Annotated in this window: 98 protein-coding genes, 2 tRNA genes and 2 pseudogenes; 67 read left to right on the forward strand and 35 right to left on the reverse strand. The window is 58.7% G+C overall.

Annotation, left to right across the window (positions count from 1 at the left end; genetic code table 11):
• Positions 1-732: 732 nt before the first annotated feature.
• Positions 733-1,308 carry a recombinase family protein gene (locus tag FN828_RS10630; protein ID WP_142493389.1) on the forward strand — a complete coding sequence of 192 codons (576 nt, stop codon included), beginning with the start codon at positions 733-735 and terminating at the stop codon, positions 1,306-1,308.
• Between the two features lie 230 nt (positions 1,309-1,538).
• On the opposite strand, the gene FN828_RS10635 is transcribed toward FN828_RS10630, so the two are convergent.
• From FN828_RS10635 to FN828_RS10650, 3 genes are all read right to left on the reverse strand, one after another.
• Positions 1,539-1,628, reverse strand: a tRNA-Ser gene (locus tag FN828_RS10635).
• Positions 1,629-1,934: 306 nt separating this feature from the next.
• On the reverse strand, positions 1,935-2,450 hold the full coding sequence (locus FN828_RS10640; protein ID WP_142493390.1) for an acyloxyacyl hydrolase: 516 nt from the start codon (positions 2,448-2,450) through the stop codon (positions 1,935-1,937).
• 786 nt (positions 2,451-3,236) lie between these two features.
• Positions 3,237-3,311 (reverse strand) — tRNA-Glu (locus tag FN828_RS10650).
• A gap of 198 nt (positions 3,312-3,509) precedes the next feature.
• Here FN828_RS10650 and FN828_RS10655 point away from each other — a divergent pair.
• The gene (locus tag FN828_RS10655; protein WP_142493391.1) at positions 3,510-4,184 is read left to right on the forward strand and encodes a nitroreductase; all 675 of its coding nucleotides are present in this window, start codon (positions 3,510-3,512) and stop codon (positions 4,182-4,184) included.
• 55 nt (positions 4,185-4,239) lie between these two features.
• On the opposite strand, the gene lpdA is transcribed toward FN828_RS10655, so the two are convergent.
• The 7 genes from lpdA to mdh all read right to left on the reverse strand — a co-directional run bounded on the left by lpdA (position 4,240) and on the right by mdh (position 14,848).
• Positions 4,240-5,628, reverse strand: coding sequence for a dihydrolipoyl dehydrogenase (lpdA, locus tag FN828_RS10660; RefSeq protein ID WP_142493392.1), 1,389 nt, complete (start codon positions 5,626-5,628; stop codon positions 4,240-4,242).
• 111 nt (positions 5,629-5,739) lie between these two features.
• A complete protein-coding gene (locus FN828_RS10665) occupies positions 5,740-6,672 on the reverse strand; it encodes a glycosyltransferase family 2 protein (RefSeq protein ID WP_185958989.1) in 933 nt (310 codons plus the stop codon).
• 117 nt (positions 6,673-6,789) lie between these two features.
• Positions 6,790-8,283 carry a 2-oxoglutarate dehydrogenase complex dihydrolipoyllysine-residue succinyltransferase gene (gene odhB, locus FN828_RS10670; protein WP_142493394.1) on the reverse strand — a complete coding sequence of 498 codons (1,494 nt, stop codon included), beginning with the start codon at positions 8,281-8,283 and terminating at the stop codon, positions 6,790-6,792.
• A gap of 3 nt (positions 8,284-8,286) precedes the next feature.
• Positions 8,287-11,253, reverse strand: a complete 2,967-nt coding sequence (locus FN828_RS10675; protein ID WP_142493395.1) for a 2-oxoglutarate dehydrogenase E1 component — start codon at positions 11,251-11,253, stop codon at positions 8,287-8,289.
• 320 nt (positions 11,254-11,573) lie between these two features.
• Entirely contained in the window at positions 11,574-12,461 is an 888-nt protein-coding gene (gene sucD / locus FN828_RS10680; RefSeq protein ID WP_142493396.1) for a succinate--CoA ligase subunit alpha, read from the reverse strand.
• Between the two features lie 4 nt (positions 12,462-12,465).
• Positions 12,466-13,659 carry an ADP-forming succinate--CoA ligase subunit beta gene (sucC, locus tag FN828_RS10685; RefSeq protein WP_142493397.1) on the reverse strand — a complete coding sequence of 398 codons (1,194 nt, stop codon included), beginning with the start codon at positions 13,657-13,659 and terminating at the stop codon, positions 12,466-12,468.
• Between the two features lie 226 nt (positions 13,660-13,885).
• Positions 13,886-14,848 carry a malate dehydrogenase gene (gene mdh, locus FN828_RS10690; RefSeq protein ID WP_142493398.1) on the reverse strand — a complete coding sequence of 321 codons (963 nt, stop codon included), beginning with the start codon at positions 14,846-14,848 and terminating at the stop codon, positions 13,886-13,888.
• Positions 14,849-15,009: 161 nt separating this feature from the next.
• Between mdh and FN828_RS10695 the strand changes: the two genes are divergently transcribed.
• The 13 genes from FN828_RS10695 to FN828_RS10755 all read left to right on the forward strand — a co-directional run bounded on the left by FN828_RS10695 (position 15,010) and on the right by FN828_RS10755 (position 25,341).
• A complete protein-coding gene (locus FN828_RS10695; RefSeq protein WP_142493399.1) occupies positions 15,010-15,762 on the forward strand; it encodes a sulfite exporter TauE/SafE family protein in 753 nt (250 codons plus the stop codon).
• Positions 15,763-15,857: 95 nt separating this feature from the next.
• Positions 15,858-16,715, forward strand: coding sequence for an HpcH/HpaI aldolase/citrate lyase family protein (locus FN828_RS10700; protein ID WP_142493400.1), 858 nt, complete (start codon positions 15,858-15,860; stop codon positions 16,713-16,715).
• A 45-nt stretch (positions 16,716-16,760) separates the two neighbouring features.
• Positions 16,761-17,306: an NnrU family protein gene (locus tag FN828_RS10705; protein WP_142493401.1), complete on the forward strand. Its 546-nt coding sequence runs from the start codon at positions 16,761-16,763 to the stop codon at positions 17,304-17,306.
• A 5-nt stretch (positions 17,307-17,311) separates the two neighbouring features.
• A complete protein-coding gene (locus FN828_RS10710; RefSeq protein WP_142493402.1) occupies positions 17,312-17,515 on the forward strand; it encodes a DUF1737 domain-containing protein in 204 nt (67 codons plus the stop codon).
• Positions 17,515-18,546, forward strand: a complete 1,032-nt coding sequence (locus FN828_RS10715; RefSeq protein ID WP_142493403.1) for a MaoC family dehydratase — start codon at positions 17,515-17,517, stop codon at positions 18,544-18,546. The genes FN828_RS10710 and FN828_RS10715 overlap by 1 nt, the downstream gene beginning before the upstream one ends.
• A gap of 301 nt (positions 18,547-18,847) precedes the next feature.
• Positions 18,848-19,231, forward strand: a complete 384-nt coding sequence (sdhC, locus tag FN828_RS10720; protein ID WP_142493404.1) for a succinate dehydrogenase, cytochrome b556 subunit — start codon at positions 18,848-18,850, stop codon at positions 19,229-19,231.
• Between the two features lie 11 nt (positions 19,232-19,242).
• The gene (gene sdhD, locus FN828_RS10725) at positions 19,243-19,614 is read left to right on the forward strand and encodes a succinate dehydrogenase, hydrophobic membrane anchor protein (RefSeq protein WP_142493405.1); all 372 of its coding nucleotides are present in this window, start codon (positions 19,243-19,245) and stop codon (positions 19,612-19,614) included.
• Positions 19,615-19,627: 13 nt separating this feature from the next.
• Positions 19,628-21,433 (forward strand): succinate dehydrogenase flavoprotein subunit, encoded by a 1,806-nt coding sequence (gene sdhA / locus FN828_RS10730; RefSeq protein WP_142493406.1) that lies wholly within the window; start codon positions 19,628-19,630, stop codon positions 21,431-21,433.
• A gap of 12 nt (positions 21,434-21,445) precedes the next feature.
• Entirely contained in the window at positions 21,446-22,264 is an 819-nt protein-coding gene (locus FN828_RS10735; protein WP_185958990.1) for a hypothetical protein, read from the forward strand.
• Positions 22,261-23,064 carry a hypothetical protein gene (locus FN828_RS10740; protein WP_142493408.1) on the forward strand — a complete coding sequence of 268 codons (804 nt, stop codon included), beginning with the start codon at positions 22,261-22,263 and terminating at the stop codon, positions 23,062-23,064. Before FN828_RS10735 ends, FN828_RS10740 begins: the two co-directional genes overlap by 4 nt.
• 33 nt (positions 23,065-23,097) lie before the next feature.
• The gene (locus FN828_RS10745) at positions 23,098-23,877 is read left to right on the forward strand and encodes a succinate dehydrogenase iron-sulfur subunit (RefSeq protein ID WP_142493409.1); all 780 of its coding nucleotides are present in this window, start codon (positions 23,098-23,100) and stop codon (positions 23,875-23,877) included.
• Between the two features lie 175 nt (positions 23,878-24,052).
• Positions 24,053-24,199, forward strand: coding sequence for a hypothetical protein (locus tag FN828_RS20500; protein ID WP_185958991.1), 147 nt, complete (start codon positions 24,053-24,055; stop codon positions 24,197-24,199).
• A 299-nt stretch (positions 24,200-24,498) separates the two neighbouring features.
• Positions 24,499-25,341, forward strand: a complete 843-nt coding sequence (locus FN828_RS10755) for an urea carboxylase-associated family protein (protein ID WP_142493411.1) — start codon at positions 24,499-24,501, stop codon at positions 25,339-25,341.
• A 30-nt stretch (positions 25,342-25,371) separates the two neighbouring features.
• On the opposite strand, the gene deoD is transcribed toward FN828_RS10755, so the two are convergent.
• From deoD to FN828_RS10770, 3 genes are all read right to left on the reverse strand, one after another.
• Complete coding sequence (deoD, locus tag FN828_RS10760; protein ID WP_142493412.1) at positions 25,372-26,079, reverse strand: purine-nucleoside phosphorylase; 708 nt, start codon at positions 26,077-26,079, stop codon at positions 25,372-25,374.
• An 82-nt stretch (positions 26,080-26,161) separates the two neighbouring features.
• On the reverse strand, positions 26,162-26,602 hold the full coding sequence (locus tag FN828_RS10765) for a GNAT family N-acetyltransferase (RefSeq protein ID WP_142493413.1): 441 nt from the start codon (positions 26,600-26,602) through the stop codon (positions 26,162-26,164).
• Between the two features lie 110 nt (positions 26,603-26,712).
• Positions 26,713-28,680: a protein meaA gene (locus FN828_RS10770; RefSeq protein ID WP_142493414.1), complete on the reverse strand. Its 1,968-nt coding sequence runs from the start codon at positions 28,678-28,680 to the stop codon at positions 26,713-26,715.
• 152 nt (positions 28,681-28,832) lie between these two features.
• Here FN828_RS10770 and FN828_RS10775 point away from each other — a divergent pair, with 152 nt between their 5' ends.
• From FN828_RS10775 to FN828_RS10890, 24 genes and pseudogenes are all read left to right on the forward strand, one after another.
• Positions 28,833-30,182, forward strand: coding sequence for a 1-acyl-sn-glycerol-3-phosphate acyltransferase (locus tag FN828_RS10775; RefSeq protein ID WP_142493415.1), 1,350 nt, complete (start codon positions 28,833-28,835; stop codon positions 30,180-30,182).
• Between the two features lie 141 nt (positions 30,183-30,323).
• A complete protein-coding gene (ccrA, locus tag FN828_RS10780) occupies positions 30,324-31,613 on the forward strand; it encodes a crotonyl-CoA carboxylase/reductase (RefSeq protein WP_142493416.1) in 1,290 nt (429 codons plus the stop codon).
• Positions 31,614-31,945: 332 nt separating this feature from the next.
• Positions 31,946-32,659, forward strand: coding sequence for a helix-turn-helix transcriptional regulator (locus tag FN828_RS10785; RefSeq protein ID WP_142493417.1), 714 nt, complete (start codon positions 31,946-31,948; stop codon positions 32,657-32,659).
• 100 nt (positions 32,660-32,759) lie between these two features.
• Complete coding sequence (locus tag FN828_RS10790) at positions 32,760-33,398, forward strand: acyl-homoserine-lactone synthase (protein WP_142493418.1); 639 nt, start codon at positions 32,760-32,762, stop codon at positions 33,396-33,398.
• A 64-nt stretch (positions 33,399-33,462) separates the two neighbouring features.
• Complete coding sequence (locus tag FN828_RS10795) at positions 33,463-34,995, forward strand: ATP-dependent DNA helicase (protein WP_142493419.1); 1,533 nt, start codon at positions 33,463-33,465, stop codon at positions 34,993-34,995.
• Positions 34,992-35,711: pseudogene (locus FN828_RS10800) on the forward strand (SDR family oxidoreductase). Before FN828_RS10795 ends, FN828_RS10800 begins: the two are co-directional and overlap by 4 nt.
• 606 nt (positions 35,712-36,317) lie before the next feature.
• Complete coding sequence (locus tag FN828_RS10805) at positions 36,318-37,217, forward strand: hypothetical protein (RefSeq protein WP_142493420.1); 900 nt, start codon at positions 36,318-36,320, stop codon at positions 37,215-37,217.
• Between the two features lie 2 nt (positions 37,218-37,219).
• Positions 37,220-37,630, forward strand: a complete 411-nt coding sequence (locus tag FN828_RS10810; RefSeq protein WP_221930548.1) for a phage tail assembly chaperone — start codon at positions 37,220-37,222, stop codon at positions 37,628-37,630.
• Entirely contained in the window at positions 37,627-38,049 is a 423-nt protein-coding gene (locus FN828_RS10815) for a carboxypeptidase regulatory-like domain-containing protein (protein ID WP_142493421.1), read from the forward strand. Before FN828_RS10810 ends, FN828_RS10815 begins: the two co-directional genes overlap by 4 nt.
• A 15-nt stretch (positions 38,050-38,064) precedes the next feature.
• Positions 38,065-38,625 (forward strand): hypothetical protein, encoded by a 561-nt coding sequence (locus tag FN828_RS10820; protein WP_142493422.1) that lies wholly within the window; start codon positions 38,065-38,067, stop codon positions 38,623-38,625.
• Between the two features lie 4 nt (positions 38,626-38,629).
• Positions 38,630-39,106, forward strand: a complete 477-nt coding sequence (locus tag FN828_RS10825) for a hypothetical protein (protein ID WP_142493423.1) — start codon at positions 38,630-38,632, stop codon at positions 39,104-39,106.
• Entirely contained in the window at positions 39,103-39,495 is a 393-nt protein-coding gene (locus FN828_RS10830; protein ID WP_142493424.1) for a hypothetical protein, read from the forward strand. The genes FN828_RS10825 and FN828_RS10830 overlap by 4 nt, the downstream gene beginning before the upstream one ends.
• Positions 39,495-40,058 (forward strand): hypothetical protein, encoded by a 564-nt coding sequence (locus FN828_RS10835; RefSeq protein WP_142493425.1) that lies wholly within the window; start codon positions 39,495-39,497, stop codon positions 40,056-40,058. The genes FN828_RS10830 and FN828_RS10835 overlap by 1 nt, the downstream gene beginning before the upstream one ends.
• A gap of 219 nt (positions 40,059-40,277) precedes the next feature.
• Positions 40,278-40,421: a Com family DNA-binding transcriptional regulator gene (locus FN828_RS21100; protein WP_408033802.1), complete on the forward strand. Its 144-nt coding sequence runs from the start codon at positions 40,278-40,280 to the stop codon at positions 40,419-40,421.
• Positions 40,402-41,217 carry a DNA adenine methylase gene (locus FN828_RS10845; RefSeq protein WP_235891459.1) on the forward strand — a complete coding sequence of 272 codons (816 nt, stop codon included), beginning with the start codon at positions 40,402-40,404 and terminating at the stop codon, positions 41,215-41,217. Before FN828_RS21100 ends, FN828_RS10845 begins: the two co-directional genes overlap by 20 nt.
• A 76-nt stretch (positions 41,218-41,293) precedes the next feature.
• Complete coding sequence (locus tag FN828_RS10850) at positions 41,294-41,650, forward strand: DUF6900 domain-containing protein (RefSeq protein WP_185958996.1); 357 nt, start codon at positions 41,294-41,296, stop codon at positions 41,648-41,650.
• 374 nt (positions 41,651-42,024) lie between these two features.
• On the forward strand, positions 42,025-42,525 hold the full coding sequence (locus FN828_RS10855; RefSeq protein ID WP_142493429.1) for a type III secretion system chaperone family protein: 501 nt from the start codon (positions 42,025-42,027) through the stop codon (positions 42,523-42,525).
• A gap of 42 nt (positions 42,526-42,567) precedes the next feature.
• Positions 42,568-43,383, forward strand: coding sequence for a pyrroline-5-carboxylate reductase (proC, locus tag FN828_RS10860; RefSeq protein WP_142493430.1), 816 nt, complete (start codon positions 42,568-42,570; stop codon positions 43,381-43,383).
• Positions 43,376-43,714: a tRNA-binding protein gene (locus FN828_RS10865; RefSeq protein ID WP_142493431.1), complete on the forward strand. Its 339-nt coding sequence runs from the start codon at positions 43,376-43,378 to the stop codon at positions 43,712-43,714. The genes proC and FN828_RS10865 overlap by 8 nt, the downstream gene beginning before the upstream one ends.
• A complete protein-coding gene (locus FN828_RS10870) occupies positions 43,714-44,682 on the forward strand; it encodes a 2-hydroxyacid dehydrogenase (protein WP_142493432.1) in 969 nt (322 codons plus the stop codon). Before FN828_RS10865 ends, FN828_RS10870 begins: the two co-directional genes overlap by 1 nt.
• 81 nt (positions 44,683-44,763) lie before the next feature.
• Entirely contained in the window at positions 44,764-45,885 is a 1,122-nt protein-coding gene (locus FN828_RS10875; RefSeq protein WP_142493433.1) for a beta-ketoacyl-ACP synthase III, read from the forward strand.
• A gap of 158 nt (positions 45,886-46,043) precedes the next feature.
• Positions 46,044-46,472 carry a YqaA family protein gene (locus tag FN828_RS10880; RefSeq protein WP_221930549.1) on the forward strand — a complete coding sequence of 143 codons (429 nt, stop codon included), beginning with the start codon at positions 46,044-46,046 and terminating at the stop codon, positions 46,470-46,472.
• 338 nt (positions 46,473-46,810) lie between these two features.
• Complete coding sequence (locus FN828_RS10885) at positions 46,811-48,145, forward strand: PAS domain-containing sensor histidine kinase (protein WP_142493435.1); 1,335 nt, start codon at positions 46,811-46,813, stop codon at positions 48,143-48,145.
• Between the two features lie 104 nt (positions 48,146-48,249).
• A complete protein-coding gene (locus tag FN828_RS10890; protein ID WP_142493436.1) occupies positions 48,250-48,633 on the forward strand; it encodes a response regulator in 384 nt (127 codons plus the stop codon).
• Between the two features lie 93 nt (positions 48,634-48,726).
• Here FN828_RS10890 and FN828_RS10895 read toward each other — a convergent pair whose 3' ends face one another.
• Positions 48,727-49,092, reverse strand: a complete 366-nt coding sequence (locus FN828_RS10895; RefSeq protein WP_185958992.1) for an Hpt domain-containing protein — start codon at positions 49,090-49,092, stop codon at positions 48,727-48,729.
• Positions 49,093-49,101: 9 nt separating this feature from the next.
• A complete protein-coding gene (locus FN828_RS10900) occupies positions 49,102-50,100 on the reverse strand; it encodes a response regulator (RefSeq protein ID WP_142493438.1) in 999 nt (332 codons plus the stop codon).
• 358 nt (positions 50,101-50,458) lie between these two features.
• On the opposite strand from FN828_RS10900, the gene FN828_RS10905 reads away from it, so the two are divergent.
• The 10 genes from FN828_RS10905 (at position 50,459) to FN828_RS10945 (ending at position 61,738) form a co-directional block, all read left to right on the forward strand.
• Complete coding sequence (locus FN828_RS10905) at positions 50,459-51,505, forward strand: TRAP transporter substrate-binding protein (RefSeq protein ID WP_142493439.1); 1,047 nt, start codon at positions 50,459-50,461, stop codon at positions 51,503-51,505.
• A gap of 258 nt (positions 51,506-51,763) precedes the next feature.
• On the forward strand, positions 51,764-53,305 hold the full coding sequence (locus tag FN828_RS10910) for a benzoate-CoA ligase family protein (RefSeq protein ID WP_142493440.1): 1,542 nt from the start codon (positions 51,764-51,766) through the stop codon (positions 53,303-53,305).
• Positions 53,305-54,120: an alpha/beta fold hydrolase gene (locus FN828_RS10915; protein WP_142493441.1), complete on the forward strand. Its 816-nt coding sequence runs from the start codon at positions 53,305-53,307 to the stop codon at positions 54,118-54,120. The genes FN828_RS10910 and FN828_RS10915 overlap by 1 nt, the downstream gene beginning before the upstream one ends.
• Positions 54,121-54,576: a DUF309 domain-containing protein gene (locus FN828_RS10920; RefSeq protein WP_142493442.1), complete on the forward strand. Its 456-nt coding sequence runs from the start codon at positions 54,121-54,123 to the stop codon at positions 54,574-54,576.
• 150 nt (positions 54,577-54,726) lie between these two features.
• Positions 54,727-56,382 (forward strand): 2,3-epoxybenzoyl-CoA dihydrolase, encoded by a 1,656-nt coding sequence (gene boxC, locus FN828_RS10925; RefSeq protein ID WP_142493443.1) that lies wholly within the window; start codon positions 54,727-54,729, stop codon positions 56,380-56,382.
• A gap of 52 nt (positions 56,383-56,434) precedes the next feature.
• Positions 56,435-57,886 carry a benzoyl-CoA 2,3-epoxidase subunit BoxB gene (gene boxB, locus FN828_RS10930; protein WP_142493444.1) on the forward strand — a complete coding sequence of 484 codons (1,452 nt, stop codon included), beginning with the start codon at positions 56,435-56,437 and terminating at the stop codon, positions 57,884-57,886.
• A 62-nt stretch (positions 57,887-57,948) separates the two neighbouring features.
• Positions 57,949-58,113, forward strand: a complete 165-nt coding sequence (locus FN828_RS20505) for a hypothetical protein (protein WP_185958993.1) — start codon at positions 57,949-57,951, stop codon at positions 58,111-58,113.
• 64 nt (positions 58,114-58,177) lie between these two features.
• Entirely contained in the window at positions 58,178-59,365 is a 1,188-nt protein-coding gene (gene boxA / locus FN828_RS10935) for a benzoyl-CoA 2,3-epoxidase subunit BoxA (protein ID WP_142493445.1), read from the forward strand.
• Between the two features lie 190 nt (positions 59,366-59,555).
• Positions 59,556-60,473: a helix-turn-helix transcriptional regulator gene (locus FN828_RS10940; RefSeq protein WP_142493446.1), complete on the forward strand. Its 918-nt coding sequence runs from the start codon at positions 59,556-59,558 to the stop codon at positions 60,471-60,473.
• 5 nt (positions 60,474-60,478) lie between these two features.
• A complete protein-coding gene (locus FN828_RS10945; RefSeq protein ID WP_142493448.1) occupies positions 60,479-61,738 on the forward strand; it encodes a 3-hydroxyacyl-CoA dehydrogenase family protein in 1,260 nt (419 codons plus the stop codon).
• 20 nt (positions 61,739-61,758) lie between these two features.
• Here FN828_RS10945 and FN828_RS10950 read toward each other — a convergent pair whose 3' ends face one another.
• Entirely contained in the window at positions 61,759-62,322 is a 564-nt protein-coding gene (locus FN828_RS10950; RefSeq protein ID WP_142493450.1) for a hypothetical protein, read from the reverse strand.
• Between the two features lie 203 nt (positions 62,323-62,525).
• Here FN828_RS10950 and FN828_RS10955 point away from each other — a divergent pair, with 203 nt between their 5' ends.
• The 8 genes from FN828_RS10955 (at position 62,526) to FN828_RS10990 (ending at position 70,252) form a co-directional block, all read left to right on the forward strand.
• Positions 62,526-63,602, forward strand: a complete 1,077-nt coding sequence (locus tag FN828_RS10955; RefSeq protein ID WP_142493452.1) for a coiled-coil domain-containing protein — start codon at positions 62,526-62,528, stop codon at positions 63,600-63,602.
• Entirely contained in the window at positions 63,603-64,730 is a 1,128-nt protein-coding gene (locus FN828_RS10960) for a hypothetical protein (RefSeq protein WP_142493454.1), read from the forward strand.
• Between the two features lie 108 nt (positions 64,731-64,838).
• Positions 64,839-66,773: an AAA family ATPase gene (locus FN828_RS10965; RefSeq protein WP_142493456.1), complete on the forward strand. Its 1,935-nt coding sequence runs from the start codon at positions 64,839-64,841 to the stop codon at positions 66,771-66,773.
• Between the two features lies 1 nt (position 66,774).
• A complete protein-coding gene (locus FN828_RS10970) occupies positions 66,775-67,365 on the forward strand; it encodes a hypothetical protein (protein ID WP_142493458.1) in 591 nt (196 codons plus the stop codon).
• Positions 67,362-68,771 carry a DUF6638 family protein gene (locus FN828_RS10975; RefSeq protein ID WP_142493460.1) on the forward strand — a complete coding sequence of 470 codons (1,410 nt, stop codon included), beginning with the start codon at positions 67,362-67,364 and terminating at the stop codon, positions 68,769-68,771. Before FN828_RS10970 ends, FN828_RS10975 begins: the two co-directional genes overlap by 4 nt.
• Positions 68,772-68,783: 12 nt before the next feature.
• Positions 68,784-69,050, forward strand: a complete 267-nt coding sequence (locus FN828_RS10980; RefSeq protein ID WP_142493462.1) for a hypothetical protein — start codon at positions 68,784-68,786, stop codon at positions 69,048-69,050.
• Between the two features lie 122 nt (positions 69,051-69,172).
• On the forward strand, positions 69,173-69,820 hold the full coding sequence (locus tag FN828_RS10985; protein ID WP_142493464.1) for a DUF1523 family protein: 648 nt from the start codon (positions 69,173-69,175) through the stop codon (positions 69,818-69,820).
• 15 nt (positions 69,821-69,835) lie between these two features.
• Positions 69,836-70,252 carry a YbhB/YbcL family Raf kinase inhibitor-like protein gene (locus tag FN828_RS10990; protein WP_142493466.1) on the forward strand — a complete coding sequence of 139 codons (417 nt, stop codon included), beginning with the start codon at positions 69,836-69,838 and terminating at the stop codon, positions 70,250-70,252.
• A 40-nt stretch (positions 70,253-70,292) separates the two neighbouring features.
• Here FN828_RS10990 and FN828_RS10995 read toward each other — a convergent pair whose 3' ends face one another.
• The 3 genes from FN828_RS10995 to pdxR form a co-directional block, all read right to left on the reverse strand.
• Positions 70,293-71,357 carry an acetate/propionate family kinase gene (locus FN828_RS10995; RefSeq protein ID WP_142493468.1) on the reverse strand — a complete coding sequence of 355 codons (1,065 nt, stop codon included), beginning with the start codon at positions 71,355-71,357 and terminating at the stop codon, positions 70,293-70,295.
• The gene (locus FN828_RS11000; protein WP_142493470.1) at positions 71,354-72,304 is read right to left on the reverse strand and encodes a phosphate acyltransferase; all 951 of its coding nucleotides are present in this window, start codon (positions 72,302-72,304) and stop codon (positions 71,354-71,356) included. The genes FN828_RS10995 and FN828_RS11000 overlap by 4 nt, the downstream gene beginning before the upstream one ends.
• A 102-nt stretch (positions 72,305-72,406) precedes the next feature.
• Positions 72,407-73,888 carry a MocR-like pyridoxine biosynthesis transcription factor PdxR gene (gene pdxR / locus FN828_RS11005; RefSeq protein WP_142493472.1) on the reverse strand — a complete coding sequence of 494 codons (1,482 nt, stop codon included), beginning with the start codon at positions 73,886-73,888 and terminating at the stop codon, positions 72,407-72,409.
• 99 nt (positions 73,889-73,987) lie between these two features.
• Here pdxR and FN828_RS11010 point away from each other — a divergent pair, with 99 nt between their 5' ends.
• From FN828_RS11010 to FN828_RS11020, 3 genes are all read left to right on the forward strand, one after another.
• Entirely contained in the window at positions 73,988-74,881 is an 894-nt protein-coding gene (locus tag FN828_RS11010) for a ketopantoate reductase family protein (protein WP_142493474.1), read from the forward strand.
• A gap of 82 nt (positions 74,882-74,963) precedes the next feature.
• Entirely contained in the window at positions 74,964-75,275 is a 312-nt protein-coding gene (locus FN828_RS11015; RefSeq protein WP_142493476.1) for an ArsR/SmtB family transcription factor, read from the forward strand.
• Positions 75,268-76,302, forward strand: a complete 1,035-nt coding sequence (locus tag FN828_RS11020) for a permease (protein ID WP_142493518.1) — start codon at positions 75,268-75,270, stop codon at positions 76,300-76,302. The genes FN828_RS11015 and FN828_RS11020 overlap by 8 nt, the downstream gene beginning before the upstream one ends.
• Before the next feature lie 56 nt (positions 76,303-76,358).
• On the opposite strand, the gene FN828_RS11025 is transcribed toward FN828_RS11020, so the two are convergent.
• Positions 76,359-77,756, reverse strand: a complete 1,398-nt coding sequence (locus FN828_RS11025; protein WP_142493478.1) for an aminotransferase family protein — start codon at positions 77,754-77,756, stop codon at positions 76,359-76,361.
• 334 nt (positions 77,757-78,090) lie between these two features.
• Between FN828_RS11025 and FN828_RS11030 the strand changes: the two genes are divergently transcribed.
• A complete protein-coding gene (locus tag FN828_RS11030; RefSeq protein ID WP_142493480.1) occupies positions 78,091-79,347 on the forward strand; it encodes a glycerate kinase type-2 family protein in 1,257 nt (418 codons plus the stop codon).
• Here FN828_RS11030 and FN828_RS11035 read toward each other — a convergent pair.
• The 5 genes from FN828_RS11035 to FN828_RS11055 all read right to left on the reverse strand — a co-directional run bounded on the left by FN828_RS11035 (position 79,344) and on the right by FN828_RS11055 (position 83,281).
• Complete coding sequence (locus FN828_RS11035) at positions 79,344-80,219, reverse strand: DMT family transporter (RefSeq protein WP_142493482.1); 876 nt, start codon at positions 80,217-80,219, stop codon at positions 79,344-79,346. The genes FN828_RS11030 and FN828_RS11035 overlap by 4 nt on opposite strands.
• A gap of 84 nt (positions 80,220-80,303) precedes the next feature.
• Complete coding sequence (locus FN828_RS11040) at positions 80,304-81,245, reverse strand: OmpA family protein (RefSeq protein ID WP_142493483.1); 942 nt, start codon at positions 81,243-81,245, stop codon at positions 80,304-80,306.
• 14 nt (positions 81,246-81,259) lie between these two features.
• Entirely contained in the window at positions 81,260-81,832 is a 573-nt protein-coding gene (locus FN828_RS11045; RefSeq protein WP_142493485.1) for a peroxidase-related enzyme, read from the reverse strand.
• Position 81,833: 1 nt separating this feature from the next.
• The gene (locus FN828_RS11050) at positions 81,834-82,565 is read right to left on the reverse strand and encodes a GNAT family N-acetyltransferase (RefSeq protein ID WP_142493487.1); all 732 of its coding nucleotides are present in this window, start codon (positions 82,563-82,565) and stop codon (positions 81,834-81,836) included.
• Positions 82,562-83,281, reverse strand: coding sequence for a competence/damage-inducible protein A (locus FN828_RS11055; protein WP_142493489.1), 720 nt, complete (start codon positions 83,279-83,281; stop codon positions 82,562-82,564). The genes FN828_RS11050 and FN828_RS11055 overlap by 4 nt, the downstream gene beginning before the upstream one ends.
• A 51-nt stretch (positions 83,282-83,332) precedes the next feature.
• On the opposite strand from FN828_RS11055, the gene sfsA reads away from it, so the two are divergent.
• The 5 genes from sfsA (at position 83,333) to FN828_RS11075 (ending at position 87,636) form a co-directional block, all read left to right on the forward strand.
• The gene (gene sfsA / locus FN828_RS11060; protein ID WP_142493491.1) at positions 83,333-84,070 is read left to right on the forward strand and encodes a DNA/RNA nuclease SfsA; all 738 of its coding nucleotides are present in this window, start codon (positions 83,333-83,335) and stop codon (positions 84,068-84,070) included.
• A 21-nt stretch (positions 84,071-84,091) separates the two neighbouring features.
• On the forward strand, positions 84,092-84,931 hold the full coding sequence (map, locus tag FN828_RS11065; RefSeq protein WP_408033803.1) for a type I methionyl aminopeptidase: 840 nt from the start codon (positions 84,092-84,094) through the stop codon (positions 84,929-84,931).
• 101 nt (positions 84,932-85,032) lie between these two features.
• A complete protein-coding gene (locus FN828_RS20510; protein ID WP_185958994.1) occupies positions 85,033-85,176 on the forward strand; it encodes a hypothetical protein in 144 nt (47 codons plus the stop codon).
• Between the two features lie 111 nt (positions 85,177-85,287).
• On the forward strand, positions 85,288-86,772 hold the full coding sequence (locus FN828_RS11070) for a SulP family inorganic anion transporter (RefSeq protein ID WP_142493494.1): 1,485 nt from the start codon (positions 85,288-85,290) through the stop codon (positions 86,770-86,772).
• A gap of 12 nt (positions 86,773-86,784) precedes the next feature.
• A complete protein-coding gene (locus FN828_RS11075) occupies positions 86,785-87,636 on the forward strand; it encodes a universal stress protein (protein ID WP_142493495.1) in 852 nt (283 codons plus the stop codon).
• A 68-nt stretch (positions 87,637-87,704) separates the two neighbouring features.
• Here FN828_RS11075 and rsmD read toward each other — a convergent pair whose 3' ends face one another.
• A complete protein-coding gene (gene rsmD, locus FN828_RS11080) occupies positions 87,705-88,262 on the reverse strand; it encodes a 16S rRNA (guanine(966)-N(2))-methyltransferase RsmD (protein ID WP_142493497.1) in 558 nt (185 codons plus the stop codon).
• Positions 88,259-89,467, reverse strand: coding sequence for an NAD(P)/FAD-dependent oxidoreductase (locus tag FN828_RS11085; RefSeq protein WP_142493499.1), 1,209 nt, complete (start codon positions 89,465-89,467; stop codon positions 88,259-88,261). The genes rsmD and FN828_RS11085 overlap by 4 nt, the downstream gene beginning before the upstream one ends.
• Before the next feature lie 94 nt (positions 89,468-89,561).
• Here FN828_RS11085 and FN828_RS11090 point away from each other — a divergent pair, with 94 nt between their 5' ends.
• On the forward strand, positions 89,562-90,047 hold the full coding sequence (locus FN828_RS11090) for a peroxiredoxin (RefSeq protein ID WP_142493500.1): 486 nt from the start codon (positions 89,562-89,564) through the stop codon (positions 90,045-90,047).
• 68 nt (positions 90,048-90,115) lie between these two features.
• On the opposite strand, the gene FN828_RS11095 is transcribed toward FN828_RS11090, so the two are convergent.
• The 8 genes and pseudogenes from FN828_RS11095 to FN828_RS11130 all read right to left on the reverse strand — a co-directional run.
• Positions 90,116-90,967, reverse strand: coding sequence for a mechanosensitive ion channel family protein (locus tag FN828_RS11095; protein ID WP_142493501.1), 852 nt, complete (start codon positions 90,965-90,967; stop codon positions 90,116-90,118).
• Positions 90,964-91,260 (reverse strand): 4a-hydroxytetrahydrobiopterin dehydratase, encoded by a 297-nt coding sequence (locus FN828_RS11100; RefSeq protein ID WP_142493503.1) that lies wholly within the window; start codon positions 91,258-91,260, stop codon positions 90,964-90,966. Before FN828_RS11100 ends, FN828_RS11095 begins: the two co-directional genes overlap by 4 nt.
• On the reverse strand, positions 91,257-92,435 hold the full coding sequence (locus tag FN828_RS11105) for a GNAT family N-acetyltransferase (RefSeq protein WP_142493506.1): 1,179 nt from the start codon (positions 92,433-92,435) through the stop codon (positions 91,257-91,259). The genes FN828_RS11100 and FN828_RS11105 overlap by 4 nt, the downstream gene beginning before the upstream one ends.
• A 51-nt stretch (positions 92,436-92,486) precedes the next feature.
• Complete coding sequence (locus FN828_RS11110; RefSeq protein WP_142493508.1) at positions 92,487-93,254, reverse strand: glycerophosphodiester phosphodiesterase family protein; 768 nt, start codon at positions 93,252-93,254, stop codon at positions 92,487-92,489.
• Positions 93,251-93,715 (reverse strand): RidA family protein, encoded by a 465-nt coding sequence (locus FN828_RS11115; protein WP_142493510.1) that lies wholly within the window; start codon positions 93,713-93,715, stop codon positions 93,251-93,253. Before FN828_RS11115 ends, FN828_RS11110 begins: the two co-directional genes overlap by 4 nt.
• A gap of 120 nt (positions 93,716-93,835) precedes the next feature.
• On the reverse strand, positions 93,836-95,143 hold the full coding sequence (locus FN828_RS11120) for an HlyD family type I secretion periplasmic adaptor subunit (protein WP_142493512.1): 1,308 nt from the start codon (positions 95,141-95,143) through the stop codon (positions 93,836-93,838).
• The gene (locus FN828_RS11125; RefSeq protein ID WP_142493514.1) at positions 95,140-96,873 is read right to left on the reverse strand and encodes a type I secretion system permease/ATPase; all 1,734 of its coding nucleotides are present in this window, start codon (positions 96,871-96,873) and stop codon (positions 95,140-95,142) included. Before FN828_RS11125 ends, FN828_RS11120 begins: the two co-directional genes overlap by 4 nt.
• Before the next feature lie 57 nt (positions 96,874-96,930).
• Positions 96,931-97,019, reverse strand: a pseudogene (locus FN828_RS11130) (IS5/IS1182 family transposase); the annotation flags it as partial.

Genomic DNA, 97,019 nt, shown 5'->3' on the forward strand with positions numbered 1-97,019 from the left:
CTTCAATGCGGGGGGTGTCTTCGTGTGCGTCCATAAGGACACTCGTTAAACCCTCGCGAAATCAGCCCGCCAGACGGCCCTCGGCGTAAGCTTACTAAGATTCTATCTTTAGTCTTAGAGAATATATATTAATATACTAATATATTCTCTCTTCTTAAGATTCATCTTAGGATTCTATCTTAAGATTCTATCTTGTTTTTAATATAATCTACTTATGATATAGAACTTAGATTTGGGCGAAGTAAAGCTGATCTGAGTAAGTTTTTTTCACCAAAATCACTAAACTATTGAAATACAACAAAACAATTATTTTTCGTAAATCTTGACTTTCCGCTAAAAATCTGAGTTTGGTTTTTTGGTCGTACCCTTGCCGCTAGGCTCAATTTCCTACGCTGGTGATCCGTATTCCGCTGCACCTGTCTTTGGTGTGAGGACGTTTTGGTGTCGTCTGGTAGGGTGGGTGCTGGAAGGCCCTAGATCAGCGCCACACCAGCCTTATATCAAGTGTACTACGATCCTATTGGGCTGTTGTCGGTCCCTATGCTGGTTGTCCTTACTGATCTGGAAGCTTGATCAGATTTCCTACTCTATACCCTACTCCTCTTCCTCTCATTCCTTCTCAATAGACCCTGCCTTAATGAGATACATCAAAACCTTCTCAAAACTCTTGATATAAGACCCTATTGGTTATATTCTCATAATACACTAAGAATCATATGAGAAAGATGCGTTATGCTGGTTGGAATGGCTCGTACTTCAACACTGGAACAGAAAGCTGGGCTTGAGGCCCAGATCAGGGATTTACAGGTTTATGGCTGTGAAGAAGTGTTCTCTGAACAGGTGTCTTCTGTAGGTGAACGCCCCCAACTTGATGCTGCGATTAAATCGCTAAGGAAGGGCGATAAGCTTGTTGTCACAAAGCTTGATCGTCTCGCCCGATCTGTAAGGCACCTAGGGGAACTACTAGAAACTCTTGAAGCCAAAGGTGCTGGACTTGTCATCCTGTCTATGGGCGGGCAACAGATTGATACCACGACCGCTACAGGCAAGCTGATGCTAAATGTTATGTCGTCTGTCGCTCAGTTTGAGCGGGAAATGATGTTAGAAAGACAGAAGGAAGGCATTGCCAAGGCCAAAGCAGAAGGTAAGTACACAGGACGTAAGCCTACCGCTATGGCCAAATCTGATGCTGTCTTGTCATTGCTTCAATCTGGGATGACCAAGAAGAAGGTATGCGACCAAGTGGGTATCAGTATGGCGAGCCTGTACCGGATCATTGAGAAGCATAACACGACACAAGTAGGTTAACCTGTCGTCAGCCCCTTCTGGCTCCGTCTGTCGTAGATGGGACCTTGGGACCCTCCCGATTATAGGGGCTGAATCCAGATTCCGAGTGCAACCACTCATATTTCCGGGAACAAAAAAAAGATTTTGGATTGGCCCAGCGCCTAGCGTCTTCGGGTGGGTGGTAAAGGTAGGTGGTTTAGGTAGGTGGTAGGTCTACCCTAAGTGATTGATTTTATTCAAAATGCCAGTAATGGCGGAGACGAAGGGATTCGAACCCTCGATACCGTTCCCGGTATACTCCCTTAGCAGGGGAGCGCCTTCGACCACTCGGCCACGTCTCCGCTGACCCGTATATGCAAGCAAATCCGAAGAAACAAGGCGGTTTTTGAACTTTTGTCTGATCTTATGCGACTAAAGCTACTTCATTGATTTTGGGGGAATATCCGCAGGGGTGCTGGGGCCAAATGCGACCCTCAGGCTGCGCCTATGCCTGTTTATTTTTTCTGGGCGGCAGGGATCGGGGGTGGGCCATTGATTCCCGCAAAGGGGAAACAAAAGGCGGGTGGGGGCATTCAGAACAGGAAAAGCGTGACCCGGTGGGAGGATCGCCCATCGGGTCATTCAATCAAGGAGCCGAGGCCCGAGGCTTATTTCTTCAACGGGATGCTGACGCGCAGTTGCACGGTTTCCAGACCGGGGTTCAGGCTGGCGGTATCGGCATTTGATCGGTGGTCATAGGACAGCCCGACACGAATGCCATTTTTCGCCTGATACCCGATTTCAGCACCAGAGCGGAATTCCAGCACAGACCCCAGATCAGGGCCATCGCCCTGCGCGTAAAGGCCGGGCATCAGGTGCAGTTGGACATAGCCACGGTTCTGCGCGAAATAGCCTGTCCAGCTTGCGCCGAAGCCGACCCAGGCATCGCCCTCATCGGTCAGGGAGACGCCCATTGCGGGTTGGAAGGGGCCGTAGGCTTTGCCGAAATCGTAGCGAACATAGGCTTCGCTACCGATCGAGGATTTCTGAAACTGAACGTCGCCAGCAGAAAGAGCAACGCGGGCAGGCATTTGTGTTTCTGCCAGACATCCTGTCTCGCAATGGTTCATTTTCATGTCGGCCAGACCTGCCAACAGGAACAATACAGCGAAAGTGCCGTCCATGAAATCCTCCGATATTGTTCGTGATGGCTACACCACTAATAGGGGTGTGTCACCTCTATCGAAAGAAGGGGCGCGAATTCCTGTGATGCAGACGCAGCAGCGCAACACGCGGGGAAACTTGGGGTCGCTTTGGGGGCGGGTCTGCCCAAGGCGGGAATGCGGCAGCCCCGTGAATTCAGTCTGCCAGCAAGGGCATGACCAAGGAAAACAGTTCGGCCTGCGATGAAATCCGGCATTTGAGGTAAAGCTGTTTGCGGTTCACTCAACTGACTTCCAAAAGACCTGACATGTCCCTTGATCTTGACGCCGCTACAGATGGCGCTCGGACGTCGGATGTTCATCTGGTGCAGTCTTCGCGGATTTGAATGCACTGAAACAGGATGGTGCGCGTACCACGATCTTTGAACCCAAAAGCGTCTGTGTCACCGATAGCGAGGGCAACCGGACGATTGGCGGGACTGGAGAGCTGTGGTGCGTCAACGCCGGACCGTAATCATTGGCGCGATCAAGGAACAGTTGGAACCGATGGATTTTTATTCCACCTTCTACAGCTTTTCCGCCCAGCGGTGGTAGCGTCGAGGTTGGCGAATATCGCGCTGTGATGCCGCCTATGGCCCCGCCACATTCAAGGCGGGAATAACACAGGCCAACAAAGGGCGTTTCGAGACGATATGATCCCGAAGCGCTTTTGCATTGGGCATGACGCAAGGTCTGATGGGGCATTGGTGCGACATGCTGAGCAAAACGCCAAGCAGACAACACTTTAGGGCAGAATTTGGGGAAAAGTGGCAGCCCGTAGGGGAATCGAACCCCTCTTTCCAGGTTGAAAACCTGGCGTCCTAACCGATAGACGAACGGGCCACAGCGTAACGTGAGGCGGTGTTTAGAAAAACCTTTGATCCGTTGCAAGCGACAAAATGCAGGTCGTGGCGTTTTTCTTTGATCCTGCGCCGTAAAACCGAATGATTGCGGTCTTGGGGCTGTGACGTGGCGTCTGACGTTGACCGAAAGGCGGGAATCCCCAACCCTGTCCGCCGGGAGACAAGAGGGAGACCCATCATGGAATTGGAACAGGCCATGCAGGGGCGGCGTAGCATTCGGGGCTATAAGGCCGATCCGGTGCCACAGGCGCTGCTGGAAGAAATCATTACCTTGGCATCGCGTGCGCCGTCGTCGATGAACACGCAGCCGTGGCATTTCCATGTGCTGACCGGCGAACCGCTGGAACAGGTCCGTAGGGGGAATTCCGAACGGATGCTGGCAGGTGTGCCGCCGCAGCGGGAAATCCCGGATCATGGTCAGTACGAGGGCGTGCATCGGGATCGTCAGGTGGAAATCGCCAAGCAGCTTTTCGCGGCGATGGGCATTGAACGGCACGACGCTGACGCGCGTCAGGATTGGGTGATGCGCGGGTTCCGTCAGTTCGATGCGCCGGTGTCTGTGGTCGTGACCTTTGACAAATCCGCCGGAATGCACGGCACGATCGCGCATTTCGATCTGGGGGCAGTGACCTATGGGTTGGTGCTGGCAGCTTGGGACCGGGGATTGGGCGCGGTGATCAACGGGCAGGGGATCATGCAATCCCCCGTGGTGCGCGAAGTGGCACAGATACCGGAAGATCAAACCATTATGACCTGCGTGGCATTGGGGTGGCCGGATGATGGCTTTGCGGCCAACGATGTGCGATCCACCCGCCGGACGGTCGGGGAAACCGCACGCTTCATCGGGTTTTGAACATGGAAAAGGCCACCCGCTGGGGTGGCCTTTGTCTCTTGGGGTCCATGTCGGATCAGGCGTGGATTGCGCCGTCACCACAGGCAAGTGCGGCTTCGCGCACGGCTTCGCTGAACGTGGGGTGGGCGTGGCAGGTCAGGGCCACATCCTGCGCCGAGGCACCGAATTCCATCGCCACACAGATTTCGTGGATCAGATCCCCGGCACCCGGCCCGATGATGTGGCAGCCCAGAACGCGGTCGGTTTCCTTGTCCGCCAGCAGTTTCACGAAACCTTCACCTTGGAACACGGCCTTGGCGCGGGCGTTGCCCATGAAGGGGAATTTCCCAACCTTGTAGGCGCGGCCTTCTTCTTTCAGTTGCTCTTCGGTTTTACCAACCGATGCGACCTCGGGGGCGGTGTAGATCACGCCGGGGATCACATCGTAATTGACGTGACCGTGTTTGCCCGCGATGACTTCGGCGGCGGCCATGCCTTCGTCTTCGGCCTTGTGGGCCAGCATCGGGCCGTCGATGGCGTCACCGATGGCGTAGATGCCCGGCACGTTGGTTTGCCAATGTGCGTTGGTTTTGATCTGACCGCGCGGCGACAGTTCCACACCCAAGGCCTCCAGCCCCAGACCGGCGGTATAGGGGCGGCGGCCCGTGGCGACCAGAACGGTATCGGCGTCCAGCGTGTGTTCGCTGTCATCCTTGCGCAGCTTATAGGTGACGGTGGCCTTGGTTTTGGTGGCGTCAACCTTTTGCACGGCGGCCCCCATCACAAAATCCAGCCCTTGTTTTTTCAGCATCCGCTGGAAATTCTTCTGGATTTCGCCATCCATGCCGGGGGTGATTTTATCAAGGAATTCGACAACGGTCACGTCCGCGCCAAGCCGTTTGTAGACCGATCCCAATTCCAGACCGATCACACCAGCGCCGATCACGACCAGCTTTTTCGGGATCTTCGGCAGTTCCAACGCGCCGGTCGAGCTGACCACGACTTTATCGTCGATCTCCACGCCCGGCAGGGTCGAGGGTTCCGAGCCGGTTGCGATGATGATGTTCTTGGCGTCATAGGTGGTGTCGCCCACTTGCACCTTACCTGCCGCCGGGATCGAACCGTAGCCTTTGATCCAGTCGACCTTGTTCTTTTTGAACAGGAATTCGATGCCGGTGGTGTTGCCTTTGATCACGTCGTCCTTGTAGGCCAGCATCTGTTTCCAGTCGACCTTGGGCGCGGCGCCCTTCAGGCCCATCGTGGCAAAGTTATGCTCGGCTTCGTGCAATTGATGGCTGGCATGTAGCAGCGCCTTCGAGGGGATGCAGCCCACGTTCAGGCAGGTGCCGCCCAGCGTTTCACGGCCTTCGACGCAGGCCGTTTTCAGGCCAAGCTGGGCGCAGCGGATGGCTGCGACATAGCCGCCGGGGCCTGCGCCGATTACGATCACGTCATATTGTGCCATTGGGTGTCTCCGTCAGGTCTTGGGGTTGTAGGGGCGGGGGCAGGGGGCTGTTTGCCCCCTCTTGGCCTGCGGCCAATTCACCCCCAAGGATATTTGCGCCAAGAAAGAGCCTCATGAGTGGGTCTTTCCATAGGTTAGTGCGGCGCGGTGGTCTGGTGTCAGCAGGGTGGCGCGGGTGGTCGTCAGCCAGTCCTGACAGGCGCGTTCTGCGGCGGTGATGGCGGGGGCGCTGCGCAGGGCGGTCAGGCGGGATTGGGTGGCGGGCCAATGGCGTAGGATGGCGGTGTCTTCGACATCGTTGCGATTGGCCATTCGGTGCCATTTCGATCCAAGATGGTATTTGCTATCCCCGGTCTTACCCTGCCCGTCGCCGCGATCGTTTTTCATCAGGAACAAATCCTGCGATTTGACGGCATAGTGGTTCAACCGGGCGCGTTTGGCGCGACAGGCCACGTCATGCGGGCGGAAGCGCGAGGATTTGCGTTGGTAAAGGCTGCTGTTGGAGAGCGCTTCGCCATCGGGGGACAGCACGCGCGGATCATCCACCAGCGGGTCCAGTGGGTTATGATCGGTGGCGCGGCCAAAGCTGGCGATCTGAAACAGGCATTTGAATTTGGTCACGCCTTCGGTGGGGGCGGACTCGGCGTGGGTGAAGTGGGGCAGGATACTGTCGCCCGGCGTCCAGTCCGTCAGGCCGCTGTCGCCGAACAGCCGCCACGGGATCGGGATAACATCTGCGGGGGGCAAATCTGCCAGAAGGTCCGTGATCTGGCCATTGCCATGATCGACCAGCAGGAATTCATCGCTGTCGATATGCAGCGCCCATGTGATCTGGTTTGCGCGCATCCATGTCAGTGCCAAATCCATGCCCGCATCCTGCGGCGCGGTGCCGGGTGGGACAGAGTGGCGGATATGGGTGATGTGACCGTCGGCCTCTAACGCATCCAGCAGGGTATCGGACCCGTCGGTGCAATCATTGGATACGATTATGATGGCATCGAAGCCAAGGCCCTGATGATAAGCCACCCATTCCAGCAGAAACACACCTTCGTTCCTCATGCAGGAGACGAGGGCGGTTTTGGTGAAGGGGGCGGGTTCAGTCATCGTGGGGCGGGGTGTTGGCACGCACCCCACGCGGGGCAAGGTGCGTGCCGGTTTTCATTACAGGTCCATCAGCAGGCGGCGGGGATCTTCCAGTGCTTCTTTGACGCGCACAAGGAAGGTCACGGCACCTTTGCCGTCGACGATGCGGTGATCGTAGGATAGGGCCAGATACATCATCGGGCGGATTTTGATCTCGCCGTTGATGACCATCGGACGGTCCTGAATCTTGTGCATACCCAGAATACCGGATTGCGGGGGGTTCAGGATCGGCGAGGACATCAGCGAGCCATAGACACCACCGTTGGAGATGGTGAAGGAACCGCCCTGCATTTCGGCCATCGACAGTTTGCCATCACGGGCGCGGCGACCTTTTTCGGCGATTTCCTTTTCGATCTCGGCAAAGGATTTCTGATCGGCGTCACGGATGACCGGCACAACCAGACCCTGCGGGGTGCCAGCCGCGATGCCCATGTGGACATAGTTTTTGTACACGACATCGGTGCCGTCGATTTCGGCGTTCACCTCGGGGACTTCTTTCAGGGCGTGGCAGCACGCCTTGGTGAAGAAGGACATGAAGCCCAGACGCGCGCCATGTTTCTTTTCAAACAGGTCTTTGTATTCCTTGCGCAGGTCCATACAGGCCGTCATGTCCACCTCGTTATAGGTGGTCAGCATGGCGGCTGTGTTCTGGGCCTCTTTCAGGCGGCGGGCGATGGTCTGACGCAGGCGGGTCATTTTCACGCGCTCTTCGCGGGCGGCATCATCTGCGGCAACCGGCGCGCGCGGGGCGGCGGCGGGGGCGGCAGGGGCCGATGCGGCTGCGGCGACAGCGCGGGCGACGTCGTCTTTCATAACACGGCCATCGCGGCCAGTGCCGGTGACGGCATCGCGGCTGATCCCGGCTTCGGCCATTGCTTTTTTGGCCGACGGGGCGTCCTCGACATCCTTGCCACCTGCGGCGGCTGCCGGGGCAGGGGCCGCAGCAGTCGGGGCGGCGGCCACAACGGCACCAGAGGCTGCGATTACGGCCAGTTTGGCCGAAGCGTCGACGGTGGTGCCTTCGGGGGCGGTGATTTCAGCCAGAACGCCAGCGGCGGGGGCCGGAACCTCGACCGATACTTTGTCGGTTTCCAGTTCGCACAGCATTTCGTCCTGCGCGACGGCATCGCCAACCTTTTTGAACCATGTCGAAACGGTGGCTTCGGTCACGGATTCACCAAGGGCGGGAACCATCACATCGACGCTGTCATTGCCCGAGGCCGCCGGGGCGGCGGCTTCGGTTTTGGCGGCGGGAGCCGCAGCCACGGCTGCGCCGCTTTCAGCGATCATCGCCAGCAGGGCATCGACGCCCACGGTTTCACCTTCGGCGGCGACGATTTCGGCCAGAACGCCAGCCGCAGGGGCGGGAACTTCGACGGTGACCTTATCGGTTTCCAGTTCGCACAGCATTTCATCGGCTGCGACGGCATCACCGGGTTTTTTGAACCAGGTGGCGACGGTGGCTTCGGTCACGGATTCGCCAAGGGTGGGGACGCGTACTTCGGTCGTCATGGGTTATTTCCCTTCGATGGTCAGCGCTTCGTCCACGAGCGCCTGTTGTTGTGCTTTGTGCTGGCTGGCCAGACCCGTCGCGGGCGAGGCCGATGCGGCGCGACCGGCATAGACCGGGCGCGTGTGTTTGGCTTCGATACGGGTCAGAACCCATTCGATATTCGGTTCGATAAAGGACCACGCGCCCTGATTTTTCGGCTCTTCCTGACACCAGTACATTTCAGCGTTTTTGAAACGCTCCAGTTCCTTGGTCAGCGTCATGGCTGGGAACGGGTAGAACTGTTCGATCCGCATCAGGTAAATGTCGTCGATCCCGCGGGCATCGCGTTCTTCCAGCAGGTCATAATAGACCTTGCCGGAACACATGACGACGCGCTTGATCTTGTCATCGGCCACCAGTTTCGTATCCGAATGGCCCTTTTCGGCATCATCCCACAGCACGCGGTGGAACGACGAACCGGGCAGGAAATCCTCGGCGTCGGAAATGGCCATCTTGTGACGCAGCAACGATTTCGGCGTCATCAGGATCAGCGGCTTGCGGTAGGTGCGGTGCAACTGACGGCGCAGGATGTGGAAATAGTTGGCGGGCGTAGTGCAGTTCGCCACGATCCAGTTATCCCCACCGCACATCGTCAGGAAACGTTCCAGACGCGCGGACGAGTGTTCCGGCCCCTGACCTTCGTAGCCATGCGGCAGCAGGACCGTCAGGCCCGACATCCGCAACCATTTGGATTCACCCGACGAAATGAACTGATCGAACATGATCTGGGCGCCGTTGGCGAAATCGCCAAACTGGGCTTCCCACAGGACCAGCGCGTTCGGTTCGGCCAGCGAATAGCCGTATTCAAAGCCCAGAACCGCATATTCGGACAGCATCGAGTCGATGACCTCGTAGCGGGCCTGACCTTCGCGGATGTTGTTCAGCGGGTAATAGCGTTCTTCGGTGTTCTGGTTGACCAGCCCCGAATGCCGCTGAGAGAAGGTGCCGCGTGTCGAGTCCTGACCGGCCAGACGGACCGGGTATCCTTCGCTCAGAAGCGAGCCGAACGCCAGCGCTTCGCCGGTGGCCCAGTCAAAGCCGGTGCCAGTTTCAAACATTTGCTGTTTGGATTCCAGCAGACGCGAAACGGTTTTATGCAGCGGGAACCCTTCGGGAACGCGGGTCAGCGCCGTGCCGACCTGCTGCATAGTTTCTTCGGAAATGGCGGTTTGGCCGCGCTGGTAATTCCCGTCTTTCTGTTTATCCAGATGCGACCAGCGCCCATCCAGCCAGTCGGCCTTGTTGGGTTTATAGTCTTTCCCGGCCTCGAACTCTTCGTTCAGGTGGGCCTGGAAGGCGGCTTTCATGTCTTCGATTTCGCCTTCGGGGATCAGGCCGTCCTGAACCAGACGATCCGTGTACAGCGACAGGGTGGTTTTGTGACCCTTGATATTTTTGTACATGATCGGGTTGGTGAACATCGGCTCATCGCCTTCGTTGTGACCGAAGCGGCGATAGCAGAAGATGTCGATAACCACGTCCTTGTGGAACTTCATGCGGAATTCGGTGGCAACCTTGGCGGCGTGAACCACGGCTTCGGGATCGTCGCCGTTGACGTGGAAAATCGGGGCTTCCACCATCAGCGCGATATCCGTCGGATAGGGCGAGCTGCGCGAGAAATGCGGCGCAGTGGTAAAGCCGATCTGGTTGTTCACAACGATATGGATGGTGCCGCCGGTGCGGTGGCCGCGAATGCCCGAAAGCTGGAAACATTCAGCCACAACGCCCTGACCGGCAAAAGCCGCATCGCCGTGCAACAGAACCGGGATCACGGTATGGCGATCCGGATCGTGCATCTGATCGGTTTTGGCGCGGCATTTACCCAGAACAACAGGGTTCACCGCTTCAAGGTGCGAGGGGTTGGCGGTCAGCGACAGGTGAACCTTGTTGCCGTCAAATTCGCGGTCTGACGACGCGCCAAGGTGGTATTTCACGTCACCCGAGCCATCCACGTCTTCGGGTTTGAAGCTGCCGCCCTGAAATTCGTTGAAAATCGCGCGATAGGGTTTGGACAGCACATTGGCCAGCACGCTGAGGCGGCCCCGGTGCGGCATCCCGATCACGACTTCTTTGGCGCCCAGATTGCCGCCGCGTTTGATGATCTGTTCCATTGCGGGGATCAGTGCTTCGCCACCGTCCAGACCAAAGCGTTTGGTTCCCATGTATTTCACATGCAGGAACTTCTCAAAACCTTCGGCTTCGACCAGCTTGTTCAGGATGGCCTTGCGGCCTTCGCGGGTAAAGGCGATTTCTTTGCCGAAGCCTTCGATCCGCTCTTTCAGCCAGCCTGCTTCTTCGGGGTCGGAAATGTGCATGTATTGCAGCGCGAACGTGCCGCAATAGGTGCGTTTCACGATGTCCATGATCTGACGCATCGAGGCAACCTGAAGCCCCAGCACGTTGTCGATGAAGATCGGGCGATCCATGTCGGAATCCGCGAACCCATAGGATTTCGGATCCAGTTCGGGGTGCGGGGTGTGGTCCCGCATGTTCAGCGGGTCGATGTCCGCGATCAGGTGGCCCCGGATACGGTAGGCGCGGATGATCATCAGGGCGCGGACGGAATCCAGAACGGCGCGTTTCACCTGTTCGTCGCTGATAGATACACCTTTTTCGGCGGCTTTTTCCTTGATCTTCTGACCGGCGCTTTTGGCTTCGGCAGGGGCGGCGGGCCATTGCCCGTCCAGCGCGGCAGTCAGGTCATCGGATGGCACGGGCGGCCAGTCGGTCCGCGCCCAAGAGGGGCCTTCGGCCTCTTTTTTCACGTCCAGTTCTGCATCGCCAAGCTGGCTGAAGAATTCGGCCCATGCGGCATCTACCGCGTTGGGGTCGTTGGCCCAGCGGGCGTAAAGCTGTTCCAGATATTCGGCGTTATGCCCCTGCATGAAGCTGGAGGCATGGAACATGTCGTTTGGGCTCTGGTCGTTCATGACGAGACCTCGTTAAAGTTGGGGCGAGGGGTAGTGAAAGCCGCAGCGGCAGGCATCGTGCCGATGCCTTTGGTCACGGTCGGGGCTTCCCGGCGGGAAGCGGCAATTTCACAGGGGATACGCGGCAGGCCGATTCGTGCCGTTACGTCATTTTGGGAATGACGGGACTGGTGGCCTGTAGGATGTGCAGGTGTACAGAGCATTTTTTCAACGCTCCGTACTGTGTTTTCGGGCGCAGAATACGGCACGACCACACCCCGGAAGGGTGTGGTGCAGGGCGTTCAGCCCGGCATATGTACCGAAAACGCGCATTTGGAACCTTAGCCTTTGGCGATGGCGGCCTGAACGGCCTCGCCCAGAGTTGCGGGGCTGTCGGCAACCACGATACCAGCCGATTTCATGGCTTCGATTTTGGATTCCGCGTCACCCTTACCACCGGCGACGATGGCGCCAGCGTGACCCATGCGGCGGCCCGGAGGGGCGGTGCGGCCTGCGATGAAACCGGCAACCGGCTTCCAACGGCCTTTTTTCTTCTGTTCGGCCAGGAATTCAGCGGCTTCTTCTTCTGCGGAGCCACCGATTTCACCGATCATGATGATCGACTGAGTTTCCGGGTCATTCAGGAACATGTCCAGCACGTCGATATGTTCGGTGCCTTTGATCGGGTCGCCGCCGATGCCAACAGCCGAGGACTGGCCCAGACCGATGTCCGAGGTTTGTTTCACAGCTTCGTAGGTCAGCGTACCGGAACGCGACACAACACCGACCGAGCCACGCTTGTGGATGTGGCCGGGCATGATGCCGATTTTGCAGGCGTCCGGGGTGATCACGCCGGGGCAGTTCGGGCCGATCAGGCGCGATTTGCTGTCGATCAGCGCGCGCTTGACCTTCATCATGTCCAGAACCGGGATGCCTTCGGTGATGCAGACAATCAGTTCCATTTCCGCGTCGATCGCTTCAAGGATCGAGTCAGCCGCGAAGGGCGGGGGAACGTAGATCACGGTGGCGTTGGCTTCGGTCACGTGTTTTGCTTCGTGGACCGAGTTGAACACTGGCAGATTCAGGTGGCTGGTGCCGCCTTTGCCGGGGGTCACGCCGCCAACCATTTTGGTGCCGTAGGCAATCGCCTGTTCCGAGTGGAAAGTACCCTGAGAGCCGGTGAAGCCCTGACAGATGACTTTGGTGTTTTCGTCGATGAGGACTGCCATTTTCTTATCCTTTCACCGCTTTCACGATCTTTTCAGCGCCATCCGACAGGTTGTCAGCAGCGATGACGTTCAGGCCCGAGGTGTTGATGATCTCTTTGCCTGCGTCGACATTGGTGCCTTCAAGGCGAACAACCAGCGGAACTTGCAGGCCGACCTCTTTCACGGCGGCGACAACGCCTTCAGCGATGACGTCACAGCGCATGATGCCGCCAAAGATGTTCACCAGAATGCCTTTGACGTTCGGGTCCGAGGTGATGATCTTGAACGCTTCGGTCACTTTTTCCTTGGTGGCGCCACCGCCAACGTCCAGGAAGTTGGCCGGTTCCGCGCCGTACAGTTTGATGATGTCCATGGTGGCCATCGCCAGACCTGCACCGTTCACCATGCAGCCGATTTCACCGTCCAGAGCGATGTAGTTCAGGTCGTATTTCGACGCTGCCAGCTCTTTGGGGTCTTCTTCGGTTTCGTCGCGCAGGTTTGCAACATCGGGGTGGCGATAGATGGCGTTGCCGTCAAAACCCAGCTTGGCGTCCAGCAGTTTCAGGTTGCCATCGGGCATGACGATCAGCGGGTTGATTTCCAGCATTTCCATGTCCTTCTCGACGAAGGCACGGTACAGGTTGGCCAGCAGGGCAACGCACTGTTTTACCTGACCGCCGGTCAGACCCAGCGCGAATGCAACACGACGGCCGTGATAGGGCATGTAGCCCGTGGCCGGATCAATGGTAAAGGACAGGATTTTTTCCGGGGTCGACGCTGCGACTTCTTCGATGTCCATGCCGCCTTCGGTCGAGGCCACGATGGAAATGCGCGAGGTCTGACGATCCACCAGGAAGGCCAGATACAGTTCGCGTTCAATGTCCGAACCGGCTTCGATGTAGATGCGGTTCACCTGTTTGCCAGCCGGGCCGGTCTGGTGGGTGACAAGGGTCTTGCCCAGCATCTTTTTGGCTTCTTCGGCAGCTTCTTCGACCGATTTGGCCAGACGCACGCCGCCTTTTTCACCGGCTTCGGCTTCTTTGAATTTGCCTTTGCCGCGACCGCCTGCGTGAATTTGGGCTTTTACGACCCACAGCGGGCCGTCCAGCTCGCCTGCGGCGGTTTTGGCGTCTTCGGCCTTCAGGACGGCGCGTCCTTCAGAAACCGGGGCGCCGTATTCGCGAAGGAGTGCTTTCGCCTGATACTCATGAATGTTCATGAAAACTGTCCCGTCTTGCTACGATTGTTGGACGGAATGCCACAGGCGCGGCAATTGTTTAAACGTTTTTTTGTTGGCAGGCGGGTTTTTGCGAATATTTCTGCGATTTGTGATCACACGTCGAAAAGCTGTGATCACAAATGATATTTTCATAAAATTGAATGCGTTGAAAAAGAATCAGGGCCGGAAAAACCGGCCCTGAGAACTGTTAGCATGTTAGTAATCTTTAGGCCAGCGAGGGGTCGATTTCTTTACAGGCCGAAACCAGCCCTTTGACCGCATCAACCGACTTGTCGAACATGACTTGTTCTTCTTTGTTCAGTTTGATGTCGACGATCTTTTCGATCCCGCCCGCACCGATCACGGTGGGAACGCCAACATACATGTCCTTCACGCCGATTTCGCCGTCGCAGTAGGCGGCGCAGGGCAGAACGCGTTTCTGATCTTTCAGATAGGCTTCGGCCATTTCGATGGCCGAGGTGGCGGGCGCATAGAAGGCCGAGCCGGTTTTCAGCAGGCCAACGATTTCGGCACCGCCGTCACGGGTGCGCTGAACGATGGCGTCCAGTTTTTCCTGCGTAGTCCAGCCCATTTCGATCAGGTCCGGCAGCGGGATACCTGCAACGGTGGAATAACGCACCGACGGAACCATGGTGTCGCCGTGGCCGCCCAGAACGAAAGCGGTGACGTCTTTCATCGACACGTTGAATTCGGTCGCCAGGAAGTGACGGAAACGGGCCGAATCCAGCACACCAGCCATGCCGCACACTTTGTTCGCGGGCAGGCCCGAGAATTTTTGCAGCGCCCAAACCATCGCGTCCAGCGGGTTGGTGATGCAGATCACGAACGCATCAGGGGCGTGTTTGCCAATGCCTTCGCCGACCGATTTCATGACTTTCAGGTTGATGCCCAGCAGGTCATCGCGCGACATGCCCGGCTTGCGCGGTACACCGGCGGTCACGATGCAAACGTCTGCGCCTGCGATGTCCTCATACGACTGGGTGCCTTTCAGCGTCGCATCAAACCCTTCCGACGGACCTGATTCCGCGATGTCGAGGGCTTTGCCCTCGGGGGTGCCTTCTGCGATGTCGAACAGCACGACGTCGCCGAGTTCTTTCAGGGCTACAAGGTGAGCAAGCGTGCCACCGATCTGTCCTGCGCCGATGAGGGCAATCTTGGGTCTGGCCATGGAATTATCTCCGGTCCGGTTGAATTTCGCGCATGGCGTAGTCTTTTCGGGGAAACGATTCAAGTCTGCTGCGCTGCGGCGCCTGACGATTTGTGACTGTGATATGACGCCACGACAAGCTAAAGCTGTGATAGAGCGCAGGTTTTTCGGAGTGCGACGGTATGCAACTGGATTGGGCATTTTTTGCGATTGCGGCCCCGGCTGTCACTTTTGCGGGTCTGTCAAAGGGGGGCTTCGGGTCCGGCGCGGCGTTTGCGTCAGCTTCGATTCTAGCGGTGGTTCTTGAACCGGGGCAGGCACTTGGCATCATGTTGCCGCTTTTGATGCTGATGGATGTGTCCGCGCTGAAACCCTATTGGAAGGGATGGAGCTGGCCCGAAGCGCGTACCCTGATCTTGGGCGCGTTGCCGGGCGTGGCGGTTGGGGCGTGGCTGTACCAAATCGCGGACGCGGATTTCTTTCGCCTGCTGATCGGGGGAATTTCCGTGGCGTTCGTGCTATGGCAGGTGGCCTTGAAAACGCGTTTCATTCGTCCACCGGCGCAGGAAATGCCAATGTGGGGCGGACTGCTGGCGGGGGCGATGGCAGGGTTTACCAGTTTCGTCAGCCATGCGGGTGGCCCGCCCGCTGCGGTTTATTTATTGTCGCGTGGGTTGGGAAAAACGCCCTATCAGGCGACGACAGTTCTTATTTTCTGGGCGATTAATATTGCGAAGTTCGTTCCCTACGCCTTTCTGGGGATTTTCACGATGCAAACCCTGCTGGCCGATCTTTTTCTGGCCCCATTTGCGATATTGGGAACATGGCTGGGGGTCAAAGCGCATCATTGGGTGCCAGAACGGCTGTTTTTCTCTTTGACTTATGTGTTGTTGATGCTGACAGGGATGAAGCTGATCTGGGACGCGTTGACCTGATTTATGGCGGATTCTGCATCGCGGCGACATTCCTCTTGAAATTTTAGCGGGAATTGGGGCATGTCTCGCGCAAGATTATTACGAGGAAAAGACAGATGGACATGACTGCACGCCCCTATCGTTCGGTACTTTACATTCCCGGATCAAAGGATCGGGCGCTGGACAAGGCGCGCGGCCTGCCGGTGGATGCGATCATTTTTGATCTGGAAGACGCCGTAACCCCCGATGCCAAGGTCGAAGCCCGCGCAACGCTGAAAGCGGCGCTGGAGCAAGGCGGCTATGGCAATAAGGCAAAGATCATCCGCATTAACGGGTTAGATACCGAATGGGGCGCGGGCGATGTCGCGGCGTTGAAAGATGCCGATTGCGATGCGTTCCTGTTGCCCAAGGTGAATTCGGCGGCGGATGTGCAGGCGTTGGCCGATTTGTTGGGCAATGGCAAACCGATTTGGGCCATGATGGAAACGCCGCTGGGGATTCTGAACGCGCTGGACATCGCGGCGCACCCGCAATTGACCGGCTTTGTCGCGGGAACCAATGATCTGGCGAAGGAGCTGAACTGCCGCTTCCGGGCCGATCGTCTGCCGATGCAGGCGGCGCTGCAAACGATCCTGCTGGCGGCCCGCGCGTATGGTGTGATTGCGATTGACGGTGTTTACAACCAGTTCAAGGATGACGAAGGCCTGAAATTCGAATGCGAACAGGGCCGTGATCTGGGTTATGATGGCAAAACCCTGATCCACCCGGCGCAGGTGGATGTGACCAATGCGGCCTTTGCCCCGTCCGAGGCGGAAATTGATTTGGCGAAACGCCAGATCGCCGCGCTGGAAGAAGTCGAGGCATCAGGGCAGGGCGTGGCCGTGGTGGATGGCAAGATCGTGGAAAACCTGCATGTGGAAACCGCGAAAAAGATGCTGGCGAAAGCCGCAGCCATTGCCGAATTGTCGAAATAACCCATCATTGACGCCCGGACATCAAATCAAAGTAAGAGGTATTCAATGATCTGGCTGGTTCTGGGCGTCTTGTTGTGGTCGGGCGCACATCTGTTCAAACGGGTTGCGCCTGATGCGCGGGCCAAACTGGGTGACAAAGGAAAAGGGCCAGTTGCATTGCTGTTACTGGTCAGCGTCGTTTTGATGGTGATCGGGTATCGGTCCGCCGACGGCGCGTTTTTCTGGGGCCGCAATCCTGCGCTGACCGGGATCAACAACCTGCTGATGTTGTTCTCGATCTACCTGTTTGCGGCTGACGGCATGAAAACCCGGATCACCCGCGTGATCCGCAACCCGCAATTGACCGCGTTCAAGGTGTGGGCGGTGGCGCATCTGTTGGTGAATGGCGATGTGCCGTCTTTCGTGTTGTTTGGCGGGCTGTTGATCTGGGCCGTGGCCGAGGTCATCGTGTTGAAACGTGTCGGCCCGGCTTGGGTAAAACCCGAAGTTGCTCCCGCTAAAAAAGAAATCATGGCCGTTGTCGGGGCGCTGGTGGTGTTTGGATTGATTGCCGGGATTCACATCTGGCTTGGCTATAACCCGTTCGGATAAGAGCAATGAAACTATACAGATTCCTGACCGAGGACGATACATCGGCCTTTTGCCACAAAGTCACCGCTGCCCTGAATAAGGGCTGGGAATTGCACGGCGACCCGACCTATGCCTTCGACGCGGCCAATGGCGTCATGCGTTGCGGGCAGGCCGTGGTGAAAGAGGTGGATGGCACCTACACACCCGATACGAAGCTGGGAGAACACTGATGGCGAAGACCAATTCGGGCCGCTTTTTTGAAGATTATAAAATCGGCGACGTGATCAGCCACGCCGTTCCCCGCACCGTGGGAGAGGGCGAGCGCGCGCTGTATCATGCGCTGTATCCGGCGCGTCATGCGCTGTATTCGTCGGATGAATTTGCCCGCGATTGCGGCCTGCCCGAAAGCCCGCTGGACGATCTGGCCGCGTTCCATGTGGTGTTCGGCAAGACCGTGCCGGATGTATCGCTGAACGCGGTGGCCAATCTGGGCTATGCCGAGGGTAAATGGCTGAAGCCGGTTTTCGCGGGCGATACGCTGCGGTCCGTGTCCGAGGTGATCGGACTGAAGCAGAATTCGAACGGAAAATCCGGTGTGGTCTATGTCCGTACCCGTGGGCTGAACCAGTTGGACGAGGTGGTGCTGGATTATGTGCGCTGGGTCATGGTGCGCAAAAACAATCTGGACGCCCCGGCCCCGGAAACCGTAATCCCCGATCTGAACACCGTGATCCCGGTGGAGGAACTGGTGATCCCCGAAGGGCTGGATTTCAGAAATTACGATTTCGTACAGGCGGGCGAACCGCATCGCTGGGGTGATTATGAAATCGGCGAGGTGATCGACCATGTGGATGGTGTGACCATCGAAGAGGCCGAGCATATGATCGCCACGCGGCTGTGGCAGAACACCGCGAAGGTGCATTTCGACGCCACGTTCCGCCCCGATGGGCAGCGGCTGATCTATGGCGGGCATATCATTTCGATGGCGCGGGCGCTGTCGTTTAATGGTCTGGCGAATGCGCAGATGATCGTGGGTCTGAACGGTGGGGCCCATGCGAACCCGTGTTTCAGCGGCCTGACGGTCAAGGCATGGTCCGAAGTGCTGGACAAGGCCGAAACCAGTGCGCCGGGTGTTGGAGCAATCCGGTTGCGGCTGGTGGCGACCTCGGGCGGGGAACCGTTTGCGCTGAAGGGCGAGGATGGCAAATACAAGCCCGAAGTCCTGTTGGATCTGGATTACTGGGCGCTGATGCCGATGTAAATTCATGCCTTGCCCCGTTTTGTTCGGGGCAAGGCATACTGTAAACGCCTGCGATTTCGTCATATTCGTCCGGCATAATGTTAGCGGATCACATGGTTCGCACGCGAAGGAATCGGGGATAATTCCGACAAAATCGCTTATGTTATTTTTGTGATCACGCTGGTAAATTGTGTGATCACAACATTGCGGTTTCCTGACGTTTCCGTGAAAATTGATGCTGCAACAGCATCCGTTCCGCGTGACAAAAGCGAAAAAAAGTTTCATAACGCGGGCAAGCAAGGGAACCTTGAAAGGATCAGATATGGCCGATGTGAAACGGGTCGAGCGCCCTCTTTCGCCGCATCTTCAAATCTACCGCCCCCAGCTCACCTCGTTCACTTCCATTATGACGCGGATCACCGGGAACGCCCTGATCGTTTCCGCGTTGCTGGTGGTGTGGTGGCTTCTGGCGGCTGCAACCAGCGCGGAATATTACGCCATTGCAAACGGGGTTCTGACCTCGTGGTTTGGTGACATCGTGTTCACCCTGTCGGCGTTGGGCGTGTGGTATCACTATCTGGCTGGTCTGCGTCACCTGTATTTTGATGCGGGCAAAGGTCTGGATGTTCCCACCGCTGAGAAACTGGGCTGGGCCTGTGTTATCGGTTCGGTCGTGCTGACCGTTCTGACCATCGTGATCGTGTAAGGAGGCCGACAATGCGTTACCTGACCGCACGCAAACGCGCCGAAGGCAAAGGTGCAGCCCATACCGGGACTGAACACCACTGGTACATGACCGTCAGCGCTGTTGGGCTGGCGTTCCTGATCCCGGCGTTCGTTTATATTTTCGGTTCTGCCCTTGGCGGCAGCTATGAGGAAGTGATCGCCACCTTCTCGCGCCCGGTGCCTGCCATCCTGACCGCGATGACGCTGGTTCTGGGGATGCGCCATTTCGCCAAAGGCGCGCAAATGATGATCGAAGACTACGCGCAGGGAACGGCCCGCAAGCTGGCCATTATGGTCGTGATCGGCCTGTCCTATGTTTTGATTGCCGTGGGCCTGTTCGCCCTGGCCAAGATCGCGCTGTAAGGAAGTAAGAAAAATGGCAGCTTACGAATACGAAGTTCACGAATACGACGTGGTCGTGGTGGGGGCTGGCGGCGCTGGTCTGCGGGCAACGCTGGGCATGGCCGAGCAAGGTTTGCGTACCGCGTGCGTGACCAAGGTTTTCCCGACCCGTTCCCACACCGTTGCAGCGCAGGGCGGTATCGCCGCGTCGCTGTCCAACATGGGGCCGGACAACTGGCAATGGCACATGTTCGACACCGTAAAAGGGTCGGACTGGCTGGGCGACACTGACGCGATGGAATATCTGGCGCGTGAAGCCCCCAAGGCCGTGTACGAGCTGGAACACTACGGTGTGCCGTTCAGCCGTACCGAAGAAGGCAAGATTTACCAGCGTCCGTTCGGGGGCCACACCACCGAATTCGGTGACGGCCCGCCCGTGCAGCGCACCTGCGCCGCGGCTGACCGGACCGGCCACGCCATCCTGCACACGCTGTATGGTCAATCGCTGAAAAACAACGCCGAATTCTATATCGAATATTTCGCCATTGATCTGGTCATGTCGGATGATGGTCAGTGTCAGGGCGTTGTTTGCTGGAAGTTGGACGACGGTACGTTCCATGTCTTCAATGCAAAAATGGTTGTGCTGGCGACCGGCGGGTATGGCCGCGCCTATTTCAGCGCAACGTCGGCACACACCTGCACCGGCGACGGTGGCGGCATGGTTGCCCGCGCTGGTCTGGCGTTGCAGGACATGGAATTCGTGCAGTTCCACCCGACCGGGATTTACGGTTCGGGCTGTCTGATCACCGAAGGCGCGCGCGGCGAAGGTGGCTACCTGACCAACAGCGAAGGCGAGCGTTTCATGGAGCGCTATGCGCCCCAGTACAAAGACCTTGCCCCGCGTGACTATGTGTCCCGTTCGATGACCATGGAAATCCGCGAGGGTCGTGGCGTTGGCGAACATGGCGATCACATTCACCTGAACCTGTCGCACCTGCCGCCCGAAGCACTGGCCGAACGCCTGCCCGGTATTTCGGAAAGCGCGAAGATTTTTGCCGGTGTCGACGTGACCAAGGAACCGATCCCGGTTCTGCCGACCGTTCACTATAACATGGGCGGTATCCCGACAAACTATTGGGGCGAGGTGCTGAACCCGACCGCCGAGAACCCGACCGGCGTCGTTCCGGGCCTGATGGCCGTGGGCGAAGCTGGCTGTGCCTCGGTTCATGGGGCGAACCGCTTGGGGTCGAACTCTTTGATCGACCTTGTGGTGTTCGGCCGTGCCGCTGCCATTCGCGCCGGTAAGGTTGTAAACCCCGATGCGCCGAACCCGGTTCTGAACCAGGCGTCGGTGGACAAGGCATTCGATCGTTTCGACAGCCTGCGCAATGCCAAGGGCGGTATCGCCACCGCAGACCTGCGGCTGGAAATGCAGCGCACGATGCAGGCCGATGCGGCGGTGTTCCGTACCGACAAATCGCTGGCCGAAGGCGTTGAAAAGATGACCGCCATTGCTGCGAAGCTGGGTGATCTGCATGTGACAGACCGTTCGCTGGTCTGGAACAGCGATCTGATGGAAACGTTGGAACTGACCAACCTGATGCCGAACGCGCTGGCCACCATCGTTGGGGCCGAAGCACGCAAGGAAAGCCGTGGCGCACACGCGATGGAGGATCACACCTCGCGCGATGACGAAAACTGGCGGGTGCATACCGTCAGCCGCGTCGAAGGCAACAAGGTGGACCTGTCCTATCGTCCGGTCATCGTTGACCCGCTGACCACAGAAGCCGAAGGCGGCATCAGCCTGAAGAAGATCGCGCCGAAAGCGCGGACGTTCTAAGGCATCATGGCGATGGCGTCGGCCATAAGCCCGGCATCTGGCGCAGCTTTTGCGCCGCGGATCATCTGGCATTTCGGTTTTCAGAAAACCGGAACCACCGCGGTGCAATGGTTGTTGCGCAAGAACCGGGTGCTGCTGGGCGAAAAAATCGCCCTGTTTCCGCGTGGCCGCTGGACGGCGGCCCTGCGGGAGGCCGCCGCCGTTTTCCTGCGCACCCGGTCCGAGGCGGATAAAACCGCCTTTCAGGACGAGGTGCGCAAGATTGTAAATACAGTGCGGGACAGTGGCCATAGCTGCGCCATTGTCTCGGACGAAAATGTGCTGGGGTTGAAGCTGCGGGATGAGACGGGGGATATTTTCACCCATGCCCGCACCATGCTGCCCGTGGTCGAAGACGCCGCTGCCCCGGCCATTTGCGAATTCCATTTTAACACCCGCGATCCCGAAGCGTGGCTGAAAAGCGCCCATAACCAAGAGGTCAAGCAGTTGCGCTGCCGTCAGGACTTTGACGAATGGTGCAATGGTGTTGCTTTGCCCGTGGACTGGTCTGCGCTGCACGATACGCTGTCTGGCCTGACCCAAGGGGCGGTGGTGTTCCGCGACATGAATGCTGACCGCGCGGCGGGGCGGCCCAGTGGGGCTGCACTGCTGGAAACGGCAGGGGTGGGGCCGGAACTGCTGGCGCAGTTGAAAACGCCGGGTGCGCAGAACGAAAGCCTGTCTGACGCGGCTTTGGCCTTTATGTTGGACATCAACCGCAGCCCGCTGAAACGCCGCCAGATCGGGGCCGTGCGGGATGTGGTGGTAAAGAATATGGGGCTGTTCAAATGACCGCCCTTGCCCAGAATATCACCCCCGTGGCACCGCGTATCCTGTGCGTGGGAACGCATCACAAAACCGGCACGATCTGGATGCAGCAGGTGTTCAAGGCGCTGTCAGCCGCGTTGGACGTGCCGAAGCTGTCGATGTGGAAACGCGCAGTCAAACGCCTGCCTGCCGAAGGGCGCGTGCTGGGGACGAACTGGGATTCAGCCTTCCCCACGGAATTGATGGCGCGTGAGGACGTGCTGTTCCTGCATATCATCCGCGATCCGCGGGATGTGTTACTGTCCGGTGCGCGGTATCACGAAACGGCCCCCGCCTCGAAAGAGGATTGGCTGCACGAAGCGCGGGATGATTTCGGCGGGCTGACGTATCAGCAAAAACTGCTGTCCATTTCCGACCCGCAGGACCGCCTGCTGTTCGAGATGGACCATAAACACGCCGATACCCTGCGCCAGATGCTAAGCTGGAATTACACCCGCCCGGACTGCATCGAATGGCGTTACGAGGATTTGATTGCCGATACGGAATGTCAGATGTTCCGGGCCGCACTGGTCCGGTTCGGTCTGACCCCGGATCAGGTGGACAAAGGCGTTCGCGCCTTTTGGGACAATTCGCTGTTCGGTGGCATGGCCGATCCGAACAGCCGAAAAACCGTGGTGGCGGGGCATGTCGCCTCGGGCGCGGCGCGGCAGTGGCCGGGTAAGTTGCCAGTGGCTGTGGCGCGCGCCTATCTGGATCGCTTCGGCGATGACCTTATCACCCTTGGATACGAAAAAGACAGGAACTGGCTGGACAGGCTGCACTAAGCTCCGGCACCATACCGATCGAAAGGTAAGACAATGGTACAATTCACCCTACCGAAAAATTCCAAGATCAAGACCGGCAAGACGTGGCCCAAGCCGGAAGGCGCGACCAACGTGCGCAAATTCCAGATCTATCGCTGGAGCCCGGACGAAAACGAAAACCCGCGTGTCGATACCTATTTCGTGGATATGGACAAATGCGGGCCGATGGTTCTGGACGCGCTGATCAAGATCAAGAACGAGATCGACCCCACCCTGACCTTCCGCCGGTCCTGCCGCGAAGGGATTTGTGGGTCTTGCGCGATGAACATCGACGGGATCAACACGCTGGCCTGTATCTATGGCATGGATGAAATCAAGGGCGATGTGAAAATCTATCCGCTGCCCCACATGCCGGTGGTCAAAGACCTGATCCCCGACCTGACCCATTTCTATGCGCAGCACGCCAGCATCATGCCGTGGCTGGAAACCAAAACCAACCGCCCCGCGAAAGAGTGGAAGCAGTCGATCGAGGATCGTAAGAAACTGGACGGTCTGTATGAATGCGTGATGTGCGCGTCTTGCTCGACCTCGTGCCCCAGCTATTGGTGGAACGGTGATCGGTATCTTGGCCCGGCCGCGCTGCTGCATGCCTATCGCTGGATCATCGACAGCCGTGATGAAGCCACGGGCGAACGTTTGGACAATCTGGAAGACCCGTTCAAACTGTATCGTTGCCACACAATCATGAACTGCGCCAAAACCTGCCCCAAAGGGTTGAACCCGGCCAAGGCGATTGCAGAAATCAAGCGGATGATGATCAACCGCGCGGTTTGATCTGCCGATACAGATGGTTCAAAGGCCCGCCTGATTGGCGGGCCTTTTCCATGTTGACCTTGGGAAAATCTGCATATGCTGCATGGCAGCATTTCCGGTTTAGCAGATGTTATTCCAGTGAAATCGCCTATGTTGGCGTCACGGGAGGACGATCAGATAACCGCAAAGGCGCATCATGTCCCAACCGCATAAAACCCCCGTTCAGACCGCTGCTTTGGCCGCTTTGGAACAGGCATATGCCTATTACACACCCGCGCCGTATGTTGCCGCTGTCACAGAAGATGTAGCACCGGACTATTACGAATACGCCAAAGCCGCCTGATTGGGCGCACGAAGGATATTGGTTGCTGGCATCTGGCGCAGGGGTTTGACAATGGTGTTCCCTGCGCCCAGAAAAGGGAATGTTGTTCCCCGTAGGTCTGCTTATCGCTTTTATCTTGGTGATGTTGCTTAGCAACCGGAAGACGCGGCATTGTCGCTGGCGGGCCAATCGTCGTGCTGATTTGGATGGGCGTGCGGCTTTTTATTGTGTGACCTGTGGGGTTGAAGCTTTTACCACGGATGGCAAGCCCCCGCGGCAATGCCATGTTGAAACGCCACCGCCAACGCTTTGAGGTCACCATGACACAACCCGCCGATGCCGATGCCCGCCGCGCTGTTCCGCCGGTGATCTGCTATCCCAATGAAACGCTGCCAGTGCCACCGCTGGACCTGTATCGCGCCGCCCGTGAAACGGCTGTGAAGGTGGACGAGGTTTTCGCCGCCCCGCGCGAAGCGGCGACGTTCCGGGTGCCTGCCGGGCATTTTTTCCGCATTTCGTCGATCGAGGGGCCACAGGTGGGGGATCTGAACCTGTGGAATGCCGATGATCTGTCCGAACGGTTTTATTCCGGGAAATCGCGGGCGCTGCATGGAACGCATCTGACAACAGGGCAAAGGATGTGGTCCAGTTTCCCCTATTTGCGCCCGATGGCAACGATTGTTGACGATACACTGGGCTGGTACGGGATCGACGCGTTTGGTGGATCAGTGCATGACGTGATCGGAACGCGCTGCGATCCCTATACCCATAATCTGTTGGCGGGCGGGCAATATCACCATTGCTGTCATTCAAACCTGACGCGGGCGCTGGCAGATGCAACGGGCATGACATTGGCCGAGGCAGAACCCCATGTGCATGACGTGCTGAACGTGTTCATGTGTACCGGCTTTACCCGTGACACCGGGCAGTATTTCATGAAGGCCAGCCCGGTACGCCCCGGCGACTATCTGGAGTTTTTTGCGGAAATCAACCTGCTGGGGGCGTTGTCGGCCTGTCCGGGTGGGGATTGCTCGTCCGAGCATTCATCGGACACCGCAGCATGTTATCCGCTGCTGATCGAAGTGTTCGCGCCCGGCCAAGATGTCCTGAACGGGTGGAGCAGCCCGCCAATCAACGGCTATGACCGCAGCCACGGACGGTAAAGGCAGGAGCGCCCGATTGGGCGCTCTTTTTTATTCGGCAAAGGCGGCTTCCAGCGCGATTTCCACCATATCGCCAAAGGATCGTTCGCGGTCCGCGCTGGGTAGGGCCGCGCCAGTCAGAAGATGGTCGGACACCGTCAGAACCGCCAAGGCCCGGACACCATAACGCGCGGCCAGATTGTACAGTTCGGCGGCCTCCATCTCGACCCCCAGAATGCCGTGGCGCGTCATTTGTTCGTTCAGATCGGGGCGTTCGTCATAGAACACATCGGCGGAATAAATGCCGCCGACATGGGTTGGAACGCCTTTGGCCTCTGCCGCGTTCACGGCGGCCCGCAGCAGGGACCAGTCTGCACAAGGGGCAAAGTTCAGTTCCTTGAAAATCCCGCTGGACGGTGTCGACAGGGCCGAGGCGGTCATTGCGATAATGACATCGCGGACCTGAACCTTTTCCTGCATTCCGCCACAGGAACCGATACGGATCAGCGTTTTGGCCCCATAATCACGGATCAGTTCATTCGCATAGATAGACAGCGATGGCATCCCCATGCCTGATCCGTGAATGGTAACTGGGTGGCCGTTCCATATGCCAGTATATCCCAGCATCCCCCTGACGTCGTTGACCAATTTGGCGTTTTCCAGAAAGGTTTCAGCCGCCCATCTGGCGCGATAGGGATCACCGGGCATCAGGACGGTTTCGGCAATTTCACCGGGCTTTGCACCGATATGGATGGTCATTTCTGAAACTCCTGCGGAAAAACAAAACGCGAACGATTTGTTAAGGGGGGGGGGCCTATGGTCAGGGACGAAGCAGCGGCGCTTAGCGTTGATATTTGATGAAAGGGGTCACATGGGCAATCCGGTCATACAACTGGCGCGCTGTGGTGTTGAAATCCTGCGTCAGCCAATACACGGTTGGCGTGCCATTGGCATCTGCTGTTTCATATACTTTTTCAATCAGGGCACGGCCAATGCCCTGCCCGCGCACAGTGGGGTCCGCGAACAGATCTTGCAGGTACACTACGTCTTCGACCCGCCAGTTATGCGGATGGATGATGTAATGCACCAAGCCCACGGCCCGCCCGTCCAGTACGGCCAGAAACGCATTCTGGTTCGGGTGATCGGCAGAAAGCAGGCGGGCGAAGGTGGTTTGATACACGTCTTCGGGGACTGTGGTTTCGTAAAATTCCAGATAACCCGTCCAAAGGCGGCGCCATTCGGCTTCGTCGGCTTGGGTCAGGGGGCGGATGTCCAATGTCATGGCGGCGTCCTTTGGTGTGACAATGGCACCAGAATGTAGAACCGCCCGCAGTTTCGCAACCACGGGCGGCCTGTTTGGATCGGGAAATTTGCGACGATGCGCAGGCTGGATTATTCTGCCGCCACCTGTTGCGGATCGACCAGGGTCACGATGTCCATCATGATCGTGTTCAGTTCAAAGTCCTTGGGCGTGTAGACCTTGGCCACCCCCATCGCCAACAGGCGCTTGGCATCCTCATCAGGGATAATGCCGCCGACGATCACCGGGATATGCCCCAGATCGGCAGCCCGCATCCGGTTCATCATGTCTTCGACCAGCGGAATATGGGAACCGGACAGGATCGACAGACCGACGACATGCGCATCATCCGCTTGCGCTGCTTTCACCAATTCCTCGGGGGTCAGGCGGATACCTTCATAGGAAATGTCCATGCCGCAATCGCGGGCGCGGAAGGCAATTTGTTCGGCCCCGTTGGAGTGCCCGTCCAGACCGGGTTTCCCAACCAGAAACTTCATGCGGCGGCCCAGACGGTCGCTGACGGCATCCACGGCGGTGCGGATGTCTTCCAGACCTTCGGTTTTGTTGGAAACGGATTTGGATACGCCGGTGGGGCCACGGTATTCGCCGTGAACGGTGCGCATCTGCGCGGCCCATTCGCCGGTGGTCACGCCAGCCTTGGCGCATTGGATGGACGCGGGCATGACGTTTTCACCCTTTTGAGAGGCGTCGCGCAGCGCCGCCAGCGCCGCATCCACGGCAGCCTGATCCCGTTCGGCCCGCCATGCGGACAGGCGGGCGATCTGATCCGCCTCGACCGCCGGATCGACCACCATGATGCCACCATCGCCCGCTGTCAGCGGCGAGGCCTCGCCTTCGACCCATTTGTTCACGCCAACCACGATGGTTTCGTTCTTTTCGATCTTGTTCAGGCGTTCGGCGTTGGAATCCACCAGCCGCGATTTCATATATTCGATGGACGCCACAGCGCCCCCCATCGAATCCAGATTGGCCAATTCGTGCCGCGCCCCGTCTTTCAGGGCTTCGACCTTGCGATCCACGGCGGGGTTGCCATCGAACAGGTCTTCGTATTCCAGAAGATCGGTTTCATAGGCCATGATTTGCTGCATCCGCAAAGACCACTGTTGGTCCCACGGGCGGGGTAGGCCCAGGGCTTCGTTCCATGCGGGCAACTGCACGGCACGGGCGCGCGCCTTTTTGGACAGGGTAACCGCCAGCATTTCAATCAGGATACGGTAAACGTTGTTTTCCGGCTGTTGTTCGGTCAGCCCCAACGAATTCACCTGCACCCCATACCGGAAACGGCGGAATTTGGCGTCTTCGATCCCGTACCGATCCCGCAGGATTTCATCCCACAGGTCCACAAATGCACGCATTTTGCACATTTCGGTGACGAAACGGATACCCGCATTCACAAAGAACGAAATGCGGCCACATAGGGCGGGGAAATCTTCGGCGGGGACGCGGGGTTTCAGTTCGTCCAGAACGGCGATGCCGGTGGCCAATGCAAAGGCAAGTTCCTGTTCCGGTGTCGCGCCTGCCTCTTGCAGGTGATAGGAACACACGTTCATCGGGTTCCATTTCGGGACGTTGGTATAGCAATATTCAGCCACGTCCGCGATCATCTTCAGCGATGGTTTCGGCGGGCAGATATAGGTGCCGCGCGACAGGTATTCCTTGATCAGGTCATTTTGCACCGTGCCTTGCAGTTTGGACACGTCGGCGCCCTGTTCTTCGGCCACGGCGATATATAGCGACAGCAACCAAGGTGCGGTCGCGTTGATCGTCATCGAGGTGTTCATCTGTTCCAGCGGAATCTGATCAAACAGGGCGCGCATGTCGCCCAGATGGCTGACCGGCACGCCGACCTTGCCCACCTCGCCCCGCGCCAGAACGTGATCCGAGTCATAGCCGGTCTGGGTGGGTAGATCGAAGGCCACGGACAGGCCGGTTTGGCCTTTGGACAGGTTGCTTCGGTACAGCGCGTTCGAGGCTTGGGCGGTCGAATGGCCCGCATAGGTGCGGAACAGCCAGGGGCGATCTTTTTGCATTTCGGTCATGGCGGCCTCGTGAATCATGGTGGGGCAATAATATTGCGTTCGGGGTTTGATACTTGGAATTTTATGCCTCTGTCAATTCGCCGCGTTGCGGCATTGTAGAAACGCTGCGGCGCAGATTTACAGAAGTGGCGAAACCGGGGCAGGATGCCCGAATGAGAACCACAGTTGAAATGCCGCTCTGGGCGCTGTTGCTGTTGATCGCCTTCGCGGCGGTCACGTTCGCGTCGCATTTCCTGTTCCCGTCTGTACGCTGGTTTTTCCGCAAGCGGATGGAACGTCTGGTGGCGCGGCTGAATACCCGGTTGGCCCGTCCGATCGAGCCGTTCAAGCTGGCGCGGCGCTATGACATGATTCAAAGGCTGATTTACGATCCTGACGTTGGTCGTGCCATCGCGATACATGCACAGGCGATGGGGATTCCCGAAAACGTGGCGTTTGAAACTGCGCGGCGCTATGCGCGTGAAATTGTGCCGTCCTTTAGCGCGTGGACATATTTTCGCTTTGGGTCGCGGATTGCCCGGTGGCTCAGCCAAACCCTGTATGATGTGCGTGTGATGGGCGAAGACAGCCTTCGTGGGCTGGATCGCAACGCAACGGTGGTTTTCGTCATCAATCACCGCAGCAATATGGATTATGTGCTGGTCACTTATTTGGCCGCGCGACAAGGGGCAATCAGCTATGCCGTGGGGGAATGGGCGCATGTTTGGCCGCTTAGCCGACTGGTGCGGGCGATGGGGGCTTATTTTATTCGGCGCAAATCGGCGGATGATTTGTACCGTATGATTTTGGCGCGATATATCCGGATGGCGACCGATGCAGGGGTGACGCAGGCGGTTTTCCCCGAAGGCGGGCTAAGCCTGACCGGGCAACTAGGCGCGCCTAAGCTGGGGATACTCAAGTACATCCTGGATCGCGGCCCTGTGCCGAAGCGGGACGTGATATTTGTGCCGGTCGCGTTGAATTATGACCGTGTGCTGGAAGATCGGGTGTTAATTCGTGCCACCCAAAATGGCACACGGCGGTTTCCGGCCCGGATCAGTGTGATCCTGCGATTTGTTTTGCGGAAGCTTTGGCTGTGGATGTCAGGGCGGCATAAGCGGTTTGGATATGCCGGAGTTAGTTTTGGGAAACCCTTGGTGCTGTCCGATTTCCACGGTGAGCTGGCACAACTGGCCGCAGAAGTGATGGAACGTATCGCCCACGAGGTTCCGGTGTTGCCGGTGCCATTGGTTGCGACTGTATTGTTGACTGCGGACGGGCCTGTTCCGCGTGACACGCTGAAGGCACGGGCGAAGGCCTTGATCGCCGGGCTGGGCGATTTGCGCACAGAGTTCCCGGATGACACATATGATGCCGCGCTAGAGGACGGTTTGCAGGTGTTGACGTTGCGCGGGCTTGTGCAGGACGGGAGTGATGGCATTCAGGTGACGAAGGGGCAAGAAAGCGTGCTGAGCTTTTATGCTGCTTCTATAAAACACCTTTTTCGCGATTGCAGCAAATAGGCTCGGATTTTTCTGCATCCGCTCGGTTATAAAATTTCAAAAATCTGCGAATTGAGATTGCATTGTTGCGTGGCCGTCTTTATCTCAAACGCATGACACCGCGATTCTGCGTTGCGGCATTACAGACAGATGGAGGCTCTGATGGCTTTGGACACGAACACCGGCATCGCCCCCTACGAGGCGCCCGAAAAAGACCTTTATGAAATCGGCGAAATGCCCCCGCTGGGTTATGTGCCGAAGAAAATGTACGCATGGGCGATCCGCCGCGAACGTCATGGCGAACCGGACAAGTCATTCCAGGTTGAAGTCGTGGATACCTGGCAGATCGACAGCCACGAAGTGCTGGTTTTGGTCATGGCTGCGGGCGTGAACTATAACGGTGTCTGGGCTGGTCTGGGCGTTCCGATTTCGCCGTTCGATGGCCACAAGCAGCCTTATCACATCGCGGGTTCGGATGCGGCGGGCATCGTGTGGCAAGTTGGCGATAAGGTGAAAAACTGGAAAGTCGGCGACGAGGTTGTGATCCACTGCAATCAGGATGACGGCGACGACGAGGAATGTAACGGCGGCGATCCGATGTTCTCGCCCTCGCAGCGGATTTGGGGCTATGAAACGAATGACGGTTCGTTTTCTCAGTTCACCCGCGTGCAGGCGCAACAGTTGATGCCGCGCCCCAAGCACCTGACTTGGGAAGAATCGGCCTGCTATACGCTGACGCTGGCCACCGCCTACCGGATGCTGTTCGGCCATCACCCGCACGAGCTGAAGCCCGGCCAGAACGTTCTGGTGTGGGGCGCGTCGGGCGGTCTGGGGTCCTATGCGATTCAGTTGGCAAATACCGCAGGGGCCAACGCGATTGGCGTGATTTCCGACGAAAGCAAACGTCAGTTCGTGATGGATCAGGGCGCCAAGGGCGTGATCAACCGCAAGGACTTCAACTGCTGGGGCCAACTGCCCACGGTCAACACGCCCGAGTATAACGAATGGGCCAAAGAGGCCCGCAAATTCGGCAAGGCGATCTGGGACATCACCGGCAAAGGCGTCAGCGTTGATATGGTGTTCGAACATCCCGGCGAAGCCACTTTCCCGGTGTCGACGCTGGTGGTGAAAAAAGGCGGGATCGTGGTGATCTGCGCCGGAACCAGCGGGTTCAACTGTACCTTTGACGTGCGCTACATGTGGATGCACCAGAAGCGTCTGCAAGGCTCGCACTTTGCCAACCTGAAACAGGCTGCTTCGGCCAACCGTCTGATGTGCGAACGCCGTCTGGACCCCTGCATGTCCGAAGTGTTCACTTGGGATGAAATCCCCGCCGCACACCTGAAGATGCTGCGGAACGAACATAAGCCGGGCAACATGGCCGTGCTGGTTCAGGCCCCGAAAACCGGCCTGCGCACTGTCGAGGACGTGCTGGAAGCGGGCAAAAAGTAAGCCGCGCGACAAATTGAAAATTTTGAACCGCCGGGGGGAAACCACCGGCGGTTTCGCGTTTTTCCGCTTCTCGCTATTTATGGGGAGTTGAAATACGTGAATTTTTTCGCGGAAGGCGCTCGTGCTATGATTGTGTTAACCAATCGTTAACCTAACCCCATGAGTGTGAAACATGAAGAACGACTGGATTTTGGACGTACTCTCGGACCTGAAATGTTTTGCGCAGCGAAACGGGCATGATCTGTTAGCCCAACAACTGTCGCAGGCAAGGCAGATTGCCGTGGTCGAGATTGCATCCGCTGAAATAGGGGGTTCCCCTGCGTCACACGGCGATGAAGCCACGGTTGGAGCAAATCCTGGAGGATTTGGAGCAAGCTACCAGTCTTGATCACCTGCAATCTGCGCTGGAGGCGATACGGGATCATTTCCGCGTTGATCATACAGTCTACCATTGGGTGAACTCGGCAGGCGAACAATATGGCTGCGGAACTTATGCCCCGGAATGGGCCGCGCACTATCAGGAAAAGGATTATCTGCGTATTGATCCGGTCGTTCAGGGCTGCTTTCAGCGGTTCCATCCGGTAGATTGGAAGGATCTGGACTGGACCAGCCGCGCGGCGCGCGCCTTCCAAGAGGAGGCGCGGGCGTTTGGGGTAGGGAAGCAGGGGTTTTCCGTGCCTTTGCGTGGTCCGAATGGGCAGTTTGCCCTGTTTACGGTAAATCACAACTGCGACGATGATACGTGGGAACGCTTTACCGAAGTCCATCGCCGGGGGATGATTCTGGTGGCATATTATTGCAACCAAAAGGCGCTGGAGTTTGAACCCGGTCGTAGCCCGGAGCCATCACAAGGCCTGTCCCCGCGTGAAGTCGATGCCCTGACGTTGTTGGCGTTGGGACAAAGCCGGGCACAAGTGGCTGATGCGTTGTCGATTTCAGAACATACATTGCGGGTTTATATAGAAAGCGCCCGGTTCAAGCTGGGGGCGCTGAACACCACCCATGCGGTTGCCCGTGCAATCAGCCGGGGATTGATTGTCGTCTGACTTGGTAAGGATTCGTTAACCCCTATGTGCGCCGCGTTGGGGAATTCTTAAACTTTGTTCGCGTAACGTTCTCATCGTTAACAAGCTCGGAGGGCTGACGATGCTGCGTTATATTTATGCAGAGGATTTGAAGAACGAACCGTTACTACGTGATACGATGTTCCGTGACCGTGCGGACCAGTTCAAGACGCGTCTTGGCTGGGAAGTGGCGGTGAACGACGCGGGCGAAGAACGCGATGAATACGACGATTTGAACCCGCTTTACGTGATCTGGCAGCGGGCGGACGGAACACATGGCGGGTCTATGCGGTTTTTGCCGACGGTCGGGCGGTGCATGGTGAACGAACATTTCCTGAATCTGACGGATGGTGTCAGGATCGAAAGCCCCCTGATTTGGGAATGCACCCGGTTTTGTCTGACGCGTGGGGCGGAACCCACTGTAGCAGCGGCGCTGATGTTGGCAGGGGGCGAAATTCTGGATCGGTTCGCGTTGCGCCATTTCGTTGGGGTGTTCGATGCGCGGATGGTGCGAATTTACCGGCGGATCGGGTCTTCTCCGACTGTTTTGGGGGCATCTGGAACCGGACGGGACGCGATTAGCGTGGGCCTGTGGGAATTTTCGCAGGATGCGAAGGAACGGGTGGCGCGACAGGCGGGGCTATCGCCTGCTTTGTCTGAAATGTGGTTCAAACAGGCGTTTGGCCGCGGTCAGCCGCAGCGGTTCGCGATGACCGGGTAAGGGTATCGTCCTCGGGTGCGTTTGGGCGCTGGCGCAGGGCGCGGCTTGGTTGTAGGGTCGCGCCATGACCCTGCCCGCAGTGACGTTTTCCCATGATCAGGCCGAAGCCTTTGACCGTATCGCCGAAGCGCTGCGCGGCTTTGGTGTGGATATAGAAGAGGGTATCCTGACCCCGCCGACAGAGGGTAAAACCCGTGTTATGGCAGTGCTTGGAAAGGCTGGGTCGGGGAAAACGCTGCTATTGTCGGAACTGACCAAGGCGCTGGAAAGTGCCGGTGTTGATATCGTGTCCGGCGATTACGAGGGTAAAAGCAAAAAAGACCGGCGCACACTGGCCATTTTGGCACCAACGAACAAGGCCGCCAGCGTTTTGCGCAACCGGGGTGTTCCGGCGACGACGATCCACCGCATCCTATATACGCCCGTCTATGACCCGGAATATGAACGCATTGCAGAATGGTTGGCCGGGGATGACACGCGCCCGGAAATCGAAGGTCTGACCGACGAAGCCCTGGACCGTGCCTTTGCGTTTTATCAGATACATAAATCCATTCCCGGCGCTTTGGCGGCAGCCGGATTGCGGGGCAGTGATTTTATCACGGGCTGGAAACGGCGGGACGATCCGCTGGATATTGGTTTTATCGACGAAGCGTCGATGCTGGACGATAAGCAATTCACTGACCTGAAAGAGATTTTTCCCACGCTGGTTCTGTTTGGCGATCCGGCACAGTTGGCCCCGGTGGGACAGTCGGGCCAGATGGTATTTGATACGCTGGCCAAGGAAACCAAGCTGGAATTGCACCGGGTTCACCGACAGGATCAGGATAACCCAATTTTGGATTTGGCACATGCGTTGGCGGACCCTGCATTGGCGTTCGAGGATTTCGAGCGCATGATCGAAGAGGCCGCCCGCCGCGATGATCGTGTGGTTTGGGCGCAGCGGGTCGAGGTGGACCTGATGGCGCGTTCACCCGTGCTGGTTTGGCGCAATGCAACCCGTATTCGCCTGATAAACGCGTTCCGTTCGGTTTACGGCGCCCCCGAAGATGCGCTTCTGGAAGGGGAGCCGCTGATTTGTGACGGCATAGAACTGCCGTTAAAACACCGCAAAAAACGCGTCGATCTGGAAGCGCGGGGGCTGATCAAAGGCGCGCAGGTTGTGTTTTTGGGGCAGGGGCGCAAGCCCGGATTTTCGCGGATGCATGTGATCGGGGCCGAAGACCCACAGGTGAATGTGGCCTCGATTATCAAAATTGAAAAACCGGACGAAGAAGAACCGTTTATCCCATCGGCGGCGCGGATGGGGGCGGCGTTTTTGCATGGGGCGGCTGTGACGATTCACAAGGCGCAGGGCAGCCAATGGGAAAATGTGCAGGTTTTCGCGCCCGATCTCTATGCCGCAGCCCGCATGGGCCGGGTCGAGGCGGGGCAGCCGTTATGGAAACGGCTGGCCTATGTTGCAATCACGCGGGCGGAACAGCGGTTATTCTGGGTGGTGCGGAACCGGCTGTCAAAACCTTCGGGGCCGCTGCGGGTGGATGATCTGCGGGCGGTGCCCGCTGCCGCGCTTGTTCTGGAAACGCAGGAGGAACTATGAAAACGATCATTGTGACCGGGGCCAGCGCAGGTATTGGCGCGGCTTGTGCGCAGCGGTTTCTGGCGGCGGGATGATGCGTGGGTTTGCTGGCGCGGCGTCCCGAAACATTGGCAAAGGTCGCGGCAGGGCACGAAAACGCATTGGTGCTGCCCTGCGATGTCACCGATCCGGCGCAGGTGGAAACCGCGTTTGGCGCATTCGTGGCGCAGGCCGGGCGGTTGGACGTATTGTTCAACAACGCGGGCATGTTTGGCCGGGCCGTTCCGATCGACGAGCTGAGCATCGAAGAATGGCGTCAGGTTCGTGATGTGAATCTTGACGGTATGTTTTATTGCGCCCGTGCGGCGTTCGGGCAGATGCGGCGTCAGGCTCCGATGGGGGGGCGGATCATCAATAACGGGTCAATCAGTGCCCATGTTCCGCGCGAAGGGTCCGTGACCTATACGACCACCAAACACGCGATTACCGGATTAACGCGCAGTTTGTCGCTGGACGGGCGGGCCTTTGATATTGCCTGCGGGCAGATTGACATTGGCAATGCCAGAACCGAGCTTCTGGAGGGGTTGATTGCCCAGAACCCCGAAGCGGCCCCGCCCACGATGAAGGTTGATGACGTAGCCAAGGCCGTGCTGCAAATGGCCGAGCTGGGACCGGAAGCCAATGTTCAGTTCATGACGATTATGGCAACGAAAATGCCGTATATCGGGCGGGGCTAGGCTGCGCGGCGATCTGTCCGCAAACCAGTGGACGCGCGAGGAGGGGGGCTGCTCCTCTTTAACAGGCGTTCAAAGGCGCTTCAAAAGCGCCGAACGTTATGGCTTTTCAGCGTGACAGATTGTGAGGGGACGGAGACGGGCGACGACACAGTCTGCCCGCCTGTCCCTAATGATAGTTGACACTTATTCTTACAGTGAAGGCGGAAGAGGGTAGAAGACGGCGGAAGATGGCGGATGGCTTTGAAAACAAAGGCGTTTGTGGCTCTGTCAGAGGTTTTGACACCGCCTGAGAGTTGACAGAAAAAAATGGCCGTTAATTGCCATTCAACGGCCATTTAACGCCTGACCCGCTGAGGACGGTGCGTTCGCGCTGTGCGGCGTCTAAGTCCCATTCAATAAACGATATTTTGCGTTGAATGGCGCTGTTTGCGGGCCGTTTTGGGGCTGACAGACCGGCGCGGAACTGGGAACTGGAGTTCCCAGTTTGGATTTCAGTTCCCAGAAAGGGATTAGTTATTGAAAAACAATATCTTGCGTCTGGTCGTGGGTGATAGATGCCAGTCGCGAACTGGGAACTGATTTCGCCTTATTAGGCTCTGGGTGCAGATGGCGCGTTTCATCGACGGCAGTCTGGTGGTGTCCGGGACGATCTATGCGGATAGCCTGGTTCTGGATGGTCAGACAGTGGGGGAGGATGGCGAAGGCAGGCTGATCCTGCTGGATGGCGGGGTAAGCTCGGACAAGATCGCGCTGAAAGCGCATGGCGATGTGCTGTCCGTCCATGGGGCAACGGCCCTGAGCAGCGGGCGGTTTGCGCTGGATGACATTGTGCAAGGTCAAAAATACATCATCGACGGTGTTGGCGGCTTTGATTTTGTCACGCAGATGAATGCCGCCGCCAACACGGTGGGCACCGAGTTTTATGCGTCACGAGACGGCACGGCCGCAGATGAGGCGGCATTTCCGGGGGCCTATGTCAAACCGGGATGGGCGGCGGCCTGCGTGCTCAATGTCGGCACGCCCATTGATGCCTCCGCGATCCTCGTTTGGTCCTTTGCGCAGGGCTATACCGCCGCGACGGCCCGTTGGTCTGTCAGGGTGCGTCGGATCAATGGCACATTGTGGGAGGGCGGCGTTGCCGATCCAGAAACCACCGGGCGGGCGCAGGAGGTCTATGACGCGTATCTCGAGGTGGTTTACCGCCCACCTGATGCGGCAGGCTATGATTTTTATGTCAGCGGCGGTGGCGCAGGCGTTCCGCTTCATACGCTGAAACAGGCGCTTCTCACCTCAGCCGAATACAGCGCCTCGGTGCAATATATGCGCGATGAGATGGGGGCGCAGGCGGACTTTCCGACGGCGCAGCTGGAAATCGGCATCGTCGGGGATGCCGATCATGACAGCCAGATCGTGCTGGAATGGTACGGCAATGAGGACAACAACACCGGGTCTGGCGATATCAGTGCCCTCGGTTCGATGTCGCTGATCATGCTCAAGAGGGTGTAGCCATGTTTTATGTTCTGGTCAGCAAGGATGCGATGACCGATCGAACGCGCCAGTTTGAGATATTGGAGGCGGGCAGTTGCGCGGGTGTTGATCGTATCCGGCGGCGGGGCGTGATTGCCATTGCGACCGATCACATGGTCGATCCTGCGAACTTTGTGGTGCGGGATCTGGCTGTGGTGCCGCGTGATGCAGAATCACTCAACGCCAGACGACTGGCGGCGGCGCAGCTGCATCTGCGCCAGAAGCGCGACCGGTTGCTGGCGCAGAGTGACTGGACGCAGGTTCCCGATGCGCCGGTCGATCGGGCCGCCTGGGCCCGCTACCGTCAGGCTCTGCGGGAACTGCCGCAGTCTGCTGATCCGTTCGATCCTGTGTTTCCGCGCCGCCCAGATCTGAAAGGGGGATCGACATGACTTGTACTGTTACCGGCAACGTTTCTGACATTCAGCTTCAGCCGATGGCCGGGGTCACGGTGACATTCACGCCGACGGCCCCTCACGTTCTGGCGAATGAGACGGGCGTGTCTTTGCCGGAGCCTGTCCGCGTCACCACCGATGCCGGTGGCGCATTCACCGTGGGACTTTTTGCCGGATCATACGCGGTGGCCTTCAGAACGGCGTCTCATCGCCACGACGCTACAATTGTTGTGCCCGCTGCCGCCACGGCCGGTTTCCGCGATACGCTCACAGATCCTTTGCCGCCGACACCAGATGCCGCACAGCAAGCCGTTCTGGACGCCCGCGCTGCACGTGATGCTGCAGAGCAATATGCACAAGACGCTCTCGAAAACGCAGAAAATGCCACCGTCAACTGGACTTCAACCAACTGGTAAGAAAGGAATTCACCAATGGCCATCATGAAGGCATTCAGAGAAACCGCATTGCCGGGCACTCTGCAACCATACTCGATCTACTACATCGCCAATCCGGCGACCCCAAACTATGTCGAAATCTACGTCACGAATGCTGCCGGAGACGCCACGCGCCGCATTCATACCGATTCTGATCTCGACACTAAGATCGCTGCCGCACTGGCCGGTGTCGGTCAGGGAACAGCGGTGGTCGCAGATATTACGGCGCGTGATGCCCTTACGGCGGAAACCGGGGTCACCGTGCTGGTGCTGGATGCATCGTCGGATGCGACCGTTGCAGCAGGCGCGGCCACTTACGTTTATGACGGCTCCGCCTGGGTGAAAATCACCGAACATGAAAGCATGGATGTGACGATTTCATGGACGGATATCGCCAGTCGCCCGTCCAGCACCCCGGCGCAGATTGATGCGGCCGTCACCGCCAGCCACAGCCACGCCAACAAAACCCAACTCGACAAAGTGGGGGAAGACGGCAATGGCGACATGACCTATGATGGCGCTCTGCCGAAGACGGCCTGGGGCTCAACCGGGTGGTGATCTGATGGCGACATTATTGGCGCATAAAGTGGTGTCTTCGCTGCCAGGCACACTGGTGGCGAACACCATCTATTTGGTCCGCACTGGGGCTGGTTTTGACCTCTATGTGAGCGACAGTACTGGCTCTGTCGCCCATCGGGTAAACGGCCTGTCAGTAGAAGGCGCCGCGACACTGACCGGCGGATTCAACGTCACGCCCTTCGCCAACGGAACCCGATCAAGCGGGACGCTCACGCCCGATCCCCTGAATGGGAATATCCAGACAGCGGTTAATGGTGGCGCACATACACTGGCACCCCCTGCTACCTCCTGCACAATGGTGATCCAATACACCAACAACGCCAGCGCCGGGACGATCACGGTCAGCGGGTTTACCCAAGTGACGGGTGATGATCTGACCACGACGAACGGGCATGACTTTCTGTTCTTCATCACAAAAATCGGCAGCTTCAGCCTCCTCGATGTGAGGGCGCTGCAATGAGCTTGATGCCCATAACCCCTCCAAGTCTGGCAGCAGGACTCCTGACCATGACTGCGGGATATTACGACTATGGTGGTGGCAATTATTCCGAAGGCTGGTGGTCTGCGCTGCTTGAATCCGAACTGGGTGCACCCACGGCACTTGGGAGTGTAACAGGGCCGCAGGCTGCGAATGGTGGAACGATCGAGGGTGCCTATTGGGATAGTGGTCTTGGATACAACAGCTTTACCGTAAGAGGTGGTAGCGCCGGGTTATCGATCATCTCGGTTTCCGGGACGCCTTATGCCCTAACATTTGGGGGGACATATGAAGGCTATGATCTCTACAGCTTCTCCTCTGGCGTCAACATTTTCACCGATGGCGTCGATTACACAATTGAGGTGTCCTGATGTTCTATGATCCCCTGACAGTCACGCTCTATCGCACAGGCCGGGACGCCATGATCCTCGGGCTGACGGAACAGACCTGCCGTGATCACGGTTTGGAGCCGGTGACGCTTCTACCGCGCCCACAAACATCGGGGGCGCAGATCGCCACTCGCAACCTGACCCCCCATGATGAGGACGGGCAGTGGGTTCTGGGCTGGACCATCGACACGATCCCGGCCACAGCCGAGATGGTCGAACAAGAGCGGGATCGCCGTCTGGCACTTGGCTTTGATTTCGATTTTCAAGACACCCGTGGGGTTCATCACATCGGAACCAGCAAGGAAGATATGCTTGGCTGGGATGAGGTGACGACCTGGTCGAACGCCATGATCAATCTGGGCAACGCCACCTCAACCACAGTAGTGAAAACCGACACTGGGGTGGCTCAGATCACAGCAAGCGAATGGCAACAGGTTCTGGCCGCTGCTGCTGCGTTCCGCCAGCCGATCTGGGGGGCCAGTTTCGCGATCAAAGCTATGGCCACCATACCCACTGATTTCACTGACGATCAGTACTGGCCGTAAGCGCCCATGATCTTGGCGCGGATTCGCGCCGGAAGAGGAGGCGGTGGAGTGTTGGAGCACTCCCCCGCACGGGGGTACAGATCAGCAAAATCACCCCCCGCCGACCAGCACAAGCTTATGGCCGCTCCATGCTCGTCGACGAGCGGCCCCAAGCTACGGTGATTCCATCTTATGGAGAAAGAGCTACGTTGCGGGAACTGCGCCCGCCTGCTATTCAAAATGGACGACGACGCGCTCAGAGGTACCCTTTCGATCAAGTGCCCGCGTTGCAAAACCATCAACACATTGAGGCCCGCGAGCCCCCAAGCCGAGCGCCCGGAGCGTGATGGAAAGGGCCTTAAATATGGCTTTAACCCCCGTTGAACCAACAAACCCTGTCGCGCCGTGGATTGGCGGCAAACGGAACCTCGCAAAGCGGATCACTGCGATCTTGGACGCGACACCGCATAACACCTATGCCGAGCCCTTCGTCGGCATGGGTGGCATCTTCCTGCGCCGCTCGATGCGGCCGCGCGCCGAGGTCATCAACGATCTGGGCCGGGATATCGCAAACCTGTTCCGCATCCTGCAGCGGCATTACCCGCAGTTCATCGACACGTTGCGGTTCCAGCTGACGACGAGGTCTGAATTCGAGAGGCTGGTCGCGACCCGCCCCGAAACCCTGACCGATCTGGAACGCGCAGCGCGGTTCTTGTATCTCCAGCGCACGGCCTTTGGAGGTAAGGTGTCAGGGCGTAATTTTGGGGTGTCAGCGGATCGGCCGGCGCGGTTCAACCTGTCCACCCTGGAGCCGATGCTGGAAGACGCGCATTCGCGCCTATCCGGCGTGGTGATCGAGTGTCTGGGGTATTCTGAGTTCATCCGCCGCTATGACACGCTAGGCACCCTGTTCTATCTGGACCCGCCCTACTGGGGCAGCGAGGATGACTATGGCAAGGCGATGTTCGCGCCGGATGATTTCGACCGGCTGGCCGAGCAACTGGCGGAGATCAAGGGGCGGTTCCTGATGTCAATTAATGATGTGGAGCCGATCCGGGAACGGTTTGCTGGATTTCACCTGACCGAAGTCGACACGACCTACACAGTTGGTAAACAGGCCAAGAGCCGGGGGGAGCGGAGGGAACTGTTCGTGAGCAACTTTGTGATCGAAACAGCCTGAAAAGAGCAGTCTTCGAGGTGCTCCAATCCACCCGAAAATACCTATGTCGATGTCATCGATCAGAGGAACAATGACGATGACCCAACAACAACTTACCACTATTGCCCAGCGACACACCGGTTTTGACACTCTGGAGACCCAGAATTCAGACCATCTGGACTTCGGCGACATCGCAGTGTGGCAACTCGAAGCGGCATTAAAAGATGCCTACGATCTGGGTCGCCAAAAGGCCGAGACCAATTCAATGGCCGGCCTATACGAACAGGCTGCTGATCTGATGGCCGCGATGGCCGGTGAAATTGAAGCCGCCGCCGACGCCGCTCGCAACGGTGAGGCGAACCTTGCGATCGGCACCGCAGTACCTTGTGAAGAGGGTATTCAACGGGTGTTGAAACTCATCCAAGCGGCGGCTCTATTGAGGCCAAAGGTGTGATTGATCAACCGGGTCCTGCGAACGACCTCAATTCGTCCGCAGGACCAAAACTCGTCTGCTGCAAACATGTCTGTCAATCACTGCAAACTTTGCCGCCCGCTATCACCGCCCGCTATCAGCAAATCTCCCCTCCCGTTCTGGGCTGATTTAGCGGTGTTTTTGCGATTGCGCGGTTTTCCACAGCATTCTGCGCCAAATTGGCTTTCTTCCACAACTTATTGCGGTTATCCCCAAAATTTAGCTTTACATATCTGGCACGAGGCATGCACCATATCTGGTAAGGAGCGGGTAAATATCCCCTTCCTCTAGAGCAGGCACCTAGCAATTGGGGCGGTTTTCGGACCCGAACGCTACGTAGTAAAAAGAGGTGACGCATGGCCTTGTCCGAGCAGTTCTTGCAAGAAGACCTTCACCCGATTGATCTGGTGGAGCATATCGCCGAACACCACGACTGGGAATTTGACCGCATCGCTGACGATCAGATCGCGATGGCCGTCGAAGGACAGTGGCGCACCTATTCCATCACGCTGGCGTGGTCGGATTATGATGAAACCCTACGCCTGATTTGCAGCTTTGAAATGGAACCGCCAAAGGACCGGCTGCCCGCGCTATATCACACGCTGAACGTTGTAAACGATCAGTGCTGGGCCGGGTCTTTTACCTTCTGGGAAGAACCGCAACTGATGGTGTTCCGCTATGGCTTGATCCTGGCGGGTGGGCAGGTTGCCAGCCCCGATCAGGTGGATACCATGATCAATGCCGCAGTTCTAAGCTGTGAACGCTATTATCCGGCGCTGCAACTGGTGGTCTGGGGTAACCGGACACCCGAAGATGCGCTTCAGGTCGCCATTGCAGAGGCTTACGGGCGCGCGTAACACTTCCCCCCGAACCGAAATGAACAGGTAAGGGGGAAATTCATGGATATGGATCATGTGGCCCGCGCCGGGCTGGTGCTGCTGGGGTGCGGCAAGATGGGCTCGGCCATGCTGGAGGGCTGGCTGAAACAAGGGCTGCCAGCGGCATCGGTTTATGTGATTGACCCGCACCCGTCCGATTGGGTGAAATCGACGGGTGTACATGTCAACGCGGACCTGCCTGACGCCCCTGCAATCGTTTTGGTGGCGGTCAAGCCGCAGATGATGGGCGCGGCGCTGCCCACGCTGGCGGCGATGGGGAACGGTGAAACGTTGTTCGTTTCCGTGGCGGCTGGCACACCGATTTCTCAGTTTGAACAGGTGCTTGGTGCACGCACCCCGATCATCCGGGCGATGCCTAATACCCCCGCCGCCGTGGGGCGTGGCATTACCGCGATCATCGGCAACGATCACGCCAGCGCCGGGCAAATGGATCTGGCGCAGCTTTTGCTGTCTGCCGTTGGGCAGGTGGTGCGGCTGGACGATGAAAGCCAGATGGATGCTGTAACAGGCGTGTCCGGGTCCGGTCCGGCCTATGTGTTCCACTTGATCGAAACCTTGGCTGCCGCCGGGCAGGCGCAGGGGCTTTCGCCGGAACTGGCGATGCAATTGGCCAAGGCCACGGTGGCGGGCGCGGGTGCCTTGGCGGAACAGGCGGATGATAGCCCCAGCCAGTTGCGCGTGAATGTGACCTCTCCCAATGGGACCACGCAGGCCGCGCTAGAGGTCTTGATGGATGAAACCAACGGGTTTCCGGCCTTGCTGACCCGTGCAGTTGCCGCCGCAACCAACCGATCCAAGGAGTTGGCCAATGGCTGAGATCAGTTTCGATGATTTCCTGAAAGTGGATATTCGCGTGGGCAAGGTTGTGCGGGCAGAACCCTATCCCGAAGCACGCAAGCCCGCGATCAAGATGTGGGTTGATTTCGGCCCCGAGATTGGCGAGCGTAAAACCAGCGCACAGGTGACAAAACACTATACGCCCGAGTCGTTGATTGGAAAAACTGTGATCGGCGTGGTGAATTTCCCGCCCCGACAGATCGGCAAGTTCATGTCCGAAGTGTTGGTTTTGGGTGTCCCCGATGCCGAAAACGAGGTGGTCCTGCTGTCCCCCGGTCAGGATGTTCCCTTGGGCGGGAGGATGTTCTGATGGCGCGATCCGGTCCCCCTCGGGTATTGCTCAGCCGCCCGTTGCCGGATGCGGTGGTCGCGCGGGCGCACAGCCTGTTTGATATAGAGCTGCGCAAAAGCACCCTGCCGATGAGCGAAGCCGAGATGCGTTCGGCCCTTGCCCTGTATGATGGCGTGATGCCGACATTGGGCGATCAGTTCGGTGCAAAGATATTCGCTGAATTTGGCCGCCCGCGTTGCCGGATACTGGCGAATTTTGGCGTGGGGTATAACCATATCGACGTGCAGGCCGCCACGGATCATGGGGTGAAGGTCACAAATACCCCCGGCGCGGTCACGGATGCCACGGCAGATATTGCCCTGACCCTGATCCTGATGAGCGCCCGCCGCGCCGCCGAAGGCGAACGGCTGGTTCGGTCCGGTCAATGGGCTGGCTGGCACCCGACGCAGATGTTGGGCCTGCATGTGACGGGCCGCAAGCTGGGCATCGTTGGGATGGGCCGGATCGGGCAGGCGATTGCCCGGCGCTGTCATTTCGGATTCGGGATGGAGGTGTTTTTTCACAACCGTTCCCCCAAGGCCGTGGATTTTCCGGCAACGCAGGTCAGCAGCCTGACGGAACTGGCGGCCCAGGTGGATATTTTGGTGGTTGCCGTTCCGGGGGGCGCGGAAACCCATCATCTGATCGGGGCGGATGTGTTTGCGGCGATGCAACCCCACGCGCATTTCATCAATATCGCGCGCGGTGATATCGTCGAGGAGATGGCCTTGGTCACAGCACTACAGACCGGGCAGATTGGCGGGGCGGGGTTGGATGTTTACGAACATGAACCGCATGTGCCGCAGGCGCTGCGGGATATGGACAACGTGACCCTACTGCCGCATCTGGGAACGGCTGCGCTGAACGTGCGCACGGATATGGGAATGCTGGTGCTGGACAATCTGGCCGCATTTTTTGACGGAAAACCCCTGCCAAACCCGGTATAAGTCAGGTTGACCATACGGCAACGGGGCTTGACCTGCCCCCTTGCCTTGGTTGATCTGGGGAACAAATTTCTTGGGGGTCCGATGTACAAAGTCGCCATTACCGGGACCGGGGTTTTCACCCCTGCCGAAGTCATCACCAATGACGAATTGGTGGAATCCTTCAACGCCTATGCGGATAAGTTCAACGCTGAACACGCGGATGCCATCGCGGCGGGCGATGTGACGGCGATGGAACATTCCTCGTCCGAGTTCATCTTCAAGGCTTCGGGGATCGAACAGCGTTATGTGTTGGACAAAACGGGCGTGCTGGACCCAAACCGGATGTATCCGCATTTCCGCCAGCGCAGCGATGATGAAAACGGCATCATGACCGAAATCGCACTGGATGCCTGTCAAACAGCGCTGGCGCAGGCCGGGCGCACGGGCGCAGACGTGGATTTGGTGATCTGTGCCGCGTCCAATATGGAACGCGCCTATCCCGCCGTGGCGATTGAAATCCAGAATGGCTTGGGTGCCGGTGGCTTTGCCTTTGATATGAATGTGGCCTGTTCGTCTGCCACGTTCGGGATTCAGGCGGCGGCGGATATGATCCGCTCGGGGTCTGTGCGCTGTGCCATCGTGGTAAACCCGGAAATCACCAGCGGCCATTTGGAATGGCGGGATCGCGATTGCCATTTTATCTTTGGCGATGTGGCCACTGCCACCGTTCTGGAACGGGCCGAGGACGCCAATGGCGCGCATTTCATCGTGCATTCCACCCGCTGCGCGACCCAGTTTTCAAACAACATCCGCAATAACAACGGGTTCCTGCGCCGCAATCGTCCCGACGGGATGATTGATCGCCGGGACATGCAGTTCATGCAAAACGGGCGCAAGGTGTTCAAAGAGGTGGTGCCGATGGTTTCGGCTCATATTCTGGCGCATCTTGGGGATGCTGGGGTACAGCCGGAACAGTTGCGCCGCATGTGGCTGCATCAGGCGAATAAGGCCATGAATGATTTCGTGGGGCGCAAGGTGCTGGGGCGCGAACCTGCACCGGGCGAACAGCCGAATATCCTTCAGGATTATGCCAACACTTCCTCGGCGGGGTCGATCATCGCGTTTTCGAAATATTCCGACGACATGCAGCCGGGGGATTGGGGGGTTATCTGCTCCTTTGGCGCGGGCTATTCGGTTGGTTCGGTGTTGGTGGAACGCGCCTGACGTGCCGGGCATTGGGCAGGGTGGATTTCATCTTGCCCAAAATACTCGGGGTTGAATTGGCCGCAGGCCAAGAAGGGGCAAAGCCCCTTTGCCCTTTCCAAAGATACGGAATGATGCCGCCGCTTGGTGGGTTATGAAAGGCTGATATGCTTATGGGCATGTTTGCTTATATCAGCCTTTTCGCGGCGGCCTTTGCTGCTGCAACCTTGCTGCCCATGCAGTCCGAGGCGTTGCTGGCGTATCGTCTGACTGACCCGGCCCTGTCAGCCTGGGCGCTGATTGGCATGGCAACCTTGGGCAACGTACTGGGGTCCGTTGTAAGCTGGGTATGCGGGCGTTTCTTGCGGCGGTATCAGGATCGCCGGTGGTTTCCGGTTTCTGCTGCACAGTTGCAACGGGCCGAGCAACGCTATCATCGCTATGGGCGCTGGAGCTTATTGGCAAGTTGGGTGCCGATTATCGGTGATCCTCTGACCGTGGTGGCCGGATTGATGAGGGAACCAATCTGGAGCTTCATGATGATCGTCACTTGTGCGAAATTTCTGCGCTATTTGGCAATTGCCGCTGTGACGCTGGCTTGGCTTTGACGCCGATCTTTGTCGGTTTTTTGACCGGGCGTCGCATATCGGTCAGAAAACTGCCTTGTTTCAGCTTGGGTATTTTTACTGTGCTGATGTCGGTTTTTCTGCGGGGGGTAGCACGGTTTGGGTGGTGTTAACCATTTGTTAACTGAGGACTTGTCGCGGTGGTTAACCTTTGTGTTCCTTAAAAGGTGTGTCGTTCTAATTTGCTTCGCCTTTGCCTCAAAATGGTCGAAGTCGAACCTGAAAAACGACACTCTCGGCGGGCAGTCTGCATGGTGTTGAGAAAGAGTATATGAATCAGGTTCCGGTGGGGCGCGGGTCTGACCGGGAAAGGGTATAAGATGTCAGGTGTGACGGGTGTCAGTGTGGATGTGGCAGATGGAGCAGTGCAAGCGGCTTCGGTCCTGCCAGTCGGGCTGACGCCGTTTCACGGGGTACTGTTGCTGTTTGTCGCGGTTCTGTCGGTTCGCGCCTTTGTTCAGCCGCGCCCCTTTGTTGCCGCCAGCCAACAACAGCCCGCTAAGCGAAAGCGCAAGGTCCGCGGCGGATTGCGTGGGGCTGTGCAAATGCTGACAGGTCACAGCCAACCGCAATTGCCTGCACCCAAAGCTGAACCGCAATCCCATAAGTTGCTGGAGGTGGCTTTTACGGCGCTGCTGGACGAGGTCTTTGTGTTCGATCCTGAAACCAGCCGTGTGTCCTTTCTGAACGCGCGGGCCGAGGCGCGGGTTGCTGGCTTGGGATTGAAAAAAAACCGTGTGCGGTTTCCAGATTTGTTGCCTGCGGCAAACCGGGCGGCGGTGACTGGCGCCATTCGCAACCTGCGCCACAGTGCGTTGGATTCGGTTGTGTTCGAGTTGACCAGCGCCGGGGCGCCGCTGGAGTTGACGTTGAAGCTAATCCGCGAGGATGGTGCGGATGATTGTTTCATGGCGGTGCTGCGTGACATTTCCGGTCGTGTCAGCGAAGCAAGGGCACAATCAGATTATGTTGCAACGCTAAGCCATGAAATGCGGACCCCGCTGACCTCGATCAAGGGGGCGATGGATTTGATCGCGTCAGGACAGATGGGGGTATTAAGCGGGAATGCCGCCGCGACGCTGGGTGTGGCACAACGAAATGTGGACCGGCTATTGCGGTTGACTAACGACATTCTGGATCTGGAAAAGCTGGATGCCGGTAAGATGCGATGCGACTTTGAAGAAGTGCGCATGGGTCTGTTGGTCAAGGGCGCAATCGAAGAAATTCAGGACTATGCCCGCAAATTTGACGTGTCGATCCGCGCGGAAATGCGGTGTCAGGATTGCCGGACCTATGCCGATCCCATGCGTTTGTCGCAGGTCATGGCGAATTTGCTGTCCAATGCGATCAAGTTTTCCCAACCTCAGACCGAGGTTTGTGCATCGGTTTGTGAAATGGATGGAAATATTCGCGTTTCGGTGGTTGACCACGGTCCGGGTATCCCAGAAAACATACAAGCGGATTTGTTTATGCCCTATTCTCAGGGGCCGCAGGTGCAACGCAAGGTTGCCAGTACTGGGTTGGGGTTAAGCATTGCCAAAAAGATTGTCGAAGCGCATGGCGGTTCGATCGGATTTGAATCCGAGCCAGGGCAGGGGGCGACGTTTTATTTTGAGCTGCCCAAAGCTGGCTTTACGGGTGATGTTGCTGCCTGATCCTTCACAAGGGACGGGCTGCGAAAAATAATTCAGGGCTGCGATTGTGCGGCAGGTCGGTCCGGTGTCGGGCGGGTTATTGGAGTTTTAGCATGGAGAGGGCGATGACGGTCTTTCCCAAAGTGTTACATGTCGAAGACGACGCAGACATACGCGAGATCGCACGGCTGGCATTGGAGGTGATCGGTGGGCTGACGGTGAAACAATGCGCAACCGGGGCCGAAGCCGTGCAGCAGGCACCCGAGGTAAAGCCGGATTTGTTGCTGCTGGATATGTCCATGCCGGACATGAACGGGGTCGAAACGTTAAACGCCGTGCGGGCCTTGCCGGGCATGAGCGGCGTTCCAGCGATTTTCATGACGGCGCGCGCCCAGCTTCAGGAACAGACTGACCTGCTGCAAGAGGGGGCTGTGGCTGTCATATCCAAGCCATTTGACGCGATGACGCTGGCGCAAGAGATACTGGACATTTGGCAGGGGTTGGGCTGACAGGCCACCCCGACGCCCCGACCAGCCATAAAATTAAGCCCCGAAATGTCGGGGCTTTTTGCGTCGATCAGGCGAGAGGCAGACGGGAAACGGTCAGGCCGGGTAGTCGTGAACGATCAGGGCCATTTCCCCCAGCATGTCGTCCACCGCGTCCAGCGCGGCTGCCAGATGGGCTGGATTTTCCATGTAGCGGGTCACGGCGGCTTCGGCGGCAAAGCTGAGTTCGCCCAGTTCGGGGAAGCCCATAGTGGCGGCCATGCCTGCGGTTTTGTGGGCGTAATGGCGAAACAGGTCCATCGCTTGTGCCGGGCTGGACAACAAGACGTCGGAATCCCTGACTTGTTCCATCCGTGTCAGGCGGCGTGCCAGCGTTGCAGCAAAACCGGGACGCATTTCCGCAAGTTTCGCGGCGAAGAGTTCGGCATAGGCGGCATTCCGTGCGGCCTGCATCGCAGTCATTCCCATCTGTTAACCCGCCCAAGCAAAGGCTTTGATCAGATCACGCTTCCAGCCAGAAAATTCGCTGGCGTGAACCGCGTCCGAGGCCGCCTTACGGGCCTTGTCCAGCGCGGTGTCCATTGCCTCTACCGCGACACGCCCGGACCGCAGGCCCATCCGCTGACAGGGGCTGACGGCAACCTGTACATCCATTTCGCGCCAGTCGTCATAGGCCAGTTCCAGCTTGTCGATGGCTTGCTGTACCGTCATTTGCAGCTCTTCCGGGTCAATCTGATCGCGTCCGTGGCTGACGCAAACGAACGCACCATGTCCGGCATGGGCAACAAAGCTTTCCCCATATGTCAGGCTTTCTGAAATCGCCTCGGACACGTCGGTGATTGCATAGAAATATTCCTCGGGGGTGCAGCTTTCATACAGATCACGGGCGTTCACGATCTGAAAGGCAAAGACATTGGTGGCAAACATGCCACCCCGGCCCAGTTGCAGCAGAAAGTTTTCCAATGCGATGCGATCAATCACCCCGGCCACGTCGCGCACGGCAAAGGCTGTGTCGAAGTTGAATTTCGGACCACGAAAACTGTCATTCAGCAGGGCTTGGACCATTTCGCCCTTGTTGCGGGCATCACGGTTTTTTTCGTTCAGGCGTTCCGCGACACGCATCCGGGTGGTTAATTCCAGCGGATCAAAGGGCTTGGTGACATAGTCGGAGGCCCCTGCGGCAAAAGCCTGATTGATGAAAATCTTATCCGACATCGCCGTAACCATCAGGATCGGAGATTCCGAATAGTCAGGAATATGACGAATCCAGTCGCAAAGTTCGATCCCAGAGATTTGGGGCATCTGGATGTCCAACAGGAAGCAATCGAATGGAGTGGTGGCGTGCTGGATGATTTCCATTGCTTCGACTGCGGAGTGCGACGTGGTGATGTCCGGGTAGCCCGCTTTCGGCAAAGAGCCTTTCAGCAGGTCCAGAACCATCGGATCGTCATCGACTGCGAGTACTTTCATCTGTTCGTTTCCAGCGTTTGGCCCGCCGGTTCCGAATGTCCGGGCGGTCGGGTGTATTCCTGTCTGGATCAGGTTTGATTCAAAATGTGGCGAATTTGGGCTGGGTAAGCGGCAATACAGTGATGGGTTGTACTTACTGCGGTCGATCTGGAAACGGTTGTCTGGTGTCGGGGTTTTTGTTTCGCTTGATGCGGATAACTGTGTGCTTGGGTGACATCTGCGGCAGGGGCGCGTTCTGCGTTTGGTTGATCCGGTCGGCGAAAAAATGGGCGGGGTGATAAATTGTTCTAGCAATATGGTGCATGGCGTGCATAGTGATTGGCATTATAATGCCAAAATGGCAAACGGGAGGAACTCCATGACTAAACGCAGAACCATTCTGGGTGTGTTGGGCGGCGCCGCAATTGCGGCCTTGTCCACCGCCTTCACCGTAACCCCCGCATTGGCGCAAGAGGTGACGCTGAAACTGCATCAATTCCTGCCCGCGCAGGCGAACGTGCCGCGTCTGGTGCTGGATGTTTGGGCCGACAAGGTCGAGGCGGATTCCAAGGGGCGCATCAAGGTTGAACGTTATCCGTCGATGCAATTGGGCGGAAAGCCCCCGGAATTGATGGATCAGGCGATTGATGGCGTGGCCGATGTGGTTTGGACCGTGGTGGGCTATACGCCGGGCCGCTTCCCTTCGACCGAGGTGTTTGAACTGCCCTTCATGATGACAGATGCCCGCGCGACCAGCCGCGCCTATTGGCAGATGTTTGAAAAACACATGAAAGATACCGAGTTCAAGGATGTGCATATCCTTGGCGCATGGGTGCATGGGCCGGGTGTGTTTCACACCAAGAACCCGGTGCATGTGCCGGGGGATCTGGAGGGTATGAAAATCCGGGGCGGGTCGCGCCCTGTGAATTCGCTGCTGACGCATCTGGGGGCGACCCCGGTCGGGATGCCGGTGCCTGCGGTGTCCGAAGGTCTGTCCAAGGGCGTGATCGACGGCACCACTATTCCGTGGGAAGTGACCGCCGCGCTGAAAGTGCCGGAACTGGTGGGAAATCACACCGAATTTTCCGGGGCGGCGCTGTATACGATCACCTTTGTGTTGGCGATGAACAAGGACAAGTATGAAAGCCTGCCGGACGATCTGAAGGCCGTGATTGATGCCAATTCGGGCGAGGAGTTTTCTGTCTTTGCAGGTGGCACGCAGGCAGATGCGGATATTCCCGCCCGTCAGAAAGCGGTGGATCGCGGCAACAATATCATCACGCTGGACGCCGCCCAGACCGAAGAATGGCGCAAAATGGCGCAACCCGTTTATGATGAATGGATTGCGGACGTGAAGACCACGGGCATCGACGGTCAGGCATTGATCGACGAAGCCAAAGGGCTGATTGCGAAATACACCAAGTAAGCCAAAGGCTTTGCTGGATGATTGGGCCGTGGCGGTTTGCGCTGCGGCCCTTTTTGTGCGAAAAAATGCACTATTGTGGCAGGATTTTCTTGCGAACTGCGGGATTTATTGCATTATAAAGCACATTATTGCGCGGTTGGGCTGGGTTAGATTCCTGATGCGCGGCAGGAAGAGGAGCCTGCCGCTGGTTCATCCCCACCGCTGACAGGAGGATGCCTGCGGATGTCTTGCATTGCGGCGGGCTAAGGGAGGAACTGAATGTCGGAGTGTAGGAATGCCGCGAATTATTTCGTGGATCGCCATGTCGAGGAAGGGCGTGGTGCAAAGGTCGCGTTCCGCGAGGCGGATGGCAAGCAGCGGGAACTGACCTATGGTCAACTGGCCGCCGAAACGGCGTGCGCTGCGGCAGCTTTTGGGCGTGCTGGAATCCGGCGCGAAGAACGCGTGGCGCTGCTGGTGTTGGATCAGGCCGAAATGCCGGTGCTGTTTTGGGGTGCGCTAAAGGCCGGTGTGGTGCCGATCCCGTTGAACACGCTGCTGGCGGCCTCGGTCTACGATGTGATCTTGCGGGACAGCCGCGCTGCGGCCTTGTTTGTGTCCGAAGCGCTGTATCCCGTGGTCGCCCCCGCGTTAGAAGGCAACCCGTTCCTGCGCGAGGTTGTGATCTTATCTGACGCGGCCCCACAGGGGGCAATTACCTATGATGCCTTTATGGACGGCGCGGACCCCATTTCCACGGTCGAAACATCCGAGGATGAAATTGCGTTTTGGCTGTATTCCTCCGGGTCCACCGGGCAACCCAAGGGGGTGAAGCACGTTCACGGCAGTTTATGCGCGACAGCAGATACCTATGGGGCGCAGGTTTTGCAGACCAGCGAAGATGACGTTGTGTATTCCGTGGCAAAGCTGTTCTTTGCCTATGGTTTGGGGAATGCGATGACATTCCCGATGGCCGTGGGGGCAACGACGATCCTGTTTTCCGGGCGTCCCACGCCAGAAGCGGCGGCGCAGATCATGGACGCGCATAAACCCAGCGTGTTCTGCGGGGTTCCCACGCTCTATGCCGCGATGGTGCATTACTGGGAGGACGGCAAGCCGTTGCCGGACACGACGCTGCGGGCCTGCATTTCGGCGGGCGAGGCATTGCCCGAAGAGGTTGGCAAGAAATGGCAGCAGCGGTGGGGTGTCGACATCATGGATGGTGTCGGATCAACCGAAATGCTGCATATCTTTCTGTCGAATAAGCCGGGGGATGTGGTGTATGGCACCTCGGGGACGGCGGTGCCGGGGTACGAGGTGCGGCTGGTTGATGAAAACGATGCCGAAGTCGCCGATGGCGATGTTGGTGAATTGCTGGTGCGCGGCCCGTCTGCCGCCGAAGGCTATTGGAACCAGCGCGGTAAATCCCGTTCCACCTTCGAGGGGCACTGGACGCGCACCGGGGATAAATATGAACGGACTGCGAACGGGCGCTACATCTACTGTGGGCGCACGGACGATATGTTCAAAGTGTCCGGCATCTGGGTATCCCCGTTCGAGATCGAGCAGGCGCTGGTCTCCTACCCTGCTGTGTTGGAAGCGGCCGTGGTGGCATGGCATGACGAGGAAGGGCTGGAAAAGCCCAAGGCCTATGTCGTGCTAAAGGATGGGCATGGTGCGGCCGAACTGGACGATCTGAAGAATTACGTGAAGCAAAAGATCGGCAAGTGGAAATATCCCCGCTGGGTCGAGGTGGTCGAGGATTTGCCAAAGACCGCGACCGGAAAAATTCAACGGTTTAAGCTACGAGAGGGCGTGTGATGGATTGGGGTGCAGGGCAGGGGTTTCTGACGGTTAGCGGTATCCGGTTGGAATATCGCTGCACTGGCCCTGCGCCGGGGCAGGCCCCAATCATCGTGTTGTTGCACGAAGGGTTGGGGTGCGCGGCGCTGTGGCGGGATTTTCCCGAAAAGCTGGCGCAGGCGACCGGCCTGGGGGTGTTTGCCTATTCCCGCGCGGGGTATGGGCAGTCTGATGGCAAGCCCCTGCCGTGGCCTGTGCATTATATGACCGACGAAGCCGTAGATGTGCTGCCGCATGTGCTGGATGGTATCGGATTTCAGTCCGGTATCCTGATGGGGCATTCGGACGGGGCGACCATTGCCGCGATTTATGCGGGCAGCGTTGCGGATTTCCGGGTGCGGGGGCTGGTGCTGATGGCGCCGCATTTCTTTACCGAATCTGTGGGGTTGGCGGCGATCCAGCAGGCCAAGCTGGCATATGATACGGGCGATTTGCGGGCGAAGATGGCGAAGTATCATCGCGACCCGGATAATGCGTTCCGTGGCTGGAACGATAGCTGGCTGAACCCGGAGTTTTATCATTGGAACGTGGCGGATGTGATTGATTATCTGCGCATCCCGACCTTGGCCATTCAGGGCGAAGGTGACGAATACGGAACGCTGGCGCAAATCACCGAGGTGGAAACGCGGTCTTACGCGCCGGTAGATGTGGAAATTCTGCCGGATTGCGGCCATGCGCCCCAGTTCGATCAGCCGGAAAAGGTGCTGACTGCTGTGGCCGATTTTGCAGCCCGATTGCAGCGGATCGAGGCGGCGCAGCCCGAAACGGCATAGATGGTGGCCCTGCCATCATATGCCTATGTGCCGGGGCAAATGCCCCGCCATCCAGAGGGGCGGTTTGACGATCTGCGCATGACTGTGCGCCCCGATATGACCGCTGAGCAGTTATGTGCCACGCCCGCCTTTCAGGCGGGTCTTGTGTTTCTGGATCACGGTTTTTTCTGGGAGGCGCATGAGGTGCTGGAGCCTGTTTGGCTGGCTTTGCCCGATGGGCCGGATCGGATCATGGTGCAGGCGTTAATCCAACTGGCGAATGCCCGATTGAAGCAGCGTATGGCCCGCCCGCGTGCGGTGCTGCGCCTGTGTCGGATCGTCGAGGCACATTTGCAGGCGTGTGAGGGGCGGGGAATGGTCATGGGGCAAAGCCCCGCAGCAGTGCGGGCGGCGGTCGATGCTTTGCAGGCAGAGATTCGCGGTGATGCGGGGGATGTGTCAAATTGTGCGATATAATGCCTAAATTTATGATGAGGGGTAAAGTTTGGGGGTAAATCTTGCCCTGGCATCAAATAAAAGTGTCACTATAGCGCATAAATACCTTTTCGGACGGGGTAATGGGAACTATAGTGCAGAAAAGCGACATGGACTTGAGGAGATGCCGACGTGGCCAAGATCATCGACTTTCAGACGGACCCCTCTGAATACCGCCACTGGCGGGTGGACTATAATGGCGATGTCGCCAATCTGATCATGGATGTGGATGAAAATGGCGGCCTGTTTGATGGCTACCAGTTGAAGCTGAATTCCTATGATCTGGGTGTCGATATCGAGCTGGCCGACATTGTGCAGCGGATGCGGTTTGAACACCCCGAGGTGAAAGTCGTGGTCATGCAATCCGGCAAGGACAAGGTGTTCTGTGCCGGGGCGAATATCCGTATGCTGGGTGGGGCCGAACATGCGCATAAGGTGAATTTTTGTAAATTCACCAATGAAACCCGCAATACGTTCGAGGCAGCGGAAAAGGATTCAGGCCAGAAATATGTGGCTGCGGTCAAAGGGGCCTGCGCCGGGGGCGGATACGAGCTGGCGCTGGCGTGTAATCACATCATCCTGACCGACGACAGCAACAGTGCCGTGGCCCTGCCCGAGGTGCCGCTGCTGGCCGTTCTGCCCGGTACTGGCGGTCTGACCCGCGTCACGGACAAGCGGAAAGTGCGCCGCGATCTAGCTGATGTGTTCTGCGCGATGGAAGAAGGCGTGCGCGGTAAGCGGGCGCAGGACTGGAATTTGGTGGACGAAGTCGTGCCGAATTCAAAGTTTGACGCCACGGTGGCCGAACGGGCCAAGGAATTCGCTGCCGCCACCCCATCGAAAGCCGCAAAGGGGATCACGCTGAACGCATTGAAGCGCGATATTGCGGAAGACGCCGTTCACTATTCGCTGGTCGAGGTCGCGCTGGACCGCGCGGGGCGCAAGGTGACGATTACGCTGAATGGCCCGGATGGGGATGTTCCGGCGTCGGTTGATGATCTGGTGGCGCAAGGCGATCAATCCTATCTGCTGCGTCTGGCGCGGGAACTGGATGATGCGATCCTGCACCTGCGCAACAATGAAAAGGATCTGGGCCTGTGGGTCATTCGCACGCAGGGCGATGCCGAAGCTGTGCTGGCGCACGAGGCGCTGCTGTTGGCGAACAAGGATCACTGGCTGGCCAATGAAATCCTGCAATATTGGAAGCGGGTGCTGAAGCGGGTGGATGTGACCTCGCGGTCCTTGGTGGCGCTGGTCGAACATGGGTCGTGTTTCGCGGGCGTTCTGGCCGAACTGCTGTGGGCCGTGGACCGCACCTATATGATGGAAGACGAATTCGAGGGTGATAACCGCCCGATGGCGCAGATCACCCTGTCCGAGGCGAATTTCGGCACCTACCCGATGGGCAATGATTTGACCCGTCTGGAAACCCGGTTTCTGGGTGCGCCCGAACAGGTGACGGATCTGAAATCCCATATCGGTGAGCAGATCGAGGCCGAGCGGGCTGAGGACCTGGGGCTTGTGACCTATATTCTGGATGACATCGACTGGGACGATGAAATCCGCATCTTCATGGAAGAACGCGCCAGCTTTAGCCCTGATGCAATGACCGGGATGGAGGCAAACCTGCGCTTTGCCGGGCCGGAAACGATGGAAACCCGCATCTTTGGCCGCCTGACGGCATGGCAGAACTGGATTTTCCAGCGCCCGAATGCGGTGGGGCCGGATGGGGCCTTGCAGCGCTACGGCACCGGGGTGCGCGGCGATTACAACATGCAGCGCGTTTAAGATTGAAAATCATCGGGTGCGCAATCTTACGCACCACCCAAGGGAGAGAGAAATGCTTGATCTGATTAATGTCAGCTATGACACCCAAATCCCCAATAATGTGGGCCTGTCGTCGGATAAACGCGTGTTGAAGGCGCTGGAAAAATGGCACCCCGGCTATATCAACTGGTGGTCTGACCTGATCCCCGATAATTTCCAGCAATCGTTGGTTTACCTGCGCACTGCCGTTTCGGTGGACCCAAAGGGCTGGGCGAAATTCGACTATGTGAAAATGCCGGAATACCGCTGGGGCATCCTGTTGGCCCCGCAGGTCGAAGACCGTCGTATTCCCTGCGGTGAACATGCCGGTCAACCCGCCTGGCAGGAAGTCCCCGGTGAATACCGCAACCTGCTGAAGCGCCTGATCGTTATTCAGGGCGATACCGAGCCTGCCTCGGTCGAGCAGCAGCGTTTTCTGGGGCTGACCGCCCCATCGCTGTATGACATGCGCAACCTGTTTCAGGTGAATGTCGAAGAAGGCCGCCACCTGTGGGCGATGGTCTATCTGCTGCAAAAATATTTCGGCAAGGATGGCCGCGAAGAAGCGGATGATCTGCTGCGCCGGTCCTCGGGGTCCGAAGAAGCGCCGCGGATGCTGGGTGCCTTTAACGAAGAAACGCCGGATTGGCTGTCCTTCTTCATGTTCACCTATTTCACCGACCGCGATGGCAAGATGCAGTTGGAATCGCTGGCGCAATCGGGTTTCGATCCGCTGTCGCGCACCTGCCGCTTTATGCTGACCGAAGAAGCGCACCATATGTTCGTTGGGGAAACCGGGGTGGGCCGTACCATCCAGCGCACCTGCGAAGTGATGAATGCGCATGGGATCACCGACCCTTATGACATCAACAAAATCCGCGATTTGGGTGTCATCGACCTGCCGACGATTCAGAAAAAGCTGAACCTGCACTATACCCTGTCGCTGGACTTGTTCGGGCAGGAGGTGTCGACCAACGCCGCCAACGCGTTCAACGCAGGGATCAAGGGCCGTTACATGGAAAGCCGGATCGACGACGATCACAAGCTGACCAACGACACCTATACGGTTTGGGATTTGGAAGACGGCAAAGTGGTGCAAAAACAGGTTCCCGCCCTGACCGCCATCAACATGCGCCTGCGTGATGACTATACCCGTGACGCCGCTGGCGGGGTGGGGCGCTGGAACAAGATCATCGAAAAAGCCGGGATCGAGTTTGAAATGAAGCTGCCGCATGAATCCTTCCACCGTCAGATTGGTGTGTTTGCGGGGCATAATTTCGATCCCGACGGCAACCCGCTGTCCGGGGCAGACTATGACGCCAAGGTGAATGATTGGCTGCCCACCCATGCCGATGGTGATTTCATCCAATCGCTGATGAAGCCGGTTTACGAACCCGGCCAATACGCAAGCTGGATCAGCCCGCCCAAGGTTGGCATCGACAATAAGCCGGGCGATTTTGAATACGTCAAACTGCACATGGCGTAATTGCGATGTGGCCGGGGCGTGTCCCCGGCCCGTCCCACCCCGATCCGAATACGGAGGATAAGATGGATATCGAACGTCAGATCGCCAATGCCCCGCGTACCGCCGCTGTGGGGGTCGCTGTGACCGAACTGGGCGGAACTTGTGTGGGGTGCAACAATTGCCGGGGCCTGTGTCAGGCACTGATCGAGGTCATGACCTTTCCCGATGCAATCCTGAACCGCTCGTAATTTTATCATCCGGGCTACGCAGCCGCGCCACCGGCCAGCCACGCAATTCCGAAGGTAAACCACTATGAATAAGCCGATCAAACAACATCTGATCGACCCGGAAATCTGCATCCGGTGCTATACCTGCGAAATGACCTGCCCGATCGAGGCCATCGTGCATGACGATAACAACGTCGTGGTGGATGCCGATAAGTGCGATTACTGCATGGCCTGCATCCCGGTTTGCCCGACCGGGTCCATTGATGAATGGCGCGTGGTGGCTGACCCCTATTCTGTTGAGGAACAGTTCGGCTGGGAAGAATTGCCCGAACAGCAGGACATCACCCAAAGCGAAGCCGCAGGCGGGATGGAAGCGCTGGATGATGCAATGGCTGCGCTGCTGGCCGAGGCCCACGCCGGGGCAGGGGGCAAGGCGGTTGCGCCTGCGTCTGCGTCAAAGCCGACGGTGAATATGTACAACCTGTCCCACCCGGTCGAGGCGACAGTGCAGGGGAATTATCGTCTGACGGGCGACGGGGCGGATACCGATGTGCGCCATGTCATCCTAAGCTTTCAGGATAAATTCCCGGTACTGGAGGGGCAAAGCATCGGTATTTTGCCGCCGGGGCAGGATGACAAAGGCAATCCGTATTTGCCACGCCTGTATTCGGTGTCCAGCCCACGCGATGGGGAACGCCCGAATTTTGGCAACGTGTCCCTGACTGTGAAGCGTGAACAGCACGGGATTTGCTCCAATTACGTTTGCGATCTGAAGCCGGGGGATAAGGTGCGCGTGACCGGCCCGTTTGGGGCGACTTTCCTGATGCCCGACGATCCGCAGGCGCGGCTGCTGATGGTGTGTACGGGCACCGGATCGGCGCCGATGCGGGCGTTTACCATGCGCCGCCAGCGCAGCGTGGGGAATAAATCCGGCGGGATGACCATGTTTTTCGGGGCGCGGTCGCCTGATACGTTGCCGTATTTCGGACCGCTGAAAAAAGTGCCCGAGGCATTGCTGAAAACGCATATGGTATTCAGCCGCCTGCCGGATCAGCCAAAGGAATATGTGCAGGATCGTATTCTGGCAGAAGAGGACGCCGTGGCCGAAATGTTGGGCGATCCCAATACCTATATCTATATCTGTGGCCTTCGCGGGATGGAGGAAGGCGTGGAAAAAGCCTTTACTAATATTGCGGAAAGCATCGGGGTTCAGTGGGTTGCCCTTCGGGATGCGATGCGCGAAGAAGGGCGATACCACGTCGAAACCTATTGAGATGACGAACCGATGTCTCGCTGCCCATACCGATAGGGCTTTGACGGCGGAATGACGAAGCGTCCGAGGGTTTGAAGCGTTGCGTATTTCGTTGTACAGCGCCAGAAAATCACGCTAACATGTGAAATATAATGCACATGTAAAGGGATTTGTGCGCTATTCCGCACAGAAAAGGGCGCAGAGAAGGGTAATGGGTGAAATCACGAACTTTCGGGGTGAAACGACACCCAGCGGCTCTCGCTCTATGGGAGAAGATGAGGTTCGTGCGCTGATTACCCGTGTCGGGGAGCGGGTCCGCAAAGCCAGAGAACGCAAAGGAATTCCGCGCCGGGTGTTGTCGGAAATTTCGGGTGTGTCGCCGCGCTATCTGGCGCAGCTAGAGGCAGGCGAGGGGAACATTTCCATCGGATTGTTGCAGCGGGTGGCGATTGCGCTGGATCATCGGATCGAATGGCTGATGACCGAAGAAGACCCGTGGTCGTCCGAGGCGCTGCATGTTGCGGAACTGTACCGTTCGGCCAATACAGCGACGCGCCAGCAGGTTATGAACCTGCTGCGTCCCGAAAGCAGTCAAGAAATGCGCGCGCAGCGGATTTGTTTGATCGGGCTGCGTGGGGCGGGAAAATCCACCTTGGGGCAGCGCGCGGGGGATGTGTTGAATATTCCCTTTGTTGAACTGAACCGCGAAATCGAAGAACAGTCCGGTATGCCCGTGAACGAGGTCATGGCGCTATATGGGCAAGAAGGGTATCGCAAGCTGGAGGCGCAGGCCGTCAGCCGGGTGATTCAGACCCATGACACGATGATCCTCGCGGTTGCCGGGGGCATCGTCGCCGCACCGGATACCTATACGACGCTGTTGAACCGCTTTCATACGATCTGGGTAAAGGCGGCCCCGACCGAGCATATGGAACGTGTCCGGGCGCAAGGCGATACCCGCCCGATGGCGGGGAACCCCGAGGCGATGCAGGAATTGAAATCCATCCTGACCAGCCGCGAAGCGCTGTATGAAAAGGCTTTGGCCCGTCTGGATACCACCGGCAAAACCTTGGATGTGTCGCTTAGGGAATTGCTGGCGCTGATCGCGGACCACAAGTTTCTGGGGTAGGTGGAATGCGGATTCCGCTGCTGTCTGAATTGACCCCATCGGCGCGGGCGGCGGGATTGGCGCATCAGGAGCACGTACTGACCCCTGAAAATCTGCCCTGTGATGTGGCGCGGGCCACAGTGATCGGGGGCGCGGCAACGGGGTTGGGTCTGGCCCTGTCGCTTGTTTCCAAGGGGATTTCCGTTCTTTTCCTAGAGGACGATGCCAGCAGTCTGGAACGTGCGCAGGACTATTTGCGGCGGGGATTGGGGGGCGACCCTACGGGGTTGTTGCGATTTTCCATTGACCCGGCAGAGGCGTCCGAAAGCGATCTGATATTGGACCGGAGTTCGGAGCCGATCCCTCGTAAGCTGGCCCTGTTGCAACAACTGACACATTATGTTGCGTCGGATACCCCGATTTTGCCCAATCTGGCCGGGGCGGATTTGTCGGCGGTGGCCTGTGCCTTGCCTGCCCCGGAAAGAGTGCTGGGCGTCCAGATATTTACGCCCGCGCAGCAGACGCGGATTGTTGAACTGGCCCCGCATTCCGGGACGGCGCCGGGGATCACGAAGCAGGTGTTCGGGCTGGTTTCGCGGCTGGGGAAAGTGCCTGTCATGGCCCCCGCATCGGGCTTTGTCAGCGAGCGGCTGAACCTGCGCCTGCTAGAGGCAGCGGATACCCTGCTGATGGATGGCACAACACCGTGGGAGATCGACGAGGCGTTGGAGGATTTCGGCTATGCTATGGGGATTTACGAGGCGCAGGATTTGATCGGCACGGACGTGGCCTATGGGGTGCGGCAACGTCGTCCGCGCGATCCGGCGCGGCGCTATATTCCCATCGCGGACCGCGCGGTCGAGGAAGGGCGGCTGGGCAAGAAAGCCAGTGTCGGGTGGTATCGCTATCCCGGTGGCGGCGGCAAAGTGATTGATCCGCTGGTCGAAGATCTGTGCCGCGAAGAAGCATGGTTTGCCGGAATATCGCGGCGGGAATTCCCACCCGAGGAGATCCGCAAAAGGCTGTTGCTTTCCCAGATCAACGAGGCGGCGTGGGCCTTGTCCCGCGGGGTTTCCGCGGATGATCTGGATCGGATCAGCACACAAGCACTGGGTTTGCCGCCGCAGACGGGGGGGATTGTATTTTGGGCGGATCAGATGAATGCGCGTGAAATCGCTGCGGCATTGACGGCGCTACAGACCGAAGACCCGCTGGTTTGGGGCGTGGCCCCGCCATTGGTGCAGGCGGCGCAAACCGGGGAACGGCTGCGCGATCTGGCCGGATGACGGGGGGGCGTGATCTGGGATCAGTTCCCGAAATTGCCCATCGCGGCAAAATCCATTTGTTCCAGCGCGGCCATCATCGTGTCCTGAGACGATCCGGTGATTTTCACCAGCACCCGGTTGGCGACAAGGCCGGTGATTTCGCTGTCTTGTACCATGAATTTCTGGCGGCCGATCCGTTCGACCTTGACCCCCATCATGGCGGCGTTGTTGATCATCCCCGCGATAGAGGCGATCATCGGGTTATCGGCCATCAGCGTGATGGTATAGCTGTCCGATCCATCCTGTTTGTCATAATTGGCTTCCGCGCCGACGCCGCCACCCATCATGGCCAGCCCGGCCCCCATATCCGAATTGATGGTGCGGGCCCAGCCATCGGGGGCATCGGGCAGATAAGCCCCCAGCGCATCGGTTTTCAGGGCCAGCAGTTTGTTGCGGGCAAATTCCAGTTCTTCGATCGCATATTGAATGTCACCTTCGGCATAGGCGGCCTTGGCCGAATCCAGCGCGTCCGTAATTTCATCTGCCAGTGCGGGCAGGGGCAACAGCAGGGACAAGGCGGTTAGGGCAGAAAGCAGACGGGGCATTGGAAAATCCTGTTGGGTATAAATCTGACCAGAGGGTGCCAGCGATGACCAGGCCGGGCAAGTCAGGGTTTCATGACCTGTGTTCGCTCTTTCTTTTGTGGCTGGCATTTGCGAAAGTTTGGGCAATTGCATGAGTTGGGGGGATGTAAACATGTTTTACATTTCCCATATGGATACTATGAGTTTCATTCAGGGAGAGTGTGATGGCCAATTTCGAAGCGCAGGTGTTGGAGTCGCAAAAGCAGGTGGCCGAAGCGCAGGCCAAGATCGCGGAATTGACCGGGCGGATCGAAACAGCGCGCAGCAAGATGAAAACCGGCGATGACGTGTCCATCGACATTGAAAATGCCACGCTGGACGATGTTCACGCCCATACCGAGGTGATGAACGCCAATATCGCCGAACTGATCATGGGGCTGGACGATGTGACCGCTGCGTTTTCCAAGGATTTCGACCAGATGCGGACGAAAACCGGCTGGGAATCCTTTGTCGGGATTTTCAGCAAGGGCAAATCGGATTCGCTGCGGCAGGAACGGATGCGCACGGCGAATATTGACGATAAGTTGCAGGATCTGATTTCCAAATCCGACGTGATTACCAAGCTGCTGGAAAGCCAGCTTGCCACGCTGAACGATCAAAAGGCCAAGGTGGAAACCAACCTGACCGAAACGCTGGATGACCGCGAATTTACGGTGCAGGAATTGGAAGGCGTGCGGGCCGAAATTCTGGCGATGGACCCGAAGATCATTGCGCTGGAAAACAAGATTTCCGTCACGCAGGACGCGGCAGAGCGTACCAAGCTGGAAACCGAACTGGCCGATCTGAACAAGGCGTATAACGCGCTGGTGCAGGACGAGCAGGTGAAGCTGGCCAAGTCGCAGACGCTGGAACGCTATATCGAGAAGGGCAAAACCTGGGTCGACAGTTTGCAAAATCAGGCGGCAACGCAAATGGTGCTGATCAACAAATTGCAGACAGACACCAAGCAACGGGTGGTCTTGTATGACGCGCTGACCAAATCGCTGAAGACGGCACAGCAGCAGGACATCGCCCACCGGATCAACGAAATCGGGGTGCAGACCGACAAGGAAGCGCAGGCTGCAATGGCCGCAATCGGAACGGCCACCAATCAGCGCATGGCCGATATGATGGAAAAACACGAGGAACATATGGTGTTCGCCCGCGAGGTGCTGGAAGCCAAAGCCAAGGCCGACGAACGCTTTGCCCGCCGGTTCCAGGCGATTGTCGAAAAGCACGACAAGAACCTGTATGGTCAGTAAATGACGGGGAAGGTCCAGATCGAGGCCGATCATGCCGCGCTTAGCGATACATTCGCCAGCCGTCGGTATTTCCGCAAGTTTGACGTGATCACCGGCCATCTGGGCCGGGTGGCCGGGATGATGCGCGCCAAGGGTGAACTGAACAGCGACGAGGTCGAGGTTCTGGCGCGTTATATGGCGATGGTTGGGTTCACCTTTCGCGCGTTGAGCATGAAATATCTGCTTGTAGGGCGGGAAACCGGGCAGTTCTTTGGGTCGCTGTCGATTGATACCGTGGACAGCGGATTCCCGGTGTTCAACGAATTGCTGGTGATGGCCAATGATGCGATGCAGGCCGCCAGCCATCTGGATGGAATGCCGGGGGCCGAGGCGCTGAAGCGGCAGATGGTGGAAAAGATCGTGGCCGGGCAAGAGATCCCGACACGGCTGCAATTCGCGCTGTCTCAGCGATTGTATTACGAAGAATTGCAGCGTGGGCAGATGTTTTGGGCGCGGAACGATCCTTTGCCGATCTGGTTGTCGGGAATGGGGGATCGGCGTCGGTATCTGTTGCATTGGGCGGTCTATGACAGCCAGTTGAACCTGCCGGTGATCTATCTGATGGAGGTCGAGGATAGCGGGCGCGATCCGCTGCCGAAGGATGAACATCGCTGGCCCGAAGTTCAGGCGCAGCTGATGGGGCAATCCCTGGGCGGGTTGAAGCTGGTGACGATTGCCAAGGGGTTTGACGCGCAGTTTAACGATCTGCACCCCAAGAAGCTGCGGCGTATCCATCTGGGTCCGATGTACTCCCATGCCTATACGCATCAATCCGGCCCGCTGCGCGAGGTGCTGGCCGAGGCCGAAAGCCCCGAAGGGCAGGATTGGGCGCTGGCGTGGACGGTCGAGGAATTGGAAAGCGAACGCGTCACCGAAGAGCGGGTGGGCTGGTTTTCTACCGCCGAGCGCGAGATTTTCGCGCTGGACCCTTTCGGTGGGCGGGGCGTGGATACCGGCGCAACCCGGACCGAACGCAGTATCATCCTGCCGGAACGACCCTATCAGGTGTTGGTGGAAAAATCCCCGCCGGGATTTGCCAGCGTGCGGAAATTCGTGGTCAGCAGCGCCGGGCGGGTGCTGAGCTATTGAGACCGGGCGCGGCAAAATTCTTGCAAAGAATTTTGACCGGAAAATTCGTAATTTTCCGGGCCTCCGGCGGGAGTATTTGGAAACAGAAAGAAGTGAAAGGGCCGCATTATGAGCCTGACAAGTGATTTGATGGAACTGCGCGAGGACGATATTCGGGCGCATTACCCGGCGGCGCTGAGCCTGTTGGAAGGGTTCGATCATACGCCACGTCTGGGCAAGGCGCGGGATGTGCCGGGGCCGGAAAAATCCGCGGGAATCGTGGGGCATCGGCGGTTTCGGTCAACCACGCCGGGGATGGTGACGCGCCCCACTGTGCGGCCTGACGGGGTGCATCTGCTGGCGCGGATCGAAGCGGCGGATGGCGGCGATGCGTTGATATCGCCCTTGCAGGCCACCGCGATGAACAGCCTGCGCCGGGCGCTGGCGATTGCGCTGGCCGTGGGGGCGGGGTTTTCGGCGCGGACCGGGCTGGACGGGATGAAACGCGCCAATCTGGAGGGATCGTTACCCGCTGCCCAAGCGCAGGATTTCGCGGAATTGCTGACGGCCGAGGCGCTGGCGGTGCTGCATGTCTTTGCCAATGCCACGGCGTTTCTGTTGGCCCCGCATCAGAGCGAAATCACGGTCGAGGTGGGCAGCCCTGATGAGATTCTGACCGACAACGCGCAATTGGCCCTGCATGGGGTGTTATGGCAGTTGGATCAGGTTTTGGCCGCTCACGCCAATGACGAGCCGCATCTGATTGCCACGCTGACGGCCTTTGCCGAGGCGGTGATGGACCGGGTGGCCGGACGGGCCGCGACCGCGCCGCGCCTAGAGGGGTTCAGCGGCGCAAGCTGGCGGGTGGCGGCGGATGATTTCACCATTCAGGGCTTTACCCCGGCGCGCAAGGCCACGGGCAGCACCCTGACCATGCAGTTCAAGAAGCCGCATCAGGTGGTGGGCAATCATATCGCCAAATATCAGGCGATGCGGCTGGCCAAGATGCTGATGGCCTATGATTTCGACCGGCGCCTGAATCCCTTTGCCGAATTGGGCGGGTTTATTTTTACCTTTATGGGCGATGGCAAACCGGGGACCGGGAAAACCACGCTGATTCAGATGATGGCGGGGATGATCCATGACTATTGCCAGATTGCGGGCTATCCGTTCCGGTATCAGAATTTCGGGATCGACAATATCGACAGCTATCAGGGCAAATCGGGGCAGAATGCCAAGGCGTTTGTGAATAACGTACTGGACCCGCAGGTGATCGGGTTTGGTACGATTGACGATATTGACCAGATTGCCGGGAAACGGGGGGATCGCCAATCCAGCGCGGGACAGCAAGAGGTGACGGCGGTGTTCATGGAGGCATTCGCCGGGGCTAATACCGTTGTGCGCGGGAACTGTACCTTTGGGATGTTTTCCAACTACCCCGAAAACGTGGATGACGCGCTGCGCCAGCGGGCCGGGGCGCGGTTTTTGGTGGATGGGCCGCAAACGCGTGACGATTACATCGACATTCTGGCGCTGTTGATGGGCAAGAAACATGACATCCCTTTGGGGGATCATGACCTGTTTGCCGCGCAAGAGATCAAGCGCGCGGTTGAACGGTCGTTTCAGGCGCATGAGCGCCCGCAAGAGGCCGGGCTGATCGAGGTTTATGACCGGGTGCAGGGGCAGATCGGGGCGTTGGACACGATTGCCAAGCTGGGAACCTACCTGAAGGCAATCCAACAGGCGGATGAACGGTTCACGGGCCGGGCGATCAAGAACATCACCGACGCGGTGAAGGTGCGGTCGATGGATTTTGAATTGCCGGATGACTGGATGGAACAGCCCGAGCTGTTCCTGTTCCAGCCCTACGAGCGCAAGCTGGCAATGATCGAAGATCTGCGCCGCCCGATCACGGTGGAGATGGTCGTGCAAGAGATCAACCGCTACGCGGATTCAGAATTCCGCTATGCTGACAAGTCCGACGAGGTGGCGATTGACGCGATGGTGCGGGATTTCGGCCGGACGGAAGAGGCGAAGAGACGGTATTTGGAGGGGAAGGGGTGAGATGACATTGTTGCTTGCTTTCTTTTTTGTAATTTTGGCATTGGTTGCCTTGTTTCCGCCCTTTCTAGTTATGCTTGGAGGTTACTCAGGAAGCTTCGTTGAACGCTATGAGAGCTTTTTAGGTGAAAATGGAGGAACATTTGTCTCTATCGGTACTGTATTCTTAGTTTCCGGACTTGCGGTTTGGGCGGCTGCGATTACCAATTCTGCAACTGACCGACGAGAGGTCTATGGCCGGAAAATGCAGGCTGCTTTGCAGAAATCTCAGTTTAGACAAAGATGGATTGATGATCTCCGTGATGCACTAGCGGTATTCATCGCTGATATTTCTAATGAAACAACAGACTATGAAACTTCTGGTCGGAATCTCAACCAAATTTTGCTTCGGTTACCCATGCATGAGGATGAAGCCAAAGAAGTCGCGAAAGCTCTACAGCAGTTGATGAATGCAATGCGTGATCCCGAACAAAATGAAAGCATGAAGGCCAAGGCAAGAACTCACGCAGTGTATTCCGCACAAAAATTTCTCAAGAGAGAATGGGGTACTCTTAAAAAAGAGTTGGATAGCGCTGAAGGGATCGAGTTTAAGTGAAACGCCTCATCGAAAAAGGCCTGATGTTCGGGAACCTGATCCATGTGGCCTCGCCTGCGTTGGTGGAGCGGTATAACCGCGCGTTGGTCCATCTGACGGGCAAGCGCACGGAGCTGACGGATTTTCACATCGACATCAGCGGGTATTCCCCGGAAATCGGGGATGAGCTGGGGGATATGCTGTATCTGAACCAAGGGGGCTGTAATCGGCAGTTCATCCTGCTGACCACCGCGCAGAAAACCGCGCCTTTGCTGAATGCCAAATTCTCGATGTCGCGCAGCATTCTGCGGCAGTTCATCGAGGAAAACGAGGCGCAACTGTTCGCCCTGACCGCGCGAGATGCGGTGGCGGGGGAGCTGTTGAACTCGGTCTATTCTGTCGCCGATCCGGCGCGGCTGCTGGACATTCGCAAAATCAGGATCGAGGCGGACACGACCGCAGGCACGGTGCGGGACGCGGAAAAGCTGGGCCAGATGGTTGACCGCTTCATGGAGGAGGACGACGCCTGGTTCGATGATGTGCTGATTGCGGATATGATCGGGCTGGCGAAAAAAACTGGCGATGTGACGCGCAATCCGGTGCGGCTGAAACAGATGGAATTCGTGCAGAACAATTACTGGACCGCGCATTTCGGCGGGGTTTACCTGTTTCGCGGCGGGCCGGATGCTGTGGCGATTGCGCGGGATAAAGCGGCGCTGGCCGGATTGGCGGGGGCGCATGTTTTTGGCTTCGATGCGCGCAATCAGATTGCCCGGTTTCTGGAGCAGAACAAGCTGGTGGAACCCATCGTCAAGGCGCGGGGGATCGACGCGGGGGCGATCCTGCGGCAGAAGATGGATTTCATCGTGGTGGATGTGGCGCAAGACCGGGGGATTGACCTGACCGGGGCCACGCGGCGCGATATTCGGGCGCTGGCCCGCGCCCATGCCGATGCGTTGCCGCCGGAATTTCATGGACTTCAGGCCTTGGTGCGCTGGGCCGAGGACGAAGGACCGTGGCCCCGGATCGACAGCGATCACCCGGCCTATTTCTATAGCCTGCGGGCGGCGGATCACCCGGATGCGGATCTGGTGAACATGCTGCTGGCGGAATTGGCACCCAAGGACGTGCGGCAGTTGTTTATCTGCCACAAAGAGCTGTTTTACAGCCTGTATGCAGGGTGGTCGGACACCAAGAAATCCTATGTCGCGGATTTTCTGGAACGCGAATATCTGGCGGATAAGGTGGGGGCGCGGGCGGCCTTGTTTGGGCATGATGCGCCCTTGGCGGAACCTGCGCCACCCCCGCCACCACCTGCCCCGAAGCGGGATTTGCTGGACCGGGTCGGGCCGTGGGGGTCTGTGCGGCGGGAACGTGCCGCGCAGGGCCATGACAGGCCGCGCCCCAAGGGGCCGTGGGGCGGATAAGGGAGAAGCGGGATGCTGGGATTGCTGCGTCTGGTCGTCGTTGGGTTTGTCGTTCTAAGCGTGATCTATGTGATCGTGTCCATCTGGTCGCGCCGGGTGCGGCGCGGCAAGCTGGAGCGCGAATGGGACGAAGAAGTGAAACGCGGCGACCGTGAGGATTTCATCGAGGATGGGCTGGACGATTACGACGATTCATTCCGGCGCAAGCTGATCCTGTTGGTGTATATCGTGCCGGTGGCGATTGTCGCGCTGATCATCTATCTAGTGAACTATCGTTGAGGTGTTTCGAGGCGGGCCTGATACGCAGGTCGTTTTCAAATCACCCGCAACATTGAGTGGTTTTACGCGTATCCGAATACACGCTGACGCGGGGGTTCGACACGCATTAAGGAGGGCCGGGTATGGTCTATGTCAAATGGGCATTCTGGGGAACGGTCTGGCTGATCGTGGGGGCGTTTTTCCACTACACGCTGCCGCAGCACGATATTGTGCGGATCGTCAATACCTATGAGGAACGGCAGGAACTGGGCGACTGGACCCGGATTTTCTGGTCTACGCCGGACGATCAATCCACGGCGCTGATCAACCGTGATGTGCAGTTCATTCAGGCCGTCACCCCCGAGGGAAAGGCTAAGGTGTATCGGAACGAAGACACCGGATGGCACTGGCCGCCCTATTTCAAATTCGACACGGCCAACCTGTACACCGAGGCGAATGACGCCAAATCCACCAAGGATAATCCCGAATGGTATTCGGTCACGCATTATGGCTGGCGGAACGAATATTGGTCGGTGTTTCCGAATGCCGTGGGGCTGAAGCGGGTGGATGGGCCGGATGCGACGATTATCCCGTGGCTGAACATCATTATCCTGACCCTGTTTTTCGCGCTGATCTGGGCGATCTGGGTACGCTGGCGGCGCTTTCGGGCGAAACGAATTGACCCGATGCTGGAAGGGATCGAAGATAGCTGGGATGACAGCATGGATACGCTGGCCGAAAAACGCGGCCGGGTCCGGCGCTGGCTGGATAGCTGGAAATCGAAGAAGTAAGCAAAGGGATTGGTTATGTTTCGCATCGTATCGAAAACCGCGCTGATTGCTGTGGCTGTTGCATCACTCGCGGGGGCCGCGCAGGCGGCGGATTTTAAGATTTCGTTTACTTGGGATGGGTTGAAGCTGTGTACCAGTGGGTCGCCGAATGTGGTGCCGAACCCTGCATTCGTGGTCAAGGGTCTGCCTGCGGGAACGCAGGTTGTGCAGTTCCGGTTGGTTGATCTGGACGTGCCGGGATACGATCATGGTGGCGGCGCGGTGGCAATGACCAAGGACGGCAAGGTGCCAAGCGGGGCGTTTCGGTACAAAAGCCCATGCCCGCCGAATGGCAAACATACCTATGAATGGACGGCGGTCGCCAAATCCAAGAAAGGGTTCGGGGGCAAGAAGCTGGGAACGGCAAAGGCCCGGCGCAAATACCCCGAGTGAGTTTTACCAAAGGGCCGTCCGCTGGGATGGCCCTTTGGGTTTAGTGGGCCGCCTGCATCACGCCAATGGCGTCGCGGGCGATTTGGCGTTCTTCGTCGGCCTTCACGATATGCACAGGCAGATCACCCAAAAAGGCCAGATGTGCCATGATCCGGTCACGGATCGGGGCGGCGTTTTCGCCGATACCGCCGGTAAAGGCCACGGCATCCACCCCCCCCATTGCCACGATGGCCGAACCAGCCTGTCGTGCCGCCCAATAGCAGAAATGTTCAACGGCAAAACGGGCCTGATCGCTGTCGGTGGATAGCAGGGTGGCCATGTCATTGGTGCCAGCCAGCCCCTTTAGCCCGCTGTGTTTGTTCAGCAGGTCGGTGGCCGCGTCGATACCGTGATCCTGTGCCATACGCAGCACGGCCATACCGTCAATCGCACCGGGGCGTGTTCCCATCACCAACCCGTCCAGCGGGGAATAGCCCATCGAATTGGCCACGGATTTGCCATCCAGAATGGCGCACAGGCTGGCGCCGTTACCCAGATGCAGCGCCAGCAGGCGGCGGGGCAGGTTGGGGCGCAGGTTTTCAACAAGGCTGGCATAGCTTAGCCCGTGAAACCCGTAGCGGCGAATGCCCTTGTCGCGTTCAGCCTGCGGGATGGCAAAGGTGGTTGCCAGTGCCGGATTGCCCGCGTGAAAGGCCGTGTCGAAGCTGGCATATTGCGGCAGGTCGGGGACCAGCACCTGAAGCGCGCGGATGGCGGACAGGTTATGTGGATTATGTAGCGGGGCCAGATCGTTATAGCTTTCGATCCGGGTGATGATGTCCGGCGTCAACCGGGCGGGGGCGGTCAGGGATGCGCCGCCATGCACGATCCTATGGGCCGCAGCGGTCAGCCCGCTGGCAGGGTGGCCCTGTGCGGCCAGCGCATCCAGCAGCGATTTGAACGCGCCCTTGTGATCGGGGGCGAAAACGGGTTGTTTCAGCGCCCCCAGCTTGATCTGCCCGTTGCCGCCGATTTCGGTGATGCTGCCGGATAGAATGGCCGTCAGGTCAGGGGTGAAAAGTTCGATCTTGATCGAACTGGACCCGGCATTCACAACCAAAATCATGCGTCAGCCCCGGCAGCAATCACGCCCAAAGCGGCGGATGCGATACGCGCCGGGGCCGCCTGCGCCCGCGAGGTCAGCAAGATCGGCACCTTGGCCCCCAGCACCAGACCGGCGGCGCAACAGCCCATGCCCAGAACCATCAGTTTGAACACCGCGTTGCCGGTGGTGATGTTTGGGGTCAGAATGATGTCGGCATCGCCGCATACGTCGGATTCGTAGCCTTTGGCTTCGGCGGCATCGCGGGACAGGATCAGGTCCATCGCCATCGGACCCGAAACAGAACAATGCGGCAGCGCGGTTTTGGCCCAATCGGCGATTTCGCGGGCCTGCATGGAATTGGGCAGTGACGGAATCGGGTCTTCGGTGGCGGACAGGATACCGGCCTTTGGATGGGAAATGCCCAGTTGCCGCGCCAGTCGGACCGCGTGGCGCAGGCATTCCTTGCGGGTGTCCACATCCGGGTCCACGTTCAGCGCCCCGTCAGTCAGCAGGATGGGACGATCCGATTCGGGCATGGTGATGTGAAAGACATGGCCGCAACGTGTGCTGTCATCGCGCAGACCCGCCGACCGGGGTAGCAACCCCTTGAGAAAGGTCGAGGTGTGAATTTGCCCCTTCATGATGGCGTCGGCCTGCCCGGTGCGGGCCAGTTCGGCGGCTTTGGGGGCGGCTTCGGTATGGGGGGCGTGGATCAGCGGCAGGGTGGAAATATCCCATTCGATGTCATCCGCGATCTGGCGGATTTTTTCCGCGTCCCCGATCAGGATGGGATCGGCCATCCCCGCATCGGCGGCTTCGCGGATGCCGGTCAGCGCATTGACCGAGGCGGCATTGACCAGCGCCACCCGCGGCGTGGGCAGGCCACGCGCCTGCGCCAAAAGACGCTGAGGGGCTTCGGCGGTGGTGGCGGAAACAAAGGGAAACGGGTCGCGGACGGAAAGTTGCATCAGGGGCCTTTCGCCAATGTGGGTGGGCGGCTTGGGTTCGGGGACAGCCTATCAAATCCATGTGACACTGCCACCGTGCCGTAGCGGCGGGCTGGCGGTTTTTTAACTGCTGGGGGGCGGATTGGTTTGTATGTCGGCAATCGCGCGGGCAATCCGGGCGATCCCTTCGGGGATGCGTTCCACAGGGATCGAGGAATAGGCCAGCCGATAAAAATTTGTGGGCGGGTTGGCGATAGGGAAAAAATGCTGCCCCGCCTCGATCAGGACGCTTTGATCCATCAGGCGGGTGGTCAGGGCGCGGGTGTCCACCCCGTCCGGCGCCCGCATCCAAAAGGACGACCCGCCAAAGGCGCCGCTGCCCGCAATGTCCAGCCCATGTTCGCGAATGGCGCTTTCCATCACGCGACGACGATCCGCCAGCACACGGCCCATTTTGCGGATCAACGCATCGTAATGGCCCAGCGACAGGAAATAAGCGGCGGTGCGCTGGATATGGCCGGGGGGGTGGCGCAGGACGCTGGCACGTAGGGCGCGGGCCTCTCGGATAAAGGATTCAGACCCGACCAGATAACCCAGCCGCAGACCGGGAAACAGCGATTTGGAAAAGCTGCCGACATAGATCACGCGCCCGTCCCCATCCAGCGATTTCAGCGCCGGGGACGGGGGGGACAGGAACGACATTTCAAATTCGTAATCATCCTCGACGATCAGGGCGTCCAGTTCGCGGGCGCGGTCCAGCAATGCGTGGCGGCGATCCAGCGGCATGGTGGTGGCGGTGGGGCATTGGTGCGACGGGGTGGTAAAAATCACGTCGGCCTGCGGAATACGATCAGGCGGCAGGCCATGTGCATCCACATCCACCGGGGCCATATGGCAGCGTGATTGGGTCAGGATGTCCCGCAAGGCGGGGTAGCAGGGGCTTTCAACCGCAGCGATGCGGCGCTGCGTCAGCAAGACCTGCGCCGCCAGCCACAGCGCGTTTTGCGCGCCCAGCGTCAATAGCACCTGATCCGGGCGGGCGGTGATGCCCCGGCGCGGCAGGGTGTGGCGCAGGATGAATTCAATCAGCTTGGGGTCGTCCTGATCGTAGTAATCGGTGGTCAGGGCGGTGAAATCTTTCTGCCCCAGTGCCTTCAGCGCGCAAAGCCGCCAATTGGCGTGATCGAACAGGGCGGGATCGGTTTGCCCATAAATAAAGGCATAGCGATAGCGGGACCAGTCACGCGGACGATCCGGGGTAACGCCGCCAGTGAACCGTTGCCCGATGGCGCGGGACCAGTCGACAGCATCGGATTTCGGGACTTGCGGCGGGGTAGCGGGTGGTTCGGGGGCGGTATCGGACACATAATATCCCGACCGCCCCCGCGCAGACAGATAATCCGAGGCCACCAGTTCCGTATAGGCCAACGTTACGGTGATCCGGCTGACCCCCAGATGTTGTGCCAGTTTCCGCGAGGAAGGCAGCTTTTCCCCCCGCGCAAAGCGGCCTGACAGGATGCCTTGGGCAATCATCTGCTGGATCTGCGATTGCAGGGTGCCTTGCGCGTGGCTGTCCAAAAAGAAGGTTTCGGCGGAAATGCTCATGCTTGCAGGGTAGACTGGACTTATGGCGGGTTCAATCTGGCATGATGGGTGACAAGCCCGCCGGAATGCGCCAGTCTGCCCAGCAAACAGGAGGCGCAGATGAAAATTGCGGTGATGGGGGCCGGGGCGGTCGGATGTTATTACGGCGCGATGTTGGCACAGGCCGGGCATCAGGTGGTGCTGGTCGGACGGCCCGCATTGGTGCGGGCGGTGCAGGCCGATGGGCTGGTTTTGGAAAAGGACGGGCAGCGCCATGTCTGCGCAGTGATGGCCACAGACGACCCAGCGGCGGTAGCCGGGGCCGATATGGTGCTGTTTTGCGTGAAATCCGGCGATACGGAAACCGCAGGGCGGCAAATCGCGCCGCATCTGGGGGCCGGGGCGCTGTTGCTGAGTTTGCAAAACGGGGTGTCCAATGCGGAACGTCTGGCGCAGGTCACGGGGCATTCGGTGATCCCGACGGTGGTTTATGTGGCCAGCGCGATGGCCGGGCCGGGCGTGGTGCGCCACGAAGGCCGGGGCGATCTGGCAATCGGTGGGCCGGGCGCAGATGCGGCGGGCGCTGTGCTGCGGGCGGCAGGCGTGGAAACCGATGTGTCAGATCAGGTGATGAGCGCGCTTTGGGCCAAGCTGGTGCTGAATTGCGCCTATAACGCGGTGTCCGCGATTGCGCGCCTGCCTTATGGGGTGTTGGCGCAGGTGGACGGGGTGATGCCCTTGCTGGATCAGATCGTTGCGGAATGCCGGGCCGTCGCCGCAGCCGAGGGGATTACCCTACCAGAGGAGGTGTCGCAAACCGTTCACGGCATTCCGAACTGGATGCCGGGACAGTTTTCATCCACCGCCCAGGATGTCATGCGGGGCCGCCCGTCCGAGATTGATTTCCTGAACGGTGAAATCGTGCGATTGGCCGCGAAACACGGGATCGACGTGCCAATCAACCGCACGCTGACGCTGCTGGTGAAACTGATCGAACGCCAACAAGCGGAATAAAGCGCCCTGAAATACTGGGTTGATCTGAAATCCTCCTCAATATAACTATAAAACTAGTTTTATAGAATCATGGAGGGCGGATATGGACTTGTCTCTTACTGCTGGCGGCTTTGCCGCAATGGGGTCCGAGGCGCGGTTGACCGTGCTAAAGGCGTTGATACGCGCGGGTGAACCGGGGCTGACTGTGGGGGAAATCCAGACCCGCACAGGGATTGCACCATCGACCTTGGCGCATCATCTGAAATTTCTGTTGGCGGGTGGGGTCATTGTGCAGGAACGGATGGGACGCAGCACCATCACCCGCGCCAATTTTGGCGCCCTAAAGGGCTTGGCCGATTTCATCCTGAGCGAATGCTGCGCGGATTTGTGCAGAAAGGCGGCCAATGATGACTGACCTGAGCCATACCCCAACACCATCCTGGCGCAGCCTGTTGGCGCATCTGAAATCCCCTTGGGGGGTGATTGTGCTGATCTTGTTGGCAGTGGCCCTGTTGGATCCTGCGAACCTGTGGGCGACGGTGGAATTCGCCGCCAGGGCATTGGCCCATACCGCGCAGTATATCGTTTTTGCGGTGCTGCTGCTGTCTTTCCTGAAAGCCACCGGGGCCGAGGTGATGGTTGCCCGCGCCTTTGAGGGCCGTGAAACCCGAATGATCGTGGCCGCCGCGCTGTTCGGCGGATTGGCCCCGTTCTGTTCCTGCGAAGTCATCCCTTTTGTCGCTGGATTGCTGGCTTTGGGCGCACCCTTGTCGGCGGTGATGGCGTTCTGGCTGGCATCGCCGTTGATTGACCCGCCAACGCTGTTAATCACAGCGGGGGCGCTGGGGTGGCCCTTTGCCATTGGCAAGGCCGTGTTCGCTGTGGCCTTGGGTCTGTTCGGCGGGTTCATCGTGCGGGGGCTGATGGCAAAGGGAGCGTTTGCAGATCCGCTGCGTCCGCGTCAAAGCAGCGGGTGCTGTGGCTGTGGTGGTCCAAAACTGAACGGAAAACCGCATTGGGCATTCTGGCAAGAGCCTGCCCGCCGCACCATTTTCGCGACCGAGTTCCGCCAGAATGCGTTGTTCCTGCTGAAATGGCTGGCACTGGCTTATGTGCTGGAGGCGCTGTTGGTGCATTATGTTCCCGCCGATCTGATTGCGCAGGTCGTCGGTGGCACGGGTGTGGTGCCGATCGTGATTGCGGCTGTCGTGGGAATGCCCGCCTATCTGAATTCCTATGTTGCACCACCGCTGTTGGCCGGGTTGATGGACCAAGGCATGAGCGCGGGCGCGGCAATGGCATTCATGATCGCGGGGGCGGTCAGTTCGGTGCCAGCAATGGCGGCGGTCTGGTCGCTGGTTAAACCACGCGTCTTTGCCACCTATCTGGGATTGGGCCTAATAGGGGCTGTCCTGTCCGGGCTGCTATTCCAGATGGTTTGACGGAAAACGGGGGCCGTTTGCGCGGCCCCCGTTTCTGGTCTGTCAATCAGGGTGGATCAGCCAAAGACCTTGGTCAAAGCCCGGTCAACGGTGTCGGTGATCAGGTCCACGTCATCCGCCGTAACGATCAGAGCCGGAGAGAAGCACAACACGTTGTTGCGACCGGGGATCGAACGGTTGGATGCCCCGATGATAACCCCATTCGCCCCACATTCCGCCACAACAGCAGCCACGTCTTTTTCGTCTACGGGTTCCTTGCTGGCGCGGTCTTTGACCAGTTCGGCGCCAAGGAACAGACCCTTGCCACGCACATCGCCGATGATGTCATGCTTTGCCATCAACGCCTGAAGGTTCGCCATCATGCGATCCCCCATCGCGGCACAGTTTTCCAGCAGGCCCTCGTCTTCGATGATCTTCATGTTTTCCAATGCCGCCGCCGGACCGGCCACACAGCCGCCAAAGGTGGAAATATCGCGGAAATGGTCCATCTTGTCTGTGGCGTCGGATTTGAAGGCCTCGAATACCTCCTCAGTCGTGACGCAGATCGCAATCGCGGCATAGCCCGAGGCAACGCCCTTGGCCATGGTCACGAAATCGGGCTTGATGCCGTAATGCTGATAGCCGAACCAGTTATTGCCGGTGCGCCCGATGCCGCAAACGACTTCGTCGATATGCAGCAGGATGTCATACTGCTTACAGATTTCCTGCACCCGTTCCCAATACCCTTCGGGCGGGGTGATGACGCCGCCGCCTGCGGTGACGGGTTCCAGACACAGGCCGCCCACGGTTTCCGGGCCTTCGCGCAGGATCACCTCTTCGATCAGGTTGGCGGCGGCAATGCCGAATTCGCGGCCCGACAGATGGCCCAGGCCCAGTTCTTCCTTGCGGTACTCCATGCAATGCGGGACGCGCACGAAATCAGGGGCGAAGGGACCGTATTGCGCATTGCGTTCGTCCTGCCCGCCTGCGGACATCGCGGCCAAGGTGGACCCGTGATAATCGCGGTCGCGGTACAGGATCTTGGTTTTCTTGCCGCCGTGTTTTTTATGCGCGATCTGGCGGATCATCTTAAAGGCTTTTTCGTTCGCCTCGGACCCGGAATTGGTGTAATAAACGCGGCTCATCCCCGGCATTTTCGAGATCAGCTTTTCCGCGAACATCGCGCCGGGGATCGACCCGGCGGATTGTGCAAAATAGCAGAGTTTCATCAGCTGATCGCGCACTGCATCCGCAATCTGGGCGCGGCCATAGCCCACGTTCACGGTCCAGACCCCACCGGATACGGCATCCAGATATTCCTTGCCGTTCTGATCCCAGACGCGCATGCCCTTGCCTTCGATGATGATACGCGGGTCAGCCGTTTCAAAGGGTTTGTGCTGCGTCAGGTGGTGCCAGACATGGGCGCGGTCGGCGTCCACTACTGCGCGAATGTCATTGTCCAGATTGCCATCCATTGTGATCGTTCTCCGTTTTGCATGAAAAAGGGCTGCGCCGGGGCGCGTCCGCGATTGCGGATATTACAGCGTTGGAATCGCACCAGAGTATAGGGCCAGTTGGGTGCTTCGATAAGACCAGTTTTGGGGCTGTGGACATAACAGGCAGATCGCGGGCGGATTGCCCTGTGCATATGAGTATTTTGGGCAAGATGAATATGGGCGCTGCGGCTCTTTCTTGGGGAAAATATCCCCGCCGGAGGCATCCGCCCGTCAGGCTGGGTCATCCGTGTGAGTTTGGGCTTGCGGTTTTCGGTAAGGCGCGGTCCCTTGGGGCAAAGCGGAAAGGGCAGGTATGGAAGAACGGGCGTTTCTGACAGAGTTGTTTCAGGCAGCGATCCGGGCGGCAGACCCGAAACAGGCGCTTGCGGCGCATTTGCCAGCACGGCCCAAGGGGCGCGTGGTGGTGATCGGTGCGGGCAAGGGGGCGGCGCAACTGGCCGCCGCGTTCGAGGATCTGTGGGGCGATCCGGTGCAGGGCGTGGTGGTCACGCGGTATGGCTATGCCTGTCCCTGCCGTCATGTGCAGGTGTTGGAAGCCGCGCATCCGGTGCCGGATCAGGCAGGATTGGCGGCATCGCAGGCTTTGTTCGATGCGGCCGATGGGTTGACCTCCGATGATCTGGTGGTGGCACTGGTCTGCGGTGGTGGCTCGGCCCTGTTGGCGGCCCCGGCAGATGGGTTGGAACTGGCGGACGAGGTGGCGCTGAATCAGGCGCTGCTGGCTAGCGGTGCGCCGATTGGCGCGATGAATGCCGTGCGCAAACAGGTCAGCCGGATCAAGGGCGGGCGTCTGGCAGCAGCGGCGCATCCGGCGCGGGTGGTTAGCCTGATCGTGTCTGACGTGCCGGGGGACGATCCGGCGCAGGTGGCCAGCGGTCCCACCGTGCCGGATGCCGTTGGCCGGGCCGAAGCCTTGGCGGCGGTGCGTGATTACGGTATTGCCCTGCCGCCCCGCATTGCCAATTTCCTGCGCGACACGCCCGAGGACGCCCCGGTGCCAGACGACCCACGGTTTTCTGAGAACGAGGTGCATGTAATCGCCTCGGCCGCGAAATCGCTGGAGGCGGCGGCGCAGGTGGCCGAAGCCGCGGGCATTCCGGCGGTGATCCTGTCCGACGCGATCGAGGGCGAGGCGCGGGAAGTGGCGAAGGTTCATGCCGCTATTGCCCGCGAAGTGGCGGCAAAGGCACGGCCTTTCGTGCCGCCGGTTGTTATCCTGTCCGGCGGGGAAACCACTGTTACGCTGCGCGGCACCGGCAAGGGCGGGCGGAACAGTGAATTCCTGCTGTCACTGGCGCTGGAATTGGACGGCGTGGTGGGGGTGGCGGCTCTGGCTGCGGATACCGATGGGATTGACGGGTCCGAAGATAATGCCGGTGCCTTTGCTGATGGCGGTACAGCGGCGGCGATGCGGCAGGCGGGCATTGATCCGGCGCAGGCCTTGGCGGGGAATGACGCTTGGACGGCCTTTGAGGCGGTGAACGGCCTGTTCGTGCCGGGACCGACCGGAACCAACGTAAATGACTTCCGGGCGATCCTTGTGCGTTAGCGTGTGGCGGCGCGGCTTTCGCGGTAGATCACGAAAATGCCGCTGGCGATGATCACGCTGGCCCCGATCATTGTTGGCGTGTCGGGGATTTCCGACCAGATAAACCAGCCAAAGGCGGTGGCCCAAATCAGCGCGGTATAATCCAGCGGGGCCAGTACCACGGCAGGGGCCAGCCGGAATGCCTGTGTGATCAGGGTTACGCCTGCGGTGCCGACGACCGCGATGGCCAGAAACAGGTGCAGGTCGCCGGGGCGGATCGGCACCCAGACCAGCGGCGTCAGAATGCCGCCCAAAACGGTCCCGGTCAGGGTCAGCCACAGCAAAAGTGTCCAGACGCTTTCGCGCGGGTCCAGCAGCCGCGCGCTGAGCATCATCAGCGCATACAGAAACGCGGTTCCGACAGGCAGCAACATGGCGGGATGAAACGCCGCCGTTCCGGGGCGGATGGCAATCACCACCCCGGCAAATCCGGTCAGAACGGCCAGCCACCGCCGCCAGCCTACTGGATCACGCAACAGCAGGGCCGATAATGCGGTGATGAACAGCGGGGCGACAAAGGCCAGCGCCGTTGATTCAGCCAACGCCAGATAGGTCAGACTGGTGAAGAACAAATAGGTGGCACCAACCCAAAGCCCCCCGCGCATGAAATGTACCAGGGGCCGCGTAGACCACAGACCCGATGCACCGGCTAGGATGCGGGCGACAACCAACGCCACGGGCAGCGCAATCAGGTTGCGCAGGAACAGGATTTGGATCGGGGAATAATGTTGCGTCAGGGTTTTGGCCAGCGCGTCATTCACGCTCAGGCAGGCCATGCCCGCGATCATCATAGCGATACCCGTCAGATTCGATGGTGCGGTTGTGCTGTGCATGGGGGAACCTTTGCTGTCCGTGCGCGACTGTAGCGGGACGATGGAACAGGTGCCAGCGCAACAGGCAGGCCCAGGCGGGCGGGGTTATTGGGTGTTCAGCAGCACCACCTCGACCCGGCGGTTGGCTTCGCGGCCTGCATCTGTCTGGTTCGGGGCAACCGGGGACAGATAGCCCATCCCCTCGGCCTCCATCTGGGTGCGCGGGATGTCATAGGCTGTGACCAGCCGTTCCAGTACCGCCGCCGCGCGGCGTTTGGACAGGGCCATGTTATTGTCCAGAGATCCCACGGCATCGGTATGACCCACCAGCGCAATGCGGCGGTTGGGGTCGGCCCGCAGGAACGTGGCCAGATCCTGAAGCGATGCAAACGGGCCAGCGCCCAAGGCGGATGACCCGGTTTCAAAGGTCAGGTCCGACAGCGCGGCGTGGCCCTGCGTGCTAAGCGCCTGTGCCAGCGGAACAGGTGTGGCGGATGTTGTGGTGGGGATTGTATCAGGCAGGGATTGCCCCGTTGTGGTCAGCGTGGCCGGATCGGCATCGGGGCCGGTGACGCGGATCAATTGCACAAACCCGGCGCTGTCGGTGCGGCTGACCAGCAGGCTCAGATGATCCCCATCCCCTTTGGTGGCGGACAGGAAACGGAAATCTGTCAGGTCTACGTGCATGTTGGGGGCGGGCAGGACTTCGGTTGTGAACCGGAAATCGAACCCCCCGCATTCGCTGCCCCCGCATTCATAGAGGATTTGATAGCCCTCTTGCTCTAGCTGGCTGCGCAACGGCGCAAAAAGCTGAAGGGAGGTCAGGCCTTGGCTGATCACCTGCCAGCTTTGCCGTGTCACCGCGCCTTCAAGCTGTTGGCTGGGAATGATACCGTTTGCGAATGGACCCAGCGGCAGGGCATAGCTGTCAACCGCGCTGCTTTGATCGGCTAGGGGGCGGGACGCGGGCGGCAGCTCCAGCGCCAATGCCTGCACCCCGCCCGTCAGGAACAGGGTGCAGAAACATAGGGCGGCAAGTCGCATCATTTCAGTGGCAGACCTTAGCGGAACTGGCCGTGATATTCATCGTTCGGGCGCATATCCAAGGCCGACGCGACGCGGTTCGTCATGTTGTAAAACGCGGCGGTGTTGGCGATGTCCCAGATGTCGCGATCCGTCCAGCCAGCATCGCGCAGCGCCTGACGATCGGTTTCTTCAATCGTGGCGCTGGCCTTGGTCATCTTGACCGCGAAATCCAGCATTTCCCGTTGTTTTGGGGTCAGCGGTGCGACGCGGTAATTCATCACCAGTGCTTCGCCCAGCTTGGGGTCGCCAGACAATTCGCGCACAGCCGCGCCGTGGGCGGTCAGGCAGTAGAAGCATTTATTTTCCGAAGACACCGTAACCGCGATCATTTCGCGTTCCAGCTTGGTCAGTCCGCTGTCTGCCAGCATGGTGTTGTTATACAGCGCAGAAAACGCATTGAGCTTTTCAATGTCAAAGGCGTGCGCCTTTAGCACATTCGGCACCAGCCCCAGCTTTTCTTCGCAGATGCGGAAATATTTCGCGGTTGCGTCCGGCAGGGGATCAAGCGGAGGAAGGTTCAGGGCGGTGGGCTGATCGGTGTTACTCATATCAAATATCGTCTTTATGTTTCCGGTAATGGTATTGCCCGACAAGGGTCATCCCAAGGCTGGAATATAGCGCGTTGGCCCCTTCGTTGTCTTGTGTGCAGACCACGGACAGGTATTTCGCGCCATTATCCCGCGCCCAGAAGGCGGCCAGACGCATGAACCAGCGGGCCATGCCCTGCTTGCGCTGATGTGGCAGGACATAGATGGCGTGAACCATTGCGGTGTCTTCGTGAACGGCGGCAAAGGCGACACCGGCGGGGCTGTCGTTCAACCGGCCCAGCAGGGCGGTTTTCGGCCCTTGGGCACGTTGCATCACCGCCACGCGGCCCGATCCGATCCCGCCTTTGGCCCAGATGTCGATCTGGATGGCCAGCGGTTCCCACACGGCAAAGGCGGTGACGGGCGGCGGAAATTGGGTGGCGATCTGGTCGACCGGGGCGGCCCACATATTCACCGGGTCCACCACGGCATAGCCGCGGGCGTCCAGCATGGCATCCAGTTCTTCGTCGCCTTCGCGGATCTGGAACAGGCGGGGCTGGTCCAGCGCCTGCATGGCCTGTTCGGCCACGGCGATGTCATCGGCAGTTTCAAAGGCCAGCGCGGTTGCCGCAGACACACGTTGACCGCCGCCTTGTCCTTCGCGGATCAGCCATTGCCCGGCTTGTTGGGTGCTGGCGGCAGGCCATGTGCCATCGACCACATCATAAAGTTTCAGCGCAGTGGGCAAGGTCATGCAAACATCTCCGACAAGCGGGTCATTGCGGCGTCTACCTGGGCGCCATCATGACCGCGAATAACAATATGGGCACCATATATCCCATTGCTTTGAAAGGGATAAGAGCCAATGGACAGATCGGCGAAATCTGCCGCCAATTGCGCCAGCGGCCCGGCGATTTCACCCTCGCCACGTTCGATCCGCAGGGTTTGCGACAGAAGCGGCTGACCGCCGGTCAGGGTGGGCAGGACGCTGGACACCATTGCCTCGAACACGGCGGGGACACCAGCCATGACATGCACGTTTTGTATGGTGAACCCCGGTGCAGTGGATACCGGATTGTCGATCAGCGTTGCACCGTCCGGGATGCGGGCCATGCGCAGGCGGGCGTCGTTCAGTTCGGCCCCCGTGCGGGCATAATGCGCCTCTAGCAGGGCACGGGCATCGTCGCGGATACCGATGGGGGTATCAAAGGCCTCGGCGATACATTCGGCGGTGATGTCGTCATGGGTGGGACCAATCCCCCCGGACGTGAAAACGGAATCATAGGCGGCTGACAGCGCCTTTACCGCTTTGATGATGGCCTTGCGGTCGTCTGAAACCACCCGCGCTTCGCACAGGTCGATCCCGACCCGCGTCAGTTCTTTCGCCAGATAGTTCATATTGCTGTCCCGCGTGCGGCCCGACAGGATTTCATCCCCGATAACCAGCATGGCGGCGGTTGGATTTGCCATTGCGCCCTCCCTCGTCTTGCGAAAACTCCCCCTTCGGTATAGGCGCGGGACATGCGCTTTCCTACCCCTCTTGTGCCTGCCACGCTGATCCGCCGCTATAAGCGGTTTCTGGCCGATTGCGTGCTGGAAGACGGGCGCGAGGTGACAGCCCATTGTGCCAATCCCGGTTCAATGATGGGGCTGGCTGAGCCGGGAATGCGAATCTGGCTGGAACCCAATGATGACCCGAAGAAAAAGCTGAAATTCGGCTGGCGGCTGGTGGAACATGAAGGCGGGCATTTCACCGGCGTGGATACATCGGTTCCCAATCGTGCGTTACGTATCGCGCTGGAAACCGGGGTGGTGCCGGGGCTGACGGGATATGACAGCGTTCGGGCCGAGGTGAAATACGGGCAAAACAGCCGGATTGATTTTCTGCTGACCGGGGCGGGCCGTCCCGATACCTATGTCGAGGTTAAAAGCGTGACCCTGTCGCGCCAGCCCGGTCTGGCGGAATTTCCAGACAGTGTTACGGTACGCGGCACCAAACATCTGGGCGAACTGGCGCAGATGGCAGAACAAGGGCACCGTGCGGTAATGTTGTATCTGGTACAGCGCACCGATGCGCAGGCTTTTACGCTCGCGGCTGACATTGATCCGGCCTATGCCGCTGCCTATGATCTGGCCTGTGCGGCGGGGGTCGAGGTGCTGGTTTTCGGCACCCGGATCACCCCGGATGGCGTGGATCTGGGGGCGGCGCTGCCCTTGTGTGGGACTGCATCAACCGGGCGCACTGGTCCTTGCGCGTAAATCGCGATACATACACCTGAAATGATCCTGCGACGGAGAAGAGTTTTGAAAGACAAGCATGATGGCCGCGTCACCCGCGAGGGTATCCGTATCCACGAAGCGGCGGATTTTGCCGGGATGCACAAGGCAGGCCGCATTGCCGCCGAGATTCTGGATGAAATGGTCGAGCATGTTTTTCCCGGCCAGACCACGGCTGAAATCGACCGGATCATCGAAGCGAAGGTGACGGAAAAAGGATCAAAATCCGCAACCATCGGGTACAAGGGTTACAAGCACGCAAGCTGTATTTCGATCAACCATGTGGTTTGCCACGGCATCCCCGGCGACAAAAAGCTGAAGGATGGCGACATTCTGAATATCGACGTGACGGTGATCGTGGACGGCTGGTTTGGTGACACCTCGCGCATGTATGTGGCGGGGAAATTGCCGCGCAAGGCTGAACGCTTGATCCAAGTGACACATGACGCCCTGTTCAAAGGGATCGAAATGGTGAAGCCGGGCAATACGTTTGGCGACATCGGACACGCAATTCAGGCCTATGTCGAAGCCCACCGGATGAGCGTGGTACGCGATTTTTGCGGTCACGGTCTGGGCCGGGTGTTCCATGCCCCGCCAAATGTCCTGCATTACGGACGTCCCGGCACCGGGCCAGTTCTGGAAGAAGGCATGTTCTTTACCATCGAACCGATGGTGAATCTGGGCCGCCCGGAAACCAAGGTGCTGGCCGATGACTGGACGGCTGTGACGCGTGACAAATCGCTGTCGGCGCAGTTTGAGCATTCCATTGGCGTGACCGCGGACGGGGCCGAGATTTTCACCTTGTCCCCTGCCGGTCTGTTCCACCCAACCTATACGGCATGATCCGAGTGTGCGTGCTGACGCACGCGCAGGATTGTTTGGGGTGGTGCCGGTCGTGATGGCCTGAACCCGTGCAGCGTGGCCCTGTGGGGCGGCGTTGCGCGGTGGATATTTTTACCAAGAAAGAGCCGAAAGGCCGCAGTGCCGACGGGCGCGGCGGTTGGAAATCGGGCGTTTGGGGCATGTTTGCCGCGGGAACCGGGGGCTTTGCGGGCGGATCGGTTGCGATCCGGGGGTATTGCGTATAAGCGCGGCGCGAACGCGCGGGCTGGCCGGTTGGGCCGGGCTGTGATTGCTGACAGTTGAAACGGATGCTCTGGCGCTGGGGACAGTGACCGGACACGGAGGCCCGATTGCCGATGATTTCCCTATCTTCCTATGGCCGGGAATGGACCCGGAATGTGAAAGGCGACCTGTTGTCAGGGCTGGTGGTGGCGCTGGCGCTGATCCCCGAGGCGATTGCCTTTTCCATCATCGCGGGGGTGGACCCCAAGGTGGGGCTTTATGCGTCTTTTTCCATCGCTGTGATTACCGCCATCGTGGGTGGGCGTCCGGGAATGATTTCGGCCGCAACCGCCGCGACTGCGGTGTTGATGGTGACGCTGGTCAAGGAACACGGCCTGCAATATCTGCTGGCCGCGACCATTCTGGCCGGGGTGTTGCAGGTGGGGGCCGGGGTGCTGCGGCTGGGCTATGTGATGCGGTTCGTGTCGCGCTCGGTGATGACGGGGTTCGTCAACGCGCTGGCGATCCTGATTTTCATGGCGCAACTGCCTGAACTGATCAATGTGCCGCCGCTGACCTATGTCATGGTTGCGGCGGGTCTGGGCATTATCTATCTGTTCCCGCTGCTGACCAAGGCGGTGCCGTCGCCGCTGATCTGTATCGTTATCCTGACCACCGTATCGCTGTCGCTGGGGCTGGATTTGCGCACAGTGGGCGATATGGGCGAGCTGCCGGATACTTTGCCGATTTTTCTGCTGCCGGATATTCCGCTGACGCTGGAAACGCTGATGATCATCCTGCCCTATTCGGCGGCGGTGGCCGCTGTGGGCCTGCTGGAAAGCCTGATGACCCAAAATCTGGTGGACGAGCTGACGGATACGACATCCAGTAAAAATCAGGAATGCGTGGGGCAGGGGATTGCCAATTTCTGTACTGGGTTCATTGGTGGCATGGCCGGTTGCGCGATGATCGGGCAATCCATGATTAACGTGAAATCCGGCGGGCGCGGGCGGTTGTCGACCTTTATCGCCGGGGCAGTGCTGTTGATTTTGGTGGTGTTCCTGGGGGATTTCGTGGCGCGGATTCCGATGGCGGCGCTGGTGGCGATCATGATCATGGTGTCGGTGGGGACGTTTAGCTGGTCGTCTTTGCGGAACCTGCGCGATCATCCGCCCAGTTCGTCCATCGTGATGGTGGCGACCGTGGTGTTCGTGGTGTTCACGCATAACCTTGCCATTGGGGTTTTGGTTGGCGTGTTACTGTCGGGCATCTTCTTTGCGTGGAAGATTGCGCAATTGTTCGGTGTGCGGTCTGAACTGTCTGCGGATGGGCGCGAACGGCGCTATATCGTTGAAGGGCAGTTGTTTTTTGCCTCTTCCGACGATTTCATGAAGGCGTTCGATTTCCGCGAGGCACTGGAGCGCGTGGTGATCGACGTCAGTCGCGCGCATATCTGGGATATTTCATCGGTTGCGGCGCTGGATATGGCGGTGTTGAAATTCCGCCGTGAAGGGGCCGAGGTGGAAATCATCGGTATGAACGAAGCATCGGAAACCATCGTGGATCGGCTAGCCGAGCATGATAAGCCCGGCGCGATGGACAAATTGCTGGCGCACTAAGGGGGCGGGTACATGAGTGAGAAGATCATCGCATTGGTGGATGGGTCTGCCTATTCGGAAAGCGTCTGCCATCATGTTGCGTGGATCGCGGGGCGCACGGGTGCGCCGGTCGAACTGTTTCATGTGCTGGGTCGCCGTGATGGGGGATCGGGCGATCTGAGCGGCAATCTGCGGCTGGGTGCGCGAACGAAAATCATGACCGAACTGGCCGAACTGGATGCGCAACGGGCCAAGCTGGCACAGGCACAGGGGCGGGCCATTCTGGAGGATGCGAAGGCGATTGTTGCCGCCGATGGCGTGACCGAGGTGGCGCTGCGGCTGCGCAACGGCGACATCGTGGAAACCGTGACCGAACAGGAAGCGGGCGCACAGATGATCGTGATCGGCAAACGGGGCGAGGCGGCGGATTTCGCCAAGCTGCATCTGGGGTCCAATCTGGAGCGGATCGTGCGTGCGGCACATGTGCCGGTCTTTGTGGCCAGCCGGGCGTTTCAGCCGATCAAACGGGTGCTAATTGCCTATGATGGTGGGGTCAGCGCAATGAAAGCGGTGGATTACGTGGCGCGGAACCCGCTGTTTGCCGGGCTGGACTGCACGGTGGTGACGGTGGGCGCACCATCAGACGCGGTGAAACGCGGGCTGGAGGATGCAAAGGCAACCCTGTCCGCCGGGGGGCATACCGCAACGGTGAAGATCGTCGAAGGCGCGGCGGATACGGCACTGGGCGAACTGGTGGAGGCTGAAGGCCATGATCTGCTGGTGATGGGAGCCTATGGTCATTCGCGCATCCGCAGTATGATCATTGGATCGACTACGACGCAGATGATCCGTACCTGCAAGGTGCCGGTGGTGTTGATGAAATAAGCGGGGATGGGGGCGCTGCCCCCGGCCTGCGGCCCCCCCGGAGTATTTCAGATCAGAAAGAAGCGGGATCAGGTTTCAAGAATGGAAATCGTGGTGTCGCCGTATTTGCGGGCATCCAGCAGGGTCAACGCGTCTGGTGGGGTGATGGGGGCGCTGTCTTCCCATACGATCAGGGCGGTGTCTGTGATCCAGCCTTGGGACAGGGCGGTTTGCAATGCGATTTCGCCCAGACCCTTGCCATAGGGCGGGTCGAGGAAGATCAGATCATAAGGCGCGTCTGGATTTGCGGGCAGTTTGCGGGCATCGCGGCGGATGATTTTGCTGCGGTCCTGTGCGCCGCAGATGCGGATGTTTTCGCGGATCAGAGCGTTGGATTTGTTGCCATCGTCGACGAATGTGGCATGGGTCGCGCCGCGCGACAGGGCTTCTAACCCCAAGGCACCGGTGCCCGCGAACAGGTCCAGCACGCGGGCATTGACGATGGGGCTGCCAAAGCGCCCCCCTGCCAGCATGTTGAACAGGCTTTCGCGGGTGCGGTCCGTGGTGGGGCGCAGATGCGCGCCCGGATCGCCCTTGCCGACTGCGGCCAGTGCGCGGCCTTTGAAATCCCCTGCGACGATCCTCATTTCAGCAGGGATTTCATATCGGTTTCGGGGTTTTCGATCAGTGCTGGATCGGGGGATTTGCCGTTATCAGTCAGGCGCTTGCCGATCATATAGGCGCGCGGGTCATTGGCGGCGTCCACGGCCAGAAGGTCCGCGGCTTTGTAGTACCAGAACGACATGGCGCCGGGTTTGTCGCCCGCCCGCGTGATCACCCGATCATAGCCGGTATTCAGCCCGGTGATCTGCAATTTCACATCGTATTGATCCGACCAGAACCACGGTTGCGGCACATAGGTTTTGCCTGCGCCAAGGATGTTTTCGGCTACGCATTCGGCCTGATCAATCGCGTTGGGGACGGATTCCAGACGGATACGCCCGCCGCGATAGGGGAACGAGGCGCAATCGCCTGCCGCCCAGATCGCCGGGTCGCTGGTGCGGCCTTGCTCGTCCGTTTTGATGCCGTTGTCGATGTCCAGCCCTGCTGCCTCGGCTAATGCCGTGGCGGGGGTAATGCCGACGCCGACAATCACGAAATCCACCGGGATTTCTGTACCATCGCTGAGGATGGCTGCGGATACCTGCCCGTCGCCTGTCAGGCGGTCCAGCCCCACGCCTTCGCGGATGGTGACGCCGTGGCCCTGATGCAGGGTGCGGAAATAATCGCTGGTTTGGGGGGACGCGACCCGTTGCAGAATGCGATCCGCCATTTCCACCAGCGTGACCTTAAGCCCCTTGGACGCGGCAACGGCTGCGGCTTCGAGGCCGATATAGCCACCGCCGACGATCAGCACCCTTGCACCATCGCGGAAGGCGGGGGCCATTGCATCCACGTCCTCTAGCCCGCGGACGACATGGACGCCATCCAGCGCCCCACCAATCGCGGCGGGCAGGCGGCGCGGGACCGATCCGGTGGCCAGTATCAGCGCGTCATAGGGCAAGGGCTGGCCGCCCGCGATGACGGTTTTATCGGCGCGATCAATGGCATCCACGCGGGTGTTCAGGCGCAGGTCAATGTGGTTTTCCTGATAGAAGCTGAGCGGGCGCAGATACAACCGTTCCAGTTCCATTTCACCCAGCAGGTATTTCTTTGAGAGGGGCGGGCGCTGATAGGGGGGCGCGGCTTCTTCGCCGATCAGGGTGATGGTGCCATCAAAGCCGCTGCTGCGCAGTTTTGCCACCGCTGACGCCCCGGCCTGTCCGGCCCCGATCACGATGATATTTTGCATTTTCACCCCTCCACGCTGAAATCCTGTGGTTTCTTTTCAGGCGCAGCCTATATGCTGCGCGACAGGAAACGCAATCAAGGACGGACGATTAACAATGACAATTTCTGTTGGTGACAAACTGCCATCGGCAACTTTTCTGGTGATGACGAATGAAGGCCCGGCGACTGTGTCGCTGGATGACAAACTGGCCGGGCGTAAGGTGGTGATTTTCGCCGTGCCGGGTGCGTTTTCAACCACATGCCATGTGGCGCATATGCCCAGCTTTATCCGCACCAAGGATAAATTCGCGGAAAAAGGCGTGGACGAGATTTTATGCGTCGCGGTGAACGACCCCTTCGTTATGAAAATGTGGGCCGAGGCCACGGGCGCGGATAAGGCGGGAATTGCCTGTCTGTCTGATGCGGATGGTAGCTTTGCCAAAGCCATCGGCCAAAGCTTCGATGCGGACGCGGTGGGCTTTTATGGCCGGTCCAAACGCTATGCGATGTATGTCGAAGATGGCGTGGTTAAAGTGTTCCACCCGGAAACCACGCGGGGCTGTGAAATCTCCAGCGGCGAGGCGTTGTTGGACGAGATCTGAGGCCGGGACGTTATGCTTGGACTAAAAAGGGCCGCGCGGGGCAAACCGGCGCGGCCCTTTTATTACAATCAGGAATTGACGTTGATCTGGGTTTGCGTAGGGAAAGGAATATCCACGCCCGCCTTGTCCAATGCCTCTTTCACGGCGCGTTTCATATCGGCCTGATAGGCAAAGAAATCGGCGGAATCGACCCACACCCGCACCAGAAAATCGACCGAGAAATCGCCCAGATTATTGACCTGAACAAACGGTGCCGGATCGGTTTTGGAGCGGGGATCGGCCATGATGGTGGTGCGGATCGTATCTTCGGCCAGTTTCAGATCGCTGTCATAGCTGACACCGAATATCCATTCCGCGCGGCGGGTGGGGTAGATCGAATAGTTGATGATCGTGTTGCCCCAGACCTGTGCATTGGGAATGATGATCTGCACATTCGCGGCGCTGGCCAGTTCGGTGTAGTTCAGGGAAATGGATTTGACGGTTCCCATTTCACCGCTGATCTGCACGAAATCGCCCAGCTTGATCGGGCGAAACATGATGATCATCACCCCGGCGGCAACGTTGGACAATGTTCCCTGAAGCGCTAGGCCAATCGCCAGACCCGCCGCACCGATCACCGCCACGATGGATGTGGTTTGAATGCCGAAGGTGTTCAGCACGAACAGCCCGGCGAAGGCCAAAATCAGATAGCGCAGGATATTGCCCAGAAAGTCGAACAGCGTGTTATCTAACCTGGCGTGTTTATCGCTAAGCGCGATAATCCGTCGTTTGGCCCAGCCGGAAATGATGAACCCCAGCGCCAGAATGACGATGGCGGCCACCACATTGCCCAGAATCGAGGCCAGAAATTCCACGGTCAGCAAATCGCCCAGCGTTTTGCCGTTCCAGATCGGTTTGTTCAGAAGTTCGGTCAGGTTCATGTCGTCAGTTGGTCCATTTTTCGTGCCAGTTTCACGTCCTGCGCGCTAAGCCCGCCTACGTCATGGGTGGTCAGCGTCACGGTGACGGTTTTGTAAACATTGGTCCATTCGGGATGGTGGTTCCATTTTTCAGCCCAAAGCGCCGCGCGGGTCATGAAAGCGAAAGCTTCGGTGAAATCCGCGAATTCATAGGTTTTGATGATCGCATCGCGCCCATCCAACTGGCGCCAGCCTGCGGCCAGCAACGGTTCCAGCATGGTTTTGCGCCCGGTATCGCTTAGCTTTTCGGTCATTGATGGTCCTCCACTTGGCCCTTTTTGAAGGGACCGTAATCCGTCAGGATGTCGATGTCTTCGGCCACGGCCTTGCGTTCAGCGGTCAAAAACTGTTCTACCGCGCGGCCAAATCCGGGATCGGCGACCCAATGCAGCGAATGGGTTTCCACCGGCAGATAGCCCCGCGCCAGTTTGTGTTCGCCTTGCGCCCCTGCTTCGACCTTGGTCAGGCCGTGGGTGATGGCGTGGTCTATGGCCTGATAATAGCAGGCTTCGAAATGCAAGCACGGATGATCCTCGGTACAGCCCCAATAACGACCGTATAACGTATCCGCGCCCAGAAAGTTCAACGCGCCCGCAATGGGGTGGCCATCGCGTTCGGCCAGAACCAGCAGCACGTCATGGCGCATTCGGTCATGCAGAAGATCGAAAAACGCCCGCGTCAGATAGGGGCTGCCCCATTTGCGGGCGCCGGTATCCTGATAAAAGGTCCAGAACGCATCCCAATGGTGGGGTTTGATGTCATCGCCGGTCAGCGCCCGGATCGTACCGCCGAAATTCTGCGCGGTGCGGCGTTCCTTGCGAATGGTTTTGCGCTTGCGCGAAGACAGGTCAGACAGGAACTCATCAAAGCTGTGATAGCCCCGGTTCAGCCAGTGGAATTGCTGGCCCGTGCGGTGCATCAGGCCGATTTCCTGACCTGCCAGTGCTTCGGCTTCTGTGCAAAAGGTAATATGCAGGGACGAGACAGAGTTTTCCGCCGCCAGTTGCACAGCCCCCTGAACCAGTGCGGACAGGCCGGTGACGTCTTCGCCAGGCAGAGTCAGGAACCGGGGGCCGGTGGCCGGGGTGAAGGGAACGGCGATTTGCAATTTCGGATAATACCGCCCGCCCGCCTGTTCATAGGCATGTGCCCATGAATGATCGAAGACATATTCGCCCTGCGAATGGGATTTGGCGTACATCGGCGCACAGGCAATCAATCGGTTGTCACGATACGCCGCCAGATAACGCGGCTGCCAGCCGGTCCCCGGCCCCACCGATCCGCTGTCTTCCAGCGCGGACAGGAACCTGTGGGTGGTGAACGGGTCCGGGGCAGGGCCGTCGCCCGCCCGCGCACAGGCATCCCAGCGTGCCGCATCAATTTGCGACAGGCTGCCAAGCACCTGAATTTCTATCGTATCTTCGCCCATAGTCGTCCCTGCATTCCTGCCTCGCAGTATTTGGGGCAGGGGTGTTCCCGATCAAGCGGGGATTTTCGCGGCATACCCTTCGAAGGTGATATTCTGGGCCACGTTGCGGGCCTTGGCTTCGGCTTCGGGGGATCGGATGGTCCAACACAGGATATGCGCCCCGCGCCGTTTCAGATCCGCAACGCGGGGGCGATCCAGATCGCCTGCTTCGTGACTGATAAAGCTGGCCTTGACCGCATCGTAATCGGGAATGTCGCGCAAGCGGTCGCGCGTTCCCGCTGGCAGTAGTTTCCAATCTTCTGACCGATAGGCGCTGGTGGTCAGGCCGCGCGGTATATCCGGGGTCAGCCCTGCCATTTTCAGCATCGAATGCGGGTTAAAGGACATCAGCGCGACAGGGCCATCATACCCATTCAGGGCTTGTGCCGCAGCGTGCTCCAATTGCCCGACAGACGCCCCCATCGCACCATCCTGATCCTTGAATTCCACCAGAAGCGGAACCTGCCCTGCGACCTGATTCAGAACTTGCGCAAAGGTGGGGATCGTATCGGTGCCGCCGGACAGCGTGATTTTGCCCAGATCGGCGGCGCTGCGCCCCCGAATGGGGCCGGTTTCCCCGGTCAGGCGGCGCAGGTCGTAGTCATGGAACACCATCGCCTGCCCGTCTGCGGACAGTTGCAGGTCGATCTCGATCCCGTATCCCGCATCAATTGCGGCCTGAATGGCCGAAGGCGAGTTTTCCACCCGACCTTCTGCCAGATTGTGATAGGCCCGATGTGCAATCGGGCTTGCCAAAAAGGCCGGGGGAAGCGCGGTCATTTGATTTGGAAAATGGCTTCGATTTCTACGGCCACGCCCAGCGGCAGGGCTGCGGCAGATACGGCGGAACGTGCGTGCCGCCCTGCATCGCCCAACGCTTCGACCAGAAAATCAGACGCGCCGTTAATCACCTTGGGCTGTTCGGTATAGTCGGCGGTCGAATTGACGAAACCCACCAGTTTGACGACACGAACCAGCCGATCAATATCGCCGTCACAGGCTGCTTTCAGTTGCGCCAACAGGCTGATGGCACAGCGTTTGGCCGCAGCGGCCCCCTGTTCGGTGGTCAGGTCCGCGCCGACCTTGCCGGTGATAAACCCGCTGTCATCGGCGGATACCTGACCCGATACGTAAACCATGTCCCCGATGGTAACAAAGGGGACATAGTTGGCGGCAGGGGCAGGGGCGTCGGGCAGGGTGACACCCAGTTCGGCCAGACGGGTTTCGATTTTTCCGGTCATTGGCAAAGTCCTTCTGATAGGTTCGGCCCGAAGCTAACGCCCCATCCGGAAAATGCAAAGACCGGGAAAGCCCGGATGTCAAATCAGGGCAGCGCAACTGTCGCGCTGCCCCTTTCACAGTTATTCGCGGAAGGCTTTTGCAAAATAATCCGCAAGTGGCTTCACAAGGTAATCCAGTGGGGTACGGTCGCGGGTTTTCATGAACGCCTCGACCGGCATACCCGGCAGCAGCTTTGATCCTGTGGGCAGGCGGGCCAGTTCGTTTTCGTTCAGGTCGACTTCGACCCTGTAGAAACTTTGCTGGCTGGCCTGATCGGTAAAGGCATCCGCCGAAACCTGCGCGACCTTGCCGAACAATTCAGGCGTTTGCCGCTGATCAAAAGCGGAAAACCGCAGCGTTGCTTCCTGACCGACATAGATTTGGTCGATATGCAGTGGGGATACCTGTGCGGCGATAACCAGCGGGCGGTCCTGCGGCACCAGAAACAGAACCGGGTCTGCCGGTTTGATCACGGACCGGGGGGCAAAAAACTGCATCCCGTAGACGATCCCGGAAACCGGGGCGCGGATGTCCAGCCGGTCCAGTTTCTGCCGGATGGCATGGCGTTTTTCGGCGGATTCCAGTTCGCGATATTCCAGATCGCGCAGGGTGGTCAGCGCGTCCTCGCGGCGCAGGGTTTCCTTTTTCAGGATTTCCAGATCAATTTCGGTAATCCGGCCTTCGGCTTGGGCGCGTTCTGCGGTCAATTGGCCGACTTGCCCGGCCAGTTTCGCTTCTTCCCGTTGCAGGGCCAGAACGCGCGCCGCCTGTGCCAGACCTTTGTCCAGCAGGGTGCGCTGGCTGTCCAGCTCTTCCTTGATCAGGTCCAATTGCGCGTTGAGCGCAGCCCGTTGGGCATCCACGCCTTCGATCTGATTTTCGATCTGATCGCGGCGCTTTTTCAGTTGTTCCACTTCCTGCCGGATCGAGTCAGACCGGGCCTGCATCAATTGGGTCTGCCCCTGCACCAGCGCAGCCACTTTGGGGTTCTGATCAGCGGCTTCTAACAGCATTGGATCATAATTGATCTGGTCGCGGGCATCGCGTTCCGCTTCTAACCGCCCGCGCCGGGCCATCAATTCGTAAAGCTGCCCTTCGACAATGTTCAATTGCGACAGAAGGTCAGCAGGGTCCAGACGGATCAGCAATTCCCCAGCGGTGACTGTATCGCCTTCGTAAACCAGAATTTCCTGAATCACGCCGCCATCAGGGTGTTGTACAACTTGTCGGTTCTGATCCACCTCGATCCGCCCCGAGGCGACGACAGCGCCGGAAATATTGGTAAAGGCCGCCCAGCCGCCGAAGCCGCCGACCAACAGCACCAAGGCGAACACCCCCACCAGTAATGGGCCACGAACGGAAATGCGGGTGTTGACAGGATCGGTCATTGCACACCTCCGGGGTTGCCGTCACGGGCGATTTGCTGGTGGTTCTGCACCATCTTTTTCAGCACCTCTTCTTTGGGGCCAAAGGCCCGCACTTGCCCGGCTTCAAGCATCAGCAGCATGTCGCATTCCTGAATGGCGGCGGGGCGGTGTGCCATGATCAACACGGTTTTGCCTTCGTCCTTCATGGCCTTGATGGCGCGGTTCAGGGCCATTGACCCTTCGTTGTCCAGATTGGAGTTCGGTTCGTCCAGCACCAGAATCACCGGGTCGGAATACATGGCACGCGCCAGCCCGATCCGTTGAATTTGCCCGCCTGACAAACGCCCGCCGGATGCCGCAACGCGGGTATCATAGCCATCGGGCATTTTCAGGATCATGTCATGCGCATCGGCCCGCTTGGCCGCAGTCACGATTTTTTCGGCATCCGGGTTGGGGGACAGGCGGGCGATATTTTCGGCAATCGTGCCATCGAATAACTCTACCCGTTGCGGCAGATAGCCGATCAATTGGCCCAGAATGCCGGGTTCGTATTGATCCAATGCGGCCCCATCCAGCCGAATTTTTCCCCCCGCAGGGCGCCAGAGGCCGGTGATTGCCCGTGCCAATGTGGATTTTCCTGCGCCCGAAGTCCCGATAACCCCAACAGCCTGACCCGGTTGAACGGTGAAATTGACCATCCGCAGTGTTGCTTGGGACTGTCCGGGAGGAACCATCGTTAATTGTTGTACGTCCAGTTTTGCCTTTGGGGCGGGCAGGGCGGTGCGTGGCGGTTCTACCGGGACCGTCCCCAGCAATTCGGAAAGATTGGCCCAACCTTTGGCGGCCCGCTGGAACATAGGCCAGTTCCCGATGGCCAGTTCGATTGGGGCCAAGGCCCGCCCCATCAGGATTGACCCGGCAATCATTGCGCCGGGGCTAAGTTCCCCGGCCAGCACCAGATAGGCCCCCAAGCCCAACATGGCCGATTGCAGAAACAGCCGGAAGGTTTTGGTCAGCGTGCTGAACAGCCCACCCGCATCCGAGGCCGCGAGCGATTCCTGCAAGGTCCGATCACGGGCAACCTGCCAGCGATGGAATGATGCGTCCCGCATCCCCATGGCCTGCACCATTTCGGCCTCGTTAATCATCTGGTTGGCAATTTTTTCAGATTGAACCGTGGCCATATTCGCCTTGGCGATGGGCAGGCGTGTCGTGGTTTGGTTCAGGATGGTCATGACGATCAGAACCGCCCCCCCGCCGATCGCCAGATAGCCAAGCCAAGGGTGAAACAGCATGATCCCAAACAGGAACAGAGGCGTCCACGGCATATCGAATAGTGACATCAGCGCCGGGGAAATCAGCATACGCTGGATCGATTCCAGATCACGCAACCCGGTTGCGCTGCTTTCATCCGGTGCAATGGCCGATTTGCGGATCACCGCGTCAAAGACCCGTTTGTCCAGACGGGCCTGAAACCGCGATCCGACACGGGCCATGATCCGCGCCCGCGAAAAATCCAGCAGGCCCATCATGCCGTATAAAAACGCGACAATCAGGGTCAGTCCGAACAATGTCTCCAGCGAACGGCTGCCCAAAACGCGATCATAGACCTGTAGCATATAGAGCGGGCCAGTCAGCATCAGGATGTTTACCACAAAGCTGAAAATCGCTACCGCCCAGAAAAGCCCCCGGCTTTCGCGTCGTGCTTTGCGCAGTTCTTCTTTGCCCGCCTCGGTTCTGGGGTTTTTCATGCGTTCATTTCCGCCATGTTAATGTTTGCCCTGCCAAAAGCGGTTTAGGCTCAGGACTCATAACCAAAACATGACTGTTGCGGCGAGAGCGATGGCCGAGAGGAAGACTTCGGGGCAGCGGTCATATCGGGTGGCGACCCGCCGCC

Origin of the sequence: Thalassovita litoralis, from assembly GCF_900182725.1 — a bacterium.
GTDB classification, from domain to species: Bacteria; Pseudomonadota; Alphaproteobacteria; order Rhodobacterales; family Rhodobacteraceae; genus Thalassobius; species Thalassobius litoralis.

What these genes read in the sequence shown, in the direction of transcription:
- FN828_RS10630 (WP_142493389.1), top strand. Translation starts at nt 733, where the DNA reads ATGCTGGTTGGAATGGCTCGTACTTCAACACTGGAACAGAAAGCTGGG.
- FN828_RS10640 (WP_142493390.1), bottom strand. Translation starts at nt 2,450, where the DNA reads ATGGACGGCACTTTCGCTGTATTGTTCCTGTTGGCAGGTCTGGCCGAC.
- FN828_RS10655 (WP_142493391.1), top strand. Translation starts at nt 3,510, where the DNA reads ATGGAATTGGAACAGGCCATGCAGGGGCGGCGTAGCATTCGGGGCTAT.
- lpdA (WP_142493392.1), bottom strand. Translation starts at nt 5,628, where the DNA reads ATGGCACAATATGACGTGATCGTAATCGGCGCAGGCCCCGGCGGCTAT.
- odhB (WP_142493394.1), bottom strand. Translation starts at nt 8,283, where the DNA reads ATGACGACCGAAGTACGCGTCCCCACCCTTGGCGAATCCGTGACCGAA.
- FN828_RS10675 (WP_142493395.1), bottom strand. Translation starts at nt 11,253, where the DNA reads ATGAACGACCAGAGCCCAAACGACATGTTCCATGCCTCCAGCTTCATG.
- sucD (WP_142493396.1), bottom strand. Translation starts at nt 12,461, where the DNA reads ATGGCAGTCCTCATCGACGAAAACACCAAAGTCATCTGTCAGGGCTTC.
- sucC (WP_142493397.1), bottom strand. Translation starts at nt 13,659, where the DNA reads ATGAACATTCATGAGTATCAGGCGAAAGCACTCCTTCGCGAATACGGC.
- mdh (WP_142493398.1), bottom strand. Translation starts at nt 14,848, where the DNA reads ATGGCCAGACCCAAGATTGCCCTCATCGGCGCAGGACAGATCGGTGGC.
- FN828_RS10695 (WP_142493399.1), top strand. Translation starts at nt 15,010, where the DNA reads ATGCAACTGGATTGGGCATTTTTTGCGATTGCGGCCCCGGCTGTCACT.
- FN828_RS10700 (WP_142493400.1), top strand. Translation starts at nt 15,858, where the DNA reads ATGGACATGACTGCACGCCCCTATCGTTCGGTACTTTACATTCCCGGA.
- FN828_RS10705 (WP_142493401.1), top strand. Translation starts at nt 16,761, where the DNA reads ATGATCTGGCTGGTTCTGGGCGTCTTGTTGTGGTCGGGCGCACATCTG.
- FN828_RS10710 (WP_142493402.1), top strand. Translation starts at nt 17,312, where the DNA reads ATGAAACTATACAGATTCCTGACCGAGGACGATACATCGGCCTTTTGC.
- FN828_RS10715 (WP_142493403.1), top strand. Translation starts at nt 17,515, where the DNA reads ATGGCGAAGACCAATTCGGGCCGCTTTTTTGAAGATTATAAAATCGGC.
- sdhC (WP_142493404.1), top strand. Translation starts at nt 18,848, where the DNA reads ATGGCCGATGTGAAACGGGTCGAGCGCCCTCTTTCGCCGCATCTTCAA.
- sdhD (WP_142493405.1), top strand. Translation starts at nt 19,243, where the DNA reads ATGCGTTACCTGACCGCACGCAAACGCGCCGAAGGCAAAGGTGCAGCC.
- sdhA (WP_142493406.1), top strand. Translation starts at nt 19,628, where the DNA reads ATGGCAGCTTACGAATACGAAGTTCACGAATACGACGTGGTCGTGGTG.
- FN828_RS10735 (WP_185958990.1), top strand. Translation starts at nt 21,446, where the DNA reads ATGGCGTCGGCCATAAGCCCGGCATCTGGCGCAGCTTTTGCGCCGCGG.
- FN828_RS10740 (WP_142493408.1), top strand. Translation starts at nt 22,261, where the DNA reads ATGACCGCCCTTGCCCAGAATATCACCCCCGTGGCACCGCGTATCCTG.
- FN828_RS10745 (WP_142493409.1), top strand. Translation starts at nt 23,098, where the DNA reads ATGGTACAATTCACCCTACCGAAAAATTCCAAGATCAAGACCGGCAAG.
- FN828_RS20500 (WP_185958991.1), top strand. Translation starts at nt 24,053, where the DNA reads ATGTCCCAACCGCATAAAACCCCCGTTCAGACCGCTGCTTTGGCCGCT.
- FN828_RS10755 (WP_142493411.1), top strand. Translation starts at nt 24,499, where the DNA reads ATGACACAACCCGCCGATGCCGATGCCCGCCGCGCTGTTCCGCCGGTG.
- deoD (WP_142493412.1), bottom strand. Translation starts at nt 26,079, where the DNA reads ATGACCATCCATATCGGTGCAAAGCCCGGTGAAATTGCCGAAACCGTC.
- FN828_RS10765 (WP_142493413.1), bottom strand. Translation starts at nt 26,602, where the DNA reads ATGACATTGGACATCCGCCCCCTGACCCAAGCCGACGAAGCCGAATGG.
- FN828_RS10770 (WP_142493414.1), bottom strand. Translation starts at nt 28,680, where the DNA reads ATGACCGAAATGCAAAAAGATCGCCCCTGGCTGTTCCGCACCTATGCG.
- FN828_RS10775 (WP_142493415.1), top strand. Translation starts at nt 28,833, where the DNA reads ATGAGAACCACAGTTGAAATGCCGCTCTGGGCGCTGTTGCTGTTGATC.
- ccrA (WP_142493416.1), top strand. Translation starts at nt 30,324, where the DNA reads ATGGCTTTGGACACGAACACCGGCATCGCCCCCTACGAGGCGCCCGAA.
- FN828_RS10785 (WP_142493417.1), top strand. Translation starts at nt 31,946, where the DNA reads ATGAAGCCACGGTTGGAGCAAATCCTGGAGGATTTGGAGCAAGCTACC.
- FN828_RS10790 (WP_142493418.1), top strand. Translation starts at nt 32,760, where the DNA reads ATGCTGCGTTATATTTATGCAGAGGATTTGAAGAACGAACCGTTACTA.
- FN828_RS10795 (WP_142493419.1), top strand. Translation starts at nt 33,463, where the DNA reads ATGACCCTGCCCGCAGTGACGTTTTCCCATGATCAGGCCGAAGCCTTT.
- FN828_RS10805 (WP_142493420.1), top strand. Translation starts at nt 36,318, where the DNA reads ATGGCGCGTTTCATCGACGGCAGTCTGGTGGTGTCCGGGACGATCTAT.
- FN828_RS10810 (WP_221930548.1), top strand. Translation starts at nt 37,220, where the DNA reads ATGTTTTATGTTCTGGTCAGCAAGGATGCGATGACCGATCGAACGCGC.
- FN828_RS10815 (WP_142493421.1), top strand. Translation starts at nt 37,627, where the DNA reads ATGACTTGTACTGTTACCGGCAACGTTTCTGACATTCAGCTTCAGCCG.
- FN828_RS10820 (WP_142493422.1), top strand. Translation starts at nt 38,065, where the DNA reads ATGGCCATCATGAAGGCATTCAGAGAAACCGCATTGCCGGGCACTCTG.
- FN828_RS10825 (WP_142493423.1), top strand. Translation starts at nt 38,630, where the DNA reads ATGGCGACATTATTGGCGCATAAAGTGGTGTCTTCGCTGCCAGGCACA.
- FN828_RS10830 (WP_142493424.1), top strand. Translation starts at nt 39,103, where the DNA reads ATGAGCTTGATGCCCATAACCCCTCCAAGTCTGGCAGCAGGACTCCTG.
- FN828_RS10835 (WP_142493425.1), top strand. Translation starts at nt 39,495, where the DNA reads ATGTTCTATGATCCCCTGACAGTCACGCTCTATCGCACAGGCCGGGAC.
- FN828_RS21100 (WP_408033802.1), top strand. Translation starts at nt 40,278, where the DNA reads ATGGACGACGACGCGCTCAGAGGTACCCTTTCGATCAAGTGCCCGCGT.
- FN828_RS10845 (WP_235891459.1), top strand. Translation starts at nt 40,402, where the DNA reads ATGGCTTTAACCCCCGTTGAACCAACAAACCCTGTCGCGCCGTGGATT.
- FN828_RS10850 (WP_185958996.1), top strand. Translation starts at nt 41,294, where the DNA reads ATGACCCAACAACAACTTACCACTATTGCCCAGCGACACACCGGTTTT.
- FN828_RS10855 (WP_142493429.1), top strand. Translation starts at nt 42,025, where the DNA reads ATGGCCTTGTCCGAGCAGTTCTTGCAAGAAGACCTTCACCCGATTGAT.
- proC (WP_142493430.1), top strand. Translation starts at nt 42,568, where the DNA reads ATGGATATGGATCATGTGGCCCGCGCCGGGCTGGTGCTGCTGGGGTGC.
- FN828_RS10865 (WP_142493431.1), top strand. Translation starts at nt 43,376, where the DNA reads ATGGCTGAGATCAGTTTCGATGATTTCCTGAAAGTGGATATTCGCGTG.
- FN828_RS10870 (WP_142493432.1), top strand. Translation starts at nt 43,714, where the DNA reads ATGGCGCGATCCGGTCCCCCTCGGGTATTGCTCAGCCGCCCGTTGCCG.
- FN828_RS10875 (WP_142493433.1), top strand. Translation starts at nt 44,764, where the DNA reads ATGTACAAAGTCGCCATTACCGGGACCGGGGTTTTCACCCCTGCCGAA.
- FN828_RS10880 (WP_221930549.1), top strand. Translation starts at nt 46,044, where the DNA reads ATGTTTGCTTATATCAGCCTTTTCGCGGCGGCCTTTGCTGCTGCAACC.
- FN828_RS10885 (WP_142493435.1), top strand. Translation starts at nt 46,811, where the DNA reads ATGTCAGGTGTGACGGGTGTCAGTGTGGATGTGGCAGATGGAGCAGTG.
- FN828_RS10890 (WP_142493436.1), top strand. Translation starts at nt 48,250, where the DNA reads ATGACGGTCTTTCCCAAAGTGTTACATGTCGAAGACGACGCAGACATA.
- FN828_RS10895 (WP_185958992.1), bottom strand. Translation starts at nt 49,092, where the DNA reads ATGACTGCGATGCAGGCCGCACGGAATGCCGCCTATGCCGAACTCTTC.
- FN828_RS10900 (WP_142493438.1), bottom strand. Translation starts at nt 50,100, where the DNA reads ATGAAAGTACTCGCAGTCGATGACGATCCGATGGTTCTGGACCTGCTG.
- FN828_RS10905 (WP_142493439.1), top strand. Translation starts at nt 50,459, where the DNA reads ATGACTAAACGCAGAACCATTCTGGGTGTGTTGGGCGGCGCCGCAATT.
- FN828_RS10910 (WP_142493440.1), top strand. Translation starts at nt 51,764, where the DNA reads ATGTCGGAGTGTAGGAATGCCGCGAATTATTTCGTGGATCGCCATGTC.
- FN828_RS10915 (WP_142493441.1), top strand. Translation starts at nt 53,305, where the DNA reads ATGGATTGGGGTGCAGGGCAGGGGTTTCTGACGGTTAGCGGTATCCGG.
- FN828_RS10920 (WP_142493442.1), top strand. Translation starts at nt 54,121, where the DNA reads ATGGTGGCCCTGCCATCATATGCCTATGTGCCGGGGCAAATGCCCCGC.
- boxB (WP_142493444.1), top strand. Translation starts at nt 56,435, where the DNA reads ATGCTTGATCTGATTAATGTCAGCTATGACACCCAAATCCCCAATAAT.
- FN828_RS20505 (WP_185958993.1), top strand. Translation starts at nt 57,949, where the DNA reads ATGGATATCGAACGTCAGATCGCCAATGCCCCGCGTACCGCCGCTGTG.
- boxA (WP_142493445.1), top strand. Translation starts at nt 58,178, where the DNA reads ATGAATAAGCCGATCAAACAACATCTGATCGACCCGGAAATCTGCATC.
- FN828_RS10940 (WP_142493446.1), top strand. Translation starts at nt 59,556, where the DNA reads ATGGGTGAAATCACGAACTTTCGGGGTGAAACGACACCCAGCGGCTCT.
- FN828_RS10945 (WP_142493448.1), top strand. Translation starts at nt 60,479, where the DNA reads ATGCGGATTCCGCTGCTGTCTGAATTGACCCCATCGGCGCGGGCGGCG.
- FN828_RS10950 (WP_142493450.1), bottom strand. Translation starts at nt 62,322, where the DNA reads ATGCCCCGTCTGCTTTCTGCCCTAACCGCCTTGTCCCTGCTGTTGCCC.
- FN828_RS10955 (WP_142493452.1), top strand. Translation starts at nt 62,526, where the DNA reads ATGGCCAATTTCGAAGCGCAGGTGTTGGAGTCGCAAAAGCAGGTGGCC.
- FN828_RS10960 (WP_142493454.1), top strand. Translation starts at nt 63,603, where the DNA reads ATGACGGGGAAGGTCCAGATCGAGGCCGATCATGCCGCGCTTAGCGAT.
- FN828_RS10965 (WP_142493456.1), top strand. Translation starts at nt 64,839, where the DNA reads ATGAGCCTGACAAGTGATTTGATGGAACTGCGCGAGGACGATATTCGG.
- FN828_RS10970 (WP_142493458.1), top strand. Translation starts at nt 66,775, where the DNA reads ATGACATTGTTGCTTGCTTTCTTTTTTGTAATTTTGGCATTGGTTGCC.
- FN828_RS10980 (WP_142493462.1), top strand. Translation starts at nt 68,784, where the DNA reads ATGCTGGGATTGCTGCGTCTGGTCGTCGTTGGGTTTGTCGTTCTAAGC.
- FN828_RS10985 (WP_142493464.1), top strand. Translation starts at nt 69,173, where the DNA reads ATGGTCTATGTCAAATGGGCATTCTGGGGAACGGTCTGGCTGATCGTG.
- FN828_RS10990 (WP_142493466.1), top strand. Translation starts at nt 69,836, where the DNA reads ATGTTTCGCATCGTATCGAAAACCGCGCTGATTGCTGTGGCTGTTGCA.
- FN828_RS10995 (WP_142493468.1), bottom strand. Translation starts at nt 71,357, where the DNA reads ATGATTTTGGTTGTGAATGCCGGGTCCAGTTCGATCAAGATCGAACTT.
- FN828_RS11000 (WP_142493470.1), bottom strand. Translation starts at nt 72,304, where the DNA reads ATGCAACTTTCCGTCCGCGACCCGTTTCCCTTTGTTTCCGCCACCACC.
- pdxR (WP_142493472.1), bottom strand. Translation starts at nt 73,888, where the DNA reads ATGAGCATTTCCGCCGAAACCTTCTTTTTGGACAGCCACGCGCAAGGC.
- FN828_RS11010 (WP_142493474.1), top strand. Translation starts at nt 73,988, where the DNA reads ATGAAAATTGCGGTGATGGGGGCCGGGGCGGTCGGATGTTATTACGGC.
- FN828_RS11015 (WP_142493476.1), top strand. Translation starts at nt 74,964, where the DNA reads ATGGACTTGTCTCTTACTGCTGGCGGCTTTGCCGCAATGGGGTCCGAG.
- FN828_RS11020 (WP_142493518.1), top strand. Translation starts at nt 75,268, where the DNA reads ATGACTGACCTGAGCCATACCCCAACACCATCCTGGCGCAGCCTGTTG.
- FN828_RS11025 (WP_142493478.1), bottom strand. Translation starts at nt 77,756, where the DNA reads ATGGATGGCAATCTGGACAATGACATTCGCGCAGTAGTGGACGCCGAC.
- FN828_RS11030 (WP_142493480.1), top strand. Translation starts at nt 78,091, where the DNA reads ATGGAAGAACGGGCGTTTCTGACAGAGTTGTTTCAGGCAGCGATCCGG.
- FN828_RS11035 (WP_142493482.1), bottom strand. Translation starts at nt 80,219, where the DNA reads ATGCACAGCACAACCGCACCATCGAATCTGACGGGTATCGCTATGATG.
- FN828_RS11040 (WP_142493483.1), bottom strand. Translation starts at nt 81,245, where the DNA reads ATGATGCGACTTGCCGCCCTATGTTTCTGCACCCTGTTCCTGACGGGC.
- FN828_RS11045 (WP_142493485.1), bottom strand. Translation starts at nt 81,832, where the DNA reads ATGAGTAACACCGATCAGCCCACCGCCCTGAACCTTCCTCCGCTTGAT.
- FN828_RS11050 (WP_142493487.1), bottom strand. Translation starts at nt 82,565, where the DNA reads ATGACCTTGCCCACTGCGCTGAAACTTTATGATGTGGTCGATGGCACA.
- FN828_RS11055 (WP_142493489.1), bottom strand. Translation starts at nt 83,281, where the DNA reads ATGGCAAATCCAACCGCCGCCATGCTGGTTATCGGGGATGAAATCCTG.
- sfsA (WP_142493491.1), top strand. Translation starts at nt 83,333, where the DNA reads ATGCGCTTTCCTACCCCTCTTGTGCCTGCCACGCTGATCCGCCGCTAT.
- map (WP_408033803.1), top strand. Translation starts at nt 84,092, where the DNA reads ATGATCCTGCGACGGAGAAGAGTTTTGAAAGACAAGCATGATGGCCGC.
- FN828_RS11070 (WP_142493494.1), top strand. Translation starts at nt 85,288, where the DNA reads ATGATTTCCCTATCTTCCTATGGCCGGGAATGGACCCGGAATGTGAAA.
- FN828_RS11075 (WP_142493495.1), top strand. Translation starts at nt 86,785, where the DNA reads ATGAGTGAGAAGATCATCGCATTGGTGGATGGGTCTGCCTATTCGGAA.
- rsmD (WP_142493497.1), bottom strand. Translation starts at nt 88,262, where the DNA reads ATGAGGATCGTCGCAGGGGATTTCAAAGGCCGCGCACTGGCCGCAGTC.
- FN828_RS11085 (WP_142493499.1), bottom strand. Translation starts at nt 89,467, where the DNA reads ATGCAAAATATCATCGTGATCGGGGCCGGACAGGCCGGGGCGTCAGCG.
- FN828_RS11090 (WP_142493500.1), top strand. Translation starts at nt 89,562, where the DNA reads ATGACAATTTCTGTTGGTGACAAACTGCCATCGGCAACTTTTCTGGTG.
- FN828_RS11095 (WP_142493501.1), bottom strand. Translation starts at nt 90,967, where the DNA reads ATGAACCTGACCGAACTTCTGAACAAACCGATCTGGAACGGCAAAACG.
- FN828_RS11100 (WP_142493503.1), bottom strand. Translation starts at nt 91,260, where the DNA reads ATGACCGAAAAGCTAAGCGATACCGGGCGCAAAACCATGCTGGAACCG.
- FN828_RS11105 (WP_142493506.1), bottom strand. Translation starts at nt 92,435, where the DNA reads ATGGGCGAAGATACGATAGAAATTCAGGTGCTTGGCAGCCTGTCGCAA.
- FN828_RS11110 (WP_142493508.1), bottom strand. Translation starts at nt 93,254, where the DNA reads ATGACCGCGCTTCCCCCGGCCTTTTTGGCAAGCCCGATTGCACATCGG.
- FN828_RS11115 (WP_142493510.1), bottom strand. Translation starts at nt 93,715, where the DNA reads ATGACCGGAAAAATCGAAACCCGTCTGGCCGAACTGGGTGTCACCCTG.
- FN828_RS11120 (WP_142493512.1), bottom strand. Translation starts at nt 95,143, where the DNA reads ATGACCGATCCTGTCAACACCCGCATTTCCGTTCGTGGCCCATTACTG.
- FN828_RS11125 (WP_142493514.1), bottom strand. Translation starts at nt 96,873, where the DNA reads ATGAAAAACCCCAGAACCGAGGCGGGCAAAGAAGAACTGCGCAAAGCA.